Here is a 112,196-nt window from a genome sequence, read left to right as displayed (position 1 = left end):
CGGACGACCAGCGCCTCGTCGACCACACCATGATCGAGCTCGACGGCACCGAGAACAAGAGCCGCCTGGGCGCGAACGCGATCCTCGGTGCGAGCCTCGCGGTCGCCCGTGCCGCTGCGGACTCCGCAGACCTGTCGCTCTACCGCTACGTCGGCGGCGCCAACGCCCACGTCCTCCCGGTCCCGATGATGAACATCATCAACGGTGGCTCGCACGCCGACACCGGCGTCGACATCCAGGAGTTCATGATCCTCCCGATCGGCGCTCCGAGCTTCCGTGAGGCGCTCCGTTGGGGCACCGAGACGTACCACACGCTCAAGGGCCTGCTGAAGTCGAAGGGCTTCGCAACCGGCCTCGGCGACGAGGGTGGCTTCGCCCCTGACTTCGAGCACAACCGTGCTGCCCTCGACTTCATCGTCGAGGCCATCGAGCAGGCCGGCTTCACGGTCGGAACCGACATCGCGCTCGGCCTCGACGTCGCCTCCAGCGAGTTCTACAAGGAGGGTGCGTACCAGTTCGAGGGCAAGGCGCTCAACAGCACCGAGATGACCGCGTACTACGCCGACCTCGTCGCGAACTACCCGCTCATCACCATCGAGGACCCGCTGGCCGAGGACGACTGGGCAGGCTACGCGCACCTCACCCCCGAGCTCGGCTCCAAGGTCCAGATCGTCGGCGACGACCTGTTCGTCACGAACCCGAAGCGTCTCGCCGACGGCATCGCCAAGGGGGCGGCGAACTCGCTGCTCGTCAAGGTCAACCAGATCGGGACGCTCACCGAGACGCTCGACGCGGTCTCCCTCGCACAGCGCTCCGGCTACACGACGATCCTGTCGCACCGCTCCGGCGAGACCGAGGACACCACGATCGCCGACCTCGCGGTCGCCACGAACGCGGGCCAGATCAAGACCGGTGCGCCTGCGCGCAGCGAGCGGGTCGCGAAGTACAATCAGTTGCTGAGGATCGAAGAGGAGCTGGGCCAGGCAGCCGTCTACGCCGGCCGCAGCGCCTTCCCCCGGTTCACCGCCTAAGCATCGTCACCTGAAGGCTCTCAGGGGTGCCGATCGGCACCCCTGAGAGCCTTCGTCGTGTGCGGGAGGCGCCTGTGAAGAAGCCATCGATGCCGGCCGGCGGCGAGTCGAGGCCCACGCCGTCCGGCAGCGGAGCATCGTCCTCCTCGTCCTCCGGCTCGTCGAAGCAGCGACCGACGTCGAAGCCCCGGTCGAGCTCCGCGAATACCTCCTCCAAGCGTGCCTCCTCGTCGTCCAAGCGCCCGGCAGGAGCCACGGCGAAGCCCGCACGCTCCGCAGGCACGGCCCCACGATCGACGACGAAAGCTCCGCGATCCGCGTCGACCGGTTCCTCGGCGCCGCGCTCCCGGACCGGCTCGACACGGACCGCCCCGGCACGCCAGTCGGACGCCGGCGGCTGGTTGCGGAGTCTGCGACTGTCCGGGTTCAGCGTCCTGCTCCTCGGCATCCTCGTGCTCGGCGTCGTCGTCCTTGCGCCCAACCTCAAGACCTTCCTCGAGCAGCGGCAGCAGATCACCGCGCTGGAGGCCGGTGTCGCCGACACCCAGAAGAAGGTGGACGCGCAGCAGGCCGAACGCGAGCGCTGGAACGACCAGAGTTACGTCATGACGCAGGCGCGCGACCGTCTGTTCTACGCCCTGCCCGGTGAGGTCAGCTACATCATCATCAACGACGTCGACCCTGCCTCGCTGCCCACCACCGACACACCCGTGAGCGACACGCTCGTCGACTCGCAGTCCGACTGGCTCGACGGCCTGCTGTCCTCGCTCGTCGCCACCGGCTACTCGCCGGCCCCGGTCGCGACGGAGACCCCCGCTCCCGCGCAGACGACGCCGCCCGCCGGCGGCTGACGTCCGGACGCGGTGGTGAACCCGGCGATAATGGAACCATGAGCACCCCTCCCTTCGGCCCCGTCTCCGAGCGCGACGTCGAGATCGTGTCGGCGCAGCTGGGACGCCCGGCCCGAAACGTCGTCGGCATCGCGGCGCGCTGTGTCTGCGGCGCCCCGACGGTCGTCTCCACCGCTCCTCGCCTGGCCGACGGCACGCCGTTCCCCACGTTCTACTACCTGACCCACCCGGCGGCCACGGCCGCGGTCTCCTCGCTCGAGGCGACCCAGGTGATGAACGAGTACAACGAGCTCCTGGCCGAGGACGAAGCGGTCCGCGCCGGCTACGCCACCGCGCACGAGGCCTACCTCGCCGACCGCACCTCCATCGCCGAGGTCGCCGAGATCGACGGGATCTCCGCCGGCGGTATGCCGGTCCGGGTCAAGTGCCTCCACGCGCTCGTCGGCCACGCCCTCGCGGCTGGTCCGGGCGTCAACCCCATCGGCGACCTCGCGCTCGACCGCGCGAGCTGGAGCCCCGAGGTGTGCGCATGCGCGGACGGCCAGGCGGGGCAGGGATAGGCCCCGCACGCGACGGGGGTCGCATGTGGGGGAGTGACGGACCGCGACGCGGAGACCGTCGTCGTCCGCGCGGCCTCCGAGGTGCGCTGTCGGCGCTGTCCGCGGTGCTCCTGGCGTTCCTGCTCGTGGGGACGCAGGCGCTCCCGGCATCGGCGGACACGGTGCGCGACATGCAGTACTGGCTCGGCGACTACGGCTTCACGACGGCGTGGGAGACGACGAAGGGCGCCGGTGTCACCGTCGCCGTGATCGACACCGGCATCGCGAGCGGTCCGGCGGAGTTGACCGGTGCGGTCGCGGGTGGCGTCGACGTCTCCGGGCTCGGGAGTCCCGACGGCCGGACGCCGGTCGGGTCCGAGGGGAGTGAGCACGGAACGTTGGTCGCCTCGATGATCGCCGGTCGTGGTCGTACGGGCGGTGCCGGGGTCATCGGCGTGGCACCCGAGGCGCGCCTGCTCTCCGTCTCGGTCGGGTTCGGCTCCGACGGGTCTGCGGTCGTCCCCTGGGACGATCAGATCGCGAGCGCCGTCCGGTGGGCGGTGGACAACGGTGCCGACGTCATCAACATGTCGCTGACGCGCAACAGCCTCGACTGGCCGACGAGCTGGGACGACGCCTTCCTCTACGCCTTCTCACACGACGTCGTCGTGGTGGCTGCAGCAGGCAACCGGGGGAGCGGGACGGTCGAGGTCGGTGCTCCGGCGACGATCCCGGGTGTGCTGACCGTCGCCGGTGTGGACCGCACGGGGTCGGCGAGCTTCGACGCCTCGAGCCAGGGCATCACGATCGCCGTCGCTGCGCCGAGCGAGCAACTCGTCGGGGTGACGCCCGCCGGGTCCTACGTGCAGTGGCAAGGGACGAGCGGGGCGGCGCCGATCGTCTCCGGACTCGTGGCCCTCGTCCGCTCCGCCTGGCCGGAGCTCAGCGCCGCCGACGCCATCAAGCGCGTGACGGCAACGGCGAAGCAGGTGGGCGACTCCGCACAGAGCCCCATCTACGGTGCAGGACTCATCGACGCGGCGAAGGCGGTCAGCGCGTCCGTCGGTCCCGCGTCAACATCGCCGGAGCAGCAACTGTCGGACTGGATCACGCTCTACCGGCGGGCTCCGCAGGTCCCCGACCCCGATCCGGGTGCCGAGCAGCCGTCGCCGACACCGGAGCCGATACCCCCGGCGATCCCGGAGAACGAGGCCGTCGAGGTGCGGGCCAACCCGTTCCTCCCGACACCGAGCACCCTGCTCTACGGCTCGCTGCCACTGGCGCTCCTCCTCGGAACTGGTAGCCTGGTCTCGCTCGGTGTCATAGGCGCTACCAGGCATTTCAAGCGGGTGCTGCAGAAGTAGTACTCTGTTCCGATATTCTCAGACACTCATCTGAACCAATCGTCTTGACGTAGGAGATCGTTCGCCGTGCCCAAAATTCTGATCGTCGGTGGTGGTTACGCCGGGTTCTACACCGCATGGAAGCTCGAGAAGCAGCTTCGTCGTGGTGAGGCCGAAGTCACCATGGTCGACCCGCTGCCCTACATGACCTACCAGCCCTTCCTGCCGGAGGTCGCCGCCGGTTCCATCGAGCCGCGTCACGCGGTCGTCTCGCCGCGTCGCCACCTGAAGCACACCAACGTGATCACCGCCAAGGTCACGGGCATCAATCACGCCGAGAAGAAGGCGACCATCACGCCTGAGATCGGTGAGCCCTGGGAGGTCGACTACGACATCATCGTCGTCACCGCCGGAGCCGTCTCCCGCACCTTCCCGATCCCCGGTGTCGCCGACACCGCGATCGGTCTCAAGACCATCGAAGAGGCCGTCGCGATCCGCGACCGCGTGCTCTCCAACTTCGACAAGGCCGCGAACCTGCCGGCCGGTCCCGAGCGCGACCGCCTCCTGACCTTCACGGTCGTCGGTGGCGGCTTCGCCGGTATCGAGGTCTTCGCCGAGCTGCGTTCGTTCGCGAGCTCGCTGCTGAAGTTCTACCCGCAGCTCTCCTTCGAGGACACGCACTTCCACCTCATCGAGGCCATGGGTCGCATCATGCCCGAGGTCAAGATCGAGACGAGCCACTGGGTCCTCAAGAACCTGGCCGAGCGCGGCGCGCTCGTGCACCTCGACACGCAGCTGCAGTCGGCTGTCGACGGCAAGATCGAGCTCTCGACCGGTGAGTCGTTCGAGTCCGACCTCATCGTCTGGACCGCCGGTGTCATGGCGAACCCGGGCGTCGTCCGCGGTGGCGACCTCCCCGTCGAGGAGCGCGGTCGCATCAAGACCCGCGCCGACCTCCGCGTGGGCACCGACGACGACATCGTCGAGGGTGCTTGGGCGGCCGGCGACGTCTCCGCCGTCCCCGACCTCAGTGGCGGTGGCGTCGGTGGCTTCTGCGTGCCGAACGCTCAGCACGCCGTCCGTCAGGGCAAGCTCCTCGCGAAGAACATCACCGCGGTCCTCCGTGGCGAGGAGCCGAAGAACTACTTCCACAAGAACATGGGTGCGGTCGCCGGTCTCGGCATCGGCGTCGGTGTCTTTCAGTCCGGCAACCTGGCGATCAAGGGCCTCCCGGCCTGGTTCGCGCACCGTGGGTACCACGGGTTGGCGATGCCGAGCTTCGAGCGCAAGTTCCGCGTGTTCGGTGGCTGGTGGAACAACTTCTGGCTGGGACGCGACATCGTCTCCCTGTCGGCCGTGCAGAACCCGCGTGAGGCCTTCGAGACCTTCGCGTCGCGCCCGAAGCCCCCGGCAGACGCTGCTGCCCCCGCAGCAGCTCCGGCGGCTCCCGCAGCGGCTGAGAAGCCCGCTCGCAAGGCTCCCGTGAAGCGCAAGCCGAAGGTCGCCCCGGCCGAGGCCGCAGCGCCCGCTGCCGAGGCTCCTGCTGCCGCAGGCGCCCCGACCGGTGCCGACGACGAGCAGGCCTACGCGACGCCCGCTGAGGAAGTCAGCGCGAACAAGTAGTCCGGTCCGGAGCCCAGCTCCGTTCCTCGAGAGGCGCATGTCATCCGGTCCGCCGGGGCATGCGCCTCTCGGCGTTCGACGCCTCGATACGATGAGGTGCACGCCCCCGTAGCCCAACTGGCAGAGGCAGGCGACTTAAAATCGCCGCAGTGTGGGTTCGAACCCCACCGGGGGTACGTTCGTATGCCGCAGAATCACGTGGATCTGAGCGTCCTGATCGGTCTCCGCGACAACGGTTCGACAACAACCGTCTCCACCTTCGCCTGATTGAGGGCGTCCGCAACGGCGTCGAGGTCGTCTATATGCTGCTGCGCAGGAGTTCGGTTGCTCGTGGCCCGATGATTGACAGTCTCTTCAGGCCTGTGGGTCAGGAGGGGCCGTTTCGTGGTTTCGGGCCTAACCGGCCATGAGGCCTTCGAATTTCAGGTCGAAGAGCTGGAGCGCGAGCGGGATGAGTCCGACGAGCTTCATAGCGGCGCCCGTGTCTCGAAGGATCTCCCACCATTTCTGATTCGGGTCGGTTTGTGCGTTCTCGGTCTGCGCGATGACTTCAGCTAGCAGACCCACGATGGTCACGATGATGCCGACGCGCGTTCCGAGAGTGGAACCACCGAGCGCGTAGGAAATCCCGAGACCCAAGCACGTCACAGCGCCGAGGCCCACCCACCACCACTGAATCTGCTTCAAGTTGAGCTCGATTATCTCGGTGCGGGTGCGTGGTGTCGAAGTCATCTCTCGAAGCTACCGGGCGTCCAGTAAGCACCAAAAGCGGTCGCTTCGCCCCATCGTAGGCCCGTGTATGCGAGCGTGTAGACCAGAGAGCGGTGTCCACCAGCGCAAACGACATGATTTCTACTCGCGGCGCCGGGATGCGGTAAGCGCGGGACAGTGTATGGTCGGGTCAAGCGCAGTAAGGCAATTGGGGAGGCTGAAGTGTCCGATTCTGGAAAGCGCGTCTTCGAACTCACAACGACTGTGACGTTCCCTCATCTACCCCTTGAACACCTCGATGAGTTCGCTCGAAAGCTCGAGGATGCCGTCCGCACCGTGCTGTCGGACAACCCAGCAGTCACAGCGTATTTCGTCACGCCGGACCGGGGCACAGGCGACTTCATGCTTGGCTTCCGGTTTGACGGAGCCGACCCCCGATACATCGAGGAAATGGCTGTCGACATGCTGAACGAAGCGGTCGAACTTGTGGCTGCTCAAGATGGGTCTAAGCCTCTCCGGCCGGAGCGCGAAGAGTCGGCGCTCGTCCTCGCATGAGCTCGGCGCGAGCCGCGCAGCCTGCAGTGCAGACAGTTGCGAAAGCTGTGGTTTGGCTCGCTCGTCTCGTAAAGGGGTGGTTGCCGCGAACCCTTGGCGGAGGTGGCGCGCTTGCACTCGCGATCTGGGGAGGGTTAGGGGGCGGGTGGGAAGAACACGTGTGGCTCTTTTGGCTTGGTCTCGGTGCCACAGGCGCTGCATTCTTGTCGGAGATCATCGTCCAGCGACCCAGCTACATGCACCTAGCTAAGCTGCGCGAGGAAGCGGAAGAGAAGGCTGCAGCCAAATCGCGGGCGCTCGAGCGCTCGCTTCAGATCCTGCTCGAACACTTGGCGAAGTACTGCAAGCTCGAAGGGCACTCAGATCGGTTCAGCGTGTACTACTACCACGAGAACCAGTTCGTCATGCTGGCTCGGTCAGCGAAGAACCCGAACTTCGCGAAGAAGGGCCGAGGACACTATCCCATCGACCAGGGCGCAATCGGCACGGCTTGGGCCGCCGAGCATGGACAGGCGCTTGTCCAGATGAGCGCCAACAGGGAGACCTGGGACAAAGCAGCCAGACGCCAGAACTTCACTGACGACGACATCGCTCGTATGCGGATGCGAGCCAAGACCGTAGCGGCTCTCCGAATCGAAGGTGACAAGCGCTCCGTGGGGGTGCTCGTGATCGAGACCACCACTCCCTCGCGCATAACTCAGGCTCACCTGGATCTCGCGTCCGACGCCTATCTCGTAGCTGCCATCGGAGAGTTGGTCGCTGCGGCCGCGTTACTCACGCCCGAAGGGGAGACCCTTGGTACGCCCGCTCCTCGCCCGGTCGTGCGACCGTGGCTGCCGATTCGCGCCACAGTAGCTACTCGATCTTGACCGTGCCGGCCCACGGTTTGAGTAGAGTTCAACGAGCCGAGAGCTGCGTCTTATGCACGCCTCGACTGCATTCCCAACATCTTTTGCTGAGGCGGTTGACACCGTTCCGTTGTCCCCCCCCCAGATAGAAACTAAGCACGATCATGAGAAAGCCGCCCGGCCCCTGGGCGGCTTTCGTGTTTCTGGCCGGATCGACCCCAAGTCGAGAGACTGTTCGGCATCATAAGCATCTCGGGATGTGGAGTGATCAATGTCCTGGGGTGGGGACAGTGCCGCGCTGGACTCCCACCCCGTGCTCAAAGAAGTGCAGCAGTGTGCTCAGTTGAAAGGCTGGATCTGGTCGAGCAAGTCGGCCACGCCGCCGAGCTGCGTGACCTCGTCTTGGGGCAGCTCGTCCCGGCGTAGGTACGCCGCGACGACGTCCCGCATTGAGGTCACAGTCTGGCGGTAGCCATCCTCACCTAGCTCCTGATACTTCCAGGGGTAGTTGTCGAGACTCTGGAGATTGCCCAGAGCGTAGAGGCCATTATGCACGGCCTCACGCACGACGGCATCCGGGATGAGCTGGAAGGTGTGCCAGAGCTCATTCACGGCCTCTACCGCCTCAGGAGGAGGCGCAGGGCGCTTAGACCCCATGCTGACGGTGGTCGAGTACCGCCACATGGTGGTCAGGTGTCTGTACACCTTGGCAATGTGGTCAGCGGCCTCCACCCTGCGGGACTCCGCCAGTTCGCTTTGACGCTTAGTCTCTGCTGCTGCTTCGTCTCTGCGGAATCGGAGCCGATCGAGCACGACTGATGTTCCAATCGAGATCCCGGCACCAACCAGCAATACGGCCACGGTCTTCATTAGGTCAGCCCAATCCATGCCTGAACCATACCGACGGGCGTCGGTCTCAGTGGCCTTCGTCATATCCCGGGCGCCCTTCGCCAGGCCGGATCGTGAGCACTTCGGGGTGAGAACAATCCACCATTCGGGGCGGGCGTGACGGCAGACGCCGCGCCCGCCCCGACAAGGACACATGGGAAGTCACGATGAAGTTGCTCTGCACGCTCGGCATCCACCGGTGGGGCTACAGCGGCAGCTCTGAGGTGGACGACCGACGGCGCTACAGCACACCGCCCGCGTTCAGGTGAACAGCTGGCCGTTGTCGCCACCTGACGCCCAGCGATCCGGCCGAGACTCCCCTCCCGGAGACGCTGTCCGTGGGCCTGTGCTCAGATGCGAGGAGGACTTCATGGCACAGCGCAGAGTAACAACGCTCATCGACGACCTCGACGGAACAGACCTTCAGCGAGGATCTGGCGAGACGATCCGGTTCGGCGTGGGTGGCCGTACCTATGAGATTGATCTCAGCGACGACAACGCCGAGGCGCTCCGCGAGGCGCTCCAGCCCTACAGGGAGGCCGGTCGGCGGATCACGCCGACTCGTCGACGTCGCCGGTAGCGTGACCAGCGCAGTGGGACAGGAACGCTGTCGAGCGTCGTCGCTGGCGGTGATCATCGTCTTCACCATCTAGCAGGCCGGAATCGACGCCTTGTCACTCCGACTCCTTGTCGCCACCTGACGGTGACAGCTCTCGATACCCTCCGGCTGGCTCTGGGGCCGAGCCCTCTGTCCCGACCACCCTGCGCCGATCGCCAGCGATGTGTCCCATGGCGACGCGGGTCCAGCTGAGCAGATCCTGCCGATCGTCCCAGCGCTGATCTTCATCGTCGCCATAGCCGAGCCAGTGCGGCGCGATGATCCACAAGCCGCGCAGTCGCCACATCGCCACCCGCAGTTCCTCGGCGCACTTGATTAGATCCGTCATGTGAATCGCTGGCTGGTCGCCGATCGCAGGACGGAGTTGTCCCAGCGCCCAAGGCGGCTGGATGAGGATCTGGTGAACATACCCGACTCGGCTCCGGTGCGCTCGATGAGTGGCCTCCAGCGCAGGCAGCGCCAGGGCTCGGAATTCCGACGGCACCGGTTCGAGATTGAGCATCCGACGTACGTCCCTGGTTACCCGGGCGAAGTCACGATCCGGCTCGCCTTCGCCAAGGCCCGCCTGAGCGAGTCGCATCCACAGGTTCTTCATCTCGTTCTCAGCCCACGTGTCATTTCGCACGATCTCGCCGAGATAGAACGACAACTCGTACTGCGGCGGAAGGTCCTCGGTCACGAGCACAACATACTGCGGTCGCCGTCCTAGCGACCATCGACAAGCTCCGTCCGATCGACACACGCGGCTGCGTTCGTCGCCAGGAAAGCTCCGGGGCAGCGAGGACAGATGACCGTTGCAGCATCGTTGCAGCACTGCTCTACCGGTCCGTTCCGGGCTTGGATACCCTCTGGTTCCCCCTAGAGAATGTGAGACCCGATGATCACTGAACTCCCCAAAATCAGTCGACGATCTGCCTTCCAGATCGGCGGCGCAGGAGTCGTCGCAGTGTTGGCCGCGCCAACACTGAGCAGTTGTGCAGCGCTTCCCGCGGTGGCCTCCTTCACAGGGTCGTGGCTGGCAGACATGAGCGCGTCCCTCGCCGCTACGGTCCTTGCCGACACGCTCACGGGGGGACTGCAGGGCGAGTGGGCGAGCTGGGAAGCAGGGGCGAAGGCTGCTCGCGAGGCAGAGGTCGCGCGCGGCTACAACTTCTTCTCGACCGCTTCGTACGGCGACGGAGTCCCGCCCGCGGTCATGTTCGCGTCCACGAAGGCCGAGACGTTCGACGAGCAGACCGACCGGCTGATCGTGTGCGTTGAAGAGGGGGCGGCCAGCGTCGCGTTCGACCCTTGGGCCTGGAAGGCGCTATCGCTCTTCGTAACCGACATGACGAAGGGGAAGGACGGGGACACTCTGGCAGGATTCCAAGCGCTGTGCCGGGTCAGCCTCGTCCCGAACGCTGTGCTGGCTACCAACACGGAGACTGAGAGCGGCCGTTCCCAGCTCGTGACCTATAAGACCCGTGTGGGAGAGGTCGAGATGAACCGCCGTACCAATGAGGACGGGACGATCACGGTGCAGGTCGTCGCGACAGGCATCCCGACGGCGAAAGATGTCGCCACCACCCGCGAGTTCCAGGTCGACTGATTGATGTCCCGGTGGCTTAGGTTGCAAGCCACCGGGACGCGGTCCCCGTTTCAGCCGAGCGTGCGCGCTCTGCAGAGTTCGTTGGCCGCCCATACCCGAGGGCACCGCCGAGACGCGGTCCCGGACGCTCGAACCGCGCGAGATTGTGGTCGGCGTGGCGTTCGCGCGCGACTACGTGCTGCTCGGCACGAAGCGGGAACAGGTCAAGCAGGCGGGCAACGCGGTGACGCAGCCGGCAGCCCGCGACCTCGGGCACGCGGTCGCGGAGTTCCTCCTCGGGGAAGAACTGGTGGCGGCGTGACTACCTCAGACGGACGGCGCGATGTACTCGAGAGCATCTTCGACTGTTCTGAAAACGGACGGCATCCCCACCCCGAAGAACCTCGACTCAATGGCACCGTGTTCGTCTCGGGTGTACGGGACGATGTAGCCGATGGGCTGCCGGTCTTCGTCGAGGACAACGAGCTCGGCGACCTGATTGCCGGAGATGGCATCGGAGCGGCTGAACGTGAAGGTGCGGTCACCCCGGGGCACCTCGAAGTCGTGCATGCGGGCGGAGCTGACGAAGTTCTCATTGAGGTCCATTCGCTCATCCTCGCGGTCGTCGGAGACGGCTCACAAGTAGGGGAGACCCTGACGTGATCCGCATGAAGCAGGAGAATCAGACCGCCCGCGACGAGCTCCGTGCTCGCGCCCTGGTCCGGGACCCTGACGGCGGCGTATGTGTGGAGTGTCGCGTGCCGTGCCTGCGCCCGCGCTGGGACCGCCAGCTCAACTCCAGCCAACCCTCCCGCAGCGTCGCTCCGAACGGTCACCGCTCTGCGGTTCGCGTCACCAGAGCTCCAAGTCGACATCACCAGCTGCGCATTCTGATCGCCAGGGCGGACAGGACTCAAGTCACCAACTCTCCGAGTGGAGCTAATGACAACGACGTGACAACACTCGCCGCCGAGCTGCGGTGATCGAGCCTGGTCCGTGTGAGCTCTCAGTGCCGTAATCTGGCGGAATTGGGACAGGTTGGTTGCACTGACAGGGGTGTCTAAAGGGTTCGAACCCCACCGGGGGTACGACGCCGTACCGCCAACCCGCATGGAAGGATGGACGCATGGCTACCCGCACGATCACGACGCTCGTCGACGACCTCGACGGTTCCGACATCCCCCGCGGGCTGGGGGAGACGGTCCGGTTCGGCATCGACGGCGAGAACTACGAGATCGACCTGACCGACGACAACGCGGCGGCACTGCGCGAGACGCTGGCGTCGTACGTCGAAGCCGCACGACCCGTCATCGCGTCGGCATCGCTCCGCCGGCTGCACTGAGCGGTCTGCACGTTCGCCCCGATCCTGCAAGGGTCCGTGCCGGGCGGGGGAGCGCGACTAGCGTGCTCAGCATGAGTACTCCGAGCGACCACGACCACGCACTGAACGACGAAGAACAGACGAGCAAGGACCGCACGTACAGCCCCTCCAGCGAGGCGGAGACGGCGGCCAAGCAGGACGACGGGCAGCCCGTCGTCCGCGACCCCGACATCGCCTCCGGCATGATCAACGTGGCCCCCGGGACCGGCGGTCCTGACGACACCGGCGACGTCGACGTCGACCCGGGTGAGCTCCACATCCCTCGCGATCCCGACAGCGCGCACTGAGACAACGATGCCTCGGGCGTTGGCCCCTGAATGGGGTGCACAAAACGGACGACGCGAACGCGACACGGCGGTGTTGCGTCACGCAAGGTGCCTCCGGTCCGCTACCTTCGAGGTGGGGGCGTCACCCGTGAGCCGGTCCCGGAAGCCGCAAGCTTCTTGGTCGACCGGTTGCTAGACGCCTCAAGTGAGGGCGAGGTATTCGGGTTACCTCGCCCTCACGCTTGCCTGCCGCATCTTCCGGCCCGGCCGCGCGTCCTCGACGGTAGGCTGAAGCGATGCAGGAGATCACCCCAACCGAACTGAGCAAGCTCGAGCAGGCCGTCATCATCGACGTCCGCGAAGCCGACGAGGTCGCCGTCGCCAGCGTGCCCGGTGCCCGACACCTGCCGATGTCGTCCTTCCTCGACCACCTCGACGAGGTGCCCCGCGAAGAGACCGTGTACGTCATGTGCCACTCCGGTGGCCGCAGCGCCCGCGTCACGGGCTACCTCGAACAGCAGGGCTACGACGCTGTGAACGTCACCGGTGGCATCTCCGAGTGGGCTGCCAGCGGCCTGCCGGTCGAGCGTCCCGCCGACGCCGGCTGAGGTCTGATCGGGCCAACCGGCCGTCGAGCGTCGCTCAGCGCGCGTCGATGAGCGGCCGGAGGTGACGGTTCCAGGCCCACGTGCCAGCGCCGACGGCCGCGAACGCGAGCGACCCCAAGAGAAGCCCGACGAGCGTGTCACCCGCACCCGGAACCGTCGCCGTCGGGCCCAGGAGTCCGAACAGCAGCGTGAAGCCCACGAACGCGCTGCCGAGCCACACCGGCCTCGACCAGGCGAGGATGGCGCGTCCACCGAGCGGCCCGAGGGGGAGGAGCGCGATCGACGCGGATCCGATCCCCGCGATCGCGGTCAGGTTCACGGCCTCGACGAGCATCGCGCCCACGCCGCCGCTCGGCTCGCCGGCCAGCGCCGACGCGAGCCAGGCGATCGAACCGAGCCCGGCGGCCGCAGCGATCCGGGCCAGCGCGAGGCGGCCCGCGATGCGTGGCGTGATGGCATCGGAATCGGTCTCCGCCGAGGATGTGGAGCCGGCTACATGCGTTTCGGGTCTCCGTGTCGGCCGGATTTCGGTCAGTAGCGCGAAGAGCAGAGCCGGCTGCAGGGCCAGGAGGCGTGAGAGCGCGGTGACGACACCGACCGTGACCAGCCCGCCGACACGGACGCTGACACGCATCGAGCCCAGCCCGGCTCGGCGGGCGACGACGAGCTGCGCGAGGAGGCCCACGACGTTGATCGCGACCACGGCGATGAGCGAGGCGAACCACAGCCGGAGATACGCCGGCTGACCGCTCACGGGGTGCGCGAACATGAGGATGCCTGCCGCGAGCACGGCGGTGACGACGGCCATCGCCGTGCGACTCGGGAGCGGGACCGACGGGACCCGCTCGAACTCGTCCCTCGGTCGGTTGCGCCCGGTCACCGCTGCACGACGACGGTCGGCGATCGTGGCGCGCCAGGGGGCGATGGAGGTCGCGAGGAGTCGGGCCGGGATCGCGATGAGCGCCACCGCTGCGAGGGCGAGGAGGGCGGCGAGCCACCAGACCGGCTGGCCGCGTCCGTCGATCGTGGAGGCGAGGGTCTGCGTGAACGGCGTCGTCCCCGACCAGAGGCCGCCACCACCGGTGGGTGGAGCGGCGCCGGGTGCCGGTTCGCCGCTCGGCGATGGGGTCGGCTGCTGCGTGCCCGGAGCGGGTGTCCCAGGTGCTGGCGCGGGCTCGGTGCCGTCGGACGGCGATGGGGAGGCGGACGGTGCCGGCGTGGCGGGCGCGGCCGATGCATCGCCGAACGTCAGGGTGATCGCCGTACTCGCCCCGCTCGTGTTGCCCGCGGCATCCTGCTGGATCGCGAGGACGACGTGCGCCCCCGCCGGCACGCCACCGCCGGAGCAACTCCACGTGCCGCCGGTGACGAACGCCGTGCAGACCGACGTCGAGTCGGCGAAGACGGTGACGGTCGCGCCCTCCTCGCCGGTGCCGGCGTAGCTCGCCGCCGAGATCGGCATCGCCTGTCCGGCCGTCGGTGAGGACATCACGGGCGGGGCCGGAGCGTCGCGGTCGATGGTGAGCACGACCGGGGCGGACGCGTCGGAGCGCTGACCGCCGCTGAACGACGTCTGTTGCGTCGCCGTCACGGAGAGGTCGCCGGCCCGCAGCGGCTCGCCCAGCACGCAGAACCAGCTTCCGGAGCTGTCCGCTGCGAAACTGCAGGTGGCACCGGAGTCGGCGCGGACCGTCACCGTCGCTCCGGGGTAGGCGGTCCCGCGGACGCCGCCGTTGCTCGGCGTCCCCTCGGTGATGGTGGGCGGGCCGAGCGCGGACACGGAGATCTGTGCAGAGAGCGTCTCCGGGACGCCGACCTCGACGGCGGTGATGAGCAGGCCGCCGCCGTCGGGCAGGTCGATCGAGCAGGACCAGTCGGTGCTGTCGTCCTGCGGCAGGATGCAGACCGGCTCGAGACCGTCGCCGACCTGCAGCTGGACACCCGTGCCGGCGTCCTTCGTCCCGGTGACCGTGGTGCCGCCGCTGCCGATGAAGAAACCGGAATCGGGACTCGTGATGGTCGGCCCGTCGAGTGGCGGTGGGGTCGGCGCCGCAGCGCTCTCGCTCGGGGAGGGGAGCGGTTCGGGCGTCGCCGATGCGGGGCCCGCGACGGTCGTCGTCCAGAGTCCGGCCGAGAGGAAGACGGCGAGGAGGATCGCGACGCGTCCGATCGAGCGATTCGATCGGACTCCTGTTCCTGCGCGCGCGTGTTCCCCGGTCACCGTCTCCATTCCCCCAAGATCACCGCGGGAAGTCAACCTCCCGCGCCAGATCGGGTCACATTCTCGGCCGATCCGCACAGGAAAGCCGTCGCGACAGGTGCGCTCCGACCGGTGGTCCGCCATACTGGCGCGACTGGGTCATCCGTCCCAGTCGGGTCGACCGCGATGGAGCGGCACGACCCGCAGGCGCCCCGGGAAGGGTTGCGATGCCGAGGATCTCCGTTGTCGACCGACGAGCCGAGCTGATCAGCGCCGCCCTCCGCGTCGTCGCAGCCGAGGGCGTCGCCGCCGCCACGACCAGGGCCATCGTGGCCGAGGCCGGGATGTCGCTCGCCAGCTTCCACTACGCCTTCGCCTCCCGCGACGAGCTCCTCGCCGAACTGGTCGCACACGTCGTCGAGCATGAACGCGTCGTCCTCGACGTCGGGGAGCTGCTGCCGGACGAGGAGGCCGGTCAGGAGCATCCGCCCACCCTCGAAGCCGTCGTCCGTGCCGGCCTCGAACGCTACGTCGACCTCCTCCGCGCCGATCCGGCTCGGGAGGCGGCGATGCAGGAGCTCAGCGCCTACGCGATGCGGACGCCGGGCCTCGAGCACCTCGCGCTCGAGCAGTACCGACGGTACGAGGAGCTCGCGTGTGAGGCGCTCGCGCTCGCCGCAACGGTCAGCGGCAGCACCTGGACGCAGCCCGTCGACGAGATCGCACGGACCGTCATCGCCTTCACCGACGGCCTGACACTCGGCTGGCTGGTGCGACGCGACGACGCCGAAGCCCGGCGACTCGTCGGGACGGTGGCGCACCTCGTCGCAACCCTCGCCGAACCGGCGCCGAGATGAGCGGCCTCGGCACCGCAGCCGTCGGCCACCCGGCCGACCGACGGGTCACCGGGCGCTGGGTCGCCGCCTTCGCGGTCGCCTGGCTGGGCGTCTGGATGGCCCAGCTCGCCCCGCTGCAGCTCCTCCTGCCCGCGCAGATCGACGCGACGCTCGCTCCCGAGCACTGGGTGGACAGTGTCGTCGCTTTCGGTGTCGTCGCCGGGGCGGCCGGACTCTGCTCCATCGTCGTCTATCCGCTGACGGGCGCCCTGTCCGACCGCACACGGTCGCGGTTCGGGAGACGCCGCCCGTGGATCGCAGGTGGCGCGCTCGTCTTCGCCCTGGGGCTCGTCCTCCTCGGACTGCAGACCGGCATCGTCGGCATCGGCGTCTGTTGGTGCCTCGCCATCATCGGCTTCTGCATCCTGGGAGCAGCGCTCACCGCGACCATCTCCGATCAGGTGCCCGTCGGACAGCGCGGCTTCGTCTCGGGGTGGATCTCCGCGCCGCAGGCCGTCGGGGTCATCCTCGGCATCGCCCTCCTGCTCCTGCTCGGCACCCAGATGGACGTGGGGTACCTGGCGCTCGCCGTCCTCCTCATCGTGCTGGTCGTGCCGTTCCTGCGGCTGCCCGATCCACTCCCGACGGGCGATCGACCCCTGCGACTCACCGCGCACGCGCTCCTGGAGAGTCTCTGGATCTCACCGCGACGCCACCCCGACTTCGCCTGGACCATGCTCAGCCGCGTCCTCGTGAACCTCGGCAACGCCTTCAGCACCTCGCTGCTGTTCTACTTCCTGCTCTTCGGGCTAGGGGACGCCGACGCCGAGACCGACCTCCTGCTGGTCACGGTCGTCTACACGGTGTTCGTCGTCGGTTCTTCGATCCTGCTCGGCCGACTGTCCGATCGCATCGGACGACGACGTGTCTTCGTCGTCGCGGCCTCCGCCTCACAGGCGCTCGCCGCACTCCTGCTCGCGATCTGGCCCTCGCTGCCGATGGGGTTCGTCTCGGCGGCGCTCATCGGGCTCGGCTACGGCTGTTTCATGTCGGTCGATCAGGCGCTCGCGACGCAGGTCCTGCCGGACCCTGCGTCGCACGGCAAGGACCTCGGCATCATGAACATCGCCCAGGCGGTGCCGCAGGCGGTCGCTCCGCTGATCGGCGCGTGCCTCGTCGCCTGGCTCGGCGGATTCGCCGGCCTGTACCTCGTCTCCGCGGCCTGCGCCGTCGCAGGGGCGGTCGCTGTCACCCGAGTGCGAGGAGTGCGCTGATGAGCATCGAACTGACCGCCGGCGGCCGGGTGTCCGAACCGATGCCCTGGCTCGACCCGAGGCGATACTGGGGCGGCATCGAGCGGGCCGTCTCGGACGTCGACTCGCCCGTCGCCGTCCTGCATCTCGGAGCCCTCCGCCACAACACGCACGACATGCTCCGACGGGCCGCGGGGAAACCGATCCGCATCGCCAGCAAGTCCATTCGCGTCCGAGCGGTGATCGACGCGCTCCTCAGACAACCCGGGTACGCCGGCGTGCTGGCCTACTCCCTGTCGGAAGCGCTCTGGTTGTCCGAGACGGTGGACGACATCGTGGTCGGCTACCCGACGGCGGAACGCGGTGCCATCGCGCGGCTGGCAGCCGACGAACGGGCGGCCTCGCGGATCACCCTCATGATCGACTCCCTCGACCACCTCGACCTCGTCGACGCGGTGACACCTCCGGAGCGACGTGCGCGCATCCGCGTGTGCATCGAGCTCGACGCCTCGTTCCGCGCGCCCGCCCTCGGCCACGTCGGTGTCCGCCGCTCGCCCCTGCGCACGCCGGACGAGGTCCGGGCTCTCGCGGAGGCGGTCGTCGCCCGACCCGGCTTCAGCCTGGTCGGGATCATGGCCTACGAGGCGCAGATCGCCGGGCAGGGGGACGACCTCGCGGGTCGACCGGCGTGGTCGGCTGCGCTCCGCGCGATCCAGCGACGCTCGTGGGCCGAACTCCGGGAACGTCGTGCCGCCGTGGTCGCTGAGGTCCGAGCGGTCGCGGAGCTGGAGTTCGTCAACGGCGGCGGGACCGGATCCCTGGAACTCACCGCGTCCGACGACTCGGTGACCGAGATCGCGGCGGGGAGCGGTGTCTTCGGCGGACACCTCTTCGACCACTACCGGGCGTTCACCCCGGCACCGGCAGCGGCGTTCGGTCTGTCGGTCGTCCGGAAGCCGTCGCCGGAGCTCGCGACGATCCTCGGCGGCGGATGGGTCGCCTCCGGTCCCCCTGGGCTCGACCGCCTCCCGCTCATCGCGTGGCCGGAGGGCCTCGAGATGCTCCCGCGGGAGATGGCCGGCGAGGTGCAGACGCCGGTCTCCGGGGCTGCGGCTGCGTCGCTCCGGCTCGGTGACCGCGTCTGGTTGCGGCACACGAAGTCCGGGGAGCTCAGCGAACGGGTGGACGTGTTCCACATGGTCGGGGACGACGGGGTGGAGGCCGTCCTGCCGACGTACCGCGGCGAAGGGCAGGGGTTCGTGTGATGGGAACGACGACAGCGTGGACGAACTGGGCGCGGACCGAGCGGGCGTGGCCCGTGCGGGTCGAGCGGCCCGACTCGGTCGGTGCAGTGCAGCGCCTCGTGCGTGCTGCGGCGGGGGCGGGCTTGCCGATCAAGGCCGTCGGAGCCGGACACAGCTTCACTGGGATCGCCGTGGCGCCCGGTGTGCTGCTCGAGCTCGACGCCCTGAGCGGTCTGGTCCGGGTCGATCGCGAACGCGGCCGGGTGACCCTCCGCGCAGGCACACGCCTCCACGACATCCCGCGCCTCCTCGAACCGTTCGGTCTCGCCATGCCGAACCTCGGCGACATCGACCGGCAGTCCGTCGCCGGCGCGATCTCCACCGGCACACACGGGACCGGGATTGCGTTCGGCGGCATCGCGACGCAGGTCGTCGGGGTGACGATGGTGACGGCGGACGGCGAGCTGCTGACGTCGGACGCCGAGCAGGAGTCAGGGCTCCTCCCGGCGCTGGCGCTCGCGCTCGGTGCACTCGGGATCCTCGTCGAGGTCACGCTGCAGTGCGTCCCGGCGTTCGTCCTGCACGCGGTGGAACGGCCGGAGTCGCTCGACGAGCTGCTGCCCACGCTGCTCGACCGTGCCGCCGCCGTCGACCACTTCGAGTTCTACTGGTTCCCGCACACCGCGACCGCCCTGACCAAGACGAACCACCGGCTGCCGGGTGACGCGCCCACCAGACCACTCCGCCCGGTCGCGAAGTGGGTCGACGACACGCTCCTCGCCAACGGGGTCTACCGGGTCCTCTGCAACACGGGCGCCGTCGCGCCGGCCATCGTCCCGCGCGTGAACCGGCTCGCGGACCGCCTCGTCGGCGATCGCGAGTTCACCGACCGGTCGACGCGGGTGTTCACCTCCAGCCGCACGGTGCGGTTCGTGGAGATGGAGTACGCGGTGCCGCTCGAGCACCTCCCGACCGCGTTCGCCCGGATCCGCGCGCTCATCGAGGAGCGGGGGTGGCGGATCTCCTTCCCCATCGAGGTCAGGGTCGCAGCGGCCGACGAGCTGTGGCTCTCCACAGCATCGGGGCGAGCGACCGGATACGTCGCCGTGCACCGCTTCTTCCGCGAGGACCCGGGGGAGTACTTCCGCGCCGTCGAGGCGATCATGATCGAGTTGGGCGGTCGGCCCCACTGGGGCAAACTGCACGGCCGTGACGCGTCGTCCCTGCGTGGTGCCTATCCTCGGTTCGACGAATTCGTCCGCCTCCGCGACCGCCTCGACCCCGGCCGCCTGTTCGGGAACCGGTACCTCGCCCGCGTCCTCGGGGAATGACGGCCCGCCGAGTGTCCGATGCGTCCGCGCTGCACGCCTGCTGCGTGCTTCCTCCGAACTCCCCAAGGGCACCGGCGGGTCGCAGGTAGAATGAGCAGACCTGCTCTCCATCGACTCACAAGGAGCCCATCCTCATGGAATGGCTGATCCCAGTCCTCATCGTCGTCGCCCTGGTCCTCATCGTCGGCATCTACTTCTGGGTGACGTACAACTCGCTCGTGACGCTGAACGTGCGGGTCGAGGAAGCGTGGAGTGACATCACCGTCCAGCTGAAGCGGCGCGCCGACCTCATCCCGAACCTCATCGAGGCGGTCAAGGGGTACGCGGCGCACGAGAAGGCCGTGTTCGAGAACGTGACGAAGGCTCGTGCCGAGACGCTCACCGCACAGGGGCCGGCGGCCGTGAGTGAGGCCGAGACCCACATGCAGCAGGCGCTGAAGAGCATCTTCGCCGTCGCGGAGGCCTACCCGCAGCTCCAGGCAAGCCAGAACTTCCTCCAGCTCCAGTCCGAGATCGTCGACACTGAGGACAAGATCCAGGCCTCACGCCGCTTCTACAACGGCGGTGTCCGGGAGCTGAACACCAAGGTCAAGGTGTTCCCGAACAACCTGTTCGCGAAGGGCCTCGGGTTCTCGGAGCACGACTTCTTCGAGGTCACCGACAACGCGGCGATCGCCGAACCGCCGCGCGTCCAGTTCTGACGTGCGGTAGCGCAGTCCCATGTACCGCGCCATCGCCAGGAACAAGCTCAACACGGTCCTGATCTTCGTCGTCTTCCTCGTCATCATCGGCGGGCTCGGTTGGCTCGCGGGGTATCTCTACCAGAACCTGACGATCACGATCGTGGTGCTCGTCGTGGCCGTCGTCTACGCGGTGATCCAGTACTTCTTGGCGGGGCGGCAGGCCATCGCGATGACCGGAGCGCAGCGCATCGAGCTGGCCGACAACCCGAGGCTGTACCGCATCGTCGAGAACCTCGCGATCACGACCGGGACGCCGATGCCCGAGGTGTACCTCATCGCCGACCCGGCGCCCAACGCGTTCGCGACGGGTCGCGATCCGCAGCACGCGATGGTGGCCGCGACGACCGGCCTCCTCGAGATCCTCAACGACGCCGAGTTGGAGGGGGTCATGGCCCACGAACTCGGTCACGTCCGCAACTACGACATCCGCGTGTCCATGGTCGTCTTCGGCCTCGTCGTCGCGATCGGGTTCCTCTCCGACATGCTCCTCCGGATGACCATCTGGGGAGGCGGCAACCGGAACAACAACAACGGCGGCAACCCCGTCATGCTGATCATCGGCATCGTGGCGATGCTCGTGGCACCGCTGCTCGCGACGCTCGTCCAGCTCTCCATCTCACGCCAGCGCGAGTATCTCGCCGACGCGACGGGCGCCCTCACGACCCGTCACCCGGAAGCGCTCGCGAGCGCTCTGGGGAAGCTCGCCGCGTACGGTCGACCGATGGCGAAGCAGAACTCGTCCATGGCGCACCTCTGGATCTCCGACCCGTTGAAGCCCGGCGCGGTCGCACGATTGTTCAGCACCCACCCGCCGCTCGTCGAACGGATCAAGCGCCTGAGCACCATCGGCGGCGGCTTCTAGGCGAGGGCCTCCCGCTCCCGGACACACGAATGGGGCGGCACCCGGAGGTGCCGCCCCATTCGGCGTTCAGGCGAGAGCCGTTACTCGGTCTGCTCGTCGGAGTCGAACGTCACCGTGACCTTGTCGTCGGCGTCGATCGTGATCTTGCCGGGGAAGTTCAGGTACGTGTCCCACACCTGCTGACCCGCCACGGCGCTGCCGTACCAGGAGGCGTCGAACGAACCGTCGATGCGGCCGTCCGAGGTGTAGAAGTACGAACCGCTCTCGTCGACCTCGACGGTCGGGGGAGAGGTGAGCGTCCAGGTCACCGGGCCGACACTCGTGAACTGCTTCTGCTGCCAGTCCGGCATGACGCCACAGGTGGTGTCGAGCGTGGTGACGTCGAGGCACTTCTCGATCATCGCGACGACCTGCTTCGTGACCTCGGTCGTGAGCGCCTCGGTGGCGGTCACGTCGATGTCGATGAAGGCCGAACCCTCGCCGGCGCTGTACGAGCTCAGCGTGATGGTCTGGGCATCGCCCTGCAGGAACTTGCTCTCCGGCGGAGCGACCGTGTAGATGGCCGGGTAGGCGAACAGGCTCTCGTCGGACGCGCCGTCGAAGTTGACGCCGTTGACACTGAACGCGGTACCACCGAGACCGGTGTAGACGTTGATGCTGCCGACGAGGGAGCTGGCGAGCTTCCACTGGTCGAAGAACAGGAACTGCTTGCCTTCGCTCTCGAGCGTGACCGAGTCCTCGTACTTCTTGCCGCCGAGTTCGTACGTGACCTGCACGCGTGCTTCGCCGTTGCGGTTGTAGACGCGGCCGACCTCAGGGTTCTTGATGCGCTCGTCGGCGCCCTTCAGGACCTCGTTCGTGAGCAGTGCGGTCGGCTTGACGGCGGCCGGAGCCTCGGCCTCGGCGTCCGCATCCGGATCGGCCGACGCGGACGGGTCCGGGGTCGCCTCGGGCTCTGCGGACTCGTCGTCGGTGCTGCCGACGATCGAGGGGTCCGGTGCGACGAGGCTCGTCGCGAGCTTCGCGTCGCCGGCGGCGATGGCCTTGAGGTATTCCTCGACCTTCGCCTGCGGGCCGAACGCCGTGGTGTTCAGCACACCGATGGTGATGGCGGCGGCGGCGATGAGCACGAGTGCGCCACCGGCGATCGACGACCACAGGATGATCCGCTTCTTCTGCTTCGGGTCCATCGGCTGCTTCGGAGCGCCGGTCGCGTACGGGTTCTGCGCCGTCGCGTACTGACCGTTGGGCTGCTGTCCCTGCTGGTACGGGTTCTGGGCGCCGGTCTGCTGGCCGGTCTGCTGACCGTAGGGAGCCGGGGGCGCCTGGTTCGGCGTCTGCTGCTGCCCGGACTGGTACGGGTTCTGCTGACTCTGCTGGTACGGGTTCGGGGTCTGCTGCTGTCCGGACTGGTACGGGTTCTGCTGCTGACCCTGCTGACCCTGCTGGTACGGGTTGGGCTGCTGCTGCTGACCCTGCTGGTACGGGTTGGGCTGCTGCTGCTGACCCTGCTGGTACGGAGCCTGCTGGTCGCCCTGGGACGGCTGGTTCGGCTGCTCGCCCGGGTTCGGTCGGCCTGGTTGCTGTGGTGTGGTGTCGTCGTTGCTCATGGGCGGGTTCCCCTCGTTTCGGACCATGGAGGTGCCCGCCAATCCTATAGTTGTTGTGTATCTCCTGAGAATGATTGTGCTGGCTGAGCATGGGGAGTAGTGCCCGTGTCCGGCGCGGGAGGGAGCGGGAGGAGTCGGGTGCCGACGGCGTGCGCCAACGATGCCGCCAGCGTCCCGCGGTCGACGACGACCACCGCGTCGAGTCCCTGCCAGCGGGCCGTCTGCTCGAGGAGCTCCGCGAGGCGTCCCGCGATCGCGTCGTCGGCGATGGGACGCAGCCTCCTGGCGACGGCATCCTGGTGTCCACGCTCGAACCACGCGGACTGGACCCGCAGGACGCCGGCCTGGCGGTCGCTCTTCAGATCGACGCGCGCGACGATCTCGCCGTCGATGAGGACCGGTAGCACGTAGTAGCCGTAGACGCGCTTGGGCTCCGGTGTGTAGATCTCGATCCGGTAGTGGAGTCCGAACATGCGGAGGGCGCGTTCGCGGAACCAGACGACGGGGTCGAACGGGCTGAGCAGCGCGGCCCCCTCGATCCGTCGCGGCCGTCGTGCATCGCGGTGCAGCCACGCTTCCTGCGGCCCACCGCGTCGGTCCCAGCCGGCCACGGTCACGGATTCGAGGACACCGGCGTCCACGAGGTCATCGACCGCTCGGCGGACGGCGGTCTGCGGTTTGATCCGGAAGTAGTCGGCCAGGTCGGCGACGGTCGCGACGCCCTGCGCTGCCGCTGCCTGCTCGACGAGCGCACGGATCGCGTCGGGCCGGGCGACGTCGAGGTCGAGGACGTGCTGCGGCAGCACATGCTCGGCCAGCGCGTACCGGCGCTCGAACCGGTCGCGACCGGCCGTGACCACCTCGCCGTAGAGGAACAGGACCTCCAACGCCCGTTTCACGTCGGACCATCCCCACCAGGGTCCGCGTCGGACGTTCGCATCGTGTTCGATCTCGCTCGCCTTCAGCGGCCCCTCGACGCGCAGGAGCGCTCGCACCCAGTCCAACATCTCCGTGTTCTGGCTCGCCCAGGTGGTCTCGTCGCCGGCATGCTTCGCGCGGTGCGCGTCCATCCGCCACCGGAACAGCGGCCACGAGTCGCGGGGGATGAAGGCCGCCTCATGCGCCCAGTACTCGAGGTAGGGCGCGTCGGCTCCGAGGGTCAGGCGATCGAGCAGCGACTTGTCGTATCCGCCGAGCCTCGCGAACAGCGGCAGGTAATGACTGCGCTCGAACACGTTGACGGAGTCGATCTGCAGGAGACCCAGACGATCGATCGTCGAGCGCAGGGCGCGGGTACCCGCCGGGGTCGTGCGTTGCGGGGCGCCGAACCCTTGCGCACCGAGCGCGATCCGTCGGGCGAGGGCGGGGGAGAGGGAACCGGACACGGCCCGACGCTAGCACCGGCGTCGGACACCCGTCGTGTACCGGCGGAAGGGACGCCGCCCACCGGTCTTTGCATGCGCTCGCCGGCATGTGGCAGCCCTACACTTGAGCAATGGCGGACGACACTCCGAAGACCTGGTGGGGACGCTTCCTACCCGAAGCGGCATCGCCCGTGCGCGAACCGGACCTGAGTGGATCGAGCAGCGTCCCGCGAGGCATGCGCGTTGCCGCAGCGTGGTCGTGGCGGATCCTGCTGGTGGCTGCGGTCGTCGCGCTGCTGGTCTTCCTCGTCGTGCAGCTCCGCCTCATCGTGATCCCGCTGCTCATCGCCGTCCTCGTCTCCGCTCTGCTGAAGCCCGTCGTCGACGTCCTGGTACGCCACCGTTGGCCGAAAGGCCTCGCCATCGCGCTCGCGATGGTCGGCACGCTCGCCGTCGTGAGCGGACTGATCTTCCTCGCGATCTCGCAGATCACCTCGCAGTTCGCCTCCGTGCAGGCCCGCACCATGACCGCCTACGGCGACTTCAAGGCCTTCCTGCTCGCCAGTCCGTTGCACGTGACCGAGACACAGCTCAACGACTTCATCGCCCAGGCGTTCGACTCGCTCCAGCAGGACAGCCAGGTCCTGCTCTCGGGTGCCCTGTCGATCGGTTCGACGCTCGGCCATGTCGCGACGGGCGTCTTCCTGACGCTCTTCTGCCTGCTGTTCATGCTCATCGACGGTCGGACGATCTGGCGTTGGACGGTGCGCGTCTTCCCGCAGCGAGCACGCCCCGCCGTCGACAGCGCCGGTCGCGCAGGCTGGCGGACGCTCGGCAACTACGTCCGCACGCAGATCCTGGTGGCCTCGATCGACGCGGTCGGTATCGGTCTCGGCGCGTTCTTCCTCGGCGTCCCGCTCGCGATCCCGGTCGCCGTGCTCGTCTTCCTCGGCTCGTTCGTGCCGATCGTCGGCGCAGTGGTGACCGGCGCCGTGGCCGTCTTCCTCGCGCTCGTCTACAACGGCCCCGTCATCGCGCTGCTCATGCTCGGCGTCGTGCTCCTCGTCCAGCAGCTCGAGGGCCACGTCCTGCAGCCGCTCATCATGGGTACGGCCGTCAAGGTCCACCCGCTCGCCGTCGTCCTCGCCGTCGCGGGCGGCACGCTCGTCGCCGGCATCCCCGGCGCCCTGTTCGCGGTGCCCGTGGTGGCCGTCATCAACGTGATGGTCCACACCATCGCCAGCGGCACCTGGCGGACCGGCGGCAGTGCTCCGCCGGAGCCGGGCGCCGACGGCGCCATCTGGCAGACCGTCCCGAGCCCCAGGCGAATCCGTCCGGGCTCCCGCTCGTCTCACGAGCCGCAGGATCGCCCAGGCGTTCAGGAGCCCCAGCACCCCAGCGAAGACCTCCGAGAGACCTCGTCCCCAGAAAGTCCAGGACCCCGCACACCATGACCGATTCAACGACCTCCACACCCGTGTTCCCCGGCCCGTCGCTGGCCGCGTTCGAGCGGGCCAGAGACACCCTCGTCGGCACCGTCCAGCGCACGCCGATGGAGAGCTCCCGCTACCTCGCCGACGTCCTCGGCGTGCCCGTGCACCTCAAGTGCGAGAACCTCCAGCGCACCGGCTCCTACAAGATCCGCGGCGCGTACAACCGCATGTCCAGTCTGACCCCCGAGGAGCGGGCGCGCGGCGTCGTCGCCGCCTCGGCGGGCAACCACGCGCAGGGTGTCGCTTTCGCCGCCCGCGAGCTCGGCATCACCGCGACCATCTTCATGCCGGTCGGCGTCCCGCTCCCGAAGCTCGCCGCAACGCGCGACTACGGTGCGCACGTCATCCTGCGCGGCCACACGGTGGCGGAACCGCTGATCGCGGCTGCCGAGTTCGCCGCGGAGACCGGTGCCATCCTCATCCCGCCGTTCGACCACCCGGACGTCATCACCGGGCAGGGCACGCTCGGGCTCGAGATCCTCGAGGAGGTCCCCGACGTCGAGACGGTCATCGTGCCGATCGGCGGCGGCGGGCTCATCTCGGGTGTCGCGGGTGTCATGAAGCAGCGCGCGGCCCTTGAAGGACGCACCATCCGGGTGATCGGCGTCCAGGCGGCGAACGCGGCCGCGTACCCTGCGTCGCTGGAAGCCGGAACCCCGACGACCATCACCGTGCAGCCGACCATCGCCGACGGCATCGCCGTGGCCCGTCCCGGTGAGCTCAACTTCGAGATGATCAGCGCCCTCGTCGACGAGGTCGTCACCGTCAGCGAAGACGACCTCGCCCGGGCGATCGTCGTCCTCCTCGAGCGCGCCAAGCTCGTCGTCGAACCTGCTGGAGCCGCCGGTGTCGCGGCGATCCTGGCCGGGAAGATCGAGCCGACCGGCACGACGGTCACCATCCTCTCCGGCGGCAACATCGACCCGCTCCTGCTGCAGCGGGTCGTCAGCCACGGCCTCGCGGCGTCGGACCGCTACCTGACGCTGCGCATCCCGCTGCCCGACCGACCGGGGCAGCTCGCACGGACGGCGGAGCTCGTCGCGCAGGCCAACGCGAACGTCATCGAGGTGCTGCACACCCGACACGGCCACGGATTGCAGATCAGCGACGTCGAACTCGAGCTCAGCATCGAGACGCGCGGGCCCGACCACCGCGACCTCGTCGTGCAGACGCTCCGCGAAGCGGGGTACGACCCGCAGATCGTCGACGACTGATCCGACTGACGGAACGCAGCAGGGCCCCGCCGTGTCGGCGGGGCCCTTCGTGCGTCTGGTCGGTCGCGGAGGACGCGACCCGCCGGATCAGGAACCGGTGTAGGTCTCCACCGCGCTGATCGACACGGTGATCTCCTTGCCGTTCGGCGCCTCGTAGGTGGTCTTCTCGCCGATCTTCAGACCGAGGATGGCGGCGCCGAGCGGGCTGCCTTCGCTGTAGACGTCGAGGTCGGTGTTGCCGGCGATCTCGCGGCTGCCGAGGAGGAACCGTTCTTCGCCGCCCGCGACGACAGCGGTGATGACGGTGCCGGACTCCACGACGCCGCTGGACTGCGGTGCCTCGCTGACCTTGGCGTCTCGCAGCATCTGCGTGAGCGTCCGGATGCGGGCCTCCTGCTTGCCCTGCTCGTCCTTCGCGGCGTGGTAGCCGCCGTTCTCCTTGAGGTCGCCCTCTTCTCGAGCCGCTTCGATGCGCTTGGCGATCTCCTCACGGCCCGTCGTGCTGAGGTGTTCGAGTTCCGCCTGCAGCCGGTCGAAGGCCTGCTGGGTGAGGAACGTCTCCTGGATCTGCTCGGACACGATGGAACTCCTTTGCATGGTGGGTCCGCACACGACGGCCGAAACGCCCGTCATATGCCAGACGCCCCGGCGGAATGCCGGGGCGTATGAAGTACTGCCTTCGAGTATCGCACGATCGGCGCGGAAGTGCGGTGCACGCGCCGCCGTCGTCGCGGGTCAGGAGCGGTGCTCGACCACCCAACAGGTGTCGACGACGCCGGTGTTGCTGAGCTCCGTGGTGCGGACGCTCTCCGTGAAGGTGCGGGTGCGCTGCTCGGACGGCGGCAGCTCGACGACCTTCCATCCGACGACCGCGAACTGCTCGTTGAGCGCCTGGACCGAGCAGGCCATGGGGGTGTCCTGCGGACCGGTGACCTCGAAGGACACGCTGACCATCGTGTCGTCGACGATCTCGTGTGCCGTGTTGCGCGACTCGATGCTCGGACGACTGCCGTCGAGACCGGCCCACACGACCCACGCGATGAAGACGACGGCGAACGCGGCGGCGGCGAGCCAGATCAGGCGGCGGTCGCGGGCACGGTTGCCCGGGGTGCGTCCGTATCGCGCCGCGATGGCGTCCTGAGGGCCGGCATCCTGCAGGGGAGAGGTCACGTCACGGGCTCCGGTTCGAACGGTTAAGCTGGACCAGGAGTGCGAGACGCCTCGAGGTCGACACCTCAAGCGTATTGCCTCTTCCTGGATGCGGAGTCCCGACCGCGTCGTCATGTCACGAGTCGCGAAGCGGTCCCCTCGCGCAGACCAGCCGGAAGGCGGAGCACCATGACCATGAGACTGCTCGCCGTGCACGCGCACCCCGACGACGAGTCGAGCAAGGGGGCGGCGACCCTCGCGCACTACCGGAGCCTCGGCGCCGAGGTCATGGTCGTCAGCTGCACGGGTGGTGAACGCGGCGACCTCCAGAACCCCGGACTCGCCGACGTCGCGATGATCGAGCGCGACCTCCCCGGCTACCGTCGCCTCGAGATGGCCGCGGCGCAGGAGATCCTCGACATCGAGCACCGGTGGCTCGGCTACCAGGACAGCGGGATGGCCCGCGACGACGGCACGGTCCCACCCGCGAGCTTCGCCGACATCCCCCTCGAGGTCTCGACCGGTGTGCTCGTGCGCATCGTCCGCTCCTTCCGACCGCAGGTCATCATCACCTACGACGAGAACGGCGGCTACCCGCACCCCGACCACATCCGGTGCCACGAGGTGAGCGTCGCCGCGTTCGAAGCGGCTGCCGATCCCACGCGCTATCCCGAAGCGGGCGAGCCCTGGCGCGTCGACAAGCTGTACTACGACCGCTCGTTCAGCCCCGCCCGGCTCGAAGCCGTGTACGCCTACCTGCTGGAGCACCACCCCGACGACCCGGCGGTCGAGCGACTGGCCGAGATGCGCGAGTGGATGGCCGGCCGGCCCGATCTCGCGACGACGCACGTGCGCGTCGGCGACTTCTTCGAGGCGCGCGACGCTGCGCTCCGGGCACACGGCAGCCAGGTGCCGCCCGACTCACCGTTCTTCTTCTGGCCCAACGACGTCCTCCGTGCCGCATGGCCGTTCGAGGACTACCAACTGGTCACGTCGCACGTCGCGTCGACCACCCCAGAGTCGGAGCTGTTCGACGGCATCGACACCAGCGAAGGAACCGCATGATGCACCACCTGTTCACCGAGGTCCTGTTGGCGGTCACACCGTCGCCGTCGCCCTCGCCGGCGTTCGACGAGAACCAGGTGACGCCGGGACCCTGGGGCTTCGTGATCACCTTCGCCATCGCCGGCGTCGTCGTCTTCCTCGTCATCGACATGGTGCGTCGCGTGCGCCGGGTCAACTACCGCGCGGAGATCGACGAGCGGCTCCAGGCCGAGGTCGCCGAGCGGGCAGCCGCGGACCGCGCGGGGAGCGACACCGGTGAGGCGGCCCCCGCAGGCGTCGAGGACGACCCTCGCCCGCCGTCGGACCAGTCAGCCCGCTGACACCACCACCGCGAGGCCTCGCTGCTCGGCGGGCCGCCGGTCGTCAGCGGTTGTAGACCGGGTCGATCGCGATCAGCAGGATGCCGGTCCAGTGACAGAGGAACGCGAGCACCGTGCACAGGTGGAAGAGCTCGTGGAACCCGAACCGCCCCGGCCAGGGGTTGGGTCGCTTCATCGCGTACATGACCGCGCCGACCGTGTAGAACAGGCCACCGGCGGCGACGAGCACCATCGTGGCGAAGTTGCCGCGGGCGATGTCGCCGAGGTACGCGACCGCACCCCACCCGAGTGCCAGGTAGAGCGGGACGTAGAGCCACCGCGGGGCGTTGATCCAGAACACGCGGAAACCGATGCCGAGGAGCGCGCCGCCCCAGACGAGCACGAGCAGGAGGTTCCCCTGCGCGGGTGGCAGCGCGAGCACGGCGAGCGGCGTGTAGGTGCCTGCGATCAACAGGAAGATGTTGGCGTGGTCGATCCGCTTGAGGAGGAGCTTGACCGAGGGGCGCCAGGAGAACCGGTGGTACAGCGCCGAGTTCCCGAAGAGCAGCATCGAGGTGAGCACGAAGACCGTCGAACTCCACTTCGCGGCCGCGCCCTGTGCGAGCACGACGAGGACGATCCCGGCGACGATCGAGATGGGGAAGATCCCGGCGTGCAGCCATCCGCGCCAGGTCGGTTTGACCTCCTCCGGTGCGGCGGCGTCATCGGCGGCGACCTCGAGCAACGGCAGCTTCGGCAGCTCGGGATCTCCACTCGTCATGGGTCCAGGATACGGGGTGGCGCGGAACGCGTACTGGGAGCGATGCAGGAAACTGCACTAGCGTTGCAGGGTGATGACGAGGCATTCCGCACCGGTGGACGGCTTCCTGTACGGCGTCTACGCACGGCGCCTCCGGAAGGCGCTCACTCCGCAGACGCTGCCGCACCATGTCGCGATGATCATCGACGGCAACCGGCGATGGGCCAAGCAGCTCGGATACGACACCGCGGCGCACGGGCACCGGGCCGGTGCGGCGAAGATGCGCGAGTTCCTGACCTGGTGCGACGACCTCGGCATCGGCGTCGTCACCCTGTACCTGCTGTCGAGCGACAACCTGGTGAACCGCGCACCGGACGAGCTGGACGACCTCGTCGACATCATCGCCGACCTCGCCGAGGGGCTGTCGCACTACCGTGACTGGCGCGTGAAGCACGTCGGTTCGAGCGAGGGGCTCCCGGAGTCGCTGCGCACGGCGTTGACGAGTGCCGAGGAGCGCACGGCCGACCGTGCAGGCATGCACATCAACCTCGCGGTCGGCTACGGCGGTCGCACCGAGATCGTGGACGCGATGCGCGCGATCGTCGCCAAGCACCACCTCGAGGGACGGAGTCTGGAAGACCTCGCGGCGCTGCTCACCCCCGACCTCATCGGTGAGCACCTCTACACGGGAGGCCAGCCCGACCCCGACCTCGTCATCCGCACCAGCGGCGAACAGCGGATGAGCGACTTCATGCTCTGGCAGAGCGCCCATAGCGAGTTCTACTTCGTCGAGGCGCTCGGGCCCGACCTCCGCGAGGTCGACTTCCTCCGCGCCCTCCGCGACTTCTCCAGGCGGCAGCGGCGGTTCGGCGGATGAGCCGGTCGACTCCGGCCTCGGAGCCGGACGAGCCGGAGACGGCGTCCCGGTTGGAGATCTTCCAAGCGGGATTCGGTGAGGTCGACGGCTATCTCAACTACGGCAGTGTCGGTCCGTTGGCGGCGTCCGTCGTCCTCGAGGCCAACCGCTGGAACGACGTGCTCGCGAGTGCGACCCCCGGCACACTCGGTGCGGTCGACGCGCAGGACGAACGGATGCGGGCCGCCGTCGGGACGCTCACCGGGTTCCGCGCCGACCAGGTCGTCGCCCAGCCCAACACCTCGCAGGGCCTCATGCACGCGATGTTCGGCCTGAGCGGCACCGTCCTGCTCTCCCGTCTGGAGTACCCCACGCTGCCGCTCGCCGCGGAGCGGGCGGCCGAGCACCGACACGTGCTCACGCCGAGATGGCTCGAGACACAACGCGGACACGTGACGGCCGAGAGCGTGCGCGAGCAGCTCGACGACACCGTCACCGCCGTGGCGGTGAGCCTCGTCGACTACCGCACCGGCTACGTCTGCGACCTCGAAGCGGTCCGCGAGGTGATCGGTGACCGCCTCCTGATCGTCGACGCCATCCAGGGCTTCGGTGTGGTCGACGCCCCCTACGCCGTCGCCGACGTGGTCGCCTCGGGCGGGCAGAAGTGGATGCGCGCAGGATGGGGCACCGGATTCCTCGCCCTGAGCGACCGCGCCGTCGAGCGACTCGAGCCGGTCTTCTCGGGCGTGACCGGCACCGACGAGGCCTGGCCGTTCAGCGCGACCCCGGCACCGAGCCGATCGGCGCGCGCATACTCGATCACCAGGCCCGACCCGCTCGCGGCGGCGCGGTTCGCGGCGTCGCTGGAGGACACGGTCGCCGTCGGGACCGCGACCGTCCACGCCGCGATCGCCGAGCTCACGGCCGAGGTGATCGAGCTCGCGGACGAGTTCGGTGTCGCGGTGGTCTCCTCGCGAGACGAGCACGAACGCGCGGGCATCGTCGTCCTGGAGCCGGAGGAGTCCGTCCTCGACACACTGTGGACCTCGCTCGAGAACCACGGCGTCACCGCGACGATCCGCGCCGGGGCCGTGCGGCTCAGCGTGCACGCCGGTACCAGCCGGCAGACGCTGGACCAGCTGCGCGGTGCGCTGCTCTCCTTCGCGACGGCCGCGAGCTACTGAGCCGCCGTCCGACCACCGGCGGGCCAGGAGACGGCCCCCATCTGTTCACCTCCCCGTAACAGGACACGGGGCGTGTCGTCGCATCGATGTCGGTGGCCGGACGTACGTTCATCTCATCGGGCATGGAGCCCGGTCGAGACGGCCACACAAGTTCGGCTCGAAACCCTGCAGGCGGCCGTTTCGCACAGTGATCCGAGCATCAGATGCTCGGGGTGGGAGTGGTTGTGGCCTCGCGAGAAATCCAGAACACGTCAGCCGGGACCGAGACGCGGGACGCGTCGACGAGACCGAGCCGGCGACCCGCCGACCACACGGCGAGCGGGGGAGATCAGGCGCAGGCCGAGATCACCTACGTGCTCGACACCTCCGTGCTGCTGTCGGATCCCAAGGCGCTCTTCCGGTTCGCCGAGCACGCCGTCGTCATCCCGGTCGTCGTCATCAGCGAGCTCGAGGGTAAACGCAACGACCCCGAGATCGGCTACTTCGCACGACAGGCTCTCCGCATCCTCGACGAACTCCGCATCGAGCACGAGCGCCTCGACTTCCCGATCCCCGTCGGTGACGGCGGATCCCTGCGGGTCGAACTCAACCACTCGAGTATGGCCTCGCTGCCGTCCGGTCTCCAGCTCGGCGACAACGACTCGCGCATCCTCGCGGTCGCGCTGAACCTGGCGAACGACGGCCTGACGGTCACGGTCGTGTCCAAGGACCTGCCGCTGCGCGTCAAAGCGGCGTCCATCGGTCTGCAGGCGGAGGAGTACCGGGCGGAACTCGCGGTCGACTCCGGCTGGACGGGCATGTCCGAGATCACCCTCGGCTCGGAGGACATGAGCACGCTGTGGGAGCGCGAGGAGGGGACGACGCCGATCATCGAGGACCTGCCGATCAACACGGGCCTCGTGATCCACTCCGACCGGGGATCCGCACTCGGACGGGTCACGGGCAAGCGCAGCTACAAGCTCGTCCGCGGCGACCGCGACGTCTTCGGTCTGCACGGACGCTCGGCCGAGCAGCGGCTCGCGATCGACCTCCTGCTCGACCCCGAGATCGGGATCCTCTCGCTGGGAGGTCGAGCCGGGACGGGGAAGTCCGCGCTCGCCCTGTGCGCGGGTCTGGAGGCCGTCCTCGAGCGACAGGCGCACAAGAAGATCATGGTGTTCCGCCCGCTGTACGCGGTCGGCGGCCAGGAGCTCGGGTACCTGCCCGGCGACCAGGGCGAGAAGATGAACCCCTGGGGACAGGCGATCTTCGACACGCTCGGCGCGGTCGTCTCGCAGAACGTGCTCGACGAGGTGGTCGAACGGGGCATCCTGGAGGTGCTCCCGCTGACGCACATCCGAGGCCGGTCCCTCCACGACGCCTTCGTGATCGTCGACGAGGCGCAGTCGCTCGAGCGCAACGTCCTCCTCACGGTCCTCAGCCGGATCGGGCAGAACTCGCGGGTCGTCCTCACGCACGACGTCGCCCAGCGCGACAACCTGCGTGTCGGCCGACACGACGGCGTCGCCTCCGTGATCGAGACGCTCAAGGGGCACCCGCTGTTCGCGCACGTCACGCTGACGCGCTCGGAGCGCTCGGCCATCGCGGCACTCGTCACCGAGATGCTCGAAGGGAACGAGCTGGCCTAGCGGCCGTCGGCGGAGCGGGCTCGCGAGGCTCGCTCCGCCGACGCCGGTACCTGTGGAGAACGCCGAAGGCCTGCACGAGGATCCTCCTATCCTGACGGGATGCCCTCGCGACCGACCTTCACCGGCAGGCGGCTCCGCCCACGTGTCGCCACCGCGGCGATGGCCGGCTCGACGCTGCTGCTCGTGGCCGTCACCGTGGCCCGACTCGGCCCAGACCCGCGTCCGGTCGGCATCGTGCTCGTGTGGCTCGCCTGCATCACGCCGCCGCTCGTGTGCATCGACGTCGCGGAGCGGCGGCTCCCGAACCGTCTCGTCCTGCCGGCGCTCGCCATCGCGGTGCCGCTCGCGGCGGTCGATGCAGCAGTGCGTCAGGTGGCCCCGTTCGAACCGCTCCTGATGGGGTTCGCGGTCGGCGCCGTCCTGTACGTGTGCGCCCTCCTCGGTGGGCTGGGCATGGGGGACGTGAAGCTCGGCGCGCTGATCGGCCTCGCGGTCGGCTGCTTCGGGATGTCCGCGGCACTGCTCTTCGCGATGGTGTCGGTCTCCTCGGCCGGCCTCGCGGGTGTGGTCGTCGTGCTCCTCGCACGCTCACGGGGTGGGTCCGCCGGTTGGCGCACGCGCATCCCGTTCGGCCCGTTCCTGCTCCTCGGCTGCTGGAGCGCGATCGCCGCCTCGGCGTGACCACACGGACGGAGACGGCCCCGGAACCGCGAGGGTTCCGGGGCCGTTCGGTCGTTCGACGCGCAGGTCGACTCAGCCGGGGTGCGTCATCGAGAGGACGTCGAGCGCCGTGTCGAGCTGCTCCTCCGTGATCTCGCCGCGTTCGACGAACCCGAGGTCGACGACGGCCTCGCGGACGGTCAGTCCCTTGGCGACGGAGTGCTTGGCGATCTTCGCCGCCGACTCGTAACCGATGATCTTGTTCAGCGGGGTGACGATCGAGGGCGAGGAGCCGGCGAGTGCCGCAGCGCGGTCGAGGTTGGCCTCGAGGCCGTCGACGGTCTTGTCGGCGAGGACCCGGGTCGCGTTCGACAGGAGACGGATGCTCTCGAGGAGCGCCGTGCCCATGACCGGGATCGCCACGTTGAGCTCGAAGGAGCCCGAGGCGCCGGCCCAGGCGATGGTCGCGTCGTTGCCGATGACCCGTGCGCCGACCATCAGGACGGCCTCCGGGATCACGGGGTTCACCTTGCCGGGCATGATCGATGACCCCGGCTGGAGGTCGGGGATGTGCAGCTCGCCGAGACCGGTGTTCGGGCCCGAGCCCATCCAGCGGAGGTCGTTGCAGATCTTCGTCAGGCTCACCGCGATGACCCGGAGGGCCCCGGAGGCGTCGACGAGCCCGTCGCGAGCGCCCTGGGCCTCGAAGTGGTCCTGGGCCTCGGTGATGGGCAGCTCGGTCTCCTGCGCCAGCAGCTCGATGACGAGCTGGGGGAAGCCCTTCGGCGTGTTGATGCCGGTGCCCGTCGCGGTTCCGCCGAGCGGGACCTCTGCGACGCGGGGGAGCGCCGTGCGCACACGCTCGATGCCGAGACGCATCTGGCGCGCGTAGCCACCGAACTCCTGGCCGAGGGTGACCGGCGTGGCGTCCATGAGGTGCGTGCGCCCGGGCTTCACCGCGGTCTTCCACAGCTCGGCCTTGCGTTCGAGCGACACGGCCAGGTGGTCGAGTGCCGGGATGAGGTCGTCGATGAGGGCGCTCGTGACCGCGATGTGCACCGAGGTCGGGAAGACGTCGTTGGAGGACTGCGAGGCGTTGACGTGGTCGTTGGGGTGCACCGGGCTGCCGAGGCGCGCGCTCGCGAGCGTCGCCAGGACCTCGTTCATGTTCATGTTCGACGAGGTGCCGCTGCCGGTCTGGTAGGTGTCGACCGGGAACTGCGCGTCGTGGGCGCCGGTGATGACCTCGTCGGCCGCTGCGGCGATCGCGTCGGCGACACCCTGGTCGAGGACGCCGAGCTTGGCGTTGGCGAGTGCCGCGGACTTCTTGATCCGGGCCAGCGAGGCGATCTGCGCCGACTCGAGCCCGCTGCCCGAGATCGGGAAGTTCTCGACGGCCCGCTGCGTCTGCGCGCCGTAGAGCGCGTTCGCGGGGACCCGCACCTCGCCCATGGTGTCGTGTTCGATGCGGTACTCGGTTGCTGAGGTGTCTACCACGCTGTTCGTTCTCCTTCGTGCGATTGCGGTGGTGCTGCGCTCGACCGGTCGGTGAGCGGGGTGGAGGTCATTCGGGGACGGTGACGTCGCCGATCACGATGTCGGCGACGGCGGTGCCCTCGAGGAGCTTGTAGTTCGCGCCGATGATGGCGACTGTCCCGGCCGCCACGGCGTCGCTGATGAGCTCGGAGCGCGAGACGACCTCCATGACGGTGCGGCGGAGGTGGCGTCGTCCGACCTCGGAGGTGTCGACGGAGGCGGCGTCGATCGGTGCAGGGCCGGCGACCGCACTCACGGCGGGGACGATCTGCTGGATCAGCTGGTCGATGTACGGGGGGAGCGGGGTGGCGTCCTCGATCTGCGAGTCGATCGCCGCGCGGACGGCGCCGCACTCGTCGTGCGCGAGCACGAGGATGAGCGGGACCTGCAGGACGCCGACGGCGTACTCCAGGGTGCCGAGCACCGAGTCGGAGACGATCTGGCCGGCGTTGCGGACGACGAAGAGGTCGCCGAGTCCCTTGTCGAAGATGATCTCGGCCGCGAGGCGGGAGTCGGAGCAGCCGAAGATGACCGCCTCCGGGGCCTGGGAGTGCGCGAGGGTGGCGCGGCGTTCGACGTCCTGGCGGGGATGGGCGGGCTGACCGGCGACGAACCGCGCGTTACCGCGCTGCATCTCGCGCCAGACGGCACCGGGGCGCTTCTGGGTCATTCTGAGTCCGTTTCTGCAGGCGCGCCCGACGGGGCGTCGAGGTTGGCGGTGACCCCGGTGCGCACGGACCGTGCGACATCGAGGACGTACTCGGGCTTCGCCGTGCCGAACACGGCGATCGTGCTCCGACCGGCGACGGTCGACAGGGCGTACGCGACGTTGCCGTCGTCGGAGCCGCTGCCGTTCGCGTATTCGATCCACTCGACGCCGTCGATGGTGACGGTTCCGGTGGGCCGGGCTTCGTCGAGCTCGGCGAGGAGCCAGGTGTCGTTGGCGTCGACGCCCTGGACGAGGCCGACGAACTCGTCGTCGGGGGAGATGAGCCCGACGTTCCAGGAGCGGATGTCGGGCGTGCCGGCGACCGGTGAGGCTGCGGTGCGGACGTCGGCGTAGTTGCTGCCCCAGTCGTCGCCGAGCTCGGGGGTGAGGAGCGGGACGGGGAGGTCGGGCTGCGCCTGACCGGCGAGCTGCGCGTAGTCGACGGTCGGGCGTTCCGGGGCCTCACCTCGGGGCACGGCGAGCACGATCACGACCACGAGACCGACCGTGGCCAGGAGCGACAGGACGAGGTTGTTGACGGTCTTGCGCGAGCGGTACAGGCGGGAGTTCTCCGCCTTGCGGTCGGCCGTCTCCTGCGGCGTCTCGGGGCGACCGAGCTCGGCCACGACGCGCGGCGGCTTGGTGTCCTTCACCGCGATGCGTCCGGAGTGCCGGATCCGAGCTGGGCGGCGCGAGCCGCGTCCAGCCGTGCCTTCGCGCCGATCAGCCACTCCTCGCAGCGCTGGGCGAGCTGTTCACCGCGCTCCCAGAGCCGGAGGGAGTCCTCGAGCGACGCCGAGCCCTGCTCCAGCTCGGACACGACACGCACGAGCTCGTCGCGTGCCTGCTCATAGCTGAGCTCCTGGACATCGGAGGGGGTTGGCATGCTTCTATCCTATTCGTCGTCGGTCCGGGCGGCAGCCGTGGCCGGGCCGGTACTGGAGGCGCCGATCGCGCCGGAGGCGAGGGTGACCAGGAGCTCCGTGCCGGCGGGGGCGTCGGCCTCCGCGCGGATGACCGCGCCACCCGGGACACCGGCCTCCGGGTCCGCTCGCTGGACGATGGCGTAGCCGCGGTCGAGCGTGCGCTGCGGCGACAGGGCGCGGAGGTGCGCGCGCAGTTCCGTCACCTCGCGCTGGGAGCGCTCGACGGCGCGGTCGATGAGCTCGGCACCCCTCGCGACCGTGCGGGTCAGCTCGTCCGCCCGCGAGTCGACGATCCAGGACGGGTCGGCGAGCGCAGGACGGGTGCGGAGGGTCGCGAGTCGGTCGATCTCGTGACCGAGCAAGGAGGTCACCCGGGAGGACAACCGGACGCGGGCCTGCTGCACGCGAGCGAACTCCTCCGCGACGTCGGGGACGACCCGCTTGGCGGCATCGGTCGGTGTGGAGGCGCGGAGGTCGGCGACGTCGTCGAGCAGTGGGCGGTCCGCCTCGTGGCCGATGGCGCTCACGAGGGGCGTGGTGCAGGCGGCCGCGGCTCTGACCACGCGTTCGTCGCTGAACCCGAGGAGGTTCTGGAAGTCGCCGCCGCCACGCGCGACGATGATGACGTCGACCTCGGGGTCGGCGTCGAGCGTCTGCAAGGCGCTCACGACGTCGCCGGGGGTGCGGTCGCCCTGGACGGCGGCGTGGACGACGCGGAACCGGACCGACGGCCAGCGCAGCTCCGCGTTGCGCAGGACGTCCTTCTCGGCGTCGGAGTCCTTGCCGGTGACCAGCCCGATGCACTGCGGGAGGAACGGCAGCGGCCGCTTGCGCGACGCGTCGAAGAGCCCCTCCTCGGCGAGCTGCCGACGGAGTCGTTCGAGTCGCTCGAGGAGGTCGCCGATGCCGACGTGCTTCATCGCCATGACCTGCATGGTGAGCGTGCCGCCCTTGAGCCAGTAGTTCGGCTTGACCAACGCGACCACGTGGTCGCCTTGCTTGAGGTCGGCGGGGATCTTCGCGCGGACGGACGACCAGATGGTGAACCCGACCGTCGCATCGATCTCGAGGTCTTTGAGCTTGCCGTAGACGTTACCGCCCGAGGCGCCCCACTGCGTGATCTCGCCCTCGACCCAGACCGTGCCGAGGCGGTCGATGTAGTCGCGGAGCTTCGTGCCGAGGAGCGCGACCGGCCAGGGGGCTTCCATGGTGGCCGGTGCATCGCTCATCCCTCAAGCCTAGCCGCGAGCACCGACGGCGCGGGGTCGCGGACCACCCGGGCGTTCACGGCCGACTCCCGAGCGCTGCCGCGTAGAATCCACACGTGACCGATCTCCGCGACGCCCCAGCCATCGGCCTCGGCATGCCGAGGCTCCGACGCATCGCCGGACGCCTCGCAGACCTCCCCGTCGCCGGCGAGAAGCGCGTCCTGCTCGCCGCCCCTCGGGGCTACTGCGCCGGCGTGGACCGCGCGGTCGTCGCCGTCGAGAAGGCGCTCGAGCACTATGGCGCGCCGGTGTACGTCCGGAAGCAGATCGTGCACAACGTGCACGTCGTCGACCAGCTCGAGGCCCAGGGCGCGGTGTTCGTGGAAGAGGTCGACGAGGTGCCGTCCGGCGCGCACATCGTCTTCAGCGCGCATGGCGTCTCGCCCGCCGTGGTCGATGCCGCCGCCGACCGCGGGCTGCTCGCGATCGACGCCACCTGCCCGCTCGTCACCAAGGTCCACCGCGAGGCCGTGCGCTTCGCCCGCGACGACTACGAGATCCTGCTCATCGGACACGAGGGGCACGAGGAGGTCGAGGGGACGGCCGGTGAAGCGCCCGACCACGTCACGCTCGTGACGAGCCCGGAGGCCGTCGACGACCTCGTCGTCACCGACCCCGACAAGGTCGTGTGGCTCTCGCAGACCACGCTGTCGGTGGACGAGACCATGGAGACGGTCCGCCGCCTGCGCGAGCGGTTCCCGAAGCTCCAGGATCCGCCGAGCGACGACATCTGCTACGCGACCCAGAACCGCCAGGTCGCCATCAAGAAGGTCGCTCAGGACGCTGACCTCGTGATCGTGGTCGGGTCGGCGAACTCGTCGAACTCGGTGCGCCTCGTGGAGGTCGCGCTCGAATACGGCGCGAAGGCCGCCTACCGCGTCGACTACGCGCACGAGATCCAGCAGGCCTGGCTCGACGGCGTCGTCACGGTCGGTGTCACCAGCGGCGCCTCCGTGCCGGAGGTCCTCGTCGACGAGGTCCTCGAAGAACTCTCCGGAGCCGGCTACGGCGCGGTGCAGGAAGTCAAGACGGCCGAGGAGGACCTCATGTTCTCCCTGCCGAAGGAGCTGCGCAAAGACCTTGCCGGCACGACCGATCCGCGCGCCCTGGGAGGGCGTCGACCATGAGCGAATCCCGCCCCCGTCCGCAGTTCGGTGAGTACGCGTCCCCCGAGGAGCAGCGTGCCCGGATCGCCGAGCCGATCGACGAGCAGCGGGCGGAGGAGCTCGGCATCGCGCCGGTCGTCCCCGTCGAACGGCAACCGCGGCAGCAGCAGGAGCCGACCCTCCGCGAGCAGACGCGTGAGCAGGCCCATGAGCCTGGGGTGCTGCAGCCGGGCGCTCCGACCGTGGCCGCCAGACGACCCGTCGCCGGAGACCGGATCGCGACGTCGATCCTGCTCGGACTCGGCCTCGTCGGCCTGATCGTGACCATGCCGGGCTTGCTCGACCTCCCCGGCCTGATCCGCCCCGCACTCGTGCAGATGGGTGTCTCGGGGTACTCCTCGGACGGTCTCGCGAGCGCCATGGGCATCCTGGCGCTCGGTCTCCAGATCGCCCTGTGGGTGGGCGCCATCATCCTGTCGAGCCGGTCCCTCCGCGCGGGTCGACTGACCTTCTGGATCCCGCTCGTCGCCGGTGTCGCGGCGAACCTGGTCGTGGTGATCTGTCTCGCCGTGGCCATGGGTGCCGACCCGGCGTTCATGGAGTATGTCCGCTCGCAGCAGCCGTAGCCGTCCACACACGAAGAACGGGCCCGGCAGCGATGCCGGGCCCGTGCTGTTCGTGTGGGTGACTAGGAGGTGCTGGTGCCGTACGAACCGAGCTGCTTCGTCGACTCCAGGACGCGAGCGGCCATCGCCGACTCGGCGACCTTGCCCCAGGCGCGGGGGTCGTAGACCTTCTTGTTGCCGACCTCGCCGTCGAGCTTCAGCACACCCTCGTAGTTCGAGAGCATGTAGCCGGCGATCGACCGGGTGAACGCGTACTGCGTGTCGGTGTCGATGTTCATCTTGACGACACCGTTCGCGACGGCCTCGGCGATCTCGGCGTCGGTGGAACCCGACCCGCCGTGGAACACGAGGTCGAGCGGCTTCGGGCCGTGGCCGTACTTGGCGGTGAGGCCGTCCTGGATGGTCTTCAGCAGCTCGGGCTGGAGCTTGACGTTGCCGGGCTTGTAGACGCCGTGCACGTTGCCGAAGGTGAGGGCAGCCATGTAGCGGCCCTGCTCGCCGAGGCCGAGCGCCTCGACGGTCGCGATGGCGTCGTCGAGGGTGGTGTACAGGTGCTCGTTGATGTCGTGGCTGACACCGTCTTCTTCGCCGCCGACGACGCCGATCTCGACCTCGAGGATGGCGTTGATGGCCTTGGTGCGCTTGAGCATCTCGGTCGCGATCTCGAGGTTCTCCGTGAGCGGGACCGCCGAGCCGTCCCACATGTGGGACTGGAAGATCGGGTTGCGACCGGCCTTCACCTCTTCTTCGGAGGCGGCGATGAGCGGCATGACGAAGCCGTCGAGCGCGTCCTTCGGGCAGTGGTCGGTGTGGAGCGCGACGGTGACGGGGTAGTTCTTGGCGACCTCGGTGGCGAACTTCGCGAAGGCGATCGCGCCGGCGGCGCGGTTCTTCACGGTGTGGCCGGCGAAGTAGTCGGCGCCGCCCGTGGTGACCTGGATGATGCCGTCGGAACCGGCCTCGGTGAGGCCCTGGAGGACGGAGTTGATGGTCTGGCTGCTCGAGACGTTGAACGCCGGGTACGCGAACCCGTTCGACTTCGCCTTGTCGAGCATCGCTGCGTACTGTTCCGGGGTGGCGACGGGCATGTCTTCTCCTTGCGTGGGGACGATTCGCCTTGAAGTCTAGTGACTCGGGCTCCGAGGCATACGGCACGATGGGGACATGATCGAGCGCGCTCCGGACACCGACCTCCTCGACGGCTTCCTCGACGCCACGAGGGCCGCCGCTGCGGCCGTCGCGGGTCTCGTCGGAGGCGGTGACGGCATGCGCATCGACGGGGTCGCCGTCGATGCGCTCCGCCGGGCGCTCGAATCGCTCCCGGTCGACGGGCGCGTCGTCGTGGGGGAGGGCGAGAAGGACCAGGCGCCCATGCTGTTCGTCGGGGAGCGTTTCGGCATGGGTTCCGGGCCGGCGATCGACCTCGCCGTCGACCCCGTGGACGGCACGAAGCTCGCGGCCTCCGGGAAGCCGGACTCCGTCGCCGTGATCGCCATCGCCCCGCGCGGTGCCATGTTCGACATCGGGCCGGCGTACTACCTCGAGAAGCTCGTCGCCGCCGGTGGGGGACGCGAGTTGTCGCTGGCCGACCCGATCGTGGTGACCCTCGACCGGCTCGCGGCGCGGCTGGGGCGGCCGGTCGAGCAGCTGCGGGTCGCGGTCCAGGAACGTCCTCGGAACGCGGCGACCGCCCAGGCCGTGACCGCCGCCGGTGCCGGGCTCGTGAGCTTCATGGACGGCGACGTCGCCCTGTCACTGCGAGCCGCGGCCGCCGACGGCGACCTCGATCTGCTGCTCGGTGTGGGCGGAGCCCCTGAGGGCATCCTCACGGCCGCCGCGGTCCGGGCCCTCGGCGGGTGGATGACGGCGCGCTTCGCACCGCAGTCGCCGGAGGAACGTGCGCGGCTCGTCGAGGCGGGGACCGATCTCGACCGCGAGGTCCCGCTCGACGAACTCTGCCGCGATGACGCCTGGCTGCTGCTCAGCGCCGTCACGTCGACCGCGCTCGCCGCTGGGCACGAGCTCGCCGGGGTGCGTCTGGAGGACGACGGTTCAGCCATCGTCGAGTCCGTCGTCGTCGGTCCCGGGAGCCCGCTGACGAGGTCACGGAAGCGCCTCGATCGAGACGCACCCAGCGGCCTTCCCAGCCCGGTTCGATAGGCTGAAACCCTCATCCACCGAAGCGTCGTGTCCCACGAGGCGAGCGATCCATGGAGGATCCAGTGACCCAGCCTGAAACCGGCTCCCACTATCTGCAGCCCGACCGCAACCTCGCCATGGAGCTCGTGAGAGCGACGGAGGCCGCCGCGATCCGGGCGGCGCCGTTCATCGGGCGAGGCGACAAGAACGCCGCAGACGGTGCGGCGGTCGACGCGATGCGCGCCTTCCTCGGCACCGTCAACTTCGACGGCGTGGTCGTCATCGGCGAGGGCGAGAAGGACGAAGCGCCCATGCTGTTCAACGGCGAGCACGTCGGCAACGGCCGCGGCCCGTCCTGCGACATCGCCGTCGACCCGATCGACGGTACGAGCCTCACCGCCGCCGGGCGTCAGAACGCCCTCTCCGTCATCGCCGTCTCCGACCGCGGCAGCATGTTCGACCCGTCCGCGGTGTTCTACATGGACAAGATCGTCACCGGCGCCGACGGCATCGGTGTCGTCGACATCAGCCAGTCCATCGGCGACAACATCCGCGAGCTCGCGAAGGCCAAGGGCAAGCAGCCCGAGGACATCCGCGTCGCCGTCCTCGACCGACCGCGCCACGCGCAGCTCATCGAGGAGATCCGCGCCGCAGGTGCCGGGACGCGGTTGCTGCTCGACGGCGACGTCGCGGGTGGCATCAACGCCGCGCGCTACGACTCGCGGATCGACATGTGCGTCGGCATCGGTGGCACGCCTGAGGGCATCATCACCGCGTGTGCAGTGAAGGCGCTCGGCGGGCTCATCCAGGGCAAGCTCATGCCGAAGGACGACGCCGAGCGCGAGCGTGCTCTTGCGGCCGGTCACGACCTCGACCGCGTCCTCGGCGCGAACGACCTCGTCCGTGGCGACAACACGTACTTCGTCGCGACGGGCGTCACCCACGGTGAACTCGTCGACGGTGTGCAGCGCAAGGGTCCGATCATCCGCACCGAGAGCCTCGTGCTGCGGTCGCGGTCCGGCACCATCCGTCGCGTCGAGGCGGACCACCTCGCTGCGAAGTGGCTGTAGCCGCTCCTGCAGCAGAGCGAAGCGCCCGGTCCCACCTCGCGGTGGGGCCGGGCGCTTCGTCGTGCGGCGTTCGTGCCGGTCAGTCCTGGAGCCGGTGCGCGAGTCGCGCCTCGAGCTCGCTCGGCCCGGCATCGGACGGCTCCGGCGAGGGCTGCGCCTCCGGTGCGGTGAGGCGCTTCGGTGAGGCGTCGCTCTGGCTCACCTGACCGATGACCGTCGCCTCGTCGAGGGCGTCGAGCTTGCGCGCCGTGACGAGCACGCGGGTCTCGAACGAGGAGGCGAACTGGTTGTAGTTGGTGACCGTGCTCTCGATGGACCGGCGCAGGCGGTCGGCGTGGTCCGACAGCGTCGAGAGCCGCTGGTAGAGCTCCTTGCCGAGGTCGAACAGTCGCTTCGCGTCCTCGGTGAGGACGTCCTGCTGCCAGGTGAACGCGACCGTCTTGAGGACCGCCCACAGGTTGACGGGGGAGGCGAGGGCGACCCGTTTGCCGAAGGCGTAGTCGAGCAGGCTCGCGTCGGCCTCGAGCGCTGCGGCGAGGAGCGACTCGCTCGGGATGAAGCAGATCACGAACTCCGGGCTCGACTCGAGGCCTCGCCAGTACCCCTTCGCGGCGAGCGCGTCGACATGCGACCGCACGGCCTTCACATGCTGCGCGAGGAGGGCGGTGCGTCGTGCCGCCTCCTCGCCCGTCGCGGTGACGGGGATCGTGCTGGCTTCGAGGTACTGCGCGAACGGCACCTTGGCGTCGACCGCGATCGACTTGCCGCCGGGGAGTCGCACGACCATGTCGGGTCGGCCGATGCCGTTGTCGGACGTGATGCTCGACTGCAGGTCGAAGTCGACGCGCTGCGTGAGGCCCGCGGCTTCCACGACGTTGCGGAGCTGGGTCTCGCCCCAGACGCCACGGGTGGCGTTGTTCCGGAGCGCCGAGGCGAGTGACTCCGTCGTGGACCGCAGGCGTTCCTCGGACTCCGAAGCCGTCTTCAGCTGTTGGGCGAGCTCGCCGTGCTGACGGCTGCGCTGCTGCTCGAGTTCCGCGACCTTCGCCTGCATGTGCTCGAGGCTGTGCTGGACGGGCGCGAGTGCCTGCAGGACCTGGCTCTCCTCGTGTTCCTGTCGCGATCGTCGTTCGGCGTCGGCGCGGTGGCGCTCGGCGAGCTCGCGGTACTGCTCGCGCTGGGCGTTCAGCTCGCGTCCGAGCCCGTCGGCCGTGGCGTCGAGTGCGGCGAGTTCGGCGCGCAGCGCGGCCCGGAGTTCCGCCTCCCGGGCGGACGCATCGGCGAGGAGTTGCGCCTGCTGGCCGCGGAGATCGGCGAGCTGGGCGGTGTGCCTGGCCTCGAGGAGCGCCGGGTCGACCGACCCCGCGCCGGTGCGCCGCTGCAGCAGGAGGACCGCCACGGCTGCGCCGATGACGAGTCCGATGAGGAGGCCGATCCCGAGGGCGAGTGCGCTGTCCATGCCCTCAGTGTGTCGCGGGCCGCCGACATCGGTCGGAGGCCGCGCGGCGACCGCGGGCTCAGGCGGCGACGGCCGTCCCGATCCGGCCGATCTTCACGCTCGTGAGCTGCGCGAGTTCGGCGATCGAGGAGGCGCCGTGGCGGGCGGCCGCGTGGATGATGATGTGCGCGGAGGCCTCGGCGTCGCCGGTGGCGTCGTGGTGCTGGAAGTCGTCGAACCCGGCGGCGAGAGCCGCCACGGGGAGCCGGTAGGAGTCGAGTTGGTACGTCTTGCGGGCGACGTTGAGGCTGCACAGGTAGCTGAGGTCGGGGCAGTCGAGGCCGGTTGCGGCGCAGCCACCGCGGATGACGCCCATGTCGAAGCCGGCGTTGTGGGCGACGAGGGCGTCACCCTGGGCGAAGTCGAGCAGCGTGTCGAGCTGCTCCGCCCAACCCGGCGCTCCGAGGACGTCGGTCGCGACGATCCCGTGGATGCGGGTGTTCCACTCGAGGAACGCGTCGTGTCCGGCAGGGGGCTGGATGAGCCAGCCCGCACGGTCGACGACGATGCCGTCGCGGACCCTGACGAGGCCCACGCTGCAGGCGGAGGCGGATGACGAGTTCGCGGTCTCGAAGTCGATGGCGGTGAAATCCAGTGGCACGTCCTCACCCTCGCACCAGCGTCCGACACCGCTCGGGTGGCACGCCGCGTGCCGCTCGATCGACGGTGCCGATCCGTGCCCGGAGCGGAGGCGCGACCCACGGGGACGCGCGGCCAAGTACGATAGACCCTCGTGGCTCTTACTCTCGGCATCGTCGGCCTGCCCAACGTCGGCAAGTCCACCCTGTTCAACGCGCTCACGCGCAACAACGTGCTCGCAGCGAACTATCCGTTCGCGACGATCGAGCCGAACGTCGGCGTGGTCGAACTGCCCGACGCCCGGCTCGGCAAGCTCGCGGAGATCTTCGGCAGCGAGCGCATCCTGCCTGCCGCCGTGTCCTTCGTCGACATCGCCGGCATCGTCAAGGGCGCGAGCGAGGGGGAGGGACTCGGCAACAAGTTCCTCGCCAACATCCGTGAGGCCGACGCCATCGCGCAGGTCGTCCGCGGCTTCGCCGACCCCGACGTCGTGCACGTCGACGGCGACGTGAACCCGGCGTCCGACATGGAGACCATCAACACCGAGCTCATCCTCGCCGACCTCGAGACGCTCGAGAAGGCGATCACCCGGTTCGAGAAGGAGGTCAAGGGCAAGAAGCTCGACCCCTCCGTCCTCACGGCGGCGAAGGAGGCGCAGGACGCGCTGAACGCCGGCACCCCGCTCTCGGCGACGAAGATCGATCTCGCGCCCATCAAGGAGCTCGGTCTCCTCACGGCCAAGCCGTTCATCTACGTCTTCAACGTCGACGAGGACGTCCTCCAGGACCAGGCGAGGCTCGACGAGCTGGCCGCCCTCGTGGCGCCGGCGAAGGCCGTCTTCCTCGACGCGAAGCTCGAGTCAGAACTCGTCGACCTCGACGAGGACGACGCCCGCGAGATGCTCGAGTCGACCGGCCAGACCGAGTCCGGCCTCGACCAGCTCGCACGCATCGGTTTCGCGACGCTCGGCCTGCAGACCTACCTCACGGCGGGCCCGAAGGAGTCTCGTGCGTGGACGATCCCGCAGGGTGCCAAGGCGCCCCAGGCGGCCGGCGTCATCCACACGGACTTCGAGAAGGGCTTCATCAAGGCCGAGGTCATCTCGTTCGACGACCTCGTCGAGACCGGCTCCGTCGCTGAGGCCCGCTCCAAGGGCAAGGCCCGCATGGAGGGCAAGGACTACGTCATGCAGGACGGCGACGTCGTGGAGTTCCGCTTCAACGTCTAGCCCGTCGAACGTGCACGTTTCGTCGTCTACGTGCGGTCCAGCCGACGGAATGAGCACTCTCGGTGGTGGCTACCGCTTCCGCCGCTGTTCCGTGATCCACGTGTGATCGGCGATCGCCGCTGAGACGGCTTCGCGATACTGCGTGCCGTCTGCGGTGCGGTACAGATCCCTGCTGAAGAACGGCGATTCACTCCGGTAGGGCGCGCTGTTATGGACGCGTCCGGCGAGGTCGGACAGGGCATCGTGGTCGCCCGCGAGGTAGGCGGCGAGCTCGGTGTCGTTCAGCCGGATGAGCGCGGAATCGTCGATGAGGACGCTGTAGCTGTACCTCGCGTCGAGGTAGAGCGAACGCTCCTGCTCGACGAGGAACCACATTCCTGGTTCATGGTCGACATAGCGCATGTCCATGCCTCGATTCTCCCGGAGGTCCGGAGGTCCGGAGGTCCGGGTAGGGGTGGTCCTACCATGAACCGGGTCATCGCAAGGAGTATGTAATGACTCGCGTTATTAACGAGGTGCGTTATACCCTGCTACGATGATCAGGTCGTTCGGCAACCGGGATACCGAGCGATTGTGGCGTCGGGAACGAGTGCGGTCGATCGATCCTCGGATCCATCGGGTTGCGCTCCGGAAGCTTCGCCAGGTGGGTGCCGCAGAGATGCTCGACGATCTTCGGGTCCCACCGGGCAACCGACTCGAGCCGCTCAAGGGCGATCGTGCCGGGCAGCACAGCATCAGGATCAACGACCAATGGAGAATCTGTTTCGTGTGGACGGCCACGGGGCCCGAGGAGGTGGAGATCGTTGACTATCACTGACTCGAGCGGCAAGCTCGCACCGATCCACCCCGGTGAAGTCCTGATGGAGGACTTCATCGAGGGGTTCGGCATCACGCAGAACAAGCTGGCGGTGTCCATCGGAGTCCCACCACGTCGCATCAATGAGATCGTCCACGGCAAACGGTCCATCACTGCGGACACCGCGCTCCGGCTTGCGAAGTACTTCGGCACTTCGGCGCAGTTCTGGCTCAACCTGCAGATGCGCTACGAGCTCGATCTCGCCGAGGATCGGCTTTCGCAACAGATCGCGGCGATCACACCACTGAAGCCGGCTGCCGCGTAGCGTCATACTTCACGCAGAGAGTGCGTGTTCTGTCGTTTGCGCGCGGGTTGTAGGACGGAACGCGCGCTCCGGGCCGAGGCGATCGACCGTCACCACCAGCGTTTGGCGCGAGGGACCAGGCCCGCGAGGGCTGCGAGCCCGGCGAACGCGCTGACCACCCCGAGGAAGCCCACAGGGGTGTCGCGGAGCGGGCCGATGACGAGCAGGGCGCCGAGGCCGAGCGCTGCCACGCCGAAGCCGGTGCGCCAGCGTCGCCCGACCTTCGCCGATGGGCGGCGGCCGGGCAGGTCGGTGGGGCGCGCGCGGCGCCGTGCGCTCAGCGGCGGTCCGCCGTCTTCTGGCCCGTCGACGGCACGCCCGAACCCGTCGACCCACGGACCGGCACCGACCTCGGGGCAACGGTCGTGGACGTTGGTGTCGCGGGTCGAGGCATCCGCCGGGTGGGCGGGCATGGCTGCGGCGAGATCCACGTCGAACCTGACGGAACCGTCCGGCAGGAGGGCGTCGTAGCCGACGAACCGCAGCGGCCGTCGGCGCCATCTCGACGAGCCACGGAACGCCGTCGCGCGGACAGCGACGGGACGGTCGGGCGATTCGCGCATGGATCGATGGTGGCACATCGGGTCTCCGTGGTTCAGCACCCTGATGCTTCCGACGTCCCTGCCGCCAGCGCGGTCGTGCTCCGGCGGTACGCTCGATGAGGCGCCACCCGAACGGGCGCCTGGGGGAGGCCACGGGTGACGATCGATCTGGCGAGCATGCTGGTAGTGGCGGTGATCGTCTGCGCCGCCTGCGGGATCTTCTACGGACTCGACAGTGCGCGAACCCTCGCCGGACGCCACATGGCAGCCTGGATGTCCGGATTCGCCACCACCCTGCTCTCCGCGGTCAGCTACCTCGCCGCCACGCTCAATGGCGACTCGGTATGGATCGTCGCCGTCGCCAACGCCGCCATGGTCGCCTCGATCGCCGCCCTGTGGGTCGGGTGCCGGCTGTTCAACGGTCGACGCAGCCTCGTGCTGCTCGGCACCCTCTTCGTCGGTGTGACGGCGATCTCCGCCGTCCTCGACCCCACCGACGACCCGGAGTGGGCCGGCACCATCGCTCGGCTCATCTCGCTCACCATGCTGTCGCTCCTGGTCGCGTACGAGGCGCGACGGGGGCGGATGCGAACGGCACCGGCGTCACTGGTGCTCGTCGTGATCATGATCCTGCACGCGGTGTTCACCGCCGTGCGCCTCGCGGTCTACCTCACGGCGGGTCCTCACTCGGAGATCTTCGAGCAGCTGTTCAGCACGCCCATCGTGACCTACATGAACCTCGTGTTCGTCGTCGCGATCGCCGTCGGCCTCGTCCTCCTGCGCTCCTGGGAGCGCAAGCAGCGCCTCTCCTCGGAGCGGGTGGGCGTCCGCGCGGTGGGGCGCCGGGCGTTCATCGCCGAGGCGACCCGACTCCGCGATGGGCAGCAACCCGATCGTCGCCTCGCGATCCTCGTGGTGGCCATCGACGGCTACGGCGACCTCCGCCGCGCCTACGGGATGGCGACGGCGGGGGAGCTGGAGGCACTGCTCGCAGCCGCGGTCTTCCGTGAGCTGCCGGCCGGGTCCGTCTGCACCCGCGTGTGGAGCGGGACGATCCTCGTGGCCACGTCGGTCGAATCGGGGCCGACCGGCCTCTCGGGTCTCCACGACCTCGCGGCGCCGATCGCCGCCGGCTACCGGGAGGTCGTGACGCAGCAGCTCGACGGCTTCGCCGGTGCTGCGAACCTCGGCGTCGCGGTGGATTCGGCCGCGCCGACACCGGTCGAAACCCTCGTGTCGATCGCACGCACGGCCCGAGCCGACGCGGAGCGGCGAGGCGAATCGGTGCGGGTCGTGGAGTCCGCGTCGGAGACGCAGGACCGCTGACGGCGGGTGCTACTCAGCGACCCTGGCGCTTCTTGTACGGCAGCGGCTCGCCCTTGACCTTCGGCGCGCGACCCTTGCCCTTGTTCGCTTTGGCTTTGCCGCCCGGCGCGGGGGCCGACTTCGCTGCCGCTGCCGCAGAGGCGTCGAGCTGGCGACGCGCCTCGATGAGGAACGCGTAGCCGGCGTCCGTCAGCTGCGTGGATTCCACGTCACGGGCGAACAGTTCCGCTCCGACGCTCTCCTCGAGCTTCCGGACGTCGGCGACGACGGTGCTTCGCGGCACACCGAGCGCCTTGGCCGCCTTCGCGAAGTGGAGGGTCTCCGCGGAGGCGACGAAGGAGCGCAGCTGCTTGTGATCCATGCCCTCAGCCTACGGTGACGGCGTCAGGCTGCCGACCAGTGTCGCGTCAGCCACCCAGCTGGTCGCGTCGACGACGTCGCACGATCACCGAGGCGATACCCGCGAGCAGGCCGAGGCCGAGCAGGGAGCCGGCCACGATCGCGAGCGTGGATCCCTGGAACCCGGTGTCGGGGAGCCTCGTGATGTCTCCGGCTGGAACCGCCGGCTGCCCGGGGACCTGCGGGGTGCCCGGCGGCACGATGACGATCGTCGATTCGATGGAGTCGTCGGGCGCGCTGCCGTTACTCGCGGTGATGGTGACCGTGTAGGTCCCGGGCGTCGTGGGCGTGCCGGTCACGCCACCGGTCACGCTGTCGAGGACGAGTCCCGGGGGCAGGGCACCCGAGGTGACCGTGTACGTCGCGTCGGGGCTGCCGGTCGAGGTGACCGTGCTGTCATAGGTCGTGCCGACGGTGCCGCCGGGGAGCGGAGCGGAGGTGATCTCCGGGCTCGTCGTGACCTCGGAGCCGCTGCCGTCGTCGCAGCCGGTCGGCCGGTTGATGACGGTGTTGATGAGCGTCACGGCGCCGGTGGACGCGAGGAGACGTCCTTCGACGACCGTGCCCGCTCCCGTGGAGATGGACGTGTCGGCGAGGATCGTGCCGACGAAGGGCGCGCCTCCGTTGAGCGTGGCGTCGCTGCCGACACGCCAGAACACGTTGCAGGCGCTCGCGCCGCCGACGAGGGTGACCGAGGAACCGATGCCGGTCTTCAGCGTGCTCGCCGCCTGGAAGACCCAGACCGACTCTGCGGTGCCGGTGAGCGTCACGTTTCCGGTGAGGGAGATCTCTCCGCCGGCGTAGACGCCGGGAGTGAGGTTGAGGTCGGTGAGCTCACCGACCTGCTGCGGGGCCGGCGTGAGGCTGGAGGCGACGCCCATCGCCTTGAGGAGGTCGTTCTTGGCCAGGGCGGCGGGCTCGTTCGTCACGTTCTGGGTGCCGTTGACGAGGCCCGGCGGGAAGCCGGTCACGGAGCTCTCCGGGCTCAGCCCGAGGTCGCCGTTGATCGTGGTCGCGCCGGTGTTGGTGACGGCCGATGCGGCGAGGACGCCGTAGTCGGCTGCCGTACCGAGGAAGATCGGGCCGTCGATCGAGGTCGCGGCGTTCGCCGGTCCGGCACCGATGGCCAGGAGTCCGACGGTCACGACTGCCGCTGCGGCGAAGAGCCGTGGGCGAGTGCGACCGGGTCTGGCGCTGTGGTCAGGTGGGGAGAGTTCGAGGCGCATGAAGGCCCCTTCCGTGTGGGAGGGGCGCGAAGCCAAAGAGGATGGCGACATCAACCGCAACTGTTCCCTGTGTACCACCTTCGGGGGTCACTAGATCAGCTAGCTCTCGTGACGTAGTCAATCGTTATCTTGGTGCGATACGCTACGTCGCCGACTCGTGGCGCGAAATGAACGTTCGGCGAGGCCTGCTCCCAATGAGACGATTGCAGCATGACTGCAACGCTCGTGGCCCAAGGCCTGGCCGGAGGACACGGCCACCGCACCCTGTTCGACGGCCTCGATCTGACGGTGGCACCGGGCGACGTCGTCGGCGTCGTCGGGATGAACGGAGCCGGGAAGTCGACGCTGCTGCAGCTCCTCGGCGGCTCCCTCGAACCGCAGGCCGGCACGATCACGCTGTCGCCGTCAGACGCCTTCGTGGGCGCGCTGCCGCAGGAACACGAGCGTGTCGTCGGTGAGAGCGTCGCCGCCTACATCGCCCGGCGGACTGGCTGCGCTGCGGCGACCGAGGCGATGGACGCGGCCGCCGCGGCGCTCGCCGAGCCCCCGCAGGCAGGCACGGACCCCGCGGACGTCTACTCCGCCGCCCTCGACCGCTGGTTGGCGAGCGGGGCGGCCGACCTCGAGGAGCGGATCCCCGCGGTCCTCGCCGACCTCGGGCTGGACCTCGACGCGGATGTGACGACCACGATGATGACGTCACTCTCGGGCGGGCAAGCCGCTCGCGTCGGACTGGCGGCGCTGCTGCTGTCGCGATTCGACATCGTCCTCCTCGACGAACCGACCAACGATCTCGACCTGGACGGCTTGGAGCGGCTCGAACGCTTCGTGCAGGGATTGCGCGGGGGTGTGGTGCTCGTCAGCCACGACCGAGAGTTCCTCGCCCGCTGCGTCACGCGCGTCCTCGAACTCGACCTCGCGCAGCAGAGCAACCGCGTCTTCGGGGGCGGATACGAGGCCTACCTCGAGGAGCGCGAGGTCGCCAGGCGGCACGCCCGCGACGCCTACGACGAGTTCGCCGACAAGAAGGCCGATCTCATCGGTCGCGCCCGGGTGCAGCGGGAGTGGTCCAGCCAGGGTGTGCGGAACGCGATGAAGAAGGCGCCCGACAACGACAAGATCCGGCGGAAGGCGTCGGCGGAGTCCTCGGAGAAGCAGGCCCAGAAGGTCCGGCAGATGGAGAGCCGCATCGCCCGACTGGACGAGGTCGAGGAACCGCGCAAGGAGTGGCAGCTGCAGTTCACGATCGGCAGCGCACCGCGTTCGAGCACGGTCGTCGCGACGCTGTCCGAGGCCGTCGTCCGGCAGGGCGACTTCCAGCTCGGCCCCCTGTCGCTCCAGGTGAACGTGGGCGATCGCATCGGCATCACCGGGCCCAACGGCGCCGGCAAGTCCACCCTGCTCGCGACGCTGCTCGGTCGTCGCGAACCCGACGCGGGCAGCGCGAGCCTCGGCTCGAGTGTGCGGATCGGCGAGATCGACCAGGCCCGCTCACTGCTCGTCGGCACGGAGCCGCTCGCCGACCGCTTCGAGGCGATCGTGCCCGACCTCAGTCCGGGAGAGGTCAGGACGCTGCTGGCGAAGTTCGGGCTGAAGGCCGACCACGTGAACCGGCCCGTCGACGAGCTGTCACCGGGGGAGCGCACCCGCGCCGGGCTCGCCGTGCTCCAGGCGACAGGGATCAACCTGCTGGTCCTGGACGAGCCGACGAACCACCTCGACCTCGCTGCGATCGAACAGCTCGAGGAGGCGCTCGAGAGCTACGACGGAACACTGCTCCTCGTCACCCACGACCGCCGCATGCTCGACACCGTCCGGATCGAGCGGCGGTGGGTCGTCGAGGCCGGCCAGGTCACGGAGCGCTAGCCCGCGGCGGTACCGCTCAGAGGCCCCGGAGGAGCGCGTCACGGAGTTCGGGTCCGATGTCCTCGGGAACGTCGACGTCGACCGCGAGCGCCTGGATCGCGCGGCTGTAGTAGTTGCGGGCGGCCGCGGCGAGCGTGATGTCGAGGATCTCCCGGTCGGAGAAGCCGTGCTGGCGGAGACTCAGGCTGTCGGCGTCGGTCATCCGGTCCGAGTCGCGACCCACCCGTTCCGCGAAGGCCATCATCGCGACCTCCGCGGGGCTCAGGTCGGCGTCGCGATAGTCCGCCGCGATGCGCACGAGTTGGTCCTCCTCGAACAGCGCAAGCGATCTCCGGCCGTGAGCGAGACGGCAATGCCGTGACCGCGTCCCTCGCGCCGCGGCGAGCGTCACGAGCTCGTAGCGTCGCAGGCCGAGCGGTCGGGCGATCTCACCGATCAGCGCCTCCCACGCGGCGTAGGCCCCGGGGTTCAACGCCATCACCTTCGTGTGCGCAGCGACGAAACCCTGGTCGGCGATGTCGTCGTCGTACATCGCGGCCGTCGTCGCATCGGCATCGGCTTCGGGGATGGTGTGGAGGATCGACATGTCGGCCACCTCGTCGGAACGGGTCGCGGGCCGGGCGTCCGCGGCTACCGTTCATGATGGCACTCGAGATCGGCGCTGTCAGAACCATTTCCCGGTGGATCTCGGCGATCACACCGGCGTCGCCGGCCCCGGTCGTCGCCGGGGAGCACGACGCATGCCCCGGACATGAGCGAGGACCCCGCGGCGTTCGCCAGGCGGGGTCCTCGTCGTTCAGAGGGCGCGTCAGTCGCGCAGCTGCTCCTTGTAGTCGTTCTTCGCCTCGGTGGTGTCGCGCTCGGCCTCGGCCTTCTTCACGTCGGCCTCCGCCTGCTTCACCTTCGCGTCGGCCTTGACCTCGTCGACCTTGTCGCCGATCCGGTCCTTGGCGTCTTCGACGGTCTCGCCGATCTTCCGGCCGGTCGCCTCAGCAGCGTCCTTGGCGTTGTCCAGGAATCCCATGTCAGCTCCGTCTCTGATCCCGACTCTCGGTCACAGATCCAGCCTCGCGGGCCCGCGCACGCGCGGCAACCACTTGTGTTCCGAGGCGTGGGCGGCTAGATCATGAGACGATCCGGCGCTCAGGGGGCGGGGGCGCCACCGTCGGTCGGGGTCGCGTGCGGCAGCCAGTCCTTGAGGATGACCTCCTCCGGGTCGACCAGACGCTCCGTGTGGAGGTCGTACTCCGGGTCGCGCTCGGCGAGGAACCGGGTGACGGCGTCAGCGTCCTCGTTGTCGTGTCGACGTCGTGCGCGGTCTGCCGCGTCCTGCTCGGTGCTCATGGATCCCACCGTAGCCCAGCCTCCGGCGGAGGACGCCGCTGGACACCCGGCGTCGGACACCAGGCACCGAGCGCCCGGCCGGATCCGTCCGGTCGGTCGTCGTGGGGTTCAGCGGAGACCCGCGACGGCCTCCACCGAGGCGACGACGGCGCTCGCCGTCCGGTCCAGCTCGGCCGCGGTGACGGCGGTGGTGCAGCTGAAGCGCACGGCGGTCTGCGCGACCTCCGGAGCGATGCCGATCGCGAGGAGGACCGGTGACGGCTCGTCGCTGCCGGCGGCGCACGCGGAGCCGCTCGAGGAGATGACACCGCGGCGTTCGAGTTCGAGGAGGACCGCCTCACCAGAGGTCCCGGGGAACACGAACGACGCGATACCCGGCAGGCGTCGTTCGGGGTGGCCCGTCAACCGAGCGCGCGGGACCTCGTTCAGGACCCTCGCGATGAACGCGTCACGCAGCCCGCTGACGCGGTCGACCGCTTCCATCCGATCACGCTCGGCGAGCTCCAGCGCCGTCGCGAGCCCGACAGCGGCGGCCACCTGTTCGGTCCCGCTCCGGCGACCGCGTTCCTGACCGCCACCGTGCAGGAGCGGTTCCAGCGGCAGGGAACCGCGCGCGGCGAGCAGTCCGACGCCCTTCGGAGCACCGAGCTTGTGGCCGGCGAGGCTCAGCGCGTCCACGCCGAGGCGATCCAGTCCGAGCGGCAGCCATCCTGCCGCCTGCACGGCGTCGGTGTGGAAGGGGACCCCAGCGGCCCGGGTGACGGCTCCGAGCTCCGACAGGTCCTGGATGGTGCCGATCTCGTTGTTGGCCGCCATCACCGAGACGAGCACCGTGTCCGGCCGGAGTGCAGCGGCGAGCTCGGCCGGGTCGACCAGGCCGGTCCCGTCCACCGGGAGGACGGTGGCCTCGACGCCGTGGAACCGCGTGAGGTACGCGACCGATTCCGCGACCGCCTCGTGCTCGATCGGCGAGGTGACGACATGGCGTCCGCGATCGAGCGCCGCCAGGGTGATGCCCTTGACCGCGAGGTTGTCCGCTTCGGTGCCGCCCGAGGTGAACACCACGTCCCCAGGTCGGACGCCCAGTGCGGTGGCGACGCGTCGCCGGGCATCCCGCAACGCCTCGGCGGCCGCCTCGCCGACGGTGTGATGGCTCGACGGGTTGCCGAAGGTGCTCGTCAGGTACGGCCACATCGCCTCGAGCACCTCGGGGCGCACCGGCGTCGTCGCCGCGTTGTCGAGGTAGAGCATCTCAGTCGACCGAGACGTCGAGTCCGAGGTCGAGGGAGCGGACACTGTGCGTGAGGGCGCCGGAGGAGATGACGTCCACGCCGGTCTCCGCGATGGCCCGCACCGTCGACAGCGTCACGTTCCCGCTCGCCTCCACGATGGCGCGGCCGGCGATCAGCGCGACGCCCTCGCGGAGCTCGTCGACGGTGAAGTTGTCGAGCATGATCGTGTCGACGCCCGCCGCGAGCACCGCCTCGATCTGGTCCAGGCGGTCGACCTCGACCTCGATCGTCGTCGTGTGCGGGAGCTCCTCGCGAGCCCGCAGCAAGGCCTCGGTGACCGTCAGGCCGCGCTCGAGGAGGACCGACAGGTGGTTGTCCTTGACCATGACGGCGTCGGAGAGCGAGTGGCGGTGGTTGTGCCCGCCACCCGATCGCACCGCGTGGCGCTCGAAGACGCGCAGACCCGGGGTCGTCTTCCGGGTGTCGACGATGCGGGCGCGGGTGTCCGACACGGCTTCGACGTAGGCCGCGGTGATGGTCGCGATGCCGCTCATCCGCTGGACGAAGTTCAGGGCGACGCGCTCGGCGGTCAGGACGGCACGCGCCGGACCCGACACCATGGCGATGGTGTCGCCCGCCGCGAACCGCTCGCCGTCGGCGACGAGGAACGCGACCGTGATGCGCGGGTCGGTCAGTCGGAACGCCGCCTCGAACACGGCCGAACCGCTGAAGACGCCCGCCTCGCGCGCGGTCAGGGAGGCCGAGGCCGTGGCGTCCTCCGGGATGAGGGTCGCCGCCGTCAGGTCGCCCCACGGGGCGTCCTCGACGAGGGCCGCGGTGACGGTGGTGTCGATGAGGTGTGGGGTCAGCATGGTGCGAGCACGGTTCCGTTCACGGATGGGTGGGTGGTGGGCAGGTGCGCGTCGGCCGCCGTGGTGAGGACGATCGCGATGGGTGACGCCTGATCCGGATCGACACCGGGATGGTCGTCCCTTGCGTGGGCACCGCGTGACTCGGTGCGCGCGAGGGCAGCGGCGACCACTGCCCGGGCGAGCAGCAGGAGGTTGCGGTCCTCGGCGGCTGCGACCGACCGCGGTGCGTCGACGTCGTCGAGCTCGGTCGACCAACGGTCCAAGGTCCGGCGCGCGAGCTCGAGACCACGCGCGTCACGGACCAGTCCGGCATCCCGCCACATCACGGCGTGGAGCGCCGACCGGCTGAAGGGTTCGACGGGGTCCGTTGGGAGTCGGAGGTCGTCATCGGCCGCAAGGGGATCGAGGAAGACCCGCTGACCGCCGAGCCTCGGGTGACCGGCGATCGGACCCGGTGCCGCATCGATCGCCGCGACCGCCCGGGCCGCGAAGACGGCACCCTCGAGGAGCGAGTTGGATGCGAGGCGGTTGGCGCCGTGGACGCCGGTGCGTGCGACTTCGCCCACGGCGAGGAGCCCGGGCAGGGTGGTCCGGCCGTCGAGATCCGTGGCGACACCGCCCATCCAATAGTGTGCGGCCGGGGCGACGGCGACCGGTGTGCGCGACCAGTCCACGCCGGAGGCCCGGAGGTGCTCGTCGATCCCCGGGAACCGCGCGGCGAGGCGGTCCTCGCCGAGCGCGGTCGCGTCGAGGGCCACCGGCGCGCCACCCTGCGCAGCCATGGCCCGGGCGATCCCGCGGGCGACCACATCGCGCGGTGCCAGCTCGGCGTCGGGGTGGAGCTCCCGCATGAAGCGTTCACCGTTCGCGTCCCGGAGCACGGCCCCCTCGCCGCGGACGGCCTCGGAGACGAGGAAGCTGCCAGGTGCGGCGAGCGCGGTCGGGTGGAACTGGACGAACTCCACGTCGGCCAGCACCGCTCCAGCACGGAGCGCTGCAGCGGCGCCGTCGCCCGTCGCCACCGCCGGGTTGGTCGTGAACGGGTAGAGCTGTCCGACACCGCCGGTGGCGAGGATCACCTGGTCGGCGTCGACGGTGAACGCACCGCGCTCGGAGGACCGAAGGTGCGCACCGGTGACTGTTCCGGCGGTGACCACCAGGTCGACGAGGACGGTGTGCTCCAGCACGGTGACCCGCCGGGCTGCGAGCGTCTCGACGAGCGCCGTCTCGATCGCCGCGCCGGTCGCGTCACCGCCGGCGTGCAGCACCCGGGGGTACGAGTGGGCCGCTTCGAGGCCCTTCGCGAAGGCGTCGCCGTCGCGGTCGAACGCCACCCCGAAGGCGATGAGCTCGCGGATCCGTTCGGGACCCTCGGTGCAGAGCACCCGCACGGCCTCCTCGTCGCACAGCCCCGCGCCGGCCAGCAGCGTGTCCCGGACGTGGTCCTCGACGCGGTCGTCGTCGAACATGACCCCGGCGATCCCGCCCTGCGCATAGCGCGTGTTGCTCTGGCCGAGGACGTCCTTGGTGACGACCACCACCTCGTGCCGTTCACTCGCGTGGATCGCGGCCACGAGACCGGCGATCCCGCTCCCGACCACGAGCACCGTCGCCATGTCAGCCGGCCTGGGTTCCGGTGGCGACCGGCGGCTTCGCGGCGAGCATGCGCTCGAGCGACAGGCGGGCCGGGACGGCCACGTCGTCGGAGACGGTGATGCGGTTGAGCACCTCGCCCGCGACGAGTCCTTCGAGCACCCAGGCAAGGTAGCCGGGGTGGATGCGGTACATCGTCGAGCAGGGGCAGATCACGTCGTCGAGGCAGAAGATCGTGTGCTGCGGGTACTGCGCGGCGAGGCGCTGCACCATGTTGATCTCGGTGCCGATCGCGAACGTGGTGCCGTCCGGCGCCGCCGCGATGGCCTTCTGGATGTAGTCCGTCGATCCCGCCTCGTCGGCGGCGTCGACGACCGCCATCGGGCACTCGGGGTGCACGATGACTCGGACGCCGGGGTGCTGCGCCCGGGCGCGGTCGATCTGGTCGACGGTGAACCGCTTGTGCACCGAGCAGAAGCCGTGCCACAGGATGACCTCGGCCTGCTCGAGGTCGGTCGCCTCGTTGCCGCCGAGCGGGCGGTTCGGGTTCCACATCGGCATGTGCTCGAGCGGCACGCCCAGCTTCTTGGCGGTGTTCCGACCCAGGTGCTGGTCCGGGAAGAACAGCACCCGCTGTCCGCGCTCGAAGGCCCACCGCAGGACCGTCTCCGCGTTGCTGGACGTGCAGACGATCCCGCCGTGCCGACCGCAGAAGCCCTTGAGCGCCGCCGAGGAGTTCATGTAGGTGACGGGGATGACCGGTACCCGGCCGTCGGCGTCCGGTTCGGTCCCGTAGAGCGCCTCGAGGGCCTCCCACGCCTCCTCGACCTGGTCGATGTCCGCCATGTCGGCCATCGAGCATCCGGCGGCGAGGTTCGGGAGGATCACGGCCTGCTCGGGTCCGGACAGCAGGTCGGCGGTCTCGGCCATGAAGTGCACACCGCAGAACACGATCGCCTCCGCCTCGGTGCGTGCCTTCGCCGCGTTCGCGAGCTGGAACGAGTCGCCGATGTAGTCGGCGTGCTGGACCACCTCGTCGCGCTGGTAGAAGTGTCCGAGGATCACGACGCGGTCTCCGAGGGTCTGCTTCGCGGCCACGATGCGGCGGTGGAGCTCGTCGTTCGAGGCGTCGCGGTACGCGGCCGGGAGTTGTCCCTGTCGCGGCGAACCGGTCGGGATGACGTCGCCCATCGACGCGCCGGGGCCGTAGCTCGGCGGCTGCAGGTCGAACACCCAGGGACCGGCCGCGAGTTCGGGCGCGCAGGTCGCGCCGTCGGACGCACCCTCGGTGATCTGCTGGATGGTGTCGTCGACGGATGCGGTGATGGTCATGCTGGCTCCTCGGACTGCTGACGGGTGGTCGGGGTGGACGTCGTGGGCCGGCGGCTCGTCGACCGGCCGGGCGACGGGGTCTCCGGTCGGGTGACGGGCTGGGTCCACCGGTAGAGCCGCGCCGGGCGGTGACGCCCACCGGTACGCAGTTCGTCGGTCTGCAGGACGAGACCGGAGGACTCGACCTGGCGTCGGAAGTTCGCCGGGTCGAGCTGCTTCTGCAACACCGCTTCGTGCACCTCCCGGAGTTCGGAGAGGGTGAAGGTCTCCCCGAGGAAGGCGTGCGCGATGTGGCTGTACTCGAGCTTGTTGCGGAGCCGCCACAGGGCGTACTCGACGATGTCGCGGTGGTCGAAGGCCAACGGGGGGAGCGCGTCGGCCGGGAACCAGCGGACGTTCTGGCCGAGCCGCGTGCGCTTCGCCTCGTCGGACCCGACGAGCGCCCAGTAGACGATCGAGACGACGCGCTCGGCGGGGGAGCGGTCGAGGTCGCCGAACGCGTACAACTGCTCGAGGTACCGCGGGCGGAGGGAGGTGGTGGTCTCCAGGGTCGACGAGGCCGCGTCCGCGAGGGACTCCGCGGCACCGAGCGGGCCGCCCGGCAGCGCCCAGAGGCCGTCGTAGGGCTCACGGATGCGCCGGACGAGCGGGAGCCAGATGCCGGGCTCCGGGTCGGTCGCGCCGAACCCGTCGTCGGCTCGGAGCGTGAAGATGACGGTCGAGACCGCGAGGCCGACCTGCGGGTCCGTCTGCTCCACGGGAGTCGTCGATCGCTGCATGGGGCTCTCCATGTTCCGGAGCACCGGTGGCACTTCAGGTAGAAATGACCTGTACTCGATACAGGCTTAGTGTACACCTGACTCGAACAAGGTCCTGCGCCGAGGCGACCACTCGCGATATGCTGGCGGCTCAATCGAACATCGGGCCGCAAACACGATGCGGGAGAGCCGGTACGCCGGCACCGAAGGAGCAAGCCTCCCCGCCAATCTCTCAGGTCCTGTACCGCATCGGACTGGCCACTCTGGAAAGCAGCGCACGTTCGTGGTGCGCTCGCCGACGGTGAAAGCAGTGTCCGCAGCAGCGGCGCTCGTGAAGCTCTCAGGCCAATGACAGAGGGGGAGTTCCCAACGGGCACCGTCAGGTGTCCGCAGCGCACCACGCGACCCCGGAGAACTCGTGACCGACCTCGAACGAACCAGCCCGCTCCATGCCGTCCACGAAGCCGCCGGCGCGAGCTTCACGGACTTCGCCGGATGGCAGATGCCCGTGCGGTACTCGAGTGACCTCGCCGAGCACCACGCCGTGCGCACCGCCGCCGGCATCTTCGACATCTCCCACATGGCCGAGATCCAGGTCGTGGGCGACGACGCCGCCGACTTCCTCGACCAGGCGCTCGCGGGCAAGCTGTCCGCCATCGACCTCCTGCAGGCCAAGTACTCCCTGCTGCTGAACGAGGCCGGCGGCATCATCGACGACCTCGTCGTCTACCGCAACGGCGAGCACGAGTACCTCGTCGTCGCGAACGCGGGCAACCACGATGCCGTCGTCGCAGCGCTCGCCGAGCGGGCCGCGGCGTTCGAGCACGTGGTCGTCATGGACCGCAGCGACGAGATCGCGCTCATCGCCGTCCAGGGGCCGGCCTCCCGCGCCATCCTCCAGGCGACCGAGGGGCTCCACATCCTCGACGAACTGCCCTCCCTCGACGAGGTGAAGTACTACCGCGCGACGGGTGCCTCCTTCGAGAACGGCACGGTCTTCATCGGGCGCACCGGCTACACCGGCGAGGACGGGTTCGAGCTGTACGTCGACGCCGCCGACGCCGTGGAGCTGTGGAACGCCATCGTCGCCGCCGGGACACCGCTCGGACTGGTCCCCGCCGGGCTCGCCAGTCGCGACACCCTCCGCCTCGAAGCCGGCATGCCGTTGTACGGCCACGAGCTCGGTCCGGACACGCTGCCCGTGCAGGCCGGACTCGGCCGCGTCGTCGCACTCGGCAAGCACGGCACGTTCATCGGTCGCGACGCCGTCGAGGCCGGTCCGGCGGACGACGCACCGGTGCTCGTCGCACTCGTCTCCGAGGGGCGTCGCGCCGGTCGTGCCGGTTACCGCGTCCTCGCCGGCGACACGACCGTCGGCGAGGTGACGAGCGGGGCACTGTCGCCCACCCTCGGCCACCCGATCGCCATGGCCTACGTGCACCCCGACCACGTCGAGCCGGGCACCGTGCTCGACATCGACGTCCGCGGCACGCGGATCCCCGCGACCGTCACCACGCTCCCCTTCTATTCGAGAGAGAAGTAACCCATGGCCGACAAGACCACCCTCAAGTACACCGCCGAGCACGAGTGGATCCGCGTCGAGGGCGATCTCGCCGTCATCGGGATCACCGACTACGCCGCCGAGAAGCTCGGCGACGTCGTCTTCGTGGACCTCCCCGCCGTCGGTGCAGCGCTCTCGGCCAGCACCGTGGTCGGCGAGATCGAGTCCACGAAGTCCGTCGGCGAGCTCTTCGCCCCGCTCGACGGCGAGGTCGTCGAGGCCAACGACGCCGTCGTCGACGACCCGTCGCTCGTCAACAGCGACCCGTTCGGTGCCGGCTGGCTCGTCTCGGTCCGGTACGACGCGCTGCCCGACACGCTCCTCAGCTGGGACGACTACGCCGCGCTGGTGGGCGAGTGATGGCGGACCGCTTCGCAGAACGGCACATCGGAACCGACACCGCCGCCCAGGCGACGATGCTCGCTGCGGTCGGGTACGACACCGTCGACGCCCTCCTCGCCGCGGCCGTCCCGTCCGCGATCACGGCCGCCGAACTCGCCTCCTCGAGCATCCCCGACGCCGCGACCGAGCGCGCGGCGCTCGCCGAACTCCGCGAGCTCGCCGGCCGCAACACGGTGAACCGGAGCCTGATCGGTCTCGGCTACTCCGACACGATCACGCCGGCGGTCATCAAGCGGAACGTGCTCGAGAACCCCTCCTGGTACACGGCCTACACGCCGTACCAGCCCGAGATCTCGCAGGGCCGCCTCGAGGCGCTCATCAACTTCCAGACGATGGTCGCCGACCTCACCGGTCTCGACACGGCCAACGCCTCGATGCTCGACGAGAGCACCGCGGTCGTCGAAGGCATGCTCCTCGCGCGCCGGGCCTCGAAGCTCGCCGACGCGACGTTCATCGTCGACGCCGACGCGTACCCGCAGACGAAGGCGCTCCTCCGGAGTCGCGCGGAAGCTGTCGGCATCGACCTCGTCGAGCTGCCGTTGTCGACCACCTCGCCCGAGGAGCTCCCGGCGGCGTTCGGTGTCTTCGTGCAGTACCCCGGTGCCTCCGGGCTCGTGTGGGACCCGTCGGCGGTCCTCTCAGCGGTCAAGGCGGCCGGCGGCGTGTCGGTCGTCGCGGCCGATCTCCTCGCCCTCACGCTCATCTCCTCGCCCGGTTCCCTCGGCGCGGACATCGCGGTCGGGACGAGCCAGCGCTTCGGCGTGCCGATGGGCTTCGGCGGGCCGCACGCTGGTTACCTCGCGGTCCGCAAGGGACTCGAGCGCCAGATGCCCGGTCGCCTCGTCGGCGTCAGCCAGGACGCGGCGGGTCACCCCGCCTACCGGCTCACGCTGCAGACGCGCGAGCAGCACATCCGCCGTGAGAAGGCCACGAGCAACATCTGCACGGCGCAGGTCCTGCTGGCGGTCATGGCCGCGATGTACGCCGTGTACCACGGGCCCGACGGGCTCAAGCGGATCGCGCAGTCGGTGCACGCGGCGACGGCCACCGCGGCGTACGCGCTGCGCAAGGCCGGCGCCGAGGTGCTGTCCGAGCACTACTTCGACACGCTGCAGGTCCGCGTGCCGGACAGCGCGGCCGCAGTCGCAGCCGCGCATGATCGTGGACTGCTCCTCTGGGCCGTCGACGAGACGACCGTGTCCGTCAGCTTCGACGAGGTCAGTGCGGTCGAGAACGTGACGGCTCAGCTCGTCGAGGTGCTCGGCGACGGGATCGCTTCCGCCGAGCTGGAGGTGCCGTCGTACGTCTTCGACCAGGGGGGTTCGTTCTACGCCTTCGCCCCGAACGCGGTCCACGAGTACCCGGCGGCACTCGCCCGCGAGACCGAGTACCTGACGCACCCAGTGTTCAACACGCACCACTCGGAGACCGCCATGATGCGGTACCTCAAGCAGCTGGCCGACCGCGACTACGCGCTCGACCGCGGGATGATCCCATTGGGTTCGTGCACGATGAAGCTCAACGCCGCCACCGAGATGGAGGCCGTCACCTGGCCCGAGTTCGCGGGACTGCACCCGTTCGCGCCGCGCGAGGACGTCGTAGGCTCCCTCGAACTCGTCGACCAGCTCGAGACCTGGCTGGCCGAGGTCACCGGCTACGACTCCGTCTCGCTCCAGCCGAACGCGGGCAGCCAGGGCGAGCTCGCCGGTCTCCTCGCCATCCGCGGCTACCACCGCGCGAACGGCGACGAGCAGCGGACGGTCTGCCTCATCCCGTCGAGCGCGCACGGCACGAACGCGGCCTCGGCCGTCCTCGCCGGCATGCGTGTCGTCGTCGTGGCGTGCGACGAGCAGGGCAACGTCGACCTCGACGACCTCCGGTCGAAGATCGAGGCCAACGCCGAGTCCCTCGCCGCGCTCATGATCACCTACCCGTCCACCCACGGCGTGTACGAGCACGAGGTGAAGACGATCACCCAGGCCGTGCACGACGCCGGCGGCCAGGTCTACGTCGACGGCGCGAACCTCAACGCCCTGCTCGGCTACGCGCGGTTCGGGGAGTTCGGCGGCGACGTCTCGCACCTGAACCTGCACAAGACGTTCTGCATCCCGCACGGCGGTGGCGGCCCCGGTGTCGGGCCGGTCGCGGCGAAGGCGCACCTCGCGCCGTTCCTGCCCGGTCACCCGCTGGCGCAGCGCGCCGAGCACCCGCTGCTCGGCGGCGGGACGGTCGTGCACGACGGCGGTCCGATCTCTGCGGCTCCCTACGGCAGCCCGAGCATCCTGCCGATCTCGTGGGCGTACGTCCGCATGATGGGTTCGGAAGGGCTCCGCGAGGCGACCGGTGCCGCGGTGCTCGCGGCGAACTACATCGCTGCGCGACTGCGCGACCACTATCCCGTCCTGTACACGGGCGACAGCGACCTCGTAGCGCACGAGTGCATCCTCGACCTCCGTCCGCTCAAGGAGGCGACCGGGATCTCCGTCGACGACGTGGCCAAGCGCCTCGTCGACTACGGGTTCCACGCGCCGACGATGTCGTTCCCGGTCGCAGGGACGCTCATGGTCGAGCCGACGGAGAGCGAGGACCTCACCGAGGTCGACCGCTTCGTCGACGCGATGATCGCGATCAAGGCGGAAGCCGACGCCGTCGCGGCGGGCGAGTGGCCTGCCGACGACAACCCGCTCGTCGGGGCGCCGCACACGGCCCAGTCGGTCATCGAGGGGGAGTGGACGCACGCGTACTCGCGCGAGCTCGCCGTCTACCCCGTGCACACGCTCGTGCGCACGAAGTACTGGCCGCCGGTGCGTCGCATCGACCAGGCGTACGGCGACCGCAACCTCGTGTGCGCCTGCCCGCCGCCCGAGGCCTTCGCCTAGCCGGTCCATGAGCACTCCCTCGCCCATTCGTGGGCGAGGGAGTGCTCGTTCGCCCACTGATGGGCGAACGGGTCATCAGGAGGATGGCGTCGCGGCGAAGATCTCCGGCCACCAGGCGACGGCGAGCGGGAAGCCGGCGAACGAGATGATGTCGATGACTGTGTGCGCGACGACGAGGGGCATCACCCGACCCCAGCGCTTGTAGCACCAGCCGAACGCGATCCCCATGGCGACGTTGCCGAAGAACGGCCCGATGCCCTGGTACAGGTGGTAGCTCCCGCGGAGGACGGCGGTCGACAGGATGATCGTCCACCACCCCCACCCGATCTCGCGGAGCCTGGTGTACAGATAGCCGATGATGATGACCTCCTCCTGGAGGCCGGCGCGGAGGGCGGAGAAGACGAGCATCGGGATCGTCCACCAGTACATGGTGTCGGGGAACGTCGAGACCGCGACCGTGACGCCGAGTGCGCGGCCCAACGCGTACACACCGATGCCGGGGACACCGATCACGGCGACGAGGAGCAGACCGCGGCCGAGGTCGCGTCCGGGGGAGCGGAGGTCGAGTCCCATCCGCGCGAAGCCGCTGCGTCCGGGCTGCCAGAGCAGGTAGATGACGAGGGCGACCGGCGCGAGCTGGAAGAAGAGCCCGAGGAACTGGTAGCTGAAGTCGAGCCACTCCCGGGTGGCCTGCGTGGTGTTGATCGCCGCAGATTGATCGGAGAGCGGCGGCCCCGCGGTGAGCTTCGCGATGAGCGAGATGATCGAGTACACCGCCGACGCCCCGAGGCTCAGCGCGAGGACGATGCCGATCTCCCACCACCGACGGCTGTCTCCGGCGCCCTCGGGGAGGTCCGGTCCCCGCTCGGTGGTGTTCTGCTCGCTCACCGGTCCATTCTGCTGGCTGGTGGCTCCGAGCGCACCGCATACCATCTGCGCGTCCGCTCGGCGGATATCGGGAGATGAACACCTTACGATTCGTATCCAGAACGAGGAAGCGACCGCACGAGTTTTGCGATCATGATCGTTCTGTTGCGTCGTGGGCGGGATCCGTGCACGAAAAAGCATCCGTGAGCAACAATCCGTCGATTGGGTTACCGCTGTGTAACGTTTGGCGTCCCAGTTTGCTCGCCGTCCTGCTTCTGCTTATCGTCAGAGTATTCAAAGAGCGATCCAGCGCACACGATGCGCTGGTTTCGCTTGCCCTTTCCCCAAGGAGGAACTGTGAAGTTCAGTCGGTTCGGCTCTGCCGCCGCCATCATCGCAGCAGGGGCTCTCGTCCTCACCGGTTGTTCCGGTGGCGGTTCCAGCAGCGAGAGCACCAGCAGCACGTCATCCATCATCACGACCAACGGCTCCGAGCCGGAGTCGGGCCTCATCCCCAGCGACACCAATGAGGTCGGTGGCGGAAAGATCATCGACGAGGTCTTCGCAGGCCTCCGCTACTACGCGGCCGACGGCAAGCCGGTCGACGACCTGGCCGAGTCGATCGACACCGACGACTCGACCACGTTCACGATCAAGATCAAGGCTGATCAGAAGTTCACCAACGGCGACCCCGTCACCTCGGACTCGTTCGTCATGGCTTGGCAGGACGCCGTCGTCAACCTCCGCAAGAACGCCTCGTTCTTCGCTGACGTCGAGGGCTACAACGAAGACGGCCAGCCCCTCACCGGCCTGAGCGTCGTCGACGACACCACCTTCACGGTGAAGCTGTCCGCACCTGCCTCCGACTTCCCGCTGCGCCTCGGTTACTCCGCGTTCTACCCGCTGCCCGCTGCAGCGTTCGACGCGGCCGGCAAGGTCACGGACGAGTTCGGGCAGAACCCGATCGGCAACGGCCCGTACAAGGTCGACGGCGACAAGGCTTGGAAGCACAACGAGTCGATCAAGCTCGTCAAGAACGACGAGTACAAGGGTGGCCGCGAAGCCAAGAACGGTGGCCTGACCATCACGTTCTACAAGGACTTCGACAGCGCCTACGCCGACCTGCTGAGCGGCAACCTCGACGTCCTGGACCAGATCCCGGACTCCGCGCTCTCCACCTACCAGGACGACCTGGGCGACCGCGCGGTCAACCAGCCGGCCGCGGTGTTCCAGTCCTTCACGATCCCGGCCCGCCTCCCGCACTTCAGTGGTGAAGAGGGTCAGCTGCGTCGTCAGGCGATCTCGTACGCGATCAACCGTGAAGAGATCACCAAGGTCATCTTCAACGGCACCCGCACGCCGGCGACCGACTTCACCTCGCCGGTCATCGACGGCTACTCGAAGGACATCGAGGGTAACGACGTCCTGAAGTACAACGAGAAGAAGGCCAAGGAACTCTGGGCCGAGGCCGACGCCATCTCCCCGTGGGACGGCTCCTTCCAGATCGCGTACAACGCCGACGGGCCGCACCAGGCCTGGGTCGACGCAGTGACCAACGGCATCAAGAACGTCCTGGGCATCGAGTCCTCGGGCGTCCCGGTCGCCGTCTTCGGTGACTTCCGCGCCGGCATCACCAACCGCTCCATCGAGACGGCGTTCCGCTCCGGATGGCAGGCCGACTACCCGGGTCTGTACAACTTCCTCGCTCCGCTCTACGCGACCGGTGCCTCCTCGAACGACGGCGACTACTCGAGCCCCGAGTTCGACAAGCTCCTCGCCGAGGGTTCGTCCGAGACCGACCTGGACGCTGCGAACAAGAAGTTCCAGGACGCTCAGGCGGTCCTCTTCAAGGACCTGCCGGCCATCCCGCTCTGGTACCAGAACGTGAGCGGCGGCTTCGGCGAAGGCGTGCAGAACGTCGAGTTCGGTTGGAACTCGGTGCCGCTGTACTACGAGATCACCAAGTAGTCTTGTAGCGGCATAGCTGGGTGGGTCCGGTTCTTCCGGGCCCACCCAGCTTCACGAGTTCAGGAGTCCCACACCATGGGCGGTTACATTCTTCGTCGTGTCCTGCAGGCTATCCCCGTACTGCTCGGCACGACTTTCCTCATCTATTTCATGGTCTTCGCGTTGCCCGGTGATCCCGTGCTCGCATTGTTCGGCGACAAGACGCCGAGCGCCGCGCAGATCGCTCAACTCAACGCCGAGTACAACCTCGACAAGCCGTTCATCGTGCAGTACTTCCTGTACCTCGGCGGCATCTTCACCGGCGACCTCGGAACGTCCTTCTCCGGGCAGCCGGTCAGCGAGATCCTCGCGCAGGCCTTCCCGGTCACGCTGCGGCTCGCCGTCATCGCCGTCTTCTTCGAGATGGTCGCCGGCATCACGATCGGTCTCATCTCCGGCATCCGCAAGGGCGGCATCTTCGACGCCTCGTTCCTCGTGGTCAGCCTGATCCTCATCTCGCTCCCCGTCTTCGTGATCGCGTTCGTCGCGCAGTACGTGTTCGGGATCCAGCTCGGGTGGTTCAGGCCGACGGTCGGCCCGGGCGCGCCGATACAAGACCTCTTACTCCCCGCACTGGTCCTCGCCACCATCAGCTTCGCGCAGATCGTGCGGCTGACGCGGTCCTCGGTCATCGAGACGCAGTCGCTCGACTTCGTCCGGACGGCGTACTCGAAGGGCCTCAGCCGTCGCCGGGTCATCCCCGTGCACATCCTTCGCAACTCGCTGATCCCGGTCGTTACCTACCTCGCGGTGGACTTCGGTGTGCTGATCGTCGGCGCCACGGTGACCGAGGGCATCTTCAACGTCCCGGGTGTCGGCCGCACGCTCTACCAGGCCATCCTCCGAGGAGAAGGCCCGACCGTGGTGTCCTTCGTGACGGTGATGGTGTTGTTCTACCTCATCATCAACCTCGTCATCGACCTCTTCTACGCCGTGCTCGACCCAAGGATCCGCTATGTCAAGTAATGATCAGGAGCCGACGATCAAGCGATCCCCGAATCACTTCGTCGCGCCGCTCGAAGAGACCCCGCTCGCGGTCATCGACGCCGTCAAGGTCGACGAGAAGGTCAGCAACCTGTGGACCGACGCGTGGGCGTTCATGCGTCGTCGTCCCATGTTCTGGATCTCGTCCGTCCTCATCCTGCTGGTCGTGGTCGTGGGCCTGTTCCCCTTCCTCTTCACGCAGACGCCCCCGAACAACCAGTGCTTCCTCGAGAACAGCAACGGCGGGCCTGAGGCCGGCCACATCCTCGGGTTCACGAAGCAGGGCTGCGACATCTTCGCGCGGGTCATCTACGGAACCTCCACGTCGCTGTCCGTCGGGCTCATCGTGACGTTGATCACCGCCACGCTCGGCATCGTGTTCGGCGCGTTCGCCGGCTTCTACGGCGGTTGGGTCGACTCGGTGCTGTCCCGCATCGGCGACATCTTCTTCTCCATCCCGTACATCCTCGCGGCCGTCGTCGTCATGTCGGTGCTCGCGAAGTACCGGAGCGTATGGACGATCTCCTTGGCGATCGGTCTGTTCGCCTGGCCATCCGTCGCCCGAGTGCTTCGAGCGGAGGTGCTCAGGGTCAAGAACGCGGACTACGTCCAAGCGTCCATCGCGCTGGGTGTCTCCCGCTTCAAGATCCTCCTGCGCCACGTGCTGCCGAACGCGATCCCTCCGGTGATCGTCGTCATCACGATCTCGCTGGCGTCCGCGATCGTCGCCGAGGCGACGCTGTCCTTCCTCGGTGTGGGGCTCGGGAGCGAGACCATGTCCTGGGGCAACGACATCAGCCAGGCGCAGCGTGACCTCCGCACGGCCCCGCAGGTGCTGATCTACCCGTCGATCGCGCTGTCGCTCACCGTGCTCAGCTTCATCATGATGGGCGAAGTCCTGCGAGACGCGCTCGACCCGAAGGCGAGGGCCCTGCGTTGAACGCGAGCCAGATGAACACCCAGCAGCCGCTGCTCGAGGTCAAGGACCTCGAGGTCACCTTCCGCACCCAGAGCGGAACGGTACAGGCCATCCGCAAGACCGGGTTCACCATGATGCCCGGTGAGACCGTCGCGATCGTCGGCGAGTCTGGATCCGGGAAGTCGACGACCGCGCACGCGATCATCAACCTCCTGCCCGGTACCGGCAAGATCAGCGGGGGCGAGATCCTCTTCGAGGGGCGCGACCTCTCGAAGCTGTCCCGCAACGAGATCGAGGACGTCCGCGGACGCCTGATCGGTTTCGTGCCGCAGGACCCGATGTCCAACCTGAACCCGGTGTGGAACATCGGCTTCCAGGTCGAGGAGGCCATCCGTGCCAACGGCATCGCCCACGGCAAGAAGGCCGTCCGTGCCAAGGCGATCGAGGTGCTCCAGCAGGCCGGGCTCTCCGATGCCGACCGCCGCCTGAAGCAGTTCCCGCACCAGTTCTCCGGCGGTATGCGTCAGCGCGTGCTCATCGGTATCGGTCTGTCGTCGAGCCCGAAGCTGCTCATCGCGGACGAGCCCACCTCGGCGCTCGACGTCACGGTGCAGCGGAAGATCCTCGACCACCTCGAGAGCCTGACCCGCGACAGCGGAACGGCGCTGCTCTTCATCACGCACGACCTCGGTCTCGCCGCCGAGCGGGCGGAGAAGCTCATCGTGATGTACAAGGGGCAGATCGTCGAGGCCGGTCCCTCGGTCGAGATCCTGCAGAACCCGGTGCACCCGTACACGAAGCGGCTCGTCGCAGCGGCACCGAGCCTGGCTTCGCGTCGCATCCAGTCGGCGACCGGATCGCTCGAGACTCTCGACCACGAGGCTCCTGCCGGTTCGGAGGGCATCGACCTCATCGTCGCCGCCGAGCACCGCGCTGCGGCGCAGGCCGCCCAGCCGGACGCGGAAGCCGCGATCGTGGTCAAGGACCTCGAGAAGGTCTACAACATCCGTGGGCAGAAGGCGGCTGAGCGGGAGCTCAAGGCCGTCGACGGCGTCTCGTTCGAGATCCCGAGGGGCACCACCATGGCGCTCGTCGGCGAGTCCGGATCCGGCAAGTCGACCGTGGCGAAGCTGCTCCTGCAGCTGGAGACGCCGACGTCCGGCCAGATCCGCATCGGTGGCAAGGCGATGGAGGGGCTCGATCGCAAGGGCCTCCTCGCGCTGCGCCGGAAGATGCAGCCGGTCTTCCAGGACCCCTACGGTTCCCTCGACCCGCTGCGGAACATCGGCAACACGATCGCTGAACCGCTCGTCACGCACAAGGTGGGCGACAAGGCCTCCCGCCGTGCTCGCGTGCTGGAGCTCCTCGACCAGGTCTCGCTGCCGCAGGCGGTCGCGACCCGGTACCCGAACGAACTCTCCGGTGGACAGCGTCAGCGCATCGCGATCGCCCGCGCACTCGCGCTGAAGCCGGAGATCGTCGTCCTCGACGAGGCGGTGTCCGCGCTCGACGTCCTCGTCCAGGCGCAGATCCTGCAGTTGCTCGCCGACCTCCAGTCGGAGCTGCAGCTGACGTACCTCTTCATCACCCACGACCTCGCGGTCGTGCGCGTGATCGCCGACAACGTCGCGGTCATGCAGAAGGGGAAGATCGTGGAGGCGTCGACCACGGACGATGTGTTCGAGAACCCGAAGCAGCAGTACACGCGCGAACTCCTCGACGCCATCCCCGGCGCCGGGATCGAGCTCGCGCTGTAACCGGCGCACCACGTCGAAGGGCGGTGCCGCGGAGTGATCCGGGGCACCGCCCTTCGGCGTTGCAGGAGGCTTCCGCCGGTCGCTAGCCGAGGAGCGCCGAGGCGACGCCCCAGAGGACGAGTGCGGCCGTGACGCCGAGGGCGACGACGTCCCAGCGCGAGGTGGCGAGGCGGTCGTCCTTCGGGTCGATCCGGCCCCAGCGTTCGTGGGCGCGGTCGATGAGGTCGACGGCCGTCGGACCCTCGTTCCCAGCGCGACCGGGCCGGCGGACACCCGCCGCGCGGTCCTGGTGGTCGACCCCGCGTCGTCCGGCGCGTCCGCCGATCATCGACGGGCGGTCGAGACCGGCGCTCGGCGCGCCCCAGCTCGTGATCTTCCGACCGTCGCGGAGGAGCACCGTGAGCTGGTAGCGGCTGGTCGCCTCCTCCAAGCGCGACCATGGGATGTCGTGGAGACGCCCCACGTTCACGATGGTCAGCTGCGACGGCTCGATGACGATGCAGGGGCGGACGAGGACGAGGTAGACCAGCCACACGACGAGGAGCTCCCACGGGAGCGCCTGGACCGCGAAGCCCCAGGCCCCGCGGCCGACGGCGTCGATGATGAAGAAGACCATGAGCAGGGCGGTGACCCCGAGGATCCAGAAGCCGCTCGTGCTCCGCAGGGTGGTCCGATTGCCGGCGTTCGTCGCGTCGTTCACGTCCACCATCCTTCCAGGCCGCCGGCCCGTGGGGGCCGCACGGGGCTCGATCAGGCGGTGACGAGCCGATCGCTCTCCGCGTGGTGGCACGCCACGAGCCGTCCGTCGACCGGGCGCTCTCGTGGATCGTCGCGTTCGCAGACCGCCTGCTTGTCGGCCGGCAGCAGCTGGAACAGCGGGCACCGGCTCCGGAAACTGCAGCCGACCCGGTCGTCGCTGGGGGAGGGGAGGTCGCCGTTCAGCAGGATGCGCTGACGGCTGCGTTCGATCTCGGGGTCCGGGACCGGCACCGCGGACAGGAGCGCCTGCGTGTACGGGTGCTTCGGGTCGTCGAAGATCGTGGCGCTCGGTCCGTACTCGACGATGCGTCCGAGGTACATGACCGCCACGTCGTCGGCGATGTGCCGGACGACGGCGAGGTCGTGGGCGACGAAGAGGTACGAGAGTCCGAGTCGCTGCTTGAGGTCTTCGAGCAGGTTGATGACCCCGGCCTGGACGGAGACGTCGAGCGCGGAGACCGGTTCGTCGAGCACGAGGATCTTCGGTTCGACGACGAGCGCCCGGGCGATGCCGATGCGCTGTCGCTGGCCACCCGAGAACTCGTGCGGGTACCGGCCGGCGAAGGACGGTTCCAGGCCGACGAGTTCGAGCATGGCCCCGACGCGTGACCGGATCTCGGTGGGGGAGACCCCGTGGACGGTCAACGGTTCGCCGATGATGTCCTCGATCGTCATGCGCGGATCGAGCGAGGCCATCGGGTCCTGGAACACGACCTGGATGTCGCTGCGCAGCTTCCGGCGGTCGGGCTTCGACAGCGTCGCGGTGTCGACCCCGTTCACGTGGATGCTGCCGCCCTGCGTCCCGGCGAGCTCGAGGATCTCCATGATCGTCGTCGTCTTCCCGCAACCGGACTCGCCGACGAGGCCGAGGGTGCGTCCGCGCTGCACGCTGAACGAGACCCCGTCGACCGCGCGGACGGTCCCGATGTTGCGACGGAACACGACGCCCTTCGTGAGCGGGAAGGCGCGGGTCAGGTCGCGGACGTCGAGGACGGTCTCCGGAGCGACCTCGGCGACGAGCTCCTCCGGCACCTCGTCCGGCCGAGGGAAGATCTCCGGGCGGCGCAGCGATCCGTCGGCGATCTCGCCGACGCGGATGCACGCAGCGGTGTGGTTGACCGAGGTCGTCGGGTCCTCGAGGGGACCGTCGAGGACGGGGAGCAGCGCCGGTTCACCCTCGAGGCAGGCGGCCACGGCGATCGGGCAGCGCGGGGCGAAGGGGCAGCCGGTCGGCACGGTCGTCAACAGCGGTGGGCGTCCCTCGAGTGGGACGAGTCGCTCCTGCTGGTTCGCCGCCATGTTCGGCATGGAGCGCAACAGACCGATCGTGTACGGCATGAGCGGTTCGCGGAACAGTGGGACGACGGGCGCCGTCTCGACGATCCGGCCCGCGTACATCACGGCCACCCGGTCGGCGTTGCCGGCGACGACACCGAGGTCGTGCGTGATGAGCACCACGGCGGCGCCGGTGATGTCCTTCGCCTTCTGGAGCACCTCGAGGATCTGCGCCTGGATGGTGACGTCGAGCGCGGTGGTCGGCTCGTCGGCGATGATCAGCTGCGGGTCGTTCGCGATGGCGATCGCGATCATGGCCCGCTGACGCATGCCGCCGGAGAACTCGTGCGGGAACGACTTCGCACGCCGCTCCGCGTTCGGGATGCCGACGATCTTCAGGAGCTCGACGGCCCGCGTCTCGGCGGCGCGCTGCGAGAGCGCGGAGTCGTGGAGGCGCAGACCCTCGGCGATCTGCTGACCGATCGTGTAGACGGGCGTGAGGGCCGAGAGCGGGTCCTGGAAGATCATGGCGATGTCGCGCCCGCGGATCTTCGACAGTTCCTTGTCCGACTGGCCGAGCAACTCCACGCCGTCGTAGCGGATGCTGCCGCTCACCTGCGCATTGGTCGGGAGCAGCCCCATGACGGCCATCGAGGAGACGCTCTTGCCGGAGCCCGACTCGCCGACGATGCCGAGGAATTCGCCTCGCCGCACCTCGTAGGAGACACCGCGGACGGCGTGCACGGGCGTGCCGGCGTTGGGGAAGGTGACGGTGAGGTCGTCGACCTTGAGGAGCGGTGCGGTCGCCTGGGGGTCAGTCACGGTTGGCTCCTGAGGTCGGGTCGATGGCGTCGCGGAGGGCGTCGCCGAGGAGGCTCGAGGCGAGCACGGTGATGACGAGGATCGCTGCGGGGAAGACGAACAGCCAGGGCCGGGTCACGGCGGCGCTCGCGCCGGCGGCGAGCAGGGTGCCGAGCGAGACGTCGGGCGCCTGGACGCCGAAGCCGAAGAAGCTCAGCGTGGTCTCCGACAGAATCGCCGCGCCGATGCCGAGCGTCGCGTCGATGATGAGGAGGCTCGCGACGTTCGGGATGATGTGCCGACGGATGATCGTGAATCCGGGGACGCCCATGAAGCGAGCGGCCTTGACGTACTCGCGTTCGCGGAGCGACATCGTCTGCCCGCGGATGACGCGGGCGAGCACCATCCAGCCGAACAGGACGAGGAAGACGACGAGGGCGAGCCAAGACAGCGACTTGAACGCCGGGCTGAGGAGCACGAGGAGGAAGAAGCCGGGGATGACGAGGAGCAGGTCGATGAGCCAGACGATCGCCTTGTCCCAGACGCCGCCGACGTAGCCGGCGATGGCCCCGACGAGTCCGGCGATGATCGCCGCCCCCGGGCCGACGATCAGCCCGATGACGATGGACTTCTGCAGACCGACGAGCGTCTGCGCGTACACGTCCTGGCCGATGTTGTTCGTCCCGAACCAGTGCGACAGCGAGGGCGGCTGGCTGAAGGCGAGGCCGTCCTGGTCGGTGAAGGACCAGGGGGAGAGCAGCGGGCCGATGAATGCCCAGAGGATGATGAAGAGGAGGACGCCGCCGCCGATGCGGGCGCGCTTCGTGGCGAGCACCTTCCGGAGGATCGTGCGTCCGCGGGACTGCGGCCGCTTGGGCGCGTCCCGCATCGTCTCGGGTTCGCCGACGGTGAGGGTCGATGGGTCGGTCAGTGCCATGTCGTTACACCCGCACTCTCGGGTCGAGCGCCGCATAGATCACGTCGGAGAGGGTTCCGGCGATCAGGACGAGGATGGAGGTGAAGAGGATCGTCCCGGCGGCGGCGTTGATGTCCGAGTTCGAGACGCTGGTGAGGAGGTATTCGCCCATGCCGTGCCAGCTGAAGACGTTCTCCGTCACACTCGCGCCGGTGAGGATGAGCCCGAAGGAGTAGGCGAAGAACGTCGACATCGGGATGAGCGCGACACGGACGCCGTGGCGGATGATCGCGGAGCCGCGGGTCCGGCCCTTGGAACGGGCGGTGCGGATGTAGTCGGCGCTCATCACGTCGAGCATGGCGCTGCGCTGGTACCGCGAGTACGAGGCGACGGCGCCGACGGTCAGGGTGATGGTGGGCAACAGCAGATGCATCGCCCGGTCGCCGAACTGGGTCCAGAACCCGCCCTGTAAGCCGGCGGTGTACTCGCCGGTGAAGTTGATGACGTTCGTGCCGACCGCCTGGTTGAGCGACGTCGCGAGGATCATGAGCACGACGCCGATGACGAAGACGGGCATCGCGAGGATCGTGAACGAAGCGTAGGTGATGATCTGGTCGCTGGCCCGGTACTGCCGGACGGCGCCCCAGACGCCGAGGGCGACGCCGATGACCGCGCCCAGGATGGTGCCGATGACGAGGAGTCGGAGGCTCGTGCCCGAGCGCTCGAAGATGTCGGCCGTGACCTGGGTGCCGCGGGTGCTGACGCCGAGGGACCCGGTGGTCACGAGCTGGGTGACCCAGTCCCAGAGGCGTTCGAGCAGCGGCACCTTCGGGTTGACGCCCATCTTGTCGAGCGCCGCGTCGATCGAGGACTGCGGGATGGGCGGGTTCTTGCCGAGGAACCGGGCCGAGGGCTGGAGTGTCATGCTCACGAGCACGTAGCCCAGCATGGTGGCGATGGCGGAGAGGAACAGGTAGTTGACCAACCGCCGTGCAATGAACCCGATCATGTACCAGCCTTGCGAAGTCGTTGTGCGGGACCGCGTCGTCCCGTCAGCTGTGCTCCCCTCGTGGGGTGGAGACACTGTAACCCCGAAGTGTCGGGAATCAGAAAACGACGCGTGTACTCAGGAAACGAAACGTATGTTTCCGGCTCGTACCGTCGAGAAATCGAAACGGTAACAATTCGTGCCCACTTGTGGGGGATCCCCGGAGCGGGTGCAAGATGGTCCACATTGGCCTGCGCGCCTTCCGCTCCGCATCGGTGCGGCGTTGCGCAGTTACACGTCACGAAAGGTGGATCTCGATGAGTTCCAGAACACAGGGATCGAAGCGGCGCGGCGGGATGATCCTCGCCGGCGTCTCGATCGTCGCCCTCGCATTGACGGCTTGCACCGGAGGCGGTTCAGGCGGCGGCGGCTCGACGTCGAAGCCCGCCGAGCTGTCCGGCACCGGCTGGGAGCGCGCCGACGCCGACCAGATCGCCCAGGGCGGCACACTCAACCTCGCGGTCGACACGATCCCGGCCAACTGGAACCTCAACAACCTCGACGCCGGTACGGTCGACGACCAGTTCCTGACGAACCTGTACACGCCGTCGTTCGTCAAGATCAAGGAAGACGGCTCCTGGGAGGCGAACCCCGACTACGCGACCTCGGTCGAGCTGAAGAGCGAAGACCCGCAGGTCGTCGAGATCAAGATCAACCCCGACGCCGTGTGGTCCGACGGCACCGCGATCAGCGTCGACGACGTCGCTGCGACGTGGCAGTCCCTGAACGGCGCGAACGAGGCGTACGCACCCACGTCCACGAACGTGTGGAAGGACATCGAGTCCGTCACCGCCGGCGACAGCCCGCAGGACGTCCTCATCACGTTCAAGAACAAGAACGCCGACTGGCCGTCCATCCTCGGCAACATCTGGCCGAAGTGGCTCGGCGCGACGCCCGAGTCGTTCAACACCCTCTGGGCGACCGGACCCTACGCGGCCGACGGCACGACCTATGTGTCGGGTGGCCCGTACATCGTCAGCAAGATCGACCAGACCGGTGCCGTCGTCACCTTCGCGCCCAACCCGAAGTGGTGGGGCGACAAGCCGAAGCTCGACAACATCATCTTCAAGCAGATCTCCCGCGCCGGGCTCGCCCAGGCGTTCTCCAACAGTGAGATCGACGTCTTCAGCGTGGGTTCCAACGCCGACAACTACCAGACGGCCCAGAAGCGCAGCGACGCCGAGATCCAGCGTTCGCGCGGCACCACCTACAACCACATCACGTTGAACGGCACGTCCGAGGTCCTGAGCGACCCCGAGGTCCGCCAGGCGTTCGCAAAGTCGATCAACCGTCAGACCATCGCCGAGGCCCGCCTCGCCGCGATCGACGCACCGACCGACCTGCTGAACAACCTCATCTTCCTCCCGGGCCAGGACGGCTACGAGGACGACGCCTCCAAGGTGCTCGGCTACGACATCGACGCGGCCAAGAAGCAGCTCGAGGACGCCGGTTGGAAGGAAGGCAGCGACGGCATCCGCGAGAAGGACGGCAAGAAGCTGACCGTCCGCTACGTCATCGACTCCGACAACCCGGTCTCCGCCGAGACGTCGCAGCAGGTGCAGGCCATGGTGAAGGAGTCGGGCTTCGACCTCCAGATCGACACCGTCCCCTCGGACGACTTCTTCACGAAGTACGTCACCACCGAGACCCGCGACTTCGACGCCGTGAGCTTCGCGTGGCAGGGCACCGCCTTCCCGATCTCCAGCACCGAGTCGATCTTCTACCCGGCCGACTCCGGGCAGAACTTCCCCGGCGTCACCGACGACTCGCTCGGTGACCTCTGGGCGAGCGCCAACGCGGAGCTCGACCCCGACAAGCGCCTCGAGATCGCGAAGGAGATCGACAAGAAGATCGTCGCCCTCGCGACCACGCTGCCACTGTTCCCGGTGCCGTACACCTACGGCGTCAAGACCGGCCTCGTGAACTACGGGCCGACCCAGTTCGAGACCATCGACTGGAAGAACGTGGGCTGGAAGAAGTAAGCGACACGACGGGTTCCTCCTGAACCCTGAGGACGACGGGCATCGGCGGGAAACCGCCGGTGCCTGTCGCCGTTCAGCCCCCGGCCAGGACTCCTGCGGTATGATGGTCCGTCGGCACCATCGTGCCCGAATCCCATCCACTTGAAGGAAGCCACCCTTTTATGGCGCTCGCCACTCGTTCCGATCTGCGCAATGTCGCGATCGTGGCCCACGTTGACCACGGCAAGACGACCCTCGTCGACGCCATGCTGCGACAGACCAACTCTTTCGCCGAACACGCCCACCTCGAAGAACGCGCCATGGACTCGAATGAGCTCGAGCGCGAAAAGGGCATCACCATCCTCGCCAAGAACACGGCGATCTCGTACAAGGGCGAACACGCCACCGACGGCCCGATCACGATCAACGTCATCGACACCCCGGGTCACGCCGACTTCGGTGGAGAGGTCGAGCGCGGCCTGTCCATGGTCGACGGCGTCGTCCTCCTCGTCGACGCGTCCGAGGGCCCCCTGCCGCAGACCCGGTTCGTGCTCCGTAAGGCGCTCGAGGCCAAGCTGCCGGTCATCCTCCTGGTCAACAAGACCGACCGCCCCGACGCGCGCATCGACGAGGTCGTCGTCGAGAGCCAGGACCTCCTCATCGGTCTCGCCAGCGACATGGTCGACGACGTCCCCGACCTCGACCTCGACGCCGTCCTCGACGTCCCGGTCGTCTACGCCTCCGGTAAGGCCGGCCGCGCGTCGTCCAACAAGCCCGCCAACGGCGAACTGCCCGACAGCGAAGACCTCGAGCCGCTGTTCGCAGCCATCCTCGAGCACATCCCGGCTCCGCAGTACGACGACGAGCACCCGCTCCAGGCGCACGTCACGAACCTCGACGCCTCGCCGTTCCTCGGTCGCCTCGCGCTCCTGCGCATCTTCAACGGCACGCTGAAGAAGGGCCAGACGGTCGCCTGGGTCCGCCACGACGGCGACGTCCACAACGTCCGCGTCACCGAGCTCATGATCACGAAGGCCCTCGACCGCTACCCGGCCGAGAGCGCCGGCCCCGGCGACATCGTCGCCGTCGCCGGTTTCGCCGACATCATGATCGGCGACACCCTGGCCGACCCCGAGGACGTCCGCGCGCTGCCGGCCATCACGGTCGACGACCCGGCCATCTCGATGACGATCGGTACCAACACCTCGCCGCTCATGGGCAAGGTCAAGGGCCACAAGCTCACCGCACGCATGGTCAAGGACCGTCTCGACCGCGAGCTCATCGGTAACGTCTCGCTCAAGGTCCTCGACATCGGTCGACCCGACGCGTGGGAGGTCCAGGGCCGTGGAGAGCTCGCGCTCGCCATCCTCGTCGAGCAGATGCGTCGCGAAGGCTACGAGCTCACCGTCGGCAAGCCGCAGGTGGTCACGAAGCGTATCGACGGCAAGGTCCACGAGCCGTACGAGCACCTCACCATCGACGCCCCCGAGGAGCACCTCGGCGCGATCACCCAGCTCCTCGCCGCTCGCAAGGGCCGCATGGAGAACATGGCGAACCACGGCACCGGCTGGGTCCGCATGGAGTTCATCGTCCCGTCGCGCGGCCTCATCGGCTTCCGCTCCGAGTTCCTCACCGCCACGCGCGGTACGGGTATCGCCAACGCGTTGGCACACGGATACGGCGAGTGGGCCGGCGCGATCACGACGCGCAACAACGGATCGATCGTCGCCGACCGCTCCGGCGTGGTCACCCCCTTCGCGATCATCGCGCTGCAGGAGCGCATGTCGTTCTTCGTGCAGCCGACCGAAGAGGTCTACGAGGGCATGGTCATCGGCGAGAACTCGCGCAACGACGACATGGACGTCAACATCACCAAGGAGAAGAAGCTGACCAACATGCGTCAGTCTTCGGCCGACAACTTCGAGTCGATGACGCCCCCGCGCGTCCTCACGCTCGAGGAGAGCCTCGAGTTCGCCCGCGAGGACGAGTGCGTCGAGGTCACGCCCGAGCACGTGCGTATCCGCAAGGTCGAGCTCGACGCTCAGGCCCGCCAGCGCAGCTACTCGCGTCTCAAGAAGCAGTCCGAGTAGGCAGTAACCGCTCCAACCCGATGCCCGGTCCTCTCAGGAAGACCGGGCATCCGGTCGTTACGCTGATGAGCATGCGCCGACCCGCCTCCCTCGCCCTGCTGGCCGCCCTCGTCCTCGCCCCGACGCTCGCCGGGTGCAGCGTCATCGAGTCCACCGTCAAGGACTCCGTCGAGCAGGGCATCCGCGACGCCACCGGTGGCGATTTCGACGTGAACCTGGATGAGGGACTGCCGGACGGATACCCCGTCGACGCGGTCCCGGTCGTCGACGGCACGGTCAACGGCGGACGTGGAACGGTCGACGGCAAGGACACCTTCGTCGTCACGGTGCAGGCGACCGACGCCGCCACCGCTGCCAAGGACGCGCTCGTCGCGGCGGGCTTCACGGTCGACGGGGAGATCGCGAACGGCGACGGTTCGATCGTGACGCTGTCGACGACGGCCTACGACGTGAAGGTCGTCGCCTCGGCGGACAGCATCCTCTACACGGTGACGGTCAAGTAGCACTTCGACAGGCTCAGTGACCGGGGTCGGTGCTTCTCCGGTCCCTGAGCGCCCTTCAGGTCCCTGAGCTTGTCGAAGGGCCGTTCCTACGCGAAGAGCGTCTCGCCGACCCAGCCGTCCTTGCGCGCGCCCGGGGGCACCGCGAAGATCGCCGACCCCACGTGCTTGATGTACTCGTTCATTGCATCCGTGGCCAGCGCGCGCTGCACGTCGATGAACTGCTTCGGCGACCGCTGATACGACATGAAGAACAACCCGGCGTTCAACCGCCCGAGGTCGTCATTGCCGTCGACGAAGTTGTACCCGCGTCGCAGGAGCTTCGTGCCCTTGAGCTGGGTCGGGTGCGCGAGACGCACGTGTGAGTGCTTGTCGATGAGCGGCTGATCCGTCGCGCCGACGGCGTCGAAGTCGGGTTCCGTGAACTCCTTGCCGCCCGACAGCGGTGCGCCCTCGCCTTTGCTCCGACCGATGACGCGCTCCTGCTCCTGGAGCTGCGCGCGGTCCCAAGTCTCGATGATCATGCGGATCTTGCGGACCACGAGGTAGGAACCACCGCTCAGCCAAGCGGCGCTGTCCCCGTCCTGGACCCACACCTGCTCCTCGACCGTCTTCGTCTCCTCGGACTTGACGTTCGCGGTGCCGTCTTTGAAGCCGAACAGGTTGCGCGGCGTGACCTGACTGGTGGAGGTCGACGAGGTGCGACCGAAGCCGAGCTGCGACCAGCGGATGGAGGCACGTCCGAACGCGATGCGGCTCAGGTTGCGGATCGCGTGCACGGCGACCTGCGGGTCGTCGGCGCACGCCTGGATGCAGAGGTCGCCGCCGGTGAGGCCCGCCTGGAGGTTGTCGCCCGTGAAGCGGGGGAGCTTCTCCAACTCGGCCGGGCGCCGGTCGGCGATGCCGAACCGATCCGTTCCGTCCTCGGCGGTGAAGAGCGTGGGTCCGAACCCGAAGGTGATCGTGAGCCCGCTGGCGGGCAGTCCGAGCGCCTCGCCGGTGTCGACCGGGGGAGCGAGCGGCGAGCCGTCCACGGCACCGCCGTCGGCGACCTCCTGGCCCTGCGTCATGCGTGCCGCGGCGACACTCCAGTCCTGGAGCAGCTCGATGAGTTCATCCCGGGTGGTCCCCGCCGACACGTCGTACGCGGCGAAGTGCAGGCGGTCCTGCGCCGGCGTCGTGATCCCGCTCTGGTGGGCCCCGCTGAACGGGTAGACCGTCGTGACGCCCGTGGCACTCGCCGAGGCGCTCACGGCGGCGGTGATGGCCGCGGTCGCCCCGGCTCCTGCCGCCAACCCCGCGGCGCCTGCTCCGGCGAGGCCGAACAGCGCCCGGCGCGACAGCCCGCGCCGCGGGGCGTCGTTCGGTGGTGCGGACGCGGCGCCGGGTTCAGGCGCGGTGGGCGTCGATCCTGCCTCGGGTGCAGGCGTGGTGGGCGTGGACCCCGCCTCGGGTGCAGGCGTGGTGGGGGGAGTGTGCTCGGTCATCGGACCTCATGCTATTCAGGGATGGCTGGAAGGCCGCAGGGCCGGAACCCCCAGAATGCTCTGAGCGGTTCCGGCCCGGCGCGCCGCGGAGGCGGCGGTGGATCCGTTCGGTGCTACTCGGCGACGCCGAGCACCGTGTGGGTGAGCTGCGACAGCGGCTCGGAGAGGGCGTTCACCTGGTCGGAGAGCTCCTTGCGCTGCTCCTCGGTGACGGTGTCGTAGCTCACGAAGCCGCTGTCGAGGCTGCCGTACTTCGCGAGCAGGTCCTGCAGCGCGGTGAACTCGGTCTCGATCTGGCCGACGAGCTTCGTGCCGGCGTCACCCTTGCTCGCGGCGATGTCCTTGACGTTGCCGAACGCGACCTCGGCTCCCTGCACGTTGGCCGCGAAGTCGTAGAGGTCGGTGTGGGACCACCAGTCCTCCTCACCGGAGATCTTGCCGACGGCGACCTCGTCGAGGAGACCGATGGCACCGTTCGAGATGTCGCCGAGGCTCACGGTGAAGTCCTTCTCGGAGACGAGGTCGAACAGCTGCTGCACGTCGTCGACGAGACCGGTGGCGAACTGCTGACGCTGTTCCGGCGTCGACGGCGTCCAGTCCGTCAGCGCGCTCGTGCCGTCCGAGTTCAGTGCGTCGGCTGCCGGCGGCCAGAGGTCCTTCTCGATCCGGTGGAAGCCGGTCCAGTCGAGTCCTTCAGCCACGGCGTCGACCTCGCGGTAGTCGATCTTCGGGTCGAGGTCGCCGAATGCCTCGGCCGTCGGCTCGATGCGTTCGTACGAGACGCGCGTCGTCGCGAACAGCTGACGGGCCGTCTCGTCGTCGCCGGCGGCGTACGCATCGGTGAAGGCCTTCACCTGCGGCACGAGTTCGGCCACCTGCGACTTGACGTACGCGACGTAGTTCGTCACGGCCTGGTCGGTGAGCGCCTGCTCGTCCTTCGAGACGGTCGCGTTCTCACCGGTGACGGTGAACTCGGCGAGGCCGACGGGTGCGCCGACGAGCTGGAACTTGCAGGCCGTGTAGTACGTGCCGGGGTTCAGCTGTGCGACGTAGGACACCGTCTGGCCCGGCGTCACGTTCTCCTTCTCTCCCACGATGCGCAGCTTGTCCGAGGCGAGGATCTCGAACTCGTTGACGTCGGTGCCGTTGTTGGTGATCGAGAACGTCACGGCACCGGCCGTCGCCTTCGCGACGGACACCGAGCACGAGTCGTCGGTGATGGCGACGGTGAGTGCGTCGCTTCCCGTCTTGTTCGGGACGCATCCCGTGAGGGCGAGGGCGAGGACGCCCGCGCCGGCGAGGCCGGCGATGATGCGGTGCTGCATGGAGACTCCTGTCGGAAGGTGCTGGTGCTTGGTTCGTGGTGGGTCGGGGACCGGTCAGACGTTCGTCGTGACCGGTTTCGTGACGGAGGTCGGGCGCCGACGGCCGAGACCCGAGACCCTGATGAAGCAGACGAGCGTGACGACGAGGTACAGCAGCCACGCTCCGAACTGCGCCCAGGTCGGGGCAGGGGTGAAGTTGAAGAGTCCGCCGAGGACGGTGCCGTACCAGCTCGTCGGAGGGATGATCGCGCTCAGGTCGAAGGCGGCCTGGCCCCAGCCGGGGATGACGCCCGCCTCCTGGAGGTCGCCGACGCCGTAGGCGAGGACGCCGGCGGCCACGACGACGAGGAAGAGCCCCGTCCACGTGAAGAAGGTGCCGAGGTTGATCCGGACGAATCCGCGGTAGATGAGATACGCGATGACGACGGAGGTGAGGATACCGAGGAGCGCGCCGATCGAGCCGACGACGGCGTTCTCGCCGGAGTTGACGCTCGCCCAGATGAAGAGGGCGGTCTCGATGCCCTCGCGGCCGACGCTGATGAAACCGAGGACGACGATGCCGATCGCCGATCCGGCGACGGCGGCGTCGAGTCGTGACTCGAGGTCGTGCTTGAGCTCTCGGGCGTTGCGCCCCATCCAGAAGATCATCCAGGTGACGAGCCCGACGGCCAGGATGGAGAGTCCGCCGCCGAGGATCTCCTGCGCCTGGAAGCTCAGCCCGTACGGTCCCCAGGTGAGGATGGCACCGACGCCGAGCGAGACGACGATCGCGACGGCGACGCCGAGCCACAACCTGGGGAGGACGTCCCGGCGGCCGAGCTTGTTCAGGTAGGCGACGAGGATGCCGACGATGAGGCCGGCTTCGAGGCCTTCGCGGAGGCCGATGAGGTAGTTCGCGAGCACGTGACCGGACTTTCGGGCGTCGAGCAGGCGGTCGCCCGGGGGAGGCCGTCGTCTGCGGGGTGGGGATGCATCCGAGGGCGCGCCGGGCGGGGACCGTGGTCCGGGCGGGGCGCTGCGACTTCGGAACGCGGTTGGGTAAGGCTAACCTTATCCGACGTCGACCATAGCGCCTGATGCTGAGGCTGTCCAGATACAATCGGCGGATGACCGATCCGGCCCCCGACCCCAGCCTCCCAGACGGCCGCACGGTCGGCGACGACCGCTGGTTCCCGCCGACACCGCCGCAGCAGGACGCGCCGCACGAGCAGTCCACGGCATCGCGGGTGATCGGGATCGTCCTCGCGTTCCTCGTCGGCCTGGCGTACGGCGCCATCGGCACGGTCGCGCACGCCTGGGCGCCCTCCGTCCTCGGTGTCGCCCTCCCGGTCGGATTGGTGCTCGGGATCCTCGGCGTGGCCATGCTCCTGGTCGGACTCCGGATCGTCCTGGGGGACCGGCTCGCAGCGTCGGCAGCGGCGCTCGGGGTCATCCTCATGATCGGGATCCTGCTGCTCGAGAGCACCGGTGGCTCCGTCCTCATCCCGCAGAGCGTCTCGGGCCTCGTGTGGACCATCGCCCCCGGTCTCATCGCCGTCCTCGTCGTGGCGTGGCCGAAGCTCCCGGAGCGCGCCCGCACGCGCGACGACCGTCCCGCGGGACCGGCGCCCGAACCGCTCCCCGTCTCGCCGCAGGCGTAGACTGGACAACTCAGTGCTCGTGAAGGGAGCCACCCGCCCGTGACCTACGTGATCGCCCTGCCGTGCGTCGATGTGAAGGACCGCGCCTGCATCGACGAATGCCCCGTCGACTGCATCTACGAGGGTGAACGGTCGCTCTACATCCACCCCGACGAATGCGTCGACTGCGGTGCGTGCGAGCCGGTCTGCCCGGTGGAGGCCATCTACTACGAGGACGACCTTCCCGAGGAGTGGGCTGACTACTACAAGGCCAACGTTGAGTTCTTCGACGAGATCGGTTCCCCGGGCGGGGCCGCGAAGGTCGGCGTGATCCCCTCGGACCACCCGCTCATCGCCGCGCTGCCGCCACAAGCCCACGAGTAGTCGCGTGGCACTGCAGCCGCTGCCCGACTACCCCTGGGACCTCATGGTCCCGTATGCGGAGCAGGCCCGTCGCCACCCCGACGGCATCGTCGACCTCTCGATCGGTTCGCCGGTCGATCCGACTCCTGGCCTCATCCGGGATGCGCTCCGGGCGGCCACGGACGCGCACGCGTACCCGACCACGGTCGGCACGCCCGAACTCCGACAGGCGATCGTCGACTGGTTCGCGCGCCGTCGTGGTGTCGAGGGGCTCACCCTCGACGCCGTCCTCCCGACGATCGGCTCGAAGGAACTCGTCGCGCTGCTCGCCTTCCTCCTCGGCCTGGGTGCCGGCGACACCGTGGTCCACCCGGTGGCGGCCTACCCGACGTACGCGGTCGGCGCGGCGATCGCGGGAGCCGAGGCGTTCGCCTCCGACGATCCGTCCGAATGGCCGGAGAACACCCGGCTGGTCTGGCTGAACTCCCCCGGCAACCCCGACGGCCGTGTCCTGTCGGTCGACGAGCTGCGTGCGGCCCGAGCCAGAGCCCGCGAACTCGGCGCCGTCCTCGTCGGCGACGAATGCTACGCGGAACTCGGTTGGGAGGGGGAGTGGTCCGACACACCGACCCCGTCCGTGCTCGATCCACGCGTGACCGACGGCGACACCGAGGGTGTCCTCGCGATCTACTCCCTGAGCAAGCAGTCCAACCTCGCCGGCTACCGTGCCGCGTTCCTCGCGGGCGACGAGCGCCTCGTGCGTCGGCTGGTCACCGTCCGGAAGCACGCGGGTCTCATGCTGCCGGCCCCGCTGCAGGCCGCGATGGTCGCAGCGCTCGGCGACGACGCCCACGTGGCGGAGCAGAAGGCCCGGTACCGCGCCCGACGTGAGGTGCTGCTCCCGGCCGTCCGCGAGGCCGGGTTCAGGGTCGACCGCAGCGAGGCGGGACTGTACCTGTGGATCACCGAGGGCCAGGACGCCTGGGTGAGTATCGACCGCCTGGCGTCGATCGGTGTCCTGGCGGGTCCAGGGGTGTTCTACGGCGAGGCCGGACCGCAACACGTGCGGCTCTCCCTGACCGCCACCGACGAGCGCATCGCGGCCGCCGCGGCCAGACTTCGGGGACTCCGCCCGATTTCGGGGTGAACTCCAAGGAAGTCGCCCGATCACTGTGGGAAACAGCAGTAGGGTCCGAAGCCGATTAGGCTGTATGTGACACGCCGTCGTATCGGAGGGCGATGTCGAGTCCCTATCGCACAAAGATATGAGGAGGCGCCGTGGGCGACGTCGAGAAACAGGCTTCCACCGAGACGCATCAGGTCACCCTGAACTACCCCGGCGGAACGGCCGAATTCCCGATCCACCAGTCAGCCCAGGGCGCGTCGAGTATCGACATCTCCTCGCTCACGCGGCAGACCGGCCTGACCACGCTCGACTACGGGTTCGTCAACACCGCGGCGACGAAGTCGGCGATCACGTACATCGACGGCGACCAGGGCATCCTGCGGTATCGCGGCTACCCGATCGAACAGCTCGCCAAGCAGTCGACCTTCCTCGAGGTCGCCTGGCTGCTCATCCACGGTGAGCTCCCGACAGCCGACGAACTCGGCGGATTCGACGAGAAGATCCGGCGCCACACGCTCCTCCACGAGGACCTCAAGCGGTTCTTCTCGGCGCTCCCGCACACGGCGCACCCGATGGCCGTCCTGTCGAGCGCCCTGCAGGCCATGTCGACTTACTACGAGTCGGACGCCAATCCGCACGATCCCGACCACGTCGAACTCACGACGGTCCGGATGCTCGCGAAGCTCCCGGTGATCGCCGCCTACGCGCACAAGAAGTCGGTCGGGCAGGCGTTCCTCTACCCCGACAACTCGCTGAGCTTCGTCGACAACTTCCTCAAGCTGAACTTCGGCAACCTCGCCGAGCCGTACGAGATCGATCCCGTCCTGTCGAAGGCGCTCGACCTCCTGCTCATCCTGCACGAGGACCACGAGCAGAACGCCTCGACCTCCACGGTCCGCCTCGTCGGCTCCACCGGAGCGAACCTCTACGCCTCCGTGTCCGCCGGTATCAACGCCCTGTCGGGTCCGCTGCACGGTGGCGCGAACGAAGCTGTCCTGCAGATGCTCGGCCGGATCCAGGAGTCCGGCGAGGGCGTGCAGCGCTTCGTCGACCGCGTGAAGAACAAGGAAGACGGCGTGAAGCTTATGGGCTTCGGGCACCGCGTCTACAAGAACTACGACCCGCGCGCCAAGCTCGTCAAGGAGAGCGCCGGCGAGGTGCTCCGGGCGCTCGGCATCAACGACCCGCTGCTCGACCTGGCTCAGGAGCTCGAGCAGATCGCCCTGGAGGACGACTACTTCAAGGAGCGCAAGCTCTACCCGAACGTCGACTTCTACACCGGCGTCATCTACAAGGCGATGGGCTTCCCGACGCGGATGTTCACGGTGCTCTTCGCCATCGGACGCCTGCCCGGGTGGATCGCCCACTGGCGTGAGATGAACCTCGACCCGCAGACCAAGATCGGGCGCCCGCAGCAGCTGTACACGGGTTCGCCCGAGCGTCCCTTCCCGACGCGCTAGTCCCGTCGCGCGCGTCGGCGGCGCACAGGACGGCCCCGCATCCACCTCGGATGCGGGGCCGTTCTGCGTCCCGGGAGGCCGGGTCAGGCGTGCAGTGCCGCGTTCAGCTCGACGCCCGAGCCCGAGCGGGGGAGCACCTCGACGGCACCGGTGAGCGAGTTCCGACGGAACAGGAGGCTCGGGACACCCGACAGCTCGACCGCCTTGACGGTACGCGGCGCGCCTTCGGCCGTGGCCGCAGCACCCGCGAGGACGACCTTGGTGCCCGCGGTCACGTAGAGACCCGCCTCGACCACCGAGTCGTCGCCGATCGAGATGCCGATGCCGGAGTTGGCGCCGAGGAGGGCGCGCTGGCCGATCGCCACCCGCTGCGTCCCGCCGCCGGAGAGCGTCCCCATGATCGACGCACCACCCCCGATGTCGCTGCCGTCGCCGACGACGACGCCCTGCGAGATGCGTCCTTCGACCATCGACGCGCCGAGGGTCCCGGCGTTGAAGTTGACGAAGCCCTCGTGCATGACGGTGGTGCCCGGTGCCAGGTGCGCGCCGAGCCGGACGCGCGAGGCGTCGGCGATCCGGACCTTGTCGGGCGTCACGTAGTCGAGGAGTCTCGGGAACTTGTCGATGCCGGTCGCGTGGATGCCGGCGCGGAGGAGCGACGGTCGGAGGCGGTCGAAGTCCGCGGGGTGGACGGGGCCGGCGTTGGTCCAGACGACGATGGGGAGGTGTGCGAAGACGCCGTCGAGCGAGATCGTGTTCGGCTGGACGAGCAGGTGGCTGAGCAGGTGCAGCCGCAGGTAGGCGTCCGGGGTGCTCTGCGGAGCGGCCTGCAGCTCGATCTCGACCGTGACGATGTCGATGCGGACGGCTCGGCGCTCGTCGTCGGTCGCGAGGGCCTCGAGGTCTGCGGGGGCGATCCAGCGGTCGCGGCCCTCGGGGATCCGTCCGAGCGAGGGCTCGGGGAACCAGGTGTCGAGCACGGTGCCGTCGGCGGCGATGGTCGCGAGGCCGGAGCCCCAGGCGTGAGTCGGAACAGGGGTCTCGGCAGGCGCAGCGGTCATGGCTCCAGGGTACCGGCCAACACTCAGGCCGACGGCCAATACACTGGTGCCATGCCAGCCGAAGTCCCCGTACTCGACCTGTCCGTCTCCTCGGTGGAACTCACCCAGCAGCTGTGCGACATCGCCTCCGTCTCGGGGGATGAGGCCCGCATCGCCGACGCGATCGAGGCGTCGCTCGAGGGTCTCGAGCACCTGACGATCGTGCGCGACGGCGACACCGTCGTCGCTTCCACCTCGCTCGGACGTGCACAGCGGGTCATCATCGCCGGCCACATCGACACCGTCCCGATCAACGGCAACGTCCCGACCCGGTTCGAGGAGCGCGACGGCGAGGCGGTGCTCTGGGGCCGAGGGACGGTCGACATGAAGGGCGGCGTCGCGGTCCAGCTGAAGCTCGCGGCCGAGCTCACCGATCCCATCGTCGACATCACCTGGATGTGGTACGACAACGAGGAGGTCGCATCCGACCTCAACGGCCTCGGGCGTCTCGCGCGGAACCGTCCCGACCTCTTCGTCGGTGACTTCGCGATCCTCGGCGAGCCGAGCAACGCCGGCGTCGAGGGTGGCTGCAACGGAACGCTGCGCGTCCACGTGAGCGCCCACGGCAAGCGCTCGCACGCGGCCAGGAGCTGGGTCGGCGTCAACGCGATCCACGCGATCTCCCCGGTCCTCGCGACGCTCGCCTCGTACACACCACGGGAGGTCGAGGTCGACGGGCTCGTCTACCGGGAGGGCGTCAACGCGGTCGGGATCACCGGCGGTGTCGCCGGGAACGTGATCCCCGACCTCGTCACCGTCGAGGTGAACTACCGCTTCGCTCCCAGCCGGACGGGTGCGGAGGCGCTCGCCCACCTCGAGGAGCTCTTCTCCGGCTTCGAGGTCGTGCAGACGGACGTCGCGGAGGGCGCCCGTCCCGGGCTCGACGCGCCGATCGCCCAGGACTTCCTGGCCGCGGTCGGCGGGACACCGGCCCCGAAGTACGGCTGGACGGACGTCGCACGCTTCTCCGCACTCGGGGTCCCCGCAGTCAACTACGGACCGGGCGACCCGCTCCTCGCCCATGCCGACGACGAGCGCGTCCCGCTCGCGCACATCGAGGACTGCGAGCGCGGGCTCCGCGCCTGGCTGACCGGGCCCGATGGTCGCTGACGCGGCCCACTCGACCGAGGTCGAGGAGCGGCCGTCGATGCTCCGGCGCTGGGCCCGTCTGCCCTGGTGGGGCCGGATCACCATCGTGTACGTGCTGTCCCGCCTGGTGACGACCGCGATGTTCGCGGTCGCGAGTCTGCTGCAGGCGCCGGACTCCCGGTTCGGTGCGTTCCCCTCGCTCGGCACGCTCGCCGTCGGCTGGGACGGACAGTGGTACTGGTGGATCGCGACGTACGGCTACCCGGCCCAGCTGCCGCTCGACGATGCCGGCCGGGTCGCGGAGAACGCGTGGGCGTTCATGCCGGTCTATCCGGGGGTCGTGAAGGCGCTCTCGGTCGTCACCTTCCTGCCGTGGCCGGTCATGGCCGTGATCGTCTCGCTGTGCTGCGGTTTGGGGGCGACCCTGCTGTTCCACCGGCTCCTGCGCATCCGCCTCGGCGATGAACGGGCGATGTTCGCCGTCGTCCTGTTCTGCATCGCCCCGCTCAGCGCCGTGTTCCAGGTCGCCTACGCGGAATCGATGTTCCTGCTGCTGCTGACGCTCGCGCTGCTCCTGCTCGTGACGCGCCGGTACGGCTGGCTCCTCGCCGTCATCCCGGTCATGGCGTTCACCCGCCCCGGAGTCCTGGCCTTCTCGCTCCTGCTGGGGCTCCATCTCATCGTGCGGATCGTCACGCGACACCGCGACCCGCTCGCGCGCCGGGAGGTCGTCCTCATCCTCGCGGGCGGGGCACTCGCCGCCGTCGTCGGATTCGCGTGGATGGTCATCGCCGGCCTCGTCACCGGGGTGCCGGAGGCGTACCTCGAGACGGAGCTGGCGTGGCGGGCCGCCTTCATCGGAGAGCAGCCCCTCGTCCCGTTCTCCGCCTGGATCCAGGGCGGCCAGTTCTGGTTCGGGGATGGTCCGGGTGTCGCCGTCGTCGCCGCGATCTTCGTCGGCTCCGTCGTGCTCCTGTTCCTCCCGCCGGTGCGCCGGCTCGGTGCCGACCTCCGGTTGTGGGTGGGGTCCTACCTCCTCTACCTCTTCGCGGTGTTCTTCCCGCAGACGAGTGTCTTCCGGCTGCTCGTGCCGGTCTTCCCGCTCCTCGGTGCAGTCGCCGTCCCACGGAACCGCTGGTACCGCGGCGGCGTCGTCATCGTCTCGCTGGCGTTGCAATGGTGTTGGATCTTCGTCATGTACGGCCTCGCGAACGCATATTGGACCATTCCCTGAGCGCGGATCGGGCGTCATCCTGCGCCTCGCCGCGCTCAGGATTATCACGAGCCCCCGTGATACGAGATAATGGGGGTCAGTCGAATAACGAGAGGGGACTCGCATGGCCGCAATGAAGCCACGCACCGGAGACGGGCCAATGGAGGCCGTGAAGGAGGGTCGGCTCATCATCGTGCGAGTGCCTCTTGAAGGGGGAGGGCGTCTCGTCGTGTCGGTCAACGACGCAGAGGCTCAAGAACTGCATGATGCACTCGCGGGTGTGGTGAGCGCGGGCTGATCCCCGTCACCGACGCCGCATGAGCCGAGAACCGGCCGTCATCACTGCTCTCAGAGTCAGGATGGCGGCCGGTTCGTCGTCGTGCGGAGGGCTCAGAGGTTCGGTTTGGTGATCTGCAGGAGGCCGTCGCCGGCGGGGGACAGGGCGCTGACGACCGCGTCGGACGCGGAGATCTCCTGGACGAGCGAGCGGAAGAGGCCTGTGGTCTCGTCCCGCTGAGCCGGATCGGCCACGCGGCCCCGCCAGAGCGCATGCGGGACGAGCACGGTGCCGCCGGGACGCACCAGACGGAGTCCGTGCTCGACGTACTCGATGACCGATCCCGGGTCGCCGTCGACGAGGACGAGGTCGTAGGAGTTCTCGTTCATCCGCGGCAGGACGTCGAGCGCGCTGCCGGTGATGAGGCGGATGCGGTTGGTCGTGATGCCGGCCTCCGTGAACGCCGCGCGTGCCTGCTGCTGGTGCACGATCTCGGTGTCGATGGACGTCAGCACCGCGCTCGTGGCACCGCGGAGCAGCCAGAGCCCGGAGACGCCGGTGCCGGTCCCCACCTCGACGATGGACTCCGCGCGGGTGGCCGCGGCCACCACCGCGATCTGCGCGCCGATCGCGGGAGAGATCGGTTCGACACCCAGTTCGTGCGCGTGAGCGCGCGCCGTGAGCATCGCCGCGCTCTCGACGACGACGTCGCCCGCGTACTTCCAATTGAGATTGTGTTCTGACACCTTGCCTCCGGATCCCAGCGTATGGCCTGCAACTGCTCCGACAGCTGAGGCTCGCGCGGTAGTCTGATGTCGTGTTCGGTCTGACCTTCGACAAACTCCTCATCATCGGGGTCATCGCCGTGTTCCTGTTGGGTCCGGAACGGCTGCCGTACTACGCCTCCCAGCTGGCGCGACTCGTCCGCACCCTCCGAGACCTCGCCTCCGGCGCCAAGGACCGGATGCGCGAGGAGATGGGGCCGGAGTTCGACGAGGTCGACTGGAAGAAGCTCGACCCGCGTCAGTACGATCCGAGACGCATCATCCGCGAGGCGCTCCTCGACGACGAGCCTCCGGTGACGCCGACGGTCGCGACGACCGCTCCGCTCGACGCGGCTCCCGCAGCCGCGGCCGCCGCTGCAGCCGTTCCGTCGCTCGAGAAGCCGAAGTCGATCCAGGCGGCGACCGACGAACGCCTGCGCCGACTCGCCGCCGGCGAGACCGCCGCGCCGCCGTTCGACCTCGAAGCCACCTGAGTCCGCTTCGGTCGCACACGTCCGGCCCGGACGGCTCAGTTCGTGCTGACGCCGAGACGACGACCGGCGAGCCCACGCGGTCTCGCAGCGAGTTGACCGGCCAGGCGGAGGATCTCGGCCGCCGCGGGATCCGTCGGATCCGAGAGCACGATCGGCAGCCCCGCGTCTCCACCCTCTCGAAGCGGGACGCTGAGCGGGACCGAGGCGAGGAGCGGTACCGGGGCGTCCTGGCCGATCGACAACCGCTCTGCGAGCGCCTCGCCACCCCCGGAGCCGAACAGCTGCAGGACACTGCCGTCGGGCTGGGGGAGACCCGCCATGTTCTCGATGACGCCGTGGACGCGCTGCCCGGTCTGGCGCGCCACCACACCGCTGCGCTCGGCCACCTCGGCGGCGGCCGCCTGCGGTGTCGTGACGACGAGCACCTCGGCGTGGGGGAGTAGCTGGCCGATGGAGATGGCGACGTCCCCGGTGCCGGGCGGGAGGTCGAGGAGCAGGACGTCGAGGTCGCCGAAGAACACGTCGGTCAGGAACTGCTGGATGGTGCGGTGGAGCATCGGTCCGCGCCAGGCGACGGCGACGGCGGTGGTGCCGTCAGTCGGTGCGTCGATGAACATGCCGATCGAGACGACCTTCACACCGTGGGCGACGGGCGGCAGGATCATGTCGCCGACCTGCGTCGGCTTGACGGCCAGGCCGTCCTCGACCAGGCCGAGGAGCCCAGGGATGGAGAACCCGTGGACGTCCGCGTCGACCAGGCCGACCCGCAGGCCGCTGGCGGCGAGTGCGACGGCCAGGTTCGCGGTCACCGTCGACTTCCCGACCCCGCCCTTGCCGCTCGTGACGGCGTACACGCGGGTGAGTGATTCCGGGCCGAACGGGATGCCGCGGGCGCTGCGGCCGCCCCGCAGGCGCTCCGTGAGTGCCTGACGCTCCGCCGTCGTCATCACCTGGACGTCGACCGCGACGCTCGTCACCCCGGGGGTCGCCGCGGTGGCCTCACGCACGTCGCGCTCGATGCTCGTCGCTGCCGGGCAGCCGACGATCGTGAGCTTGATCGTGACATCGGCGGCACCGGTGTCGTCCACCGTGATCGGGCCGACCATGTCGAGTTCGGTGATCGGTTTGCGGATCTCGGGGTCGATGACGCGGGCGAGCGCGTTCCTGATCCGCTCGGCGAGGCCGATGTCAGCCGCGCCGGCGTCAGCCACGCCGACGCTCGGGCCCGTCGTGTTCGGGCTGGTCGGTGCGATCCCGATCGAGTTCCTCGAGCAGCGAGCGCAGTTCGGCGCGGATGAAGTCCTTCGACGCCATGTCCTTGAGAGCCAGGCGCAGCGCGACGACCTCGCGGGCGAGGTACTCGGTGTCGGCGAGGTTGCGTTCGGACCGCTGACGGTCCTGCTCGATCTGCACGCGGTCGCGGTCGTCCTGACGGTTCTGGGCGAGCAGGATCAGCGGCGCCGCGTACGAGGCCTGGAGCGACAGCACGAGGGTCAGGGCGACGAAGCCGATGTCGACGGAGTCGAACCGGAGGGCGAGTGGACCGTAGGTGTTCCACGCGATCCACAGGATGACGAAGAGGGTGAGGCCGAGGAGGAACCACGGCGTGCCCATCGCCCGGGCGATCCACTCGGTGAACCGGCCGAAGCGGTCGCGCGAGGCCGGGGCGCGGCGGATGGAACGGACGGAACTCCGAAGCCCCTTCGGAGCGTCGAGCCGGACCTCATTGCGGGGAGCTCGTGCCACGACCTGCCCTCCTTCCGTTCGATCCGAGCCGCTGTTCCGACGCCGGGAGTTCATCGTTCTCGTCGATGCTGCGCCAGTCGTCCGGGAGCAGGTAGTCGAGGACGTCGTCGATCGTCACGACGCCGAGAAGCCGGTGCTGTTCGTCGACGACGGGTACCTGGACGAGGTTGTAGCTCGCGAGGATCCGCGAGACCTCGGCGGCGGAGGTCCGTACGCCCACCGGATCGAGGCTCTGATCGAGCAGGGTCCCGAGGCGCTCGTGCGGCGGGTAGCGGAGCATGCGCTGGAAGTGCACCATCCCGAGGAAGCGTCCCGTCGGCGACTCGTACGGCGGCAGGGTGATGCAGACGCCGGCCGCCAGCGCCGGAGCCAGCTCGGAGCGTCGGATCGACGCGAGGGCCTCCGCGACGGTGGCGTCGGCGGAGAGGATGATCGGCTCGGTCGTCATGAGGCCACCCGCGGTCTCCGGGTCGAAGCGGAGCAGCATGCGGACGTCCTCCGCCTCCTCCGGCTCCATGAGCTCGAGGAGGTGCTCACCGCGGTCCTCGGGGAGCTGGGCGATGAGGTCGGCCGCGTCGTCCGGCTGCATCTGATCCAGGACGTCGGCTGCGCGGTCGTCGTCGAGCTGGGCGAGGATCTGCACCTGGTCCGTCTCGGGCATCTCCTCGAGCACGTCCGCGAGGCGGTCGTCGGACAGCTCCTCCGCGACCTCGATCATCCGGTCGCGCGGGAGGTCGAGGAGCGTGTTCGCGAGGTCGGCCGGTTTCAGGTCGGCGTAGGTCGCGATGAGCTGCTCGGCGGACTGGGCCTCGCCGAGCTCCTGCTCCTCGCGCAGCTCGTTCCAGGTGGCGAAGGTCGTCGGGCCCTTCACGAAGGGGGAGGCGGTGGTCTTCGGGCGGCGGACGAACAGCTGCGACACCTGCCACTCGCCGGGGCCCTGCTCCTCGATGGCGACGTCCTCGATCGTCGCCTCCTCACCGGTGGCGCGGAAGATGACGCGTCGACCGAAGAGTTCAGCGATCACGCGCACCTCGCCGCCGCGCTGCTCGAACCGGCGGACGTTGATGAGCCCCGTGGTGATGATCTGTCCGGCGCCGATGCTCGTCACGCGGCCGATGGACACGAACACGCGGCGCTTGCCGGGGATCTCGACGATGAGGCCGACGACCCGCGGGGGTTTGCCCGTGCGGTAGACGACGAGCACGTCCCTGACCTTGCCGACACGATCGCCCGCGGGGTCGAAGACGGTGCACCCGGCGAGCCTGGCGACGAACACTCTGGTTGCACTCACGACTACTAACCTACCCGCCGGTGGTCGGCCTGGAGTGCCCGCTCCGGGCGGGGTGAGAGGATGGAGGCATGAGTGATCCGCGACAATTCGGCCGGAAGGGCGCCCCGGCGCTCGGCGTCATCCCGCGAGGCGAGACGGTGGCCAGCTACGAGAGCTACGAGTCCGCGCAGGCCGCGATCTCGTCGCTCGCCCACACCGATTTCCCGGTCAAGGAGATCTCGATCGTCGGGAGTGATCTCAAGAGCGTCGAACGCGTCACCGGTCGCCTCAGCTACGGACGTGCTGCGGGAGCAGGTGCGGTCAGTGGTGCCTGGCTCGGACTGTTCCTCGGGCTCGTCCTCGTCATCTTCAATCCCGAGACGAACCTCATGCTGCTCGGCGCCGCGGTGCTCATGGGTGCCGCGTTCGGCATGCTGTTCGGCATCGTGTCGTACTCGGTGACCCGCAAGCGGCAGGAGTACACCTCGGCCACGCTCGTCGTGGCGACACGCTACGACCTCATCGTCGTCGGTGAGCTCGCGAACCGCGCACGCAACCTCCTGGAGCGCGGCCCGGAGACCGACGCGGGCTGATCCAGCCGCGTCAGGCTCCGAGCCGTCGCCCGGCGGACGGGCTCAGCGCGCGAGCCAGGCCTCGACCTCGTCCGCGGTGCGCGGGATGCCGGCCGACAGGTTCTCCGCGCCGTCCTCGGTGACGAGGATGTCGTCCTCGATCCGGACGCCGATGCCGCGGTACTCCTCGGGGACCGTGAGGTCGTCGACCTGGAAGTAGAGGCCGGGTTCGATGGTGAAGACCATGCCTGGCTCGATCACGGCGTCGGCGTACATCTCGCGGCGAGCTTGGGCGCAGTCGTGCACGTCGGTGCCGAGGTGGTGGCTCGTCCCGTGCACCATGTACCGCCGGTGCTGCTCGTTCTCCTTCAGGAGCGCTTCCTCGGCGGTGACGGGGAGCAGGCCCCACTCGGCGGTCTTGCGTGCGATGACCGCCATCGCGGCCGCGTGCACTTCGCGGAACCGGATGCCGGGGCGGACGATGGCGAAGGCCTCGTCGGCCGCCTCACGGACGGCCTCGTAGACCCGGCGCTGGACCTCGGTGAACGTGCCGGACACCGGGATCGTGCGGGTGATGTCGGCGGTGTAGTAGCTGTCGAGCTCGACGCCGGCGTCGATGAGGATGAGGTCGCCCGGGACGACCCGTCCGTCGTTGCGCGTCCAGTGGAGGATGCAGGCGTGCGGTCCGGCGGCGGCGATGGTCTCGTACCCGACGCCGTTCCCGTCGGCGCGAGCCCGCCCGGCGAAGACGCCCTCGACGATGCGCTCGCCGCGCTCGTGCGCGAGGACCTTCGGGAGTTCGGCGACGACGTCGTCGAAACCGCGCGCGGTCGCGTCGACGGCGAGACGCATCTGCGCGATCTCGTAGGCGTCCTTCACGAGGCGCATCTCGGACACGGCGCGCGTCAGGTCGTCGTCGACGTCGACCGTGAGATCGGCGGCGTCGGCCGTGAACGCCGAGAGGTCGGCGGTCGCGACCGAGAGGTCGGCGGCCACCTGGGCGAGCGACGGACGCGCACCGATCCAGAACTCGCCGATCGCGGCGTTCGTGTAGAACTCGTCGGTGTCGCGGCCCGCTCGCTCGCGGAAGTACAGGGTGGCGGTGTGGCCGGACTCCTCGGGATCGAGCACGAGGACGCTGTCGGGCTCGGTGTCGGCCGCCCAGCCGGTGTAGTACGAGAAGGCGGAGTGCGCCCGGTACAGGTAGTCGGTGTCGTTCGACCGCTGCTTCATCCCGCCCGCGGGGAGGACGAGACGCTGACCGGGGAACTGGGCCGAGAGGCGTTCACGACGAGCCGCTGCGAGGCCGGCGGTCTCCCGCGGCTCCGGCAGGACCTCTGGGCGGTCTGCCCACCCGGTGCCGATGAAGGCGCGGAAGCCCTCGGACCAGGCGGCCGCCCGGTTGGAGGTCGCCTCGGTCTGGACGGTGTTCGAACTGGATGTGTCTGCGGAAGTCGCCATGCCTCCATTGTCGCACTGCGGTCGCGACAGGCGCCCGTCGCTCAGCTCGCCGTGCGGGGGAGCAGCGTCGCGACCACGGGCCGGTGATCGCTGCCCGTGCCGTCGACGTCGGTCAGGACGTGAGCCGACACGGTGACCCATCCCGGCGTCGCCATGACGTGGTCGATCGGTGCGCCGAGGAGCGCCGGGAGCTCGGTCGGCCAGGTACCGAGCCCGGCCGCCGCGTCGGCCGCGGCGGCGTCGTGGCACGCGCCGAGGTCGCCGATGCCGCGCAACCCGGCGAGGTGGTCGAGCGTCGCGTTGAAGTCACCGGCCATGATCACGTCCGCGTCGTCGGTGCAGCGGCCGGCGAGATCGGCGAGTTCCGCACGCCAGTCGTCGAGCCGACTCGGCAGTGGGGCCGTGGTGTGGACGGCGACGAGGGTCGGTCCGCGACCGAGGACCGGATCGGCGATGAGGGTCTCCGAGCGCTCGATGGCGGTCGGGCCGGTCGCCGTCGGTGCGCGGACCGCGTACTCGCCGAGTCCGGTGCTGATGAGCAGGCTCGTCCCTCCTGTGTCGGCGTCGGTCGAATGCGCCACCATCGGCCGTCCGGCCGCGGTCATCGCGGCGGCGACGACCGCCGCGGTGTCGGACGAGGTCTCCGGTAGGGAGACGACGTCGGCGCCCTCACGCACCGCGATCGCCGCGATCGTCCCGGGGTCGACGGCATCGCCGAGGGTGTTCCAGGCGAGGACCGTGACCTGATCCGCGAGATCGGTCGCCTCTCCGGCGACCATCTGGTCGTCGATCCCGCGGTTGGCTGTGACGACGGCGCCGGTGACCGAGACCGCGGCGAGGACGACCGCCAGGGTGAAGGGGAGCACGCGACGCGATCCCCGGACCAGGATCGCCGTCACGAGGCAGATGAGGGCGCCACCCGCGGCGGCGATCGCCACGAGGAGGCGGAACGCGCTCAGTTGCACGACGACCTGGGCCTGCTCGAGACCGAACAGCCCGGGGAGGACGGCGACGACGAGCAGGGCCGTGGTCGCGATCGCGAGCACGGCCGCGATGACGCCACCGACGGTCTTCAGCACCCGCGTCAGCGTAGGCGAGCGGTCTGGGAGTCCTCGGGGCAGGACCTGCGACTAGGGTGGAAGCGTGGTGAGCGCTCGAGACATGCACGGCCCCGCCGATCTGCACACGCACTCGAGCGTCTCGGACGGCACGGAGACGCCGACGCAGCTGATGCGCGCGGCCGGTGCCGCGGGGCTCGGCACGATCGCCCTCACCGACCACGACTCCACCGCCGGCTGGGCCGAGGCGGCCGTCGAGTCGCGCCGCCAGGGCATCACCCTGCTCCCCGGAATGGAACTGAGCACCCGCTACGAGTGGCGGAGCGTGCACCTGCTCGCGTACCTCATCGATCCGCTGAACGGCGACCTGCTCCAGGAGACCGCGAAGATCCGGGAGTCCCGGCTCCGGCGGGCAGAGGGCATCGTGGCGCGCATCGGCGGCGACTATCCGCTGTCCTGGGCGGACGTCCTCGCGCAGACCCGCGAAGGTGCGACCGTCGGACGGCCCCACATCGCCGACGCCCTCGTCGCCCTCGGGATCGTGGCCGACCGCGGTGAAGCCTTCGACGGCATCCTGCATCCGCGCACGGGATACTACGCGCCGCACTACGCGCCCGACCCGCTCACCGCGGTCAAGCTCGTCCGCGCCGCAGGTGGCGTCCCCGTGATCGCCCACCCGGTCCCGTCCGGCCGCGACCGGATGCTGCCCGAGCCGTACTTCCGTGAGCTCGCCGACGCGGGCCTGTTCGGGCTCGAGATCGAGCATCGCGAGAACACCGAGGAGGGCAAGGTCGTCGTGCGGCGGATCGCCTCCGAGCTGGGCCTCGTCGCGACCGGTTCGAGCGATTATCACGGGACCGGTAAGCCGAACCGCCTCGGCGAGAACACCACGGACATCGACGTGGTCCGGCGCATCGTGGCCGAGGCCACCGGCTCGGCGCCGGTCCTGCCCGACTGATCTGCGGCGCGTCCGGAGTCCCGGTCGAACTCCCCTCGGTCACTGAGCTTGTCGAAGTGCCCACGGGGGCGCGGCGGATGTGAGAGGACGCCGGTTGGAGCACCCTTCGACAGGCTCAGGGACCGGTATCCTTCGGTCACCAACCGTGTCGAGCGCAGCGCTCGCGACACGCAGAACGCCCGCATCCGGAAGGGTGCGGGCGTTCTGCGTGGCGGATCTACGCCGTGGGGGCCGGGGGAGCGGTGCGGCGCGTCCGGCTCCGACGGCGGGGAGCGCTGTTGCCGTCGCGGTGCTCCGGACCGTGGCCGTCGTGGGTGCCTGCTGCGGGCGCGCTGCGGTCGACGGTGTCGGTCGAGGCGGCGTCGTGCGTCCGCGAGTGAGCGCGGGTGCTTGGCTGGGACTCGAGCCGGGTGCTGGTCGGCTGCGTGCGGTCGCCTCCGCGTCCGCCGCGCTCACCACCGCGACCGCCGCTGGTCCGCGAACCCTCGCGTCCGCCGCCGGTCCGCGAACCGTCGCGTCCGCCTGCGCTCCGCGAACCCTCGCGCCGCGGAGCGGGCTCGACGGCCTTGGCGGGCTTCAGCCGGCCCTTCGTGCCCTCGGCGATCCCGAGGTCGGTGAACAGGTGCGGGCTCGAGGAGTAGGTCTCCGTCGGTTCCGGCTGACCGAACTCGAGGGCGCGGTTGATGAGCGCCCACTTGTGGAGGTCGTCCCAGTCGACGAACGTGACGGCGATACCCGTCTTCCCGGCGCGACCGGTGCGGCCGACGCGGTGGAGGTACGTCTTCTCGTCCTCGGGGATCGTGTGGTTGATGACGTGGGTGACGTCGTCGACGTCGATGCCACGGGCGGCGACGTCGGTGGCGATCAGGACGTCGCGCTTGCCGGCCTTGAACGACGCCATCGCCCGCTCGCGCTGCTCCTGGTTCAGGTCGCCGTGCACCGCCGCGGCGTTGAACCCGCGGTCGGTCAGTTCCTCGACGAGCTTCGCGGCGGCACGCTTGGTCCGCGTGAAGATGACGGTCTTGCCGCGACCCTCGGCCTGCAGGATGCGCGAGATCACCTCGTCCTTGTCGAGCGAGTGCGCGCGGTAGATGAGGTGCTTGATGTTGGCCTGCGTGAGCCCCTCGTCGGGGTCGCTCGCGCGGATGTGGATCGGCTTGCTCATGAAGCGGCGGGCCAGGGCCACGATCGGACCGGGCATGGTCGCCGAGAACAGCATCGTGTGACGCGCGGCGGGAGTCTTGGAGAAGAGCTTCTCGATGTCGGCGAGGAAGCCGAGGTCGAGCATCTTGTCGGCCTCGTCGAGCACCATCTCGGTGATGCCCGAGAGGTCGAGGAGGCGCTGGTTGTTGAGGTCGATGAGTCGGCCGGGCGTGCCGACGACGATCTGGGCGCCGGCCTTCAGCTGCTCGATCTGACCCTCGTAGGCCTTGCCGCCGTAGATGGAGACGAGCGTCGTCGACCGGTTCGAGATGAGGATCTCGATGTCCTCGGACACCTGGACGGCGAGCTCACGGGTCGGGACGACGACGAGGGTCTTGACGCCGGGAGCCGGGTCGAGGCCGAGGCGCTGGACGATCGGGATGCCGAACCCGAAGGTCTTGCCCGTACCCGTCTTGGCCTGGCCGATGATGTCCTGGCCGGCGAGCCCGAGGGGGATCGTCTGCTCCTGGATGGGGAATGGTTCGATGATGCCCTTGGTCGTGAGGGCGTCGACGATGTCCTGGTCGACACCGAGATCAGAGAAAGTCACGGAGATACCTGTCAGTGCAGTCATGGTCTACACCTTCGATTGCACACAGGTGTAGGGCCCCGATCCGACGCCGGGGCACGGCTATTCTACCCGGGACGCCCCGAGAGGCCGCTGGGCGCGCGGAACACGGCGATCGGCGCGCTGCGGATAGGGTGGTCGCATGGCTCGTTGGTTTGCACGACGTCGGCGTCCCGGCACCCAGACGCCTCGTCTGCGCTCGCGGGAGGACGCCGTCCAGGCGACCCGCGTCGACCTGCACGAGCTCGCGCCCAGCACCGCCGACTACCTCGGTCAGGTGGCGCAACTGCAGCTCGGGTTCTTCATGACGCTGTCGTTCGCGGTCGAGCACGCTCCGAACGACGCCGATCGGGAGACAGTAGCCGAGGCCGCTGCCACGGCGCTGCGCAAGCACCAGGCGCTCCTCGCCTGGCTCCGCCGGACGAGCGACGACCCGGGCGCCGTGCTCGAACCCTATGCACGCACGCGGGACGAGTTCCAGGCGATCCTGCGAACCGGCACCTGGGACGAACTCCTGCTGGGCGTCCTCGTGGCGCGGGGCTTCCTCGACGAGTTCTTCGCGCAGCTCGCTCGCGGTCTGGACGGAGCGGACGCCCGCGACCTGGCCGCGATCGTCGCTCCGGGTCCCGAGGAGGACCCGCTCGTCGGGATCCTGCACCGGGTGATCGCATCGCACCCCGAGCGAGCTTCGACGCTCGCGATGTGGGGCCGCCGGTTGCTCGGCGACACCATGCTCGTCGCCAGGTCGGCCCTCGTGACCGAGAGCAAGGCGCTGCCGGACGACGCCCGGGTCGAACCGGTCTACACGGAGCTCATCGCGAACCACACCAGACGGATGGACGCGCTCGGGCTCACGGCCTGACCGGTCGTCCCCTCCGACACGACGACGCCGCCGCTCCGGGTGGAGCGACGGCGTCGATCGATCGAGCGCCTCGGGTCAGGCGGCCACGCCCTGCTGCAAGCGGGTCAGCATCGCCTCGTCCGACGAGGTGCGGACGCGGACGAGCACGAGGTCGACCACCACACTCACGACGACGGACGCGCCGAAGGCGAGCACCCAGATCCAGCCGCCGTCCCACGCCATGCCGGCCCACGTCGCCGCGACCCAGACGACGGCGGCGGCGAGCGTCGCGACCGCCGGGATGAGTGCGGCCCCGTGCTGGTCGCGGCCGGGCAGGAGGTAGCGGACGGCGAGACCGAGGATGGCGCCGCCGAGCACGACGAAGAGGAGTTCCATGGTCAGCCGACGAATCCGATGCGGCGGGACTCCTCGGTTCCGAGCTCGACGTAGCCGATGCCCGCGGTCGGGATGAGGTAGCTGGTGCCCTTGTCGTCCTTGAGTGCGAGCAGCTTGGCGTCCGTCTCGAGCGCGGTCTTGACCGCCTGCTCGATCTCCGACGCCGGCTGCGAGGTCTCGAAGCCGATCTCGCGAGGGCTGTTGAGGATTCCGATGCGAATTTCCACCTTGAGTGCCTTTCGGTTGCGTAGGGCAAGACTACGGGAGTCGTGGTCCTCCGACCGGCGCGGGTCGGCTGCTGTCAGCGAACAGCGGAACGCCGGTCGGCCGTCGCGGTGATGTCGGGAGCCTCCGGTAACGTGCGGACCATGACCGTTCCCGACGCCTCCGACGATCCGACGGGTGCGGTCCGTGACGCGGACCGCACGCCCATCGGCGACCCGGCTGTCGGCAGGGGCGTCCGGCTCGACGACTCGCAGGAGGCCGTGCTGCGGCTCGCGGACGACCGGTCCGCCGTCGTGCTCGGGGCTCCCGGCACGGGCAAGACCACGACGCTCATCGAAGCGGTGGCGGAACGCGTCCACTCGCGCGGTCTGCGCACCGACGAGGTGCTCGTCATCGCCTCCTCCCGGTCGTCGGCGCAGGTCCTCCGCGACCGCCTCGAGGCACGGGTCGCGCGCGCCACACCCGGATCCCTGGCGCGCACCGCCGTCTCCCTCGCACTCGAGGTCATCGCGGGCTCCGGGGCGTTCGCCGGCTCAGGACGACCACGGTTGCTGACGGGCGGCGAGCAGGACCAGACCATCGCCGAGCGACTCCTCGGCGACGAACAGGACGCGACCGGCCCGCTGTGGCCTTCCGAGCTCGGTCCCGAGGTCAGGCGCCTGCAGGGGTTCCGCACCGAGCTCCGGAACCTCATGGAACGCAGCGTCGAGCACGACGTCGCGCCCGCCGAGCTGCGTCGGCTCGGTACGGAGCACGAGCGTCCCGAGTGGGTCGCGGCAGCGGGCTTCATCGAGGGGTTCCTCGCCGACGACTGGCGCGGCCACCTCACGCCCGCGGCGGCCCTCGCCCGCGCCGTCCGGCTCCTCGACGATCAGGAACCGGGCACGGGCGTGCTCGGCAGCCTGCGGGTGGTCTTCGTGGACGACGCCCAGGAGGCGACCCACGGCGTTCTGCAACTGTTCGCCGCGCTCGCCCGACACGGCGTCACGATCGTCGCGTTCGGCGACCCCGACCTCACGACGGGAGCCTTCCACGGTGCCCGTGCCGACGCCCTCGGGCGGTTCGCCGAGGTGCTCGGACGCCCGGTGGACACGCTCGTCCTCGGGCAGGTCCACCGCGGGACACCGGACATCCGGGCGACGGTCCGCGGCGTCGCCGAGCGCATCGGCACGGCCGGCGCCGGACTCCACCGCACAGCAGCATCACCGGTCGATGACGCCGAGGTGCCCGAACACTCCGTCGTCACGGTGGCGGCCGGTTCCCCGGCCGAGCAGATCGCGGTCGTCGCACGCTTCCTCCGCGAGCGCCACGTCCTCGACGGTGTCGCGTGGGCCGACATGGCGGTGGTCGTCCGCAGCGGCGGGCTGATCCCGGCGATCGAACGAGGGCTGTCCTCCCTCGAGGTGCCCACCCGGGCGAGCACCGGCGGAGCACCGCTGCGCGACCACCCGTTCGTCAGGTCGGTCCTCCTCGCCATGTCGGTGGCGCTCGGGCGGACGCCGCTCGACGCCGAGGTCGTGACCGAACTCCTCCACAGTGCGCTCGGCGGACTGGACTCGATCGGGGTCAGGCGACTCCGGGCCGCGCTCCGCCACGCCGATCTCGCCGAGGGCCTCGACCGCAGCGCGGACCGCCTGCTGGAGGAGGCGTTCGCCGTCCCCGGTGCACTCATCGGACTCGAGACGCCCTCCGCCGCCCGCGCCCGCTCACTGGCCGACAGCCTCGCCGAGGCGAGCGCGCAGGCGGCGGCGGGCGCGTCCGCCGAGGAGCTCGTCTACGGCCTCTGGTCGCGGAGCAGGCTCGAGCGATCCTGGGTCTCGCTGTCGAAGGGCAGCGGTCAGGCAGCCGAGGAGGCGAACCGCGACCTCGACGCGATCACCCAGCTGGCCGATGCGGCACGCACCTTCGTCGAGGCGGAGCCCGACACCCCGGCCTCCGTCTTCCTCGACCGCCTGCTCGAACAGACGGTCGGCGACGACTCCCTCGCGCCGACGGGCCTCCGGGAGGCGGTCACGATCGCGACGCCCGCCGCCCTGGTCGGGACCGCGTTCGACACGGTCGTCGTCGCCGGCATGCAGGACGGCGTGTGGCCCAACCTGCGGGTCCGCGACTCACTGCTCGGCGCCTCGGAGCTCGTGGAACTGCTGGAGGGCACGGCCACGGCGACGGCGGACGCACGACGCGCGGTCCTCCACGACGAGCTCAGACTCTTCGCCCAGGCGACCTCCCGTGCGCACCGGTCGCTCATGGTGGTCGCGGTCGTCGACGACGACCACCAGGCGAGCCCGTTCCTCACGCTGCTCCCGGAACCCGATCCGCACCGGGCGTCCCTGTCGCCCCTGTCGCTCCGGGGCCTCGTCGGCACCCTGCGTCGCTCGCTCACGCGGCGGATCCGCCCCGCAGACCCGGCCGAGCGTGCCGCGTCCGCCTCGGCCCTGGCCATCCTCGCGACAGCGGGAGTCCCCGGCGCTCCGACCGAGGAGTGGTACGGCGTGGCCGCACCGAGCTCGACGGCACCGCTCCACGACCCCGCCGTCGAGGAGCTGCCGGTCTCCCCGTCCCGCATGGAGGCCTTCGAGGAGTGCCCGCTGCACTGGGCGATCGCCCGACTGGGCGGCGGAGCCTCCGGGTTCGCCTCCGGGCTCGGCACGATCGTGCACGCCGCGCTCGAGCACGCCGAGTCCTCCGACGAGGCCGCGCTCTGGGCAGCGGTGGAGGACCGCTGGGACGAACTCCACTTCGAGGCGGCCTGGGAGGGCGCGGCGACGAAACGGCGTGCGGCGGAACTCGTCCACCGGCTGTCGGCGTACCTCCACGACGCGGAGCGGGCGGGCGTGACCTCGATCGGCAACGAGAGCCGGTTCAGTCTCCGCATCCCCATCGGCGAGTTGGGCGGCGCGGCCGTGCTCGGCGGCTCGGTCGACCGCGTCGAACTCGTGCCCGACGCGGACGGGACGCGACGCGTCGTGATCGCCGACCTCAAGACCGGCGGCTCGGCGCCCAGACAGGACCGGGAGGTCGCCGACATGGCGCAGCTCGGTGCCTACCAGCTCGCGCTGGCGTCCGGTGCGATCACCGGTACGGAGGGGCTGCTGAGCGGTGGCGCGAAGCTCATCGTCGTGTCGGCCGGCACGAAGCGCAAGGAGTACTACGACCCGGCCCAGCCCGCCTTCGACGACGAAGCCCTCGAGCGCTTCCGCGAGCGTGTTCTGGCGGACGCGGTCGGCATGGCGGGCGCGGTGTTCGAGGCTCGCGTCGGGACCCACTGTCATGACCCGTTCGCGTTCGGTGAGTGCGCCATCCACGTCGTCCCGGCGGTGAGCTCGTGAGCGCGGAGGAGACCTACTCGGCCGAGATGCTCGCCGGACTGCTCGGCCTCCCACAACCGACGACGCAGCAGGTCGAGGTCATCGAGGCCCCCATGGCGCCGGTGCTCGTCGTCGCCGGTGCCGGGAGCGGGAAGACCGAGACCATGGCCTCGCGCGTCGTGTGGCTACTCGCCAACCGGCACGTGAGCGTCGACGGGATCCTGGGGCTCACCTTCACCAGGAAGGCTGCGGGTGAGCTGGCGGCACGGATCGGCAAGCGGATCGCCGCCCTGCAGGACATCGGGATCCTGGATCCCGCGGCCGACGCACTCTTCGACCGTCCCGAGGTGTCCACCTACAACGCCTACGCGAACGCCCTGTTCCGCGACAACGCCCTCCTGGTGGGCCGTGAGCCCGAATCCGTGCTGCTGTCCGAGGCGTCCGCCTGGCGACTCGCGAGGCGCGTCGTGGTCCGGCACGGAGACGAACGGCTCGCCACCCTCGGCAAGTCCGTCGACCAGGTGGCCGAGCTCGTCCTCTCGCTGAGCCATGAGCTCGCCGAGATCGACGGTACCACCGAGGAGCTGCTCGGCTTCGTGGAACGGTTCGTCGGCATCGGCGAGCTCCCCGACGGTGGTCGCGGGGCGTACGCGCAGATCGACCAGGCCGTCGAGGTCGTGAGTGCCCTGCCGGTCCTGCTCGACCTCGCGCACCGGTACGCCGACGAGAAGCGTCGGCAGGGACTCGTCGAGTTCTCCGACCAGATCGCCCTCGCGCTCGCCGCCTGTGAGCGTTCGCCGAAGGTCGCCGCCGTCGCACGCGATCGCGCGGGCGTCGTCCTGCTCGACGAGTACCAGGACACCTCGGTCGTGCAGACCAGACTGCTGTCGACGCTGTTCGCCGACCACCCCGTCATGGCGGTCGGCGACCCGCACCAGTCCATCTACGGCTGGCGTGGCGCGAGCGCGGCGAACCTCGCACGGTTCTCCCGCGACTTCGGTCGGGAGGTCGCCGCCACCCAGTTCAACCTGTCCACGAGTTGGCGGAACGACCGCACGGTCCTCGAAGCCGCGAACGTCCTCGTCCGCCCGTTGCAGCAGCAGGCGCAGACGGCGGGGAAGCTGCGAGTCCTCGACCTCGAGCCGAAGCCCGGCGCCGGGGCGGGCTCCCTCGCCGTCGAGTTCCCCGAGACCGGTGCCGAGGAGATCCGGGTGGTCGCCGAGTGGTGCGCGGACCGGTTGCTCGCCGAACGCGGGGGAGACCCGGCCGGTTCGGCCGCGATCCTGTTCCGGGCGCGTCGACCGATGCAGGAGTTCGCCGACGGCCTCGCCGCGCTCGGCGTCCCCCACCACATCCTCGGCCTCGGCGGTCTGCTCTCCTCGCCGGAGATCGTCGACGTGACGGCGGCACTGCGGGTGATCCACGATCCCGGTGCGGGGTCCTCGCTCATCAGGCTCCTGAGCGGGCCTCGCTGGCGGATCGGCGTCCACGACCTCGGTCACCTCGTGGAGGTGGCCCGGTACCTGCAGGCCATCGACTGGAAGACGAAGCGGTATGACGCCGAACTGGCCGCCCGGCTCCGCGAGTCGGTCGCCGACGACGACGGACGGTCGATCATCGACGCACTCGACTTCATCGCCGCCGACCGCGTGCCGGCCGGCCTCGCCGCCGGGTTCACCGACGAGGCGCGTTCGCGTCTCCGGGAGGCAGGACTGGTGTTCGCCTCCCTGCGGCGTCGCGCGGGCAGCGGCCTCCCCGATCTCGTCAGAGCGGTCGAACGCGAGTTGCGACTCGACATCGAGGTCGTCGCGAACGAGTCGACCGGCTCCGCGGCGCGCGCCCCGGCCAGACTGCAGGCCTTCCACGACGAGGTCATCTCGTTCATCCAGGCGGAGGAGCAGGTGACGCTCGGCAGCCTGCTGGCGTGGATCGACCGCTCGCTCGCCCGCGACGACCTCGGACCGGCGAGCGACGCACCCGACCAGGGTGCCGTCCAACTGCTCACCATCCACGGTTCGAAAGGCCTCGAGTGGGACCATGTCGCGATCCCGCGGCTCGTGGTCGACGAACTGCCCGCCAAACCGAAGGACGGCAAGGGCTGGGTGCGTCTCGGGACGCTGCCCTACGACTTCCGCGGCGACGCGGCGGAGCTGCCGGAGTTCGCCTGGCGGACGGCCGAGACACGGAAGGAGGTCGTCGACGCTCAGCTCGCCTTCTCGGAGGCGCTCGGCGAACGCGCGCTCGACGAGGAACGCCGGCTCGCGTATGTGGCGGTGACCCGCGCCAAGCACAACCTCCTGCTCACCGGCTCGTTCTGGTCGGGCGATCGGAAGCGGCCCCGTGCTGCGAGCACCTACCTCCTTGAGCTGGCCGCGGCGGGCGTCATCGCTCCGCTCCCCGCCGCATCCGCCTTCGAGGAGAACCCGGTCGACTCCGGTGCCGCGGTCCTCGACTGGCCACTCGATCCGCTCGGAGCGCGTCGGAGCGTCGTCGAGCGGGCGGCGGCCGAGGTCGACCAGCGGCGCGGGCGGCCCGAGGCCGAGCTGCTCGCGACCCTCGGCCCTCTCGAGAACGAGCTCACACTGCTCCTCGAGGAACGACGCCGTGCCGCGACGACGACCGCGCGCGGTGAGCTCCCCGTGCGCATCCCCGCGTCAAAGTTCAAGGAGTTCGTCACGGAACCGGAGGCCGCACTCGAACGTCTGCGCCGCCCCGTCCCGCAGCGGCCCTACCGGCAGACCCGTCTCGGGACCCGGTTCCATTCGTGGGTCGAGGCGCACTATGGGCGCTTCGGGCTACAGGAGCTGGTCGACGCGCTCCCCGAGGAGCTCGACGTCGAACGCCCGAGGCCGGAGGCGTCGGAGGGGATCGGGTTCGACGAGCTCACCGAGCGGTTCCTCGCTTCGGAATGGGCGGACGTCCGACCGATCGAGGTCGAGACCGAGATCCATGTGCCGCTCGGCGACACCGGACGGGTGGTGGTCTGCAAGCTCGACGCGGTGTTCGAGCGCGGGGACCGGTTCGAGATCGTCGACTGGAAGACCGGCGCGGTACCCACGACGCCGGAGGACGTGCGGAACGCCTCGTTCCAGCTCGCGCTCTACCGTCTGGCCTACGCGCACCACCGGGAGGTCGACCCTGAGCGCATCGACGCCGTGCTCTACTACGTGAGCCACGACGTGCAGCTCCGGCCGGAACGCCTCTACTCGGAGGAGGAGCTCCTGTCGGAGTGGGAGCGGTCCTTCGGGGAGGCCGCCGAGTCCCAGAGCTCGAACGACGAGGTGTCGATCTGATCCGTGGCGTTCGCGTCCGCGTCGGTTCCGACGTGGTCGCGATCGTCGTGGGTCTCACCGTCGTCGGTGTCGTCGTCCTCCGAGCCGCCGGGATCGCGGCCGAGGGCACGCTCGAGCTCTGACCGGTCATAGGTGTCGGTCTGCATGGCGATGCCGGGGGAGGACGAGCCGATCGGCGTGCGGTCGAGCATGTCCTCGACCTCGTCGACGTCGAGGACGGGTCCGGTCGTGGTACCGAGGGGGTCCGTCACGTCGCCGAGCACGCGGTCGACGAGTCCGTCGAGCATCGCGACCGCGTCCTCGACGATGGTCTCGTCGTGGCTGTCGCGGCCGTGCAGGAGCCAGCGGGCGATCTCGAGTTCCGCGTAGAGGCGGGCGCGGAGCGTGACGAAGCGGTCGGGTCCGCGGGAACACGAGGCCGCGTAGGCGGACAGCGCCTGCTCGCCGGTCACGCCGAGCGTCGCGATCCAGTGGAGGTCGAGGGCCGGGTCGCCGACCCGCAGCGAGCCCCATTCGATGACGCCGTTGACGAGGCCGTGGCCGTCCTGACGGATGACGAGCACCCGGTCGGCGGCGAGGGATCCGTGGATGACGGTGGGCTGGAATTGCCAGAGCGAGTGGTCCTCGACGGCCGCCTGCCAGCGCTCCCGGACGGCGGTCGGGAGGAGCCTCGTCTCGGCGGCGCGGGACACGATGCGGTGCGCGTCCGCCCGGATGAGCTCGGTGGACAGCAGCGGGAGGCCCGCTTCCGCGATGAAGGCCGTCGGGAGGGAGTGGATCGCGGCGACCGCGGCACCAAGCGAGTCCGAGAGGACCTCGTCGCGGCCGAGCGCGGTCGGGTCGAGGTGACTGCCGGCCACGAAGTCGAGCACCACGGCGCGAGTGCCGTCGACGGGCAGTTGGCCCACGACGGTCGGGGCGTCGAAGGGCAACCTGCTGCGGATACCGGGGGTGAGCGCGCGAAGGGCGATGAGGTCCGCGGACTGCTCCGTCTCGGCCTGCTGCGAGGTCGGGATGCGCACGATGAGCTCGCGCCCGTCGGCCGTCACGAGACGGGCCGCGTCGTAGTTCCCCTCGCCGCCGGCGGTGTGCGCGCCGGACCCGCGGACCTGGAGGTCGGCGACGGCCGAGGTGGCCAACGCGGCTAGAGTGAGATGGGATCTGGCCATGACATCCAGGGTACGGGGCCGTCCCGGTGAGCCGCGCTCGCCACGCCCTCAGAGAGGTTGTCCATGACGATTCAGGTTCGCGCACTCGCCGGTCTACCGCTCGCGAGAGGCGGACTCGACCGTCACGGCGAGCTCCGTTCACGACCGGACGTGCTCGACGGACTGCGGG

Annotated in this window: 110 protein-coding genes, 1 tRNA gene and 2 riboswitches (2 of these 113 cut by a window edge); of the genes, 61 read left to right on the top strand and 50 right to left on the bottom strand. The window is 69.2% G+C overall.

Annotation, left to right across the window (positions count from 1 at the left end; translation table 11 throughout):
- On the top strand, positions 1–1,031 hold the 3' portion of the coding sequence (gene eno / locus CCK91_RS09205) for a phosphopyruvate hydratase (RefSeq protein WP_056007454.1). Its footprint begins 250 nt before the window's first position; only the last 1,031 of its 1,281 coding nucleotides appear in the window; the start codon falls outside the window, past its left edge; the stop codon is at positions 1,029–1,031.
- Here eno and CCK91_RS19645 read toward each other — a convergent pair.
- Positions 1,021–1,269 carry a hypothetical protein gene (locus CCK91_RS19645; protein ID WP_165767012.1) on the bottom strand — a complete coding sequence of 83 codons (249 nt, stop codon included), beginning with the start codon at positions 1,267–1,269 and terminating at the stop codon, positions 1,021–1,023. The two genes, eno and CCK91_RS19645, sit on opposite strands and share 11 nt — an antisense overlap.
- Positions 1,270–1,432: 163 nt before the next feature.
- On the opposite strand from CCK91_RS19645, the gene CCK91_RS19640 reads away from it, so the two are divergent.
- The 5 genes from CCK91_RS19640 to CCK91_RS09180 all read left to right on the top strand — a co-directional run bounded on the left by CCK91_RS19640 (position 1,433) and on the right by CCK91_RS09180 (position 5,563).
- Complete coding sequence (locus CCK91_RS19640; protein WP_165767011.1) at positions 1,433–1,882, top strand: septum formation initiator family protein; 450 nt, start codon at positions 1,433–1,435, stop codon at positions 1,880–1,882.
- Positions 1,883–1,920: 38 nt separating this feature from the next.
- Positions 1,921–2,442 carry a DUF501 domain-containing protein gene (locus CCK91_RS09195; protein WP_086473716.1) on the top strand — a complete coding sequence of 174 codons (522 nt, stop codon included), beginning with the start codon at positions 1,921–1,923 and terminating at the stop codon, positions 2,440–2,442.
- Between the two features lie 23 nt (positions 2,443–2,465).
- Positions 2,466–3,785: a S8 family serine peptidase gene (locus CCK91_RS09190; RefSeq protein ID WP_086473715.1), complete on the top strand. Its 1,320-nt coding sequence runs from the start codon at positions 2,466–2,468 to the stop codon at positions 3,783–3,785.
- Between the two features lie 66 nt (positions 3,786–3,851).
- Positions 3,852–5,387 carry an NAD(P)/FAD-dependent oxidoreductase gene (locus tag CCK91_RS09185; RefSeq protein ID WP_086473714.1) on the top strand — a complete coding sequence of 512 codons (1,536 nt, stop codon included), beginning with the start codon at positions 3,852–3,854 and terminating at the stop codon, positions 5,385–5,387.
- A gap of 102 nt (positions 5,388–5,489) precedes the next feature.
- Positions 5,490–5,563, top strand: a tRNA-Leu gene (locus CCK91_RS09180).
- A 220-nt stretch (positions 5,564–5,783) separates the two neighbouring features.
- Here CCK91_RS09180 and CCK91_RS09175 read toward each other — a convergent pair.
- The gene (locus tag CCK91_RS09175; protein WP_086473713.1) at positions 5,784–6,119 is read right to left on the bottom strand and encodes a hypothetical protein; all 336 of its coding nucleotides are present in this window, start codon (positions 6,117–6,119) and stop codon (positions 5,784–5,786) included.
- Between the two features lie 201 nt (positions 6,120–6,320).
- Here CCK91_RS09175 and CCK91_RS09170 point away from each other — a divergent pair, with 201 nt between their 5' ends.
- Positions 6,321–6,653, top strand: a complete 333-nt coding sequence (locus tag CCK91_RS09170) for a hypothetical protein (RefSeq protein ID WP_133059969.1) — start codon at positions 6,321–6,323, stop codon at positions 6,651–6,653.
- Positions 6,654–6,856: 203 nt separating this feature from the next.
- On the top strand, positions 6,857–7,522 hold the full coding sequence (locus tag CCK91_RS09165) for a GAF domain-containing protein (RefSeq protein WP_133059968.1): 666 nt from the start codon (positions 6,857–6,859) through the stop codon (positions 7,520–7,522).
- A 318-nt stretch (positions 7,523–7,840) separates the two neighbouring features.
- Here the strand turns inward: CCK91_RS09165 and CCK91_RS09160 are convergent, their stop codons facing one another.
- On the bottom strand, positions 7,841–8,389 hold the full coding sequence (locus tag CCK91_RS09160) for a hypothetical protein (RefSeq protein ID WP_133059967.1): 549 nt from the start codon (positions 8,387–8,389) through the stop codon (positions 7,841–7,843).
- Between the two features lie 370 nt (positions 8,390–8,759).
- Between CCK91_RS09160 and CCK91_RS09155 the strand changes: the two genes are divergently transcribed.
- Positions 8,760–8,969, top strand: a complete 210-nt coding sequence (locus CCK91_RS09155) for an Lsr2 dimerization domain-containing protein (protein ID WP_086473842.1) — start codon at positions 8,760–8,762, stop codon at positions 8,967–8,969.
- A 94-nt stretch (positions 8,970–9,063) separates the two neighbouring features.
- Here CCK91_RS09155 and CCK91_RS09150 read toward each other — a convergent pair whose 3' ends face one another.
- Positions 9,064–9,687: a hypothetical protein gene (locus CCK91_RS09150; RefSeq protein ID WP_133059966.1), complete on the bottom strand. Its 624-nt coding sequence runs from the start codon at positions 9,685–9,687 to the stop codon at positions 9,064–9,066.
- 198 nt (positions 9,688–9,885) lie between these two features.
- Between CCK91_RS09150 and CCK91_RS09145 the strand changes: the two genes are divergently transcribed.
- Positions 9,886–10,596 (top strand): hypothetical protein, encoded by a 711-nt coding sequence (locus CCK91_RS09145; protein WP_133059965.1) that lies wholly within the window; start codon positions 9,886–9,888, stop codon positions 10,594–10,596.
- 154 nt (positions 10,597–10,750) lie between these two features.
- Entirely contained in the window at positions 10,751–10,897 is a 147-nt protein-coding gene (locus CCK91_RS09140) for a DNA cytosine methyltransferase (protein WP_207568202.1), read from the top strand.
- Positions 10,898–10,902: 5 nt separating this feature from the next.
- On the opposite strand, the gene CCK91_RS09135 is transcribed toward CCK91_RS09140, so the two are convergent.
- Positions 10,903–11,181 carry a hypothetical protein gene (locus tag CCK91_RS09135; protein WP_086473707.1) on the bottom strand — a complete coding sequence of 93 codons (279 nt, stop codon included), beginning with the start codon at positions 11,179–11,181 and terminating at the stop codon, positions 10,903–10,905.
- 520 nt (positions 11,182–11,701) lie between these two features.
- On the opposite strand from CCK91_RS09135, the gene CCK91_RS09130 reads away from it, so the two are divergent.
- The 3 genes from CCK91_RS09130 (at position 11,702) to CCK91_RS09120 (ending at position 12,830) form a co-directional block, all read left to right on the top strand.
- Complete coding sequence (locus tag CCK91_RS09130; RefSeq protein ID WP_064296464.1) at positions 11,702–11,917, top strand: histone-like nucleoid-structuring protein Lsr2; 216 nt, start codon at positions 11,702–11,704, stop codon at positions 11,915–11,917.
- A 71-nt stretch (positions 11,918–11,988) separates the two neighbouring features.
- A complete protein-coding gene (locus CCK91_RS09125) occupies positions 11,989–12,243 on the top strand; it encodes a hypothetical protein (RefSeq protein ID WP_133059964.1) in 255 nt (84 codons plus the stop codon).
- A gap of 275 nt (positions 12,244–12,518) precedes the next feature.
- On the top strand, positions 12,519–12,830 hold the full coding sequence (locus CCK91_RS09120; RefSeq protein WP_064296463.1) for a rhodanese-like domain-containing protein: 312 nt from the start codon (positions 12,519–12,521) through the stop codon (positions 12,828–12,830).
- 34 nt (positions 12,831–12,864) lie between these two features.
- On the opposite strand, the gene CCK91_RS09115 is transcribed toward CCK91_RS09120, so the two are convergent.
- Complete coding sequence (locus tag CCK91_RS09115; protein WP_133059963.1) at positions 12,865–15,051, bottom strand: hypothetical protein; 2,187 nt, start codon at positions 15,049–15,051, stop codon at positions 12,865–12,867.
- 206 nt (positions 15,052–15,257) lie between these two features.
- Between CCK91_RS09115 and CCK91_RS09110 the strand changes: the two genes are divergently transcribed.
- The 6 genes from CCK91_RS09110 (at position 15,258) to CCK91_RS09085 (ending at position 21,299) form a co-directional block, all read left to right on the top strand.
- Entirely contained in the window at positions 15,258–15,887 is a 630-nt protein-coding gene (locus CCK91_RS09110; RefSeq protein ID WP_086473704.1) for a TetR/AcrR family transcriptional regulator, read from the top strand.
- Positions 15,884–17,140 carry an MFS transporter gene (locus CCK91_RS09105; RefSeq protein WP_086473703.1) on the top strand — a complete coding sequence of 419 codons (1,257 nt, stop codon included), beginning with the start codon at positions 15,884–15,886 and terminating at the stop codon, positions 17,138–17,140. Before CCK91_RS09110 ends, CCK91_RS09105 begins: the two co-directional genes overlap by 4 nt.
- A complete protein-coding gene (locus CCK91_RS09100) occupies positions 17,140–18,384 on the top strand; it encodes an alanine racemase (protein ID WP_086473702.1) in 1,245 nt (414 codons plus the stop codon). The genes CCK91_RS09105 and CCK91_RS09100 overlap by 1 nt, the downstream gene beginning before the upstream one ends.
- On the top strand, positions 18,384–19,694 hold the full coding sequence (locus CCK91_RS09095) for a D-arabinono-1,4-lactone oxidase (protein WP_086473701.1): 1,311 nt from the start codon (positions 18,384–18,386) through the stop codon (positions 19,692–19,694). Before CCK91_RS09100 ends, CCK91_RS09095 begins: the two co-directional genes overlap by 1 nt.
- A gap of 134 nt (positions 19,695–19,828) precedes the next feature.
- Positions 19,829–20,395 (top strand): LemA family protein, encoded by a 567-nt coding sequence (locus CCK91_RS09090; protein ID WP_086473700.1) that lies wholly within the window; start codon positions 19,829–19,831, stop codon positions 20,393–20,395.
- 19 nt (positions 20,396–20,414) lie between these two features.
- Complete coding sequence (locus tag CCK91_RS09085) at positions 20,415–21,299, top strand: M48 family metalloprotease (RefSeq protein WP_086473699.1); 885 nt, start codon at positions 20,415–20,417, stop codon at positions 21,297–21,299.
- 80 nt (positions 21,300–21,379) lie between these two features.
- Here the strand turns inward: CCK91_RS09085 and CCK91_RS09080 are convergent, their stop codons facing one another.
- Together CCK91_RS09080 and CCK91_RS09075 are read right to left on the bottom strand one after the other, a co-directional pair.
- A complete protein-coding gene (locus tag CCK91_RS09080) occupies positions 21,380–22,909 on the bottom strand; it encodes a hypothetical protein (protein WP_086473698.1) in 1,530 nt (509 codons plus the stop codon).
- A 44-nt stretch (positions 22,910–22,953) separates the two neighbouring features.
- Complete coding sequence (locus CCK91_RS09075; protein WP_086473697.1) at positions 22,954–24,294, bottom strand: winged helix-turn-helix domain-containing protein; 1,341 nt, start codon at positions 24,292–24,294, stop codon at positions 22,954–22,956.
- A 110-nt stretch (positions 24,295–24,404) separates the two neighbouring features.
- Here CCK91_RS09075 and CCK91_RS09070 point away from each other — a divergent pair, with 110 nt between their 5' ends.
- Both CCK91_RS09070 and ilvA read left to right on the top strand, forming a co-directional pair.
- Complete coding sequence (locus tag CCK91_RS09070; protein WP_086473696.1) at positions 24,405–25,727, top strand: AI-2E family transporter; 1,323 nt, start codon at positions 24,405–24,407, stop codon at positions 25,725–25,727.
- Positions 25,724–26,980, top strand: a complete 1,257-nt coding sequence (ilvA, locus tag CCK91_RS09065) for a threonine ammonia-lyase (RefSeq protein WP_086473695.1) — start codon at positions 25,724–25,726, stop codon at positions 26,978–26,980. The genes CCK91_RS09070 and ilvA overlap by 4 nt, the downstream gene beginning before the upstream one ends.
- A gap of 87 nt (positions 26,981–27,067) precedes the next feature.
- On the opposite strand, the gene greA is transcribed toward ilvA, so the two are convergent.
- Positions 27,068–27,559, bottom strand: a complete 492-nt coding sequence (greA, locus tag CCK91_RS09060) for a transcription elongation factor GreA (protein WP_229938696.1) — start codon at positions 27,557–27,559, stop codon at positions 27,068–27,070.
- Positions 27,560–27,715: 156 nt separating this feature from the next.
- Complete coding sequence (locus tag CCK91_RS09055) at positions 27,716–28,150, bottom strand: DUF4307 domain-containing protein (RefSeq protein ID WP_158596544.1); 435 nt, start codon at positions 28,148–28,150, stop codon at positions 27,716–27,718.
- 168 nt (positions 28,151–28,318) lie between these two features.
- On the opposite strand from CCK91_RS09055, the gene mca reads away from it, so the two are divergent.
- Positions 28,319–29,194, top strand: a complete 876-nt coding sequence (gene mca / locus CCK91_RS09050) for a mycothiol conjugate amidase Mca (protein WP_079706259.1) — start codon at positions 28,319–28,321, stop codon at positions 29,192–29,194.
- A complete protein-coding gene (locus tag CCK91_RS09045; protein WP_079705496.1) occupies positions 29,191–29,514 on the top strand; it encodes a hypothetical protein in 324 nt (107 codons plus the stop codon). The genes mca and CCK91_RS09045 overlap by 4 nt, the downstream gene beginning before the upstream one ends.
- 43 nt (positions 29,515–29,557) lie before the next feature.
- On the opposite strand, the gene trhA is transcribed toward CCK91_RS09045, so the two are convergent.
- A complete protein-coding gene (gene trhA / locus CCK91_RS09040; RefSeq protein WP_079705497.1) occupies positions 29,558–30,274 on the bottom strand; it encodes a PAQR family membrane homeostasis protein TrhA in 717 nt (238 codons plus the stop codon).
- Positions 30,275–30,347: 73 nt separating this feature from the next.
- On the opposite strand from trhA, the gene CCK91_RS09035 reads away from it, so the two are divergent.
- From CCK91_RS09035 to CCK91_RS09020, 4 genes are all read left to right on the top strand, one after another.
- Positions 30,348–31,130, top strand: a complete 783-nt coding sequence (locus CCK91_RS09035; protein ID WP_086473693.1) for an isoprenyl transferase — start codon at positions 30,348–30,350, stop codon at positions 31,128–31,130.
- The gene (locus tag CCK91_RS09030; RefSeq protein ID WP_086473692.1) at positions 31,127–32,293 is read left to right on the top strand and encodes an aminotransferase class V-fold PLP-dependent enzyme; all 1,167 of its coding nucleotides are present in this window, start codon (positions 31,127–31,129) and stop codon (positions 32,291–32,293) included. Before CCK91_RS09035 ends, CCK91_RS09030 begins: the two co-directional genes overlap by 4 nt.
- A gap of 203 nt (positions 32,294–32,496) precedes the next feature.
- The gene (locus CCK91_RS09025) at positions 32,497–33,921 is read left to right on the top strand and encodes a PhoH family protein (protein WP_086473691.1); all 1,425 of its coding nucleotides are present in this window, start codon (positions 32,497–32,499) and stop codon (positions 33,919–33,921) included.
- A 99-nt stretch (positions 33,922–34,020) separates the two neighbouring features.
- Positions 34,021–34,602, top strand: coding sequence for a prepilin peptidase (locus CCK91_RS09020; RefSeq protein WP_086473690.1), 582 nt, complete (start codon positions 34,021–34,023; stop codon positions 34,600–34,602).
- A gap of 72 nt (positions 34,603–34,674) precedes the next feature.
- On the opposite strand, the gene CCK91_RS09015 is transcribed toward CCK91_RS09020, so the two are convergent.
- The 5 genes from CCK91_RS09015 to xseA all read right to left on the bottom strand — a co-directional run bounded on the left by CCK91_RS09015 (position 34,675) and on the right by xseA (position 38,981).
- Entirely contained in the window at positions 34,675–36,078 is a 1,404-nt protein-coding gene (locus CCK91_RS09015; protein ID WP_082455866.1) for a class II fumarate hydratase, read from the bottom strand.
- Positions 36,079–36,145: 67 nt separating this feature from the next.
- Positions 36,146–36,787, bottom strand: a complete 642-nt coding sequence (locus CCK91_RS09010; protein WP_064296442.1) for a carbonic anhydrase — start codon at positions 36,785–36,787, stop codon at positions 36,146–36,148.
- A complete protein-coding gene (locus tag CCK91_RS09005) occupies positions 36,784–37,479 on the bottom strand; it encodes a DUF4245 domain-containing protein (RefSeq protein WP_165767010.1) in 696 nt (231 codons plus the stop codon). Before CCK91_RS09005 ends, CCK91_RS09010 begins: the two co-directional genes overlap by 4 nt.
- On the bottom strand, positions 37,476–37,712 hold the full coding sequence (locus tag CCK91_RS09000; protein ID WP_064296575.1) for an exodeoxyribonuclease VII small subunit: 237 nt from the start codon (positions 37,710–37,712) through the stop codon (positions 37,476–37,478). The genes CCK91_RS09005 and CCK91_RS09000 overlap by 4 nt, the downstream gene beginning before the upstream one ends.
- Before the next feature lie 9 nt (positions 37,713–37,721).
- On the bottom strand, positions 37,722–38,981 hold the full coding sequence (gene xseA, locus CCK91_RS08995; RefSeq protein ID WP_086473688.1) for an exodeoxyribonuclease VII large subunit: 1,260 nt from the start codon (positions 38,979–38,981) through the stop codon (positions 37,722–37,724).
- A 134-nt stretch (positions 38,982–39,115) separates the two neighbouring features.
- Between xseA and CCK91_RS08990 the strand changes: the two genes are divergently transcribed.
- Together CCK91_RS08990 and CCK91_RS08985 are read left to right on the top strand one after the other, a co-directional pair.
- Positions 39,116–40,147: a 4-hydroxy-3-methylbut-2-enyl diphosphate reductase gene (locus CCK91_RS08990; RefSeq protein WP_086473840.1), complete on the top strand. Its 1,032-nt coding sequence runs from the start codon at positions 39,116–39,118 to the stop codon at positions 40,145–40,147.
- The gene (locus CCK91_RS08985; protein ID WP_086473687.1) at positions 40,144–40,752 is read left to right on the top strand and encodes a DUF6264 family protein; all 609 of its coding nucleotides are present in this window, start codon (positions 40,144–40,146) and stop codon (positions 40,750–40,752) included. Before CCK91_RS08990 ends, CCK91_RS08985 begins: the two co-directional genes overlap by 4 nt.
- A gap of 62 nt (positions 40,753–40,814) precedes the next feature.
- Here the strand turns inward: CCK91_RS08985 and fbaA are convergent, their stop codons facing one another.
- Positions 40,815–41,840, bottom strand: a complete 1,026-nt coding sequence (fbaA, locus tag CCK91_RS08980; protein WP_085510491.1) for a class II fructose-bisphosphate aldolase — start codon at positions 41,838–41,840, stop codon at positions 40,815–40,817.
- A 76-nt stretch (positions 41,841–41,916) separates the two neighbouring features.
- Between fbaA and CCK91_RS08975 the strand changes: the two genes are divergently transcribed.
- Both CCK91_RS08975 and glpX read left to right on the top strand, forming a co-directional pair.
- A complete protein-coding gene (locus CCK91_RS08975; RefSeq protein ID WP_086473686.1) occupies positions 41,917–42,912 on the top strand; it encodes a fructose-bisphosphatase class II in 996 nt (331 codons plus the stop codon).
- Positions 42,913–42,962: 50 nt separating this feature from the next.
- A complete protein-coding gene (gene glpX / locus CCK91_RS08970) occupies positions 42,963–43,961 on the top strand; it encodes a class II fructose-bisphosphatase (RefSeq protein ID WP_064296437.1) in 999 nt (332 codons plus the stop codon).
- 79 nt (positions 43,962–44,040) lie between these two features.
- On the opposite strand, the gene rmuC is transcribed toward glpX, so the two are convergent.
- Together rmuC and CCK91_RS08960 are read right to left on the bottom strand one after the other, a co-directional pair.
- The gene (gene rmuC / locus CCK91_RS08965) at positions 44,041–45,420 is read right to left on the bottom strand and encodes a DNA recombination protein RmuC (RefSeq protein WP_086473685.1); all 1,380 of its coding nucleotides are present in this window, start codon (positions 45,418–45,420) and stop codon (positions 44,041–44,043) included.
- 58 nt (positions 45,421–45,478) lie between these two features.
- Positions 45,479–46,060 (bottom strand): exonuclease domain-containing protein, encoded by a 582-nt coding sequence (locus CCK91_RS08960; RefSeq protein WP_086473839.1) that lies wholly within the window; start codon positions 46,058–46,060, stop codon positions 45,479–45,481.
- A 132-nt stretch (positions 46,061–46,192) separates the two neighbouring features.
- Between CCK91_RS08960 and ychF the strand changes: the two genes are divergently transcribed.
- Positions 46,193–47,266: a redox-regulated ATPase YchF gene (ychF, locus tag CCK91_RS08955; RefSeq protein WP_086473684.1), complete on the top strand. Its 1,074-nt coding sequence runs from the start codon at positions 46,193–46,195 to the stop codon at positions 47,264–47,266.
- 69 nt (positions 47,267–47,335) lie between these two features.
- Here ychF and CCK91_RS08950 read toward each other — a convergent pair whose 3' ends face one another.
- On the bottom strand, positions 47,336–47,674 hold the full coding sequence (locus tag CCK91_RS08950; protein WP_133059962.1) for a hypothetical protein: 339 nt from the start codon (positions 47,672–47,674) through the stop codon (positions 47,336–47,338).
- A 127-nt stretch (positions 47,675–47,801) separates the two neighbouring features.
- Between CCK91_RS08950 and CCK91_RS08945 the strand changes: the two genes are divergently transcribed.
- Together CCK91_RS08945 and CCK91_RS08940 are read left to right on the top strand one after the other, a co-directional pair.
- Positions 47,802–48,083 (top strand): type II toxin-antitoxin system RelE/ParE family toxin, encoded by a 282-nt coding sequence (locus tag CCK91_RS08945; RefSeq protein ID WP_079705512.1) that lies wholly within the window; start codon positions 47,802–47,804, stop codon positions 48,081–48,083.
- Positions 48,070–48,387, top strand: a complete 318-nt coding sequence (locus CCK91_RS08940; RefSeq protein WP_086473682.1) for a HigA family addiction module antitoxin — start codon at positions 48,070–48,072, stop codon at positions 48,385–48,387. Before CCK91_RS08945 ends, CCK91_RS08940 begins: the two co-directional genes overlap by 14 nt.
- 89 nt (positions 48,388–48,476) lie before the next feature.
- On the opposite strand, the gene CCK91_RS08935 is transcribed toward CCK91_RS08940, so the two are convergent.
- Complete coding sequence (locus CCK91_RS08935) at positions 48,477–48,989, bottom strand: hypothetical protein (protein ID WP_086473681.1); 513 nt, start codon at positions 48,987–48,989, stop codon at positions 48,477–48,479.
- Positions 48,990–49,124: 135 nt separating this feature from the next.
- Here CCK91_RS08935 and CCK91_RS08930 point away from each other — a divergent pair, with 135 nt between their 5' ends.
- Positions 49,125–50,294, top strand: a complete 1,170-nt coding sequence (locus CCK91_RS08930; protein WP_133059961.1) for a hypothetical protein — start codon at positions 49,125–49,127, stop codon at positions 50,292–50,294.
- Positions 50,295–50,307: 13 nt separating this feature from the next.
- Here CCK91_RS08930 and CCK91_RS08925 read toward each other — a convergent pair whose 3' ends face one another.
- Positions 50,308–50,655 carry a LysR family transcriptional regulator gene (locus CCK91_RS08925; RefSeq protein ID WP_064296432.1) on the bottom strand — a complete coding sequence of 116 codons (348 nt, stop codon included), beginning with the start codon at positions 50,653–50,655 and terminating at the stop codon, positions 50,308–50,310.
- A 46-nt stretch (positions 50,656–50,701) separates the two neighbouring features.
- Entirely contained in the window at positions 50,702–51,919 is a 1,218-nt protein-coding gene (locus tag CCK91_RS08920; protein ID WP_159878212.1) for an ice-binding family protein, read from the bottom strand.
- Positions 51,920–52,129: 210 nt separating this feature from the next.
- On the opposite strand from CCK91_RS08920, the gene CCK91_RS08915 reads away from it, so the two are divergent.
- Entirely contained in the window at positions 52,130–53,785 is a 1,656-nt protein-coding gene (locus tag CCK91_RS08915; protein ID WP_086473678.1) for an ABC-F family ATP-binding cassette domain-containing protein, read from the top strand.
- Between the two features lie 16 nt (positions 53,786–53,801).
- Here the strand turns inward: CCK91_RS08915 and CCK91_RS08910 are convergent, their stop codons facing one another.
- The 8 genes from CCK91_RS08910 to CCK91_RS08875 form a co-directional block, all read right to left on the bottom strand.
- The gene (locus tag CCK91_RS08910; protein ID WP_086473677.1) at positions 53,802–54,371 is read right to left on the bottom strand and encodes a carboxymuconolactone decarboxylase family protein; all 570 of its coding nucleotides are present in this window, start codon (positions 54,369–54,371) and stop codon (positions 53,802–53,804) included.
- A 222-nt stretch (positions 54,372–54,593) separates the two neighbouring features.
- A complete protein-coding gene (locus CCK91_RS08905; RefSeq protein ID WP_086473676.1) occupies positions 54,594–54,809 on the bottom strand; it encodes a hypothetical protein in 216 nt (71 codons plus the stop codon).
- Between the two features lie 119 nt (positions 54,810–54,928).
- Entirely contained in the window at positions 54,929–55,129 is a 201-nt protein-coding gene (locus CCK91_RS08900) for a hypothetical protein (protein ID WP_064296429.1), read from the bottom strand.
- A gap of 108 nt (positions 55,130–55,237) precedes the next feature.
- On the bottom strand, positions 55,238–56,380 hold the full coding sequence (locus CCK91_RS08895; protein WP_086473675.1) for a cysteine desulfurase family protein: 1,143 nt from the start codon (positions 56,378–56,380) through the stop codon (positions 55,238–55,240).
- A 1-nt stretch (position 56,381) separates the two neighbouring features.
- On the bottom strand, positions 56,382–57,233 hold the full coding sequence (gene nadC, locus CCK91_RS08890; RefSeq protein ID WP_086473674.1) for a carboxylating nicotinate-nucleotide diphosphorylase: 852 nt from the start codon (positions 57,231–57,233) through the stop codon (positions 56,382–56,384).
- Positions 57,227–58,849, bottom strand: a complete 1,623-nt coding sequence (gene nadB / locus CCK91_RS08885; RefSeq protein ID WP_086473673.1) for an L-aspartate oxidase — start codon at positions 58,847–58,849, stop codon at positions 57,227–57,229. The genes nadC and nadB overlap by 7 nt, the downstream gene beginning before the upstream one ends.
- Position 58,850: 1 nt before the next feature.
- Entirely contained in the window at positions 58,851–60,158 is a 1,308-nt protein-coding gene (nadA, locus tag CCK91_RS08880; RefSeq protein ID WP_079002081.1) for a quinolinate synthase NadA, read from the bottom strand.
- Entirely contained in the window at positions 60,155–60,937 is a 783-nt protein-coding gene (locus tag CCK91_RS08875) for an NUDIX hydrolase (RefSeq protein WP_086473672.1), read from the bottom strand. The genes nadA and CCK91_RS08875 overlap by 4 nt, the downstream gene beginning before the upstream one ends.
- Positions 60,938–61,087: 150 nt before the next feature.
- Positions 61,088–61,173, top strand: a riboswitch (glycine riboswitch).
- A 1-nt stretch (position 61,174) separates the two neighbouring features.
- A riboswitch (glycine riboswitch) is annotated at positions 61,175–61,278 on the top strand.
- Between the two features lie 56 nt (positions 61,279–61,334).
- Between CCK91_RS08875 and gcvT the strand changes: the two genes are divergently transcribed.
- The 3 genes from gcvT to gcvP are packed head-to-tail and all read left to right on the top strand — an operon-like array spanning position 61,335 to position 65,758.
- Positions 61,335–62,459: a glycine cleavage system aminomethyltransferase GcvT gene (gene gcvT / locus CCK91_RS08870; RefSeq protein ID WP_086473671.1), complete on the top strand. Its 1,125-nt coding sequence runs from the start codon at positions 61,335–61,337 to the stop codon at positions 62,457–62,459.
- Between the two features lie 3 nt (positions 62,460–62,462).
- Positions 62,463–62,837: a glycine cleavage system protein GcvH gene (gene gcvH / locus CCK91_RS08865; protein ID WP_064296422.1), complete on the top strand. Its 375-nt coding sequence runs from the start codon at positions 62,463–62,465 to the stop codon at positions 62,835–62,837.
- Entirely contained in the window at positions 62,837–65,758 is a 2,922-nt protein-coding gene (gene gcvP / locus CCK91_RS08860) for an aminomethyl-transferring glycine dehydrogenase (RefSeq protein WP_086473670.1), read from the top strand. Before gcvH ends, gcvP begins: the two co-directional genes overlap by 1 nt.
- A gap of 75 nt (positions 65,759–65,833) precedes the next feature.
- Here gcvP and CCK91_RS08855 read toward each other — a convergent pair whose 3' ends face one another.
- Entirely contained in the window at positions 65,834–66,646 is an 813-nt protein-coding gene (locus CCK91_RS08855; protein WP_242664479.1) for a CPBP family intramembrane glutamic endopeptidase, read from the bottom strand.
- Between the two features lie 336 nt (positions 66,647–66,982).
- Between CCK91_RS08855 and CCK91_RS08850 the strand changes: the two genes are divergently transcribed.
- The 4 genes from CCK91_RS08850 to CCK91_RS08835 all read left to right on the top strand — a co-directional run bounded on the left by CCK91_RS08850 (position 66,983) and on the right by CCK91_RS08835 (position 72,292).
- Entirely contained in the window at positions 66,983–68,593 is a 1,611-nt protein-coding gene (locus CCK91_RS08850; RefSeq protein WP_242664477.1) for a peptide ABC transporter substrate-binding protein, read from the top strand.
- Between the two features lie 75 nt (positions 68,594–68,668).
- Positions 68,669–69,598, top strand: a complete 930-nt coding sequence (locus CCK91_RS08845; protein WP_064296418.1) for an ABC transporter permease — start codon at positions 68,669–68,671, stop codon at positions 69,596–69,598.
- Entirely contained in the window at positions 69,588–70,556 is a 969-nt protein-coding gene (locus CCK91_RS08840; RefSeq protein ID WP_064296417.1) for an ABC transporter permease, read from the top strand. The genes CCK91_RS08845 and CCK91_RS08840 overlap by 11 nt, the downstream gene beginning before the upstream one ends.
- A gap of 11 nt (positions 70,557–70,567) precedes the next feature.
- Entirely contained in the window at positions 70,568–72,292 is a 1,725-nt protein-coding gene (locus CCK91_RS08835; protein ID WP_079705528.1) for a dipeptide ABC transporter ATP-binding protein, read from the top strand.
- Positions 72,293–72,374: 82 nt separating this feature from the next.
- Here CCK91_RS08835 and CCK91_RS08830 read toward each other — a convergent pair whose 3' ends face one another.
- From CCK91_RS08830 to CCK91_RS08815, 4 genes are read right to left on the bottom strand one after another with little or no spacing between them, the layout of a single operon-like run.
- Positions 72,375–72,992: a hypothetical protein gene (locus CCK91_RS08830; RefSeq protein ID WP_133059960.1), complete on the bottom strand. Its 618-nt coding sequence runs from the start codon at positions 72,990–72,992 to the stop codon at positions 72,375–72,377.
- 50 nt (positions 72,993–73,042) lie between these two features.
- Positions 73,043–75,148 carry an ABC transporter ATP-binding protein gene (locus tag CCK91_RS08825; protein ID WP_086473666.1) on the bottom strand — a complete coding sequence of 702 codons (2,106 nt, stop codon included), beginning with the start codon at positions 75,146–75,148 and terminating at the stop codon, positions 73,043–73,045.
- Positions 75,141–76,064, bottom strand: a complete 924-nt coding sequence (locus CCK91_RS08820) for an ABC transporter permease (protein WP_079705531.1) — start codon at positions 76,062–76,064, stop codon at positions 75,141–75,143. Before CCK91_RS08820 ends, CCK91_RS08825 begins: the two co-directional genes overlap by 8 nt.
- Before the next feature lie 4 nt (positions 76,065–76,068).
- On the bottom strand, positions 76,069–77,052 hold the full coding sequence (locus CCK91_RS08815) for an ABC transporter permease (protein ID WP_079705532.1): 984 nt from the start codon (positions 77,050–77,052) through the stop codon (positions 76,069–76,071).
- A 296-nt stretch (positions 77,053–77,348) separates the two neighbouring features.
- Here CCK91_RS08815 and CCK91_RS08810 point away from each other — a divergent pair, with 296 nt between their 5' ends.
- The 3 genes from CCK91_RS08810 to CCK91_RS08800 all read left to right on the top strand — a co-directional run bounded on the left by CCK91_RS08810 (position 77,349) and on the right by CCK91_RS08800 (position 81,645).
- A complete protein-coding gene (locus CCK91_RS08810; protein ID WP_165767009.1) occupies positions 77,349–79,073 on the top strand; it encodes an ABC transporter family substrate-binding protein in 1,725 nt (574 codons plus the stop codon).
- A 161-nt stretch (positions 79,074–79,234) separates the two neighbouring features.
- Positions 79,235–81,142 (top strand): translational GTPase TypA, encoded by a 1,908-nt coding sequence (gene typA, locus CCK91_RS08805; protein WP_056007297.1) that lies wholly within the window; start codon positions 79,235–79,237, stop codon positions 81,140–81,142.
- A 71-nt stretch (positions 81,143–81,213) separates the two neighbouring features.
- Entirely contained in the window at positions 81,214–81,645 is a 432-nt protein-coding gene (locus CCK91_RS08800; RefSeq protein ID WP_133059959.1) for a hypothetical protein, read from the top strand.
- Between the two features lie 86 nt (positions 81,646–81,731).
- Here the strand turns inward: CCK91_RS08800 and efeB are convergent, their stop codons facing one another.
- The 3 genes from efeB to efeU all read right to left on the bottom strand — a co-directional run bounded on the left by efeB (position 81,732) and on the right by efeU (position 85,357).
- Positions 81,732–83,129, bottom strand: coding sequence for an iron uptake transporter deferrochelatase/peroxidase subunit (gene efeB, locus CCK91_RS08795; RefSeq protein WP_086473663.1), 1,398 nt, complete (start codon positions 83,127–83,129; stop codon positions 81,732–81,734).
- A gap of 113 nt (positions 83,130–83,242) precedes the next feature.
- A complete protein-coding gene (efeO, locus tag CCK91_RS08790; protein WP_086473662.1) occupies positions 83,243–84,454 on the bottom strand; it encodes an iron uptake system protein EfeO in 1,212 nt (403 codons plus the stop codon).
- 54 nt (positions 84,455–84,508) lie between these two features.
- A complete protein-coding gene (gene efeU, locus CCK91_RS08785) occupies positions 84,509–85,357 on the bottom strand; it encodes an iron uptake transporter permease EfeU (RefSeq protein WP_086473661.1) in 849 nt (282 codons plus the stop codon).
- A gap of 203 nt (positions 85,358–85,560) precedes the next feature.
- On the opposite strand from efeU, the gene CCK91_RS08780 reads away from it, so the two are divergent.
- The 4 genes from CCK91_RS08780 (at position 85,561) to CCK91_RS08765 (ending at position 89,022) form a co-directional block, all read left to right on the top strand.
- Complete coding sequence (locus tag CCK91_RS08780) at positions 85,561–86,094, top strand: hypothetical protein (RefSeq protein WP_086473660.1); 534 nt, start codon at positions 85,561–85,563, stop codon at positions 86,092–86,094.
- A 39-nt stretch (positions 86,095–86,133) separates the two neighbouring features.
- Positions 86,134–86,457 carry a ferredoxin gene (gene fdxA, locus CCK91_RS08775; RefSeq protein WP_079705538.1) on the top strand — a complete coding sequence of 108 codons (324 nt, stop codon included), beginning with the start codon at positions 86,134–86,136 and terminating at the stop codon, positions 86,455–86,457.
- 4 nt (positions 86,458–86,461) lie between these two features.
- Positions 86,462–87,583 (top strand): succinyldiaminopimelate transaminase, encoded by a 1,122-nt coding sequence (dapC, locus tag CCK91_RS08770; RefSeq protein ID WP_086473659.1) that lies wholly within the window; start codon positions 86,462–86,464, stop codon positions 87,581–87,583.
- Positions 87,584–87,762: 179 nt separating this feature from the next.
- Positions 87,763–89,022 carry a citrate synthase gene (locus CCK91_RS08765; protein ID WP_064296340.1) on the top strand — a complete coding sequence of 420 codons (1,260 nt, stop codon included), beginning with the start codon at positions 87,763–87,765 and terminating at the stop codon, positions 89,020–89,022.
- 83 nt (positions 89,023–89,105) lie between these two features.
- Here CCK91_RS08765 and dapD read toward each other — a convergent pair whose 3' ends face one another.
- A complete protein-coding gene (dapD, locus tag CCK91_RS08760; RefSeq protein WP_086473658.1) occupies positions 89,106–90,083 on the bottom strand; it encodes a 2,3,4,5-tetrahydropyridine-2,6-dicarboxylate N-succinyltransferase in 978 nt (325 codons plus the stop codon).
- Between the two features lie 51 nt (positions 90,084–90,134).
- Between dapD and dapE the strand changes: the two genes are divergently transcribed.
- The 3 genes from dapE to CCK91_RS08745 all read left to right on the top strand — a co-directional run bounded on the left by dapE (position 90,135) and on the right by CCK91_RS08745 (position 92,722).
- Positions 90,135–91,232, top strand: a complete 1,098-nt coding sequence (gene dapE / locus CCK91_RS08755) for a succinyl-diaminopimelate desuccinylase (protein WP_086473657.1) — start codon at positions 90,135–90,137, stop codon at positions 91,230–91,232.
- Positions 91,222–92,445, top strand: coding sequence for a hypothetical protein (locus CCK91_RS08750; RefSeq protein WP_242664469.1), 1,224 nt, complete (start codon positions 91,222–91,224; stop codon positions 92,443–92,445). The genes dapE and CCK91_RS08750 overlap by 11 nt, the downstream gene beginning before the upstream one ends.
- A gap of 103 nt (positions 92,446–92,548) precedes the next feature.
- Positions 92,549–92,722, top strand: coding sequence for a DUF3117 domain-containing protein (locus CCK91_RS08745; RefSeq protein WP_079002123.1), 174 nt, complete (start codon positions 92,549–92,551; stop codon positions 92,720–92,722).
- A 92-nt stretch (positions 92,723–92,814) separates the two neighbouring features.
- On the opposite strand, the gene CCK91_RS08740 is transcribed toward CCK91_RS08745, so the two are convergent.
- Positions 92,815–93,447, bottom strand: a complete 633-nt coding sequence (locus tag CCK91_RS08740) for an O-methyltransferase (protein WP_064296167.1) — start codon at positions 93,445–93,447, stop codon at positions 92,815–92,817.
- A 71-nt stretch (positions 93,448–93,518) separates the two neighbouring features.
- Between CCK91_RS08740 and CCK91_RS08735 the strand changes: the two genes are divergently transcribed.
- Positions 93,519–93,959, top strand: coding sequence for a Sec-independent protein translocase TatB (locus CCK91_RS08735; RefSeq protein ID WP_079705542.1), 441 nt, complete (start codon positions 93,519–93,521; stop codon positions 93,957–93,959).
- A 35-nt stretch (positions 93,960–93,994) separates the two neighbouring features.
- On the opposite strand, the gene CCK91_RS08730 is transcribed toward CCK91_RS08735, so the two are convergent.
- The 3 genes from CCK91_RS08730 to CCK91_RS08720 are packed head-to-tail and all read right to left on the bottom strand — an operon-like array spanning position 93,995 to position 96,996.
- Positions 93,995–95,170, bottom strand: a complete 1,176-nt coding sequence (locus CCK91_RS08730) for an Mrp/NBP35 family ATP-binding protein (RefSeq protein ID WP_086473656.1) — start codon at positions 95,168–95,170, stop codon at positions 93,995–93,997.
- On the bottom strand, positions 95,163–95,705 hold the full coding sequence (locus CCK91_RS08725) for a DUF1003 domain-containing protein (protein ID WP_071261025.1): 543 nt from the start codon (positions 95,703–95,705) through the stop codon (positions 95,163–95,165). Before CCK91_RS08725 ends, CCK91_RS08730 begins: the two co-directional genes overlap by 8 nt.
- The gene (locus tag CCK91_RS08720) at positions 95,683–96,996 is read right to left on the bottom strand and encodes a magnesium transporter MgtE N-terminal domain-containing protein (protein WP_086473655.1); all 1,314 of its coding nucleotides are present in this window, start codon (positions 96,994–96,996) and stop codon (positions 95,683–95,685) included. Before CCK91_RS08720 ends, CCK91_RS08725 begins: the two co-directional genes overlap by 23 nt.
- Before the next feature lie 68 nt (positions 96,997–97,064).
- Between CCK91_RS08720 and CCK91_RS08715 the strand changes: the two genes are divergently transcribed.
- A complete protein-coding gene (locus tag CCK91_RS08715) occupies positions 97,065–97,568 on the top strand; it encodes a general stress protein (protein ID WP_086473654.1) in 504 nt (167 codons plus the stop codon).
- A 42-nt stretch (positions 97,569–97,610) separates the two neighbouring features.
- Here CCK91_RS08715 and CCK91_RS08710 read toward each other — a convergent pair whose 3' ends face one another.
- Together CCK91_RS08710 and CCK91_RS08705 are read right to left on the bottom strand one after the other, a co-directional pair.
- Entirely contained in the window at positions 97,611–99,008 is a 1,398-nt protein-coding gene (locus tag CCK91_RS08710) for an aminopeptidase P family protein (RefSeq protein ID WP_086473653.1), read from the bottom strand.
- Between the two features lie 41 nt (positions 99,009–99,049).
- On the bottom strand, positions 99,050–100,087 hold the full coding sequence (locus CCK91_RS08705; RefSeq protein WP_086473652.1) for an endonuclease/exonuclease/phosphatase family protein: 1,038 nt from the start codon (positions 100,085–100,087) through the stop codon (positions 99,050–99,052).
- Positions 100,088–100,169: 82 nt separating this feature from the next.
- On the opposite strand from CCK91_RS08705, the gene CCK91_RS08700 reads away from it, so the two are divergent.
- Complete coding sequence (locus CCK91_RS08700) at positions 100,170–101,024, top strand: PHP domain-containing protein (RefSeq protein ID WP_086473651.1); 855 nt, start codon at positions 100,170–100,172, stop codon at positions 101,022–101,024.
- Positions 101,025–101,241: 217 nt separating this feature from the next.
- Here CCK91_RS08700 and CCK91_RS08695 read toward each other — a convergent pair whose 3' ends face one another.
- Positions 101,242–102,801 carry a DEAD/DEAH box helicase gene (locus CCK91_RS08695; protein WP_194601715.1) on the bottom strand — a complete coding sequence of 520 codons (1,560 nt, stop codon included), beginning with the start codon at positions 102,799–102,801 and terminating at the stop codon, positions 101,242–101,244.
- Positions 102,802–102,937: 136 nt separating this feature from the next.
- On the opposite strand from CCK91_RS08695, the gene CCK91_RS08690 reads away from it, so the two are divergent.
- On the top strand, positions 102,938–103,657 hold the full coding sequence (locus CCK91_RS08690) for a ferritin-like fold-containing protein (protein WP_086473650.1): 720 nt from the start codon (positions 102,938–102,940) through the stop codon (positions 103,655–103,657).
- 75 nt (positions 103,658–103,732) lie between these two features.
- Here CCK91_RS08690 and CCK91_RS08685 read toward each other — a convergent pair whose 3' ends face one another.
- On the bottom strand, positions 103,733–104,032 hold the full coding sequence (locus CCK91_RS08685) for a hypothetical protein (protein WP_086473649.1): 300 nt from the start codon (positions 104,030–104,032) through the stop codon (positions 103,733–103,735).
- A gap of 2 nt (positions 104,033–104,034) precedes the next feature.
- Complete coding sequence (locus CCK91_RS08680) at positions 104,035–104,259, bottom strand: DUF3107 domain-containing protein (protein WP_064296179.1); 225 nt, start codon at positions 104,257–104,259, stop codon at positions 104,035–104,037.
- Positions 104,260–104,400: 141 nt separating this feature from the next.
- Between CCK91_RS08680 and CCK91_RS08675 the strand changes: the two genes are divergently transcribed.
- Together CCK91_RS08675 and CCK91_RS08670 are read left to right on the top strand one after the other, a co-directional pair.
- Positions 104,401–107,586, top strand: a complete 3,186-nt coding sequence (locus tag CCK91_RS08675) for a UrvD/REP family ATP-dependent DNA helicase (protein WP_086473648.1) — start codon at positions 104,401–104,403, stop codon at positions 107,584–107,586.
- Positions 107,550–110,858, top strand: coding sequence for an ATP-dependent DNA helicase (locus CCK91_RS08670; RefSeq protein WP_242664468.1), 3,309 nt, complete (start codon positions 107,550–107,552; stop codon positions 110,856–110,858). The genes CCK91_RS08675 and CCK91_RS08670 overlap by 37 nt, the downstream gene beginning before the upstream one ends.
- Here the strand turns inward: CCK91_RS08670 and CCK91_RS08665 are convergent.
- Positions 110,768–112,027 carry a phosphotransferase gene (locus CCK91_RS08665; RefSeq protein ID WP_086473647.1) on the bottom strand — a complete coding sequence of 420 codons (1,260 nt, stop codon included), beginning with the start codon at positions 112,025–112,027 and terminating at the stop codon, positions 110,768–110,770. The two genes, CCK91_RS08670 and CCK91_RS08665, sit on opposite strands and share 91 nt — an antisense overlap.
- A gap of 63 nt (positions 112,028–112,090) precedes the next feature.
- Here CCK91_RS08665 and nudC point away from each other — a divergent pair, with 63 nt between their 5' ends.
- A protein-coding gene (nudC, locus tag CCK91_RS08660; protein WP_086473646.1) for an NAD(+) diphosphatase crosses the window boundary here: on the top strand, positions 112,091–112,196 show its start. It continues 833 nt past the right edge of the window; the window shows 106 of its 939 coding nt (coding positions 1–106); its start codon is at positions 112,091–112,093; its stop codon lies off the right edge, out of view.

Source organism: Plantibacter elymi (nom. nud.) (assembly GCF_900177795.1).
In the GTDB taxonomy this organism is placed as follows: domain Bacteria; phylum Actinomycetota; class Actinomycetes; order Actinomycetales; family Microbacteriaceae; genus Plantibacter; species Plantibacter elymi.
The sequence above is the reverse complement of the archived record's forward strand: the minus strand, read 5'-3'. Positions and strand labels throughout refer to the sequence as shown.

Bases quoted from the DNA above. Each gene is read 5' to 3' on its own strand.
- CCK91_RS09195 (WP_086473716.1), top strand. From the start codon at position 1,921: ATGAGCACCCCTCCCTTCGGCCCCGTCTCCGAGCGCGACGTCGAGATC.
- CCK91_RS09190 (WP_086473715.1), top strand. From the start codon at position 2,466: ATGTGGGGGAGTGACGGACCGCGACGCGGAGACCGTCGTCGTCCGCGC.
- CCK91_RS09175 (WP_086473713.1), bottom strand. From the start codon at position 6,119: ATGACTTCGACACCACGCACCCGCACCGAGATAATCGAGCTCAACTTG.
- CCK91_RS09160 (WP_133059967.1), bottom strand. From the start codon at position 8,389: ATGGATTGGGCTGACCTAATGAAGACCGTGGCCGTATTGCTGGTTGGT.
- CCK91_RS09155 (WP_086473842.1), top strand. From the start codon at position 8,760: ATGGCACAGCGCAGAGTAACAACGCTCATCGACGACCTCGACGGAACA.
- CCK91_RS09145 (WP_133059965.1), top strand. From the start codon at position 9,886: ATGATCACTGAACTCCCCAAAATCAGTCGACGATCTGCCTTCCAGATC.
- CCK91_RS09135 (WP_086473707.1), bottom strand. From the start codon at position 11,181: ATGGACCTCAATGAGAACTTCGTCAGCTCCGCCCGCATGCACGACTTC.
- CCK91_RS09130 (WP_064296464.1), top strand. From the start codon at position 11,702: ATGGCTACCCGCACGATCACGACGCTCGTCGACGACCTCGACGGTTCC.
- CCK91_RS09125 (WP_133059964.1), top strand. From the start codon at position 11,989: ATGAGTACTCCGAGCGACCACGACCACGCACTGAACGACGAAGAACAG.
- CCK91_RS09120 (WP_064296463.1), top strand. From the start codon at position 12,519: ATGCAGGAGATCACCCCAACCGAACTGAGCAAGCTCGAGCAGGCCGTC.
- CCK91_RS09110 (WP_086473704.1), top strand. From the start codon at position 15,258: ATGCCGAGGATCTCCGTTGTCGACCGACGAGCCGAGCTGATCAGCGCC.
- CCK91_RS09105 (WP_086473703.1), top strand. From the start codon at position 15,884: ATGAGCGGCCTCGGCACCGCAGCCGTCGGCCACCCGGCCGACCGACGG.
- CCK91_RS09100 (WP_086473702.1), top strand. From the start codon at position 17,140: ATGAGCATCGAACTGACCGCCGGCGGCCGGGTGTCCGAACCGATGCCC.
- CCK91_RS09095 (WP_086473701.1), top strand. From the start codon at position 18,384: ATGGGAACGACGACAGCGTGGACGAACTGGGCGCGGACCGAGCGGGCG.
- CCK91_RS09090 (WP_086473700.1), top strand. From the start codon at position 19,829: ATGGAATGGCTGATCCCAGTCCTCATCGTCGTCGCCCTGGTCCTCATC.
- CCK91_RS09085 (WP_086473699.1), top strand. From the start codon at position 20,415: ATGTACCGCGCCATCGCCAGGAACAAGCTCAACACGGTCCTGATCTTC.
- CCK91_RS09080 (WP_086473698.1), bottom strand. From the start codon at position 22,909: ATGAGCAACGACGACACCACACCACAGCAACCAGGCCGACCGAACCCG.
- CCK91_RS09070 (WP_086473696.1), top strand. From the start codon at position 24,405: ATGGCGGACGACACTCCGAAGACCTGGTGGGGACGCTTCCTACCCGAA.
- ilvA (WP_086473695.1), top strand. From the start codon at position 25,724: ATGACCGATTCAACGACCTCCACACCCGTGTTCCCCGGCCCGTCGCTG.
- mca (WP_079706259.1), top strand. From the start codon at position 28,319: ATGACCATGAGACTGCTCGCCGTGCACGCGCACCCCGACGACGAGTCG.
- CCK91_RS09045 (WP_079705496.1), top strand. From the start codon at position 29,191: ATGATGCACCACCTGTTCACCGAGGTCCTGTTGGCGGTCACACCGTCG.
- trhA (WP_079705497.1), bottom strand. From the start codon at position 30,274: ATGACGAGTGGAGATCCCGAGCTGCCGAAGCTGCCGTTGCTCGAGGTC.
- CCK91_RS09035 (WP_086473693.1), top strand. From the start codon at position 30,348: ATGACGAGGCATTCCGCACCGGTGGACGGCTTCCTGTACGGCGTCTAC.
- CCK91_RS09030 (WP_086473692.1), top strand. From the start codon at position 31,127: ATGAGCCGGTCGACTCCGGCCTCGGAGCCGGACGAGCCGGAGACGGCG.
- CCK91_RS09025 (WP_086473691.1), top strand. From the start codon at position 32,497: ATGCTCGGGGTGGGAGTGGTTGTGGCCTCGCGAGAAATCCAGAACACG.
- CCK91_RS09020 (WP_086473690.1), top strand. From the start codon at position 34,021: ATGCCCTCGCGACCGACCTTCACCGGCAGGCGGCTCCGCCCACGTGTC.
- CCK91_RS09010 (WP_064296442.1), bottom strand. From the start codon at position 36,787: ATGACCCAGAAGCGCCCCGGTGCCGTCTGGCGCGAGATGCAGCGCGGT.
- CCK91_RS09000 (WP_064296575.1), bottom strand. From the start codon at position 37,712: ATGCCAACCCCCTCCGATGTCCAGGAGCTCAGCTATGAGCAGGCACGC.
- xseA (WP_086473688.1), bottom strand. From the start codon at position 38,981: ATGAGCGATGCACCGGCCACCATGGAAGCCCCCTGGCCGGTCGCGCTC.
- CCK91_RS08990 (WP_086473840.1), top strand. From the start codon at position 39,116: ATGCCGAGGCTCCGACGCATCGCCGGACGCCTCGCAGACCTCCCCGTC.
- CCK91_RS08985 (WP_086473687.1), top strand. From the start codon at position 40,144: ATGAGCGAATCCCGCCCCCGTCCGCAGTTCGGTGAGTACGCGTCCCCC.
- fbaA (WP_085510491.1), bottom strand. From the start codon at position 41,840: ATGCCCGTCGCCACCCCGGAACAGTACGCAGCGATGCTCGACAAGGCG.
- CCK91_RS08975 (WP_086473686.1), top strand. From the start codon at position 41,917: ATGATCGAGCGCGCTCCGGACACCGACCTCCTCGACGGCTTCCTCGAC.
- glpX (WP_064296437.1), top strand. From the start codon at position 42,963: ATGGAGGATCCAGTGACCCAGCCTGAAACCGGCTCCCACTATCTGCAG.
- rmuC (WP_086473685.1), bottom strand. From the start codon at position 45,420: ATGGACAGCGCACTCGCCCTCGGGATCGGCCTCCTCATCGGACTCGTC.
- CCK91_RS08950 (WP_133059962.1), bottom strand. From the start codon at position 47,674: ATGGACATGCGCTATGTCGACCATGAACCAGGAATGTGGTTCCTCGTC.
- CCK91_RS08945 (WP_079705512.1), top strand. From the start codon at position 47,802: ATGATCAGGTCGTTCGGCAACCGGGATACCGAGCGATTGTGGCGTCGG.
- CCK91_RS08935 (WP_086473681.1), bottom strand. From the start codon at position 48,989: ATGCGCGAATCGCCCGACCGTCCCGTCGCTGTCCGCGCGACGGCGTTC.
- CCK91_RS08925 (WP_064296432.1), bottom strand. From the start codon at position 50,655: ATGGATCACAAGCAGCTGCGCTCCTTCGTCGCCTCCGCGGAGACCCTC.
- CCK91_RS08920 (WP_159878212.1), bottom strand. From the start codon at position 51,919: ATGCGCCTCGAACTCTCCCCACCTGACCACAGCGCCAGACCCGGTCGC.
- CCK91_RS08915 (WP_086473678.1), top strand. From the start codon at position 52,130: ATGACTGCAACGCTCGTGGCCCAAGGCCTGGCCGGAGGACACGGCCAC.
- CCK91_RS08910 (WP_086473677.1), bottom strand. From the start codon at position 54,371: ATGTCGATCCTCCACACCATCCCCGAAGCCGATGCCGATGCGACGACG.
- CCK91_RS08905 (WP_086473676.1), bottom strand. From the start codon at position 54,809: ATGGGATTCCTGGACAACGCCAAGGACGCTGCTGAGGCGACCGGCCGG.
- CCK91_RS08900 (WP_064296429.1), bottom strand. From the start codon at position 55,129: ATGAGCACCGAGCAGGACGCGGCAGACCGCGCACGACGTCGACACGAC.
- CCK91_RS08895 (WP_086473675.1), bottom strand. From the start codon at position 56,380: ATGCTCTACCTCGACAACGCGGCGACGACGCCGGTGCGCCCCGAGGTG.
- nadC (WP_086473674.1), bottom strand. From the start codon at position 57,233: ATGCTGACCCCACACCTCATCGACACCACCGTCACCGCGGCCCTCGTC.
- nadB (WP_086473673.1), bottom strand. From the start codon at position 58,849: ATGGCGACGGTGCTCGTGGTCGGGAGCGGGATCGCCGGTCTCGTGGCC.
- nadA (WP_079002081.1), bottom strand. From the start codon at position 60,158: ATGACCATCACCGCATCCGTCGACGACACCATCCAGCAGATCACCGAG.
- CCK91_RS08875 (WP_086473672.1), bottom strand. From the start codon at position 60,937: ATGCAGCGATCGACGACTCCCGTGGAGCAGACGGACCCGCAGGTCGGC.
- gcvH (WP_064296422.1), top strand. From the start codon at position 62,463: ATGGCCGACAAGACCACCCTCAAGTACACCGCCGAGCACGAGTGGATC.
- gcvP (WP_086473670.1), top strand. From the start codon at position 62,837: ATGGCGGACCGCTTCGCAGAACGGCACATCGGAACCGACACCGCCGCC.
- CCK91_RS08845 (WP_064296418.1), top strand. From the start codon at position 68,669: ATGGGCGGTTACATTCTTCGTCGTGTCCTGCAGGCTATCCCCGTACTG.
- CCK91_RS08840 (WP_064296417.1), top strand. From the start codon at position 69,588: ATGTCAAGTAATGATCAGGAGCCGACGATCAAGCGATCCCCGAATCAC.
- CCK91_RS08835 (WP_079705528.1), top strand. From the start codon at position 70,568: ATGAACACCCAGCAGCCGCTGCTCGAGGTCAAGGACCTCGAGGTCACC.
- CCK91_RS08820 (WP_079705531.1), bottom strand. From the start codon at position 76,064: ATGGCACTGACCGACCCATCGACCCTCACCGTCGGCGAACCCGAGACG.
- CCK91_RS08815 (WP_079705532.1), bottom strand. From the start codon at position 77,052: ATGATCGGGTTCATTGCACGGCGGTTGGTCAACTACCTGTTCCTCTCC.
- CCK91_RS08810 (WP_165767009.1), top strand. From the start codon at position 77,349: ATGAGTTCCAGAACACAGGGATCGAAGCGGCGCGGCGGGATGATCCTC.
- typA (WP_056007297.1), top strand. From the start codon at position 79,235: ATGGCGCTCGCCACTCGTTCCGATCTGCGCAATGTCGCGATCGTGGCC.
- CCK91_RS08800 (WP_133059959.1), top strand. From the start codon at position 81,214: ATGCGCCGACCCGCCTCCCTCGCCCTGCTGGCCGCCCTCGTCCTCGCC.
- efeB (WP_086473663.1), bottom strand. From the start codon at position 83,129: ATGACCGAGCACACTCCCCCCACCACGCCTGCACCCGAGGCGGGGTCC.
- efeO (WP_086473662.1), bottom strand. From the start codon at position 84,454: ATGCAGCACCGCATCATCGCCGGCCTCGCCGGCGCGGGCGTCCTCGCC.
- CCK91_RS08780 (WP_086473660.1), top strand. From the start codon at position 85,561: ATGACCGATCCGGCCCCCGACCCCAGCCTCCCAGACGGCCGCACGGTC.
- dapD (WP_086473658.1), bottom strand. From the start codon at position 90,083: ATGACCGCTGCGCCTGCCGAGACCCCTGTTCCGACTCACGCCTGGGGC.
- dapE (WP_086473657.1), top strand. From the start codon at position 90,135: ATGCCAGCCGAAGTCCCCGTACTCGACCTGTCCGTCTCCTCGGTGGAA.
- CCK91_RS08750 (WP_242664469.1), top strand. From the start codon at position 91,222: ATGGTCGCTGACGCGGCCCACTCGACCGAGGTCGAGGAGCGGCCGTCG.
- CCK91_RS08745 (WP_079002123.1), top strand. From the start codon at position 92,549: ATGGCCGCAATGAAGCCACGCACCGGAGACGGGCCAATGGAGGCCGTG.
- CCK91_RS08715 (WP_086473654.1), top strand. From the start codon at position 97,065: ATGAGTGATCCGCGACAATTCGGCCGGAAGGGCGCCCCGGCGCTCGGC.
- CCK91_RS08710 (WP_086473653.1), bottom strand. From the start codon at position 99,008: ATGGCGACTTCCGCAGACACATCCAGTTCGAACACCGTCCAGACCGAG.
- CCK91_RS08700 (WP_086473651.1), top strand. From the start codon at position 100,170: ATGCACGGCCCCGCCGATCTGCACACGCACTCGAGCGTCTCGGACGGC.
- CCK91_RS08695 (WP_194601715.1), bottom strand. From the start codon at position 102,801: ATGACTGCACTGACAGGTATCTCCGTGACTTTCTCTGATCTCGGTGTC.
- CCK91_RS08690 (WP_086473650.1), top strand. From the start codon at position 102,938: ATGGCTCGTTGGTTTGCACGACGTCGGCGTCCCGGCACCCAGACGCCT.
- CCK91_RS08685 (WP_086473649.1), bottom strand. From the start codon at position 104,032: ATGGAACTCCTCTTCGTCGTGCTCGGCGGCGCCATCCTCGGTCTCGCC.
- CCK91_RS08675 (WP_086473648.1), top strand. From the start codon at position 104,401: ATGACCGTTCCCGACGCCTCCGACGATCCGACGGGTGCGGTCCGTGAC.
- CCK91_RS08665 (WP_086473647.1), bottom strand. From the start codon at position 112,027: ATGGCCAGATCCCATCTCACTCTAGCCGCGTTGGCCACCTCGGCCGTC.